Here is a 93,002-nt window from a genome sequence, read left to right as displayed (position 1 = left end):
CGGCGGCCTCGGCCGCCTCGGCCGCCTCGGCCGCCTCGGCCGCCTCGATCAGCGCGATCAGCGCGCCTTCGCTCACCGTGTCGCCGACCTTCACCTTCAGCTCGCGCACCACGCCGGCGAACGGCGCGGGCACTTCCATCGTCGCCTTGTCCGATTCGAGCGTGACCAGGCCCTGGTCCTGCCGGACGCGGTCGCCGACCTGCACCAGCAGCTCGATCACCGGCACATCCTCGTAGCCGCCGATGTCGGGGACGCGCGCTTCCTTCAGTTCGGCCATGGGGGGATCCGTCGCGGGGAAAGAGGGCTATTGTGGCCGTGCGCGGCGGGAGCGCCAAGAAAAAGCCTCCCGGGAGCGGGAGGCTGGGGCAAGCGCCGTGACCGGCGCGAAACGGGGGCGGGCGGCTTGGTGGCCGTCTGTGCGCGCATCCTGCCGCGCACGCGGCCGGGCGCCCCGTGCCGGAAGCGGGCATGACCTTCGTCCCGGGCGCGCCGGCGCCGCAACGCCGCCGCTTCCCGCCGCATCCCTTCCGGTGAGGCCCCACCCGCGAAGGCATGCCCATGTACTCGCTACGACACGTGTTCTGGCGCGGCGCGATGGCGCTGAGCCTGCTCGCCCTCGGCATCGGCAGCGTCGGCGTGGCGCGGCCCATCCCCGACCCCGCCGATGCGGCGCCGGCGGACTGCCGCGTGCAGGCGCAGGCGCCGGATGCCGCTCAGTCGCCGATGATGCGGAAGCCGAAGATCAGGTTCGCGTCGGCGACGTAACGTGCGCTGCCCGTGAGGTTCATGCGCACGGTGGTCCGGCGCTTGAAGAACTCGGTGGCCTGCGCGTCGGTCAGGCCGAAGGTGTCCACCAGCGTGCGCCGGTTGAGGAACCCGGCGATGCACACCGCCGAGTCGCGGGTGCGTTCGGTGAACGCCACGCCCGGTGCGAGCGGCACCTCGAACATCTCCGAGGAGGTCATGCCGGTGCGCAGGCGGCCGCCGAACGGCAGGCCGGTGGTGGGGTCTATCAGCGCCGGGTCGTCGAGCACGGAATTCTCGACGGTCAGCGTCGGCGACAGGGTCAGGCGCGCGACCACCGGCGCGGCAGTCGGATTGTCGTAGCGCACCGTCAGGAACGGCGAGAGCCAGTAGCACAGCAGCGAATGGGTCGCCTTCGGCGGCAGGGTGATGGACGCCACGTCCTGGTGGTTGAAGCTGGTGAGCGCCGGTGCCGGCAGCAGTTCGGTGCAGGCGGCCCCGGGTGCCGGGGGCGTGGCCGAGCAGTCATCGGTCAGGCGCACGTTCATCTGGGTGACGCCCAGCCAGCGCAGGTTGCGGCCGAACGAATCCACGTCGCCGACGTCCTCCACGGTCACCCCGGCCGCCGCCGGCGCCACCGGCTTGTGCCGCGACAGCGCCCGCTGCGATGGCGCGGGCAGCAGATCCGACCCGGCCACTTCACCATCCGGCAGACCGTGACCCCGCTGGGCATAGGCAAACGCGGCCGCGAGCGCCAGCGCCAGCCCGCCGGCGCCGAACATCATTCCGTGCTTCATGTTCGTTTCTCCCCTGGACATGCGCGAAACGCGCACCCGGCGATAACGATGGAACGCCGGCGGAACGGACACGACGCGGCACGCCCCCGCCTCAGGGGTGTTCGGCCTCCAGGTGCGTGCGCTCGCGCTGCAGCAGGTACAGGCCGCTGGCGACGATGATCGCGGCGCCGAGCCAGGTGATCGGGTCGGGCAGCACGCCCCACAGCGCCAGATCCAGGCCCACGCCCCACAGCAGCGCGGTGTACTCGAGCGGTGCGACCAGGGAGGCCTCGCCGACGCGGAACGCCTCGGTGATCGCATACTGGCCGAGCGCGCCGGCCAGGCCGACGCCGGCGATCAGCCAGGCGTGCTCGGCGCGCAGCGGCACCCACGCCGGCCACGCCAGCGCCAGCGAGCCGAGCGCGAGCAGGGCCAGCAGCCACACCACCATCGCCGCGTTCGAATCGGTGCGCGCGAGCACGCGCACGGTGATCGCCGAGACCGCGTAGCCGAACGCGGCCAGCAGGACCGCCAGCCCGGCCAGGCTCGCCAGCCCCTCGCCGGTCGGGCGCAGCACCACCAGCACGCCGAGCAGGCCGATCGCGATCGCGGTCCAGCGCCGCGGCCCGACCTTCTCCCCCAGCACCGGCACCGACAGCGCGGTGATCAGCAGCGGCGCAACGAAGAACAGGGTGTAGGTGGTGGACAGCGGCAGCCGGCGCACGCCGTACACGAACGCGGCCATCATCATCACCCCGAGCGCGCCGCGCAGCAGGTGCAGCGGCCAGCGCACGCGCAGCAACGAACGGTGCGCGCCGCGCGCCACCACCCACAGCAGCACGAACGGCAGCGAGGCCGCGCCGCGCAGGGCGCTGACCTGGAACGGCGGATAGTGCGCGGACAGCAGCTTGAGCCCGGCGTCCATCAGCGAGAACAGGCCGACGGCGGCGAGCATCATGAACACGGCGCGCGCGCGATGCGTCGCGCCGTTGGCGGCGAGGGCGCGGGGCATGCGCCCAGCCTAGCAAGCGGGCATGGGGGGGCCGCCAGTGCCGTCGTCCCCGCGCTCCAAGCCCCACAGCCGCGCCAGGTCGTCCGCGTCCAGCGCGCGCCAGCGTCCCTCGGGCAGGTCGCCGAGCGCCAGTCCGCCGATGCGGCTGCGGTGCAGCGTCGTCACGCGGTTGCCGGTGGCGGCGAACATGCGCCGCACCTGGTGGTAGCGGCCCTCGGTGAGCGTGAGCCGGACGCGGCGCGCGTCCAGCACTTCCAGATGCGCGGGCGCGAGCGGCGTGGCCTCGCCCTCGAGCCGCAGCGTGCCGGCGGCGAACAGTGCGGCCTCGTCGCCGCGCAGGTCCTGCGCGAGCGTGGCCTCGTACACCTTGGGCAGGTGCGACTTCGGCGCGATGATCCGGTGCAGCAGCGCGCCGTCGTCGGTCATCAGCAGCAGGCCGCTGGTGTCGCGGTCGAGCCGGCCGACGCTGGAGAGCACCGGCCGGCGCAGGCGGAAGCGCGGCGGCAGCAGGTCGTACACCAGGCGGCCGACGTCGTGGGTCGAGCAGGTCACGCCGACCGGCTTGTGCAGCATCAAAGTGAAGCCCGGCGGCGGATCGAGCGGTTCGCCGTCGAGGCGGATTTTGGCGTGCGGCACGGTGGCGTCGGCGTCCAGCGGCACGCCGCGCGGGTCGGTGATGCGGCCGTCGCGGAACATGCGCTGCACGTCCTTGCGGCTGCCGTAGCCGAGGTTGGCGATCAGCCGGAGCAGCTTCATCGCGCCACCGCCGTGCAGACCTTGTAGCCGCCTGCCTGCGCCAGCGTGCGCACGTCGGCAAAGCCCTCGGCGAGGGTGCGCTCGTAGGGCAGCTGGCGGTTGGCGACCAGGAACAGGCGCCCGCCCGGGCGCAGCGCGGCGGCGGCGGCGCGCAGGAAGGCGCGGCCGAGCTCGGGGCGCGCGTCGGGGCCCTCGCCGTGGAACGGCGGGTTGCAGACCACGAAGTCGTAGCCGCCAGGCACGCCGCCGGCGACGTCGTGCCAGTGGAAGCCGAGCGTCACGCGCGTGGCGAACGGCACCAGGTTCTCGCGTGCGCAGGCGAGCGCGCGGGCGTCGGCCTCGTACAGGTCGAACGCGGTCACGCGCGGGTACCGCGCCAGCACCTGGGTGGCGAGGTAGCCCCAGCCGGCACCGAGGTCGGCGCCGCGCCCGGCGAGTTCGGCCGGCAGGTGCGCGACGAGCAGGGCCGAGGCCGCATCCACCCGATCCCAGGCGAACACGCCCGGGCGGCTGACGAATCCGCCGCCGTGGGCGCGCGGATCGGCGATCCGGCGCGGGGCGTCGAGCGCGGCCCACTCGGCCGCGAGCCGCGGGTCGGGCGGCGCGGCCAGCGGCGCGGTCCAGAACACGCGGCAGTGGTGCTTGGAGAGCGTGCCCAGCGGCCCGGCGAGGCGGGCGAGGTCGGCCTCCGCGCTCTTCGCGCCGGCGGCATTCGGCGCCGCGGCGAGCACGCGCCCGCCCGGCGCGAGCGCGGCCAGCGCCTGCGCGAACAGCGCACGCGCCTGCTCGCGCTGGCGCGGCGGCAGCACCAGCACCAGCGGCCAGCGGCGCGTGGCCTCGTCCCCGGCCGCGGCATGGCCCGCGCGCTGCAGCGCGTCGGCCAGCGGCTTGACCGGCTGGCGCCAGACCAGCCCCGGCCACGGCCGCGCCTGCAATGCGGTCCCGGCACGCGCGCCCAGGAACAGCGCCCCCTCCGCCGGCCAATCCAGCAGGCCGTCGTGGAAGGGGCGCAGCAGCGCGTGCAGCGCGGGATCGTCGGTGGCGGTCACGGCCTGCAGCGGGCGGAAGGGGGCGCGGATTCTAGCCCGCCCGCCTGGCCCGCCCCCGCTAGCCGGCCGCGCGCCACCGCCCGCGCAGCAGCTCGACCATGGACGACAGGCCGACGCAGGCGGCCAGCACCAGCGTCCAGCCCAGCGCGTCGTGCGAGGACAGCGCGGGGAACGCCGCGGCGAACGCGGCCAGCATGCGCCCGCCGTACAGCGCCAGCGCCACCGGGATCGCCAGCAGCAGCACCAGCACCAGGCCCTGCTGCAGCCGCTGCTCCAGGCGCAGGTCGAGCGCGGCGGCGCCCACCTGCCGCGCCAGCCGGCGGGCGAAGTCGGCCGGCAGCTCCGCCGGCAGCGGCGCGCGCAGCGCGCGCACCACGCGGCGGTAGGACGCCGCGCGCGGATCGCCCTGGGCCAGGTGCAGCCGCTCCTCGTGCAGCGCGCGTTCCTGCGCCTGCCACTCGCGTTCGTCGAAATGTTCGTCGTGCGGGTTCATGCGGCGACTCCCATCCGCGCCTCCAGCGCCTGCTTCAGGCGCAGCCGGCTGCGGAACAGATGGCTCTTGATGGTGCCCTCGGCCAGGCCGGTGATCGCGGCGATCTCCGCGATCGGCACTTCGTCGAGGTGGTACAGGGTCAGGATCGTGCGCTGCAGCGGCGGCAGGCGCTCGACCTCGGCGTGCAGCAGCCGGTCGAGCTCGGCCTCGGCATGGTCGCGCTCGAGGTCGGCGCCGTCGCCGACGTGCTCCAGCAACGCCGCGTGCGCCTCCCCGTCGGCCGCCTCGGCGAGCGGGATGCGCTTCTTCTCCAGGTGGCGCTTGGCGACCGAGTAGGCGACCTGCGCGACCCACCCCTTCAGCGGCGCCTCGGCGCGGTACTGGTGCAGGCACTGGTGCACGCGCAGGAAGGCCTCCTGGCACAGCTCGCGGGTGTCCTCGGGGTGGCGGACCATGCGCTGGATCACGTGCCAGACCAGCCCCTGGTAGGCGGCCACCAGGCGCTCGAACGCGCCCGGCGCGTTCGCCAGCACCGCCTCCGCCAGGGCGCGGTCGTCGGACATGGGGACATCCTGCATGCCGACCCGGGATACGGCCAGTGCGGCCGCGGTTGCAGGCCGTCCCGCGCGGACGGACGGCGCATCCCGCTGCAACCGCCGGCGCGTCCGCCGTATCCCCTGCCTCGAACCCGCCACTTCCCTTCCGCGAGGCCGCCATGAACTTCGAAATCCTGATCCCGATCACCCTCTTCATCTGCATCGCCTATGCGATCAAGGCCGTGGTGGACGCCCGTGTGCGCAAGCAGATGCTCGCCTCGCAGGGCGCCGAGGACCTGATCCGGGCGATGCTGCAGGGCGAGGAGCAGCGCCAGCGCCAGGGCTCCCTGCGCTGGGGCATCACCCTGACCGCGCTCGCGGTCGGTTTCGGCCTGGTCGAGGCCGCCGGCTGGACCGACGTCACCCCCGGCGTGATCGCGGTGCTGCTCGGCGCCACCGGCCTGGGCAACCTGGCCTTCTACGCGCTCTCGCGCCGCCTCGGCTGACCCCGCCACGGCCGGCCCCGCGGCAGCACACGGCTGCCGCCGGGCCCGGCCTGCGCCGCCCCACGGCGCGTTCCTTGACCGCGGTCACACCACTCGTCCGCGGTTTTTCCGATCCACGCTCGATCTGTGACGCGCTCGGCAACCCGCCCGGTGCGGGCTGCCGAGACTGCCCCCGGCCAGCCGTCCACGGATGGCGCACGGTGCCCGCCCCCGCGGCCCGTCGCTGGTGCCTTCCCCCGGGCCCCTGTCCACCCCTGTCCAGATCCTGCCGTGCCGACCACTTCCCTGTTCCCCCGTCTGCGCGCGCGCGTGCTGCGCCGCGCCCTGGTTCTCCTTGCCATCCTTGCCCTGCTGGCGCTGACCGCGCATGCCGCCCGCACCGCCAACGCGCCGCCGAGCGTGCGCCTGACCGCGCCCGGCGACGGCGCCAGCATCCCGCAGGGGGTGGCGATCACCCTCACCGCCGAGGCCGGCGATCCCGACGGCAGCATCGCCCGGGTCGAGTTCTATGCCGGCAGCACCCGGCTCGGCAGCGACAGCACCGCGCCGTATGCGTTCGCCTGGAGCAACGCGCCGGCCGGCACGCACGTGCTCAAGGCGGTGGCGCAGGACGACCGCAAGGCGCGCACCACCTCGGCCAGCGTCACCATCACCGTGCAGCCGACGGCCGACACCGTGGCGCCGAGCGTGCCCACCGGCCTGAGCGTGGCCGGCCGCACCAGCGCCAGCATCACCCTCGCCTGGCAGGCCGCCACCGACAACGCCGGCGGCAGCGGCGTGGCCGGTTACGACGTGTTCCGCAACGGCGTGCTGGTCGGCAGCACCGCCGGCACCGGCTACACCGACAGCGGCCTGGCCGCCGACACCGGCTACGGCTACACCGTGCGCGCCCGCGACGCGGCCGGCAACGCCTCCGCGCAGAGCGCCGCACTGATCGCCGCCACCACGCCCGCCGACGGCGCCGCGCCGGCGCGGGTGGTGGGTTACTTCACCCAGTGGGGCATCTACAACTCCGGCTACACGGTGCGCATGCTCGACACCAGCGGCACCGCCGCGCGCCTGACCCACCTGATCTACGCCTTCGGCAACGTGCGCGACAACCGCTGCGAGGTCGGCGTGCTCAAGGCCACCGACCCGGCCACCGGCGAGGGCGGCGACGCCTACGCCGACTACTCGCGCACCTACACCGCGGCCGAGAGCGTGGACGGCGTGGCCGACCTGTGGAACCAGCCGCTGCGCGGGCACTGGAACCAGCTGCGCAAGCTCAAGCAGAAGTACCCGAACCTGAAGGTGCTGATCTCGCTCGGCGGCTGGACCTGGTCGCGCGGCTTCGCCAGCGCGGCGCGGCCGGAGCACCGGGCCGCGTTCGTGGCCTCGTGCATCGACGCCTACATCCGCGGCAACCTGCCCCTGTTCGACAACGCCGGCGGCCCCGGCGCGGCGGCCGGCGTGTTCGACGGCTTCGACATCGACTGGGAGTACCCGGCCGCGTGCGGCCTGACCTGCGGCGGCAGCGAGGACACCGACAACTTCACCGGCCTGCTGGCCGAATTCCGCCGCCAGCTCGACGCGGTGCGGCCGGGCCTGCTGCTGAGCGTGGCGGTGGGCGCGGGCGTGGACAAGATCCGCGTCACCCGTCCCGACCAGTACCACCCGTCGGTGGATTTCATCAACGTGATGACCTACGACTTCCACGGTGCGTGGGAGCCGCGCACCAACTTCCATTCGGCGCTGTTCAACGATCCGGGCGATCCGGCCACGGGCGATGCACGCTACTACAACACGCACGACGCGATCCAGGCCTTCCTCGACCGCGGCGTGCCGGCCTCCAAGCTGCACCTGGGCATCGCCTCCTACGGCCGCGGCTGGACCGGCGTGGGCAGCGCCAACAACGGCCTGTACCAGGGCGGCAGTGCCGCCGCGGGCAGCCTGGGCGAGGGCATCGAGAGCTACCGCCGGCTGCGCACGCTGGCCTGGCCGGTGTACGCCGAGCCGGACTCCAAGGCGCGCTGGATCTACGACGGGCGCACGTTCTGGAGCTTCGACGATCCGGTCACGATCGCCGACAAGATGGCCTACGCGCGCGTGCAGGGCCTGGGCGGGGCGTTCCTGTGGGACTTCAGCGGCGACGACGCGCAAGGCGGGCTGGTGGCGGCGATGCACGCCGGGCTGCGCTGAATCGTGCATTCGCGCCGGTCTTGACCCTGTGCAAACGTGTCCGCTGGCACGCTGGCGGACACGTCACCCAGGAGCGCGAGCCATGCGAGCCCTTTTCGTCGGCGGCCCGGTGGACAACAGCGAACTCGATCTGGAGGGGCCGCCGCCGGCCCACTATCCCCCCGACACCGGCAGCGGCCAGCCGCGCTACACGCTGCACCACATCGGCTGGCGCGAGGACGAGATCGTCTATGCCGTGTACGCGGCGCCGGCGCTGGCCGACGCCGAGGTGCGCCGGATCAGCGAGGAACGCGACTATCCGCGCCGGTTCGAGGCGATGCCGGCCGAATACGTACCTTGAGCGGTGCCCCGACGGGCCGCCTCAGCGGCAGCGGAAGTAGCTCGGGCCGCCGCGGCCGTCGGCATAACGGCGCTCGCTGGCATAGCCGCTGCTGCGGCCGTAGCCGACGCCGAAGTCGCGCTCGGGGTAGGTGCGCATGGCGGGGGCCGCCGGGGCGGGCGTCGGGAGACGCAGCGCCGGGCGGGGGTCGCGGGTGCGGGGGGCGGTCATAGCGGGAACCTCGTGATTTGGTGTGCTGGTATAGTAACACACCAAGATTCCCGCGCATGGGCCGGAAGTCACTCCTTGGCTGTGTCCGGGCCCGCCCCGTTCAGACCAGGGCATCGGCGTCGCTGAACCGTGCCGCCTCGCCGGACAGCACCGCCTCGGCCGGCTGTGCCTGCCCGACCAGGTAGCCCTGGGCGAAGCGCACCCCCAGCGCACGCAGCTGGGCGAGCTGCTCGCGCGTCTCCACACCCTCCATGATCACCTCGGCGCGCAGGCCGTGCGCCATCGCCACGATCGCGCGCACGATCGCCATCGCGCGCTCGGAGTCGAACATGTGCCGGGCGAAGGCCTGGTCCACCTTGACGTACTCGAACTCGAGCTTGTGCAGGTGGGTCAGGTTGGAATAGCCGGTGCCGAAGTCGTCGAGCGCGAACGGGATGCCATGCGCGCGGCAATGCGCCATCACCGCCGCGACCTGGGCGTAGTCGAGCATGCGGCTCTCGGTCACCTCGAGCTTGAGCACGCCCGGCGGCAGCCCGGCGCGGTCCACGCGCTGCACGATGTGGCGCGCCATCCCGGGCTCGACCAGCTGGCGCGCGGAGAGGTTGACCGCGATGCTCGGCAGGGCGTCCTCGCCCGCCGCGCGCAGGCCGCGCAGCACCTCCAGCACGCGGTCGAGCACGTACTCGCCCACCGGCACGATCAGCGAGGTTTCCTCGGCCAGCTTGATGAACTCCGCCGGCGAGACCACGCCGCGCTCGGGCAGCTGCCAGCGCACCAGCGCTTCGTACTTGCTCACGCGCGCGGTGCGCAGGTCGTAGATCGGCTGGTAGCGCACTTCCAGCGTGCCGTGGTGCAGGGCCTCGCGCAGCAGCGCCTCGAGCCGGATCTTGTCCAGGCCGACGCGCTCGCCCGGATGCTCGGCGGGCAGGTCCTCGGCCGGGGGCGGCGCGTCCTCGGGCAGGTGCGCGAGCAGGTGGCGGGCACGCCGGCGCAGGCTGCCCACCAGGGTGCGCACGATCGGGTCGCTGTTCTCCAGCCGCTCGTGGAACTGGTCGCGGTCGATCGCCAGCAGCACCGTGTCGCCGCGCGCGGTGGCGGTGACGCTGCGCGGGGCGCCCTCGAGCATGCCGAGTTCGCCGATCAGCTCGCCCGGGCCGAACACCCCATGGTGGACGGTGCGCCGGCCCTGCTGCGAGGTCAGCTCGATCGCCCCGCGTTCGATCAGCCAGGCGCAATCGGCCGGATCACCCTGGCGGTAGAGGATTTCACCGTCGAACAGCTCGCGTGTGACTGCCATGTGCGCTCCCCCCTGTCGGACGCGGCACGGAATCCAGGTGTCGAAGTCAACGTGAATCGGGCGCTGCGGCGGCCAGTGGACCGGTTTCCTGCCGCGGCCACTGCACGAAACTCGCGCCGAGCGGCACCGCGTCCGGGCCGTAACGGCGTTCGGCGAACACGATGCGGTCGGCTCCCGCCAGCACCACGCTGCTGCAGCGCGTGCCGTAGTGCGGATCGCGCACGAAGGGCGGCGAGAGGTGCCGCTCCAGGGCCAGGCCGACCCCGGTGTCCGGCAGCTCGGCGTCGGGCGCCGGCACGGTGTCGGCGAGCGCGGCGAACAGCGGCGCGACCAGGTCCGCACCCGGCTCGCGCTGCGCCAATGGCGAGGCCAGCCAGGTCTCCAGCGCATGCGTGGCGCGGCCGCTCTTTGGCCAGCGCGCGTCGAAGGCGCCGTTGGACACCGCGTGCACGCCGGGCGCGAGCGGCTGCCAGGCGTAGCGCGGATGGTTGGTCGCGTAGGCCAGCGTGTGCCCGTCCCACAGCAGCAGGTTGAAGCGGCCGTACTCGGGCGCGGTCGGCGACAGGCGCAGCAGCCAGTCCTCGACATCGGCCGTCGCGTGCGCGAACTCGCGCACCAACTGTCCGCGCGAGCGCGGCGCGAGCGCGGCGACCGGCCCCACGCGCACGTTGGTCACCGCCGCCAGGCGGCCGCGCGCGGACACCAGCAGCCAGCTGCCGCCGGCCTGCAGGTCGCGCCCGCCGTACACGTCCGGACGCTGCGGGTCCGGCCCGGCCGGCGCGCTCGGGCGCGCGTGCAGCTCGTCGCGGTTGGCGATCAGGGCCAGCGGGTAGCGCGGATGCGCTTGCCAGGCGACGGCGATCAGGCACATGCGGCGATGGTAGCCCGCTTGCGCCCGCAATCGGCCACACTGGCGCCCATGACCGTGTACGTGGACGACCCCGTGACCCTCTGGCGCGGCCGGCGCTGGGCGCACCTGATGGCCGACACGCTCGAGGAACTGCATGCGATGGCGGCGCGCCTGGGCCTGCCGCGGCGCGCGTTCCAGAACAAGACCAGCGGCGCGCACTACGACATCACCGCCGAGCTGCGCGAACAGGCGCTGGCGCTCGGCGCGGTGGCGATCTCGCGCCACCGCGACCGCGCGCTGGTCAAGGCAGTGATCGCCCGCGCCCGCGCCCAGGGCCGCGGCGAGGCGCCGTGACCGCCCGCGCGGCCCCGGGCCGCTACAATCCCCGGCCCGTTCCTTCCGCGCCGCCGCACGACGATGTCCGACACCCCGCCCGACCGCCTGTCCAACGATCCGCGCAGCCCCTACTACGACGAGGCCCTGCTCGCCCGCGGCATCGGCATCCGCTTCAACGGCGTGGAGCGGCACAACGTCGAGGAATACTGCATCAGCGAGGGCTGGGTGCGGCTGCCGGTGGGCAAGAGCAAGGACCGCCGCGGCCAGCCGATGACGATCAAGGTCAAGGGCACGGTCGAGGCCTGGTTCCTGACCTGAGCCGCGCCCCGCGCAGCACATCCCGACAGGCATCGCCATGAAGGCCGGCGGCTTCTCCTTCCACCACCCCGTGGCCTTCTGGCTCGGCAGCGCGCTGATCGTCGCCGGCGTGCTGGCGCACATGCCGATGTTCCTGATGGGCCGGCACACCCACTGGCAGATGGTGGGCATGCCGATGACCGCCGAGATGTGGCTCGGCATGGGCCTGATCCCGCTCGGCCTGGCGCTGGCGTGCTACGGCCTGATGCCGCGCATCGCGCAGATGCGCGCCGCACTGCGCGGCGACGCCGGCCAGCTGCACTTCCACGTCGCCGACGGCGTGCCGCTCAACCGCGAGCACTGGAAGCTGGTGGTCGTGCTGGTGATCGCGCTGGCGGTGGACGTGATGAAGCCGGCCACGCTCGGCTTCGTCATGCCGGGCATGAGCGCCGAATACGAAATCTCCAAGCCGACCGCGAGCCTGCTGGCGCTGTTCGCGCTCACCGGCACCACGGTGGGCTCGGTGGTGTGGGGCCGGATCGGCGACCTGTTCGGCCGCCGCGCCGCGATCCTGCTCGGCGCGCTGATGTTCATCGGCACCGCGATCTGCGGCGCGATGCCCGAGTTCGAGTGGAACCTGGCGATGTGCTTCCTGATGGGTGCCTCGGCCGGCGGGCTGCTGCCGATCGCGTTCACGCTGATGGCGGAGACGGTGCCGGCCGCGCACCGCGGCTGGCTGCTGGTGGCGCTGGGCGGCATCGGCACCTCGGCCGGCTACCTGCTCGCGGCCGGCGCCGCGGCGACGCTGGAACCGCTGTTCAGCTGGCGCGTGCTGTGGCTGCTCGGGCTGCCGACCGGCGCGCTGATCATCTTCCTGGACCGCTACATCCCCGAATCGCCGCGCTTTCTGTCGAACATGGGCCTGGCGCACGAGGCGCGCGCGGTGCTGCGCCGCTTCACCGGCGACGCCGCCGGGATCGAACGCGAGGACGCCGCGCACCCGGCGCCGCCGGCGCTGGACGAGCAGCATCCGGTGCGCGGCGCGCGCGCGCTGCTGCACGGCCGGCACGCGCCGATCAGCTGGGGCCTGCTGACCTGCGGCGTGGCCTGGGGCCTGGCCAACTTCGGCTTCCTGCTGTGGCTGCCGGTGAACCTGACCGAGCTCGGCGTGGATCCGAAGGCGGCGAGCGCGCTGCTGGCGAAGTCGGCGCTGTGGGCGCTGCCCGGCATCGCCGTGGTGATCTGGCTGTACCACCGCTGGAGCAGCTTCCGCTCGCTGGTGCTGTTCATCGTCCTGAGCACGCTGTCGCTGCTGCTGTTCGCGGCGATGGGCGCGCTCGGCCTGCGTTCGGAAGCGCTGACCACCGCCGCCACCGCGCTGCTGCTCACCAGCATCAGCGGCGTGATCGCGATGCTGATCCCGTACGCGGCCGAGATCTATCCGGTGCACCTGCGCGGCACCGGCTCGGGCGTGATCGCGGCCAGTTCCAAGGCCGGCGGCATCCTCGGCGCGGGCCTGGGCGTGCTCGGCTTCTTCTCCCACTTCACCCTGTCGGCGCTGCTGATCGCGCTGCCGATGGCGGTGTCGGCAGTCATGCTCTGGCGCAGCGGGATCGAGACCCGCGGCCACCGCCTCGAGGAGATCCAGGCGGCGCTGTCGCGATGACGGGCGGCGCGCGTTGTTTGCCACGGATCAAGGTGGATGAACACCGATAAAAGCGAGCGCCTGCTCCAGAATCGAAGCCGGGTGGCGCAAGGAAGCTTTCGAGGGGACGACCGTTGATTCCGGCGTAAAGCCGGTGCCGCAACGTCATTCCGGCGCATCCGCGTCGTGACCGGTTGCGGCGCTTTCTCCCTGATTTTTTTCATCCGTGTTCATCCGCCTTGATCCGTGGCCAAAACCCCACGCTGACCACACGCCACCGCACGCGCACGCAGCAGCGCCTGCTCGCGGGCGTTGCGGGTGAGGGCGGCGGCGCGTTCGAACTCGGCGCGGGCCTCGGCATGCCGGCCCAGGCGCAGCGCCTCCTCGCACAGCGCGGGCCGGATCAGGTCCTCGCCCGCGGTCGCGGTGTAGCCCTCGTTGAACACCAGGTAGATCACGCCGAGCACCGCCGCCAGCCGCTGCGGCAGTTCCTCGCGGCGCGGCACCTCGAACGGCACCCGCTTCTCGGCCAGGGTGCGCTTGGCGCGCACGATGCGCTGGGCCACGGTCGGCTCCGGCACCAGGAACGCGCGCGCGATCTCGTCGGTGGCCAACCCGCCGAGCAGGCGCAGGGTGAGCGCCACCTGCGCCTCCTGCGAGAGCACGGGATGGCAGGCCACGAACATCAGCCGCAGCAGGTCGTCGCCGATGTCGTCCTGCAGGCGGTCCTCGTCGTCCGGCGCGGGCATGGCCGCATCCCCCGCTTCGAGCGCGAGGCCCGCGTGCTTGTCCTGCTGCAGGCGCAGGTGGCGCAGGCGGTCGATCGCGCGGTGTTTGGCGGTCGCCATCAGCCAGGCGCCGGGCTTGTCCGGCACGTCGTCGCGCGGCCAGCGCTCGAGCGCGGCGACCAGCGCGTCCTGGGCCAGTTCCTCGGCCAGGTCGAGGTCGCGCAGCATGCGCGTGAGCGCGGCGACGATGCGCGGGGCTTCCATGCGCCACACGGCATCGATCGTGCGATGGATGTGGTCGGGCGCGGGGGTGGACATCGCGCCCGATCACACCACCGCGCGACGGCGACCGCAAGCCGCGGCGCGGCTCACATCGGCTTCAGCAGGACCGCGCAGCGAGTTCGGCGCGCATGCGTTCCTCCCGCACGCGCAGTTCCTCGTCCAGCGCCTCGCCGAAGTCCTCGGGCTCGAACACCGGGCGCAGTTCGACCTCGGCGCCGCCGTCGAAAGGCGCGCGCTTGAGCCATTCCACCGCCTCCTCGAGCGAGCGCACCTGCCACAGCCAGTAGCCGGCCACCAGCTCCCTGGTCTCGGCGAACGGGCCGTCCATCACGGTGCGCCGGCCGCCCTCGAACCGCACCCGCACGCCCTTCCGGCTCGGGTGCAGGCCATCGCCGGCGAGCAGGATCCCGGCCTTGAACAGTTCCTCGTTGTAGCGGCCCATCGCGTCGAGGATCTCGCGCGCGGGCATCTTCCCGGCCTCGGTCTCCGGGCTTGCCTTGACCAGCACCATCACTCGCATCGTGCATCTCCTTGGGGTGGGACACGGGCCCGGAAGCCGGGCTCCCGGGAGGGACGACGGATGCGCGGGGGCGGAATCGACATCGCCGCGGAAAAATGTCCGCCTCCCCGCCCCGTGGCGGATGCGACATGATCCCGCCTCCCCCATCGCGCAGGGTTCGCCATGCAGTTCCTGCTCCTTGTCTACATTGACGATGCCCTGATGGACGCCCTGCCCCGGGCGAGTTCGAGCACATGATGCGCGGCTGCCTGCACCATGCCGACGCGCTCAAGGCCGAGGGCCGGCTGCTGGAGGCACGCCAGCTCGAGGCCCCGGCCACGGCGCGGACGGTGCGGGTCCGCAACGGCCGCACCACGGTCACCGACGGTCCGTTCGCCGAGACCAAGGAGGTGCTGGCCGGCTTCAACCTGATCGAGGCCGACAGCCTGGAGGAAGCCGTGCGCATGGCCCAGGAGTGGCCGTGGATCCGCACCGGCAGCATCGAGGTGCGGCCGGTTCGGGACATGGACGCGGTGCGGCGGCGGGTTGGGGCCTGATGCCGGGGTGAGTCGTCACCGCATGGTGCGTGCGCGTGGGCGTGGGCGTTGCCTCAGTTTGCTTCGGGCACGGGCGCCATCCGCTGCCGTCGTCCCGGCGCAAGCCGGGATCCATTTGGCGCTTGCCGTTGCGCATTCCTCTTCGCAGGCCACGAGGTCCCGGCGCACGGCGACGGCGTGGGTTGCGAATGAGGCCGCGGCCTGCGCGCCGCCACCTGCTCAGCTCTCGATCCCCAGCCCCACGAACAAGGCGCGGATGTCCTCCTCCTGCGCGGTGTCGAACTCCACGCCGACGTCGTCCATGCCCACCCGCGCCACCCGGCCGCACAGCCCGACCAGGCCGCCGCCCAGTTCCTCGAAGTACAGCCGCAACACCGCCCCGCGCTGCGGCACCCAGTGCTCCGGCAGGCTGACCCGCGCGCCGCCGCGTGAGATGTCGAGCAGGTACGCCTCGTGGCGGTCGCCGTTGGGGCGCACCATCACCGTCCGCACCACGTCCTGGCGCGGATGCTGGCGGCGTTCGACCGGGATCTTCATGGCCCCAAGCCTAGTGCGACCGCGCCTTCGCGGCCGGATATCCCTTCCAACGGCAAGGGGTGCCGACCAACGGTCGGGACCAGGGGCGGCCCACCCGCCCGGCCGGGGCCGGCGGATCCCAAGGGCCCCGGCCGCCCGGCCACGGATTCAGCCAGCCCTCCTCGTCGACACCCCGCCGACCCCGCCTTAACGGCTCTTTTACTTTCCTCCCCCGGCGGTTAGGATCGGCGGACCTTGCCGGTTTTGGCCTTTGCGTTCACGCCGCCACCGGAGAGGTTCCCATGGGACCAAGACATGACTTGGAGAGAGAGATGACTTTCAGAACCACCAAGCTGCGTGAGGCGATCTCCTTCGCACTCGCCGCCAGCGCCATGACGGTGGCCGGCACGGGCGTCGCGTTCGCCCAGCAGGCCGACCAGCAGCAGGAGGGTGAGCAGGAGGAAGCGGTCACCCTCGACCGCATCGAGGTGACCGGCTCGCGCATCCGTCAGGTCGACGTCGAAACCGCACAGCCGGTCTTGATGATCACCCGCGCCGACATCGAGAAGCAGGGCTTCCAGTCGGTGGGCGACATCCTGCAGAACATTTCCGCCACCGGCACGCCGCCGATCAGCCGCCAGGCGCCGCTGTCGGCCGGTGAGGCCTCGGGCGGCACCTACATCAGCCTGCGCAACCTCGGCGCCGCGCGCACCCTGATCCTGGTCAACGGCAAGCGCCTGGGCATCACCACCAGCGGCCTGGCCGACATCTCCACCCTCCCGGCCTCGGCCGTGGAGCGCATCGAGGTGCTGAAGGACGGCGCCTCCTCGATCTACGGCTCCGACGCCATCGCCGGCGTGATCAACATCATCACCCGCTCCAACTACGACGGCGCCCAGGCCAGCGCCTACTTCGGCCAGTACGGCGAGGGCGACGGCGACATCACCAAGGGCGAGTTCGTGATGGGCTTCACCGGCGACCGCGGCTCGATCACCGCCGCCGCCGAGTGGGCCGAGGAAGACGAGGTGTGGGCGAAGGATCGGCCGTACAGCGCCTTCCCGCGGTCGCACCTGCACCCGACCGACAACTGGACTGCCGTCGGGCAGTTCGGTGGCTTCCAGCCGCGCTGGAACCAGCGCGCCCTGTTCCCGCAGGCGGCGTTCCCGGCACCGACCGCCACCAACCCCAACCCGGCCGGTTCCCGTCTGGTGCTGCGGCCGGGCGGCAACCCGCGCAACCCGGCCGACTACATCCGTCAGGACCTGGCCACCGGTTCCTGCGCGTCGAACTCGATCGCCAACCCCGGCCCCGGCACCTGCACCCCAGGTTCGACCCTGCACAAGTCGAACCCCAACGAGCAGATGACCCTGCGCGCCCCGCTGGAGCGCCAGTCGCTGTACGTGGACGGCACGTACGACCTCACCGACAACGTCCGCTTCCGCACCAACCTGCTGTACAGCCACCGGATCAGCCGCCGCGACATCGCCGGCTATCCGATGCAGGCGGCCCCCTTCAGCACGCCGATGTCGGCCAACAGCTATTTCAACCCGACCGGCGCGGATATTGATACGTGGTGGCGCCGGACCTGGGAGCAGCCGCGCATCAGCGACAGCGACCTGACCACGTACCGCTTCACCGGTGCGTTCGAGGGCAGCTTCGAGATGTTCGGCCGCACCTTCGACTGGGATGCCTCCTACCTGCACAATGCCAACCGGCTGGTGCAGTCGGCGTTCGGCAACCTCAACCTGGCCAACGTGCGCGCCGCCGTGGGCCCCTCGTTCCTCAACGCCCAGGGCCAGGTCCAGTGCGGTACGCCGTCGGCGCCGATCCCGCTGTCCACCTGCGTGCCGTGGAACCCGTTCCTGCCGTTCGGCGTCACCGGCCCCGGCGCGCTGACCGGCAATGATGCCCTGCACCGGTTCCTGTTCCAGGAAGAGCACTCCACCGGCGAGACCACCACCACGGTGATGTCCGCCAACCTGACCGGTGGCCTGTTCGACCTGCCCGCGGGCGAGCTCTCGTTCGCGATCGGCTACGAGCATCGCAAGGAGAAGGGCGAGTTCGTGCCCGACGCGCTTGCGGTGACCGGCGGCTCCACCAACCTCTCGGCCGGCCCGACCCGTGGCGGCTACAAGGTGGACGAGGTCTATGCCGAGCTCCAGATCCCGATCCTGGCGGACGTGGCCTTCGCCAAGGAACTGACCCTCAACGTCGCCAGCCGCTTCTCGGATTACGACACCTTCGGCGAGACCACCAACAACAAGTTCGCGCTGAAGTGGAAGCCGTTCGACTCGCTGCTGCTGCGCGCCACCTACGCCGACGGCTTCCGCGCGCCGACCATCGCCGACCTGTTCGGCGGCGGCTCGCAGACGTTCTCGTTCTATTCCGACCCGTGTGACACCGTGCTCGGCCAGGCGGCCACCAACCCCACCGTGCGCAACAACTGCATCAACGGTGTCGGTGGCAACGGCGCCCTCGGCGCGCTGGGCAACACCTACCGCCAGCTCGGCCAGGGCTTCACCCCGGTCGGCACCCAGCCGTCGCAGACCCCGATCGCCTTCACCAGCGGTTCCAACCCGCTGCTGCAGCCGGAGATCTCGAAGTCGCAGACCATCGGCGCGGTCTGGAGCCCGGAGTTCCTCGAGGGCTTCAGCATGTCGGTGGACTGGTGGAAGATCCGCATCGCCGAGACCATCGTCGCCGACAGCCCGTCCGCGATCCTGAACGACTGCTACGTCCAGGCCATCGCCAGCCGCTGCTCGCCAGCGCTGTTCACGCGTGACCCCGTGCTGGGCATCCCGACGGTCACCTTCGGCGGCCGCAACGCCGGCTTCCGCAAGGTGGAAGGCTTCGACGTGGACTTCTCGTACCGTCTGAGCACCGAGAACTGGGGCGACTTCCGCTTCTCGTCCAACAGCACCTACACGGCGAAGGACTACTTCGTCTCCACCAACGACCCGCGCTACGCGCTGTCGTCGGTCGGCACCTCCGGCAACTCGCACCGGATCCGCTCGACCTTCAACGCGACCTGGGAGATGGGTTCGTTCGGCGTCACCTGGATCGCCCGCTACTACTCGCGGATGAAGGAGAGCTGCACCTACTTCACCCCGACCGGTGCCGGCGCCCCGCACGTGACCGTGCCGCACCTGGAGTGCGAGGAGATCCGGTTCGCTCCCAACGGCGCGTTCCTGCCTGACGGCCGCACCCCGGCCAGCAGCCTGTCGCGTCGCAACCTGGTGGGTTCGCACACGTTCAACGACATCCAGCTCCGCTGGAACGCGCCGTGGAACGCCACCATCGCGCTGGGTGCCAACAACGTGTTCGACAAGCAGCCGGCGGTCATGTACTCGCAGCCGAACTCGAACTTCTCCTTCAACGGCGAATACGACATCGGTCGCTTCGTGTACATGCGCTACACGCAGAAGTTCTGATCGCATCGTTCCCGATACGACCCTTTATACGGCCCCGCAAGGGGCCGTATTTTTTGTGGCATGCCTGCAACGGTGCGACTGGCGCAGTCAGGACGCGCGGTCAGGCGTGATAACTGTCCACCGCCTCGAACAGTGCGGTGATCGCGCGCCGCTCCTGCTCGCTCAGCTCCGGGCGCCAGATGTCGAAGATGAGCACGATCCGGTCGCTGCTGCCGTGGTTCCAGGCCTCGTGCTCGACGGTGTCGTCGAAGACCAGCAGCTCCCCTTCCTTCCACTGCCTGGTTTCGCCGCCGACACGGAACCCGCAGCCCGGAGGGACGATCAACGGCAGGTGGCAGATCAGGCGGGTGTTGAGCACGCCCGTGTGCGGCGGGATATGCGCTCCGGGGCTCAGGCGCGAGAACATGATCACCGGCGCCCGCACCGTGATCCGCGGCTGGTCGAGCGCGGAGACGATCCGGAAGGTTTCCGGGCAGCGCGCCACGTGATCGGCGATCGGCTGCCCGTTCTCCCACAGGTAGAGCGTGCTCCAGTCGGGGTTGTCCACGAGGCTGTGCACGTCGCGGCGCGGACGGTTGGGGTCACTGACCATGTACGGGGTGAAACGATCCTCCCCGCTGGCCAGCAAGCCCTCGAGCTCGGCGCGAATGCGCGGCACCGCGGCCTCGAGTTCGGCAACCCAGGGGAACTCGTCGCGTTCGTAGTAACGCCGCTGCGGCAATCCCGGGTAGTAGTAGCCGCCGGGCCGCTGCAGTTGCAGCCGTGCCTGGCGCCGGCCGGTCAGGATCTCGAGCGATTCCTGGAACCGCGGCGGGCGCGCGTCCGGGGGAAACCCGCGCCGGGTCAGGTCCGCCTCCAGATGGCGCTCGAAGACCTGTGCCGATTCCTGCAAGGCCTGCTGGGCACGGACGATGTAGGGCTCGAGCGCGATCGGCAGGCGGTCCTGCTTCGCAGCGGCCCGCAGCGCGGCGTTGTAGAAGGCAACGGCCGTGCGATCGTCGCCGGCCTGCTTGCGGCAATCGCCCTTCAGCACCAGGGCACGGACATCGAACGGCTCTCGTTCGAGCACCCTGTCGATCGTTGCCTCATCCATCGGGGAGGATCTTCCTGTGGGTCGGCCGCAGGGATGACGGCGGGGAATCGACCAATTGTAGGGATCCCGCCGCCCGGACGGCGCGCGCCGCAGGGCGGCCGCAGCGACGCGCCCCCTGCCCCGCAGGCGGCGATCCGGTTTACAGTGCTCCCCAGTCCGTCCCCCGGCACACCGCCATGCCCACGCCCGCGATCCCCGAGATCATCCGTACCGTGTTCGGCGACCCCGCGGACCCCATGACTGCGGTCGAGCTGCGCGCGCGCACGCTGTTCCCGACCACGCCGCTGATCGTCTGGGAGGCCGACGCCGACCCCCTCGCCTTCACCTACGTCGGCGGCGATGCCGAATACCTGCTGGGCTACCCCGTCTCCGCCTGGTACATGACGCCCTCGTTCTGGGCCGACACCGTGGTCTGCCCGGAGGATCGCGAGGACGTGATCGAGTACTGCGCCCTCACCACCCGCCGCGGCCAGGACCACCGCTTCGAATACCGCGCCCGCCGCCGCGACGGCGGCATCGTGTGGCTGACCGACTACGTGACCGTGCTGCACGACGCGCAGGGCCGCCCGGTCAAGCTGCGCGGCCTGATGTTCGACGTCACCGCCGCCAAGCGCCTGGAAGGGCGTTACGAGGACGCGCCCACGGTGCGCATCCCGGCGCTGGCCGAGCTGCGCTGAGCCGCGCGTCCGGCGATTCACGCCGGCCTGCGCATCCCTGCGTACCCTTGCGCATCACAGAGAGCGGTGGGCGGGATGCGAACCCCGCCAGGCTTGACACGCCGCTCTTGCGCCGGCGATGTGGACGCAGCACGTCAGCCGGCCCCGGTTTCCTCCGCCGCACGGGGACGCGATGTTCCGCAACGCGCCGTTTCTGCCAGGCATCCTGCTGGGCACCCTGCTCGCCGCCTACGCGGTGTACCTGACGATGCTGTTCCTGCAGCAGCGCGCGGCGATGTTCCCCGGCGCGCACATGGCCTGGGACGGCGTCGGCCGCACGCTGCCGCCGCAGGCCGAGGCGGTGGCGATCCCGGCCTCGTTCGGCCGCGTGCAGGGCGTGCTGCTGCGCGCGCAGGGCACGCCGGCGCGCGCCCCGGCCGCACTGTACTTCCACGGCAACGCCGAGTTCGTGGACCAGAACCTGGACCTGCTCGCGCCACTGGCCGCGCTCGGCCTGCACGTGCTGCTGGTCGAATACCCGGGCTACGCCGGCACCGACGGCCGTCCCTCGCGCGCCAGCCTCGACGAGGCCGCGTTGCGCGCCCACGACTGGCTGACCGCGCGCGCCGACGTGGATCCCGCACGCATCGTCGCGATCGGCCGCTCGGTCGGCGCCGGGCCGGCGGTGGCGCTGGGCACGCGCCGCCCGCTGCGCGCGCTGGTGCTGCTGGCGCCGTTCGCGTCGCTGGACGAGTTCGCGCACCGGATGGGGGCACCGGCGTTCCTGATCCGCGACCGCTACGACAACCGCGCCGCGCTGCGCGCGTTCGACGGCCCGGTGCTGCTGTTCCACGGCCGGCACGACGACATCATCCCGTTCCACCACAGCCAGCGCCTGGCCCGGTCCGCGCGCGGGGCGACCCTGGTCCCGCTCGCCTGCGGCCACAACGACTGCCCGCTCTTCGACGCCGCGTTCATGGCCCGGCTGCGGTGCTTCCTCGCCGACGCCGGAGTGCTGGCCGACGTCGCCTCGCCCCGACCGCTCGTCCCGTGATGCATCTGCCGCCCGCCACCGCCGCCCTGCTCGCCGACGCCCTGCTGGTGCTGCACGTGGGCGTGGTCGCGTTCGTCGTGTTCGGCACCCTGCTGATCGTGCTCGGTGCCTGGCGCCGCTGGCGCTGGGTGCGCGGGTTCAGATGGCGCCTGACCCACCTGCTGCTGATGGCCTACATCGCCCTCCAGGCCTGGCTCGGCGCACTGTGCCCGCTGACGGTGTGGGAACAGGACCTGCGCCGCCACGCCGGCCAAGCCGTCTACGACGAATCCTTCATCGAATACTGGCTCGCGCGCCTGATCTTCTTCGAAGCCCCGTGGTGGGTCTTCGTCGCCGCCTACACCGCGTTCGCGCTGCTGGTGCTGGGGTTGTGGGGCGCGGTGCGGCCGGTGCGGGCAAAAGGGTCAGGTTCATTTACCGCAATTCCTTGAGACAACCGTAATACAGGTTGTAGCCGTCCACGTAGGCCAGCGTGCGCATCCTTGCCCCTTTCCCTGCTCCGAAAATGGCAACACCGGCTTGCGTCGGCGTGGCCGCCCCAAGGCCGGAGGCGAACCGAATCGCGCGGCCAAGGGGTGAGTAGTGATGGCATCGCCCTGCTGCCCGGAAGGCGTATCAACCCCGGAGCGCCGTCCTGCGACCTGAGCGGTGACCGCCCCAAGCGGGAGAGGGAGTGAGGCGCGATGCGGTCACACGGTCAGCGGATTCGGCTTCTCGGGATCCAGCTTGTACAGCTTGATCGCCCGCGCCACGTCCTTGGCCGTCATCTTGCCCTCCGCCGCCAGCGCCGCGATGGCGGCGTGGGCGATGTGGTAGCGGTCCACCTCGAAGAAGCGGCGGAGGTTGGCGCGGGTGTCGCTGCGGCCGAAGCCGTCGGTGCCGAGGACGGTGTAGGACATGGGCACGAAGGCGCGGATCTGGTCGGCGAAGGTGCGCACGTAGTCGGTGGCGGCGATCGCGGGGCCGGCGCGGCCTTCGAGCAGCTGGGTGACGTAGGGCTTGCGCGGGGCGGCCTCGGGATGCAGGCGGTTCCAGCGCTCGGCGTCGAAGCCGTCGCGGCGCAGCTCGGTGAAGCTGGGGCAGGACCAGATGTCGGCGGTGACGCCGAAGTCCTTGTCCAGCAGTTCCGCGGCGGCGATGGCCTCGCGCAGGATGGTGCCGGAGCCGAGCAGCTGCACGCGCAGCTCGCCCTTCTTCGGCTTGCCGGCGTCCCTGAGCAGGTACATGCCCTTGATGATCCCGTCCTGCGCGCCCTCCGGCATGTCGGGGTGCGCGTAGTTCTCGTTCATCAGGGTGATGTAGAAGTACTCGTCGCGCTGTTCGGCGAGCATGCGCTGCATGCCGTGCTGCAGGATCACCGCCACCTCGTAGGCGAAGGTGGGGTCGTAGGCGCGGCAGTTGGGGATGGCGCCGGCGAGCAGGTGCGAGTGGCCGTCCTCGTGCTGCAGGCCCTCGCCGTTGAGGGTGGTGCGGCCGGCGGTGGCGCCGAGCAGGAAGCCGCGCGCGCGCATGTCGGCGGCCTGCCAGGCGGAGTCGCCGATGCGCTGGAAGCCGAACATCGAGTAGTAGATGTAGAACGGCAGCATCGGCAGGTCGTTGGTGCTGTAGCTGGTGGCCGCCGCCATCCACGAGGCGAACGCGCCGGCCTCGGTGATGCCTTCCTCCAGCACCTGGCCGGCCGCGTCCTCGCGGTAGTACATCAGCTGGTCGCGGTCCACCGGCTTGTACTTCTGCCCCTGCGGCGAATAGATGCCGAGCTGGCGGAACAGGCCCTCCATGCCGAAGGTGCGGGCCTCGTCGGCCACGATCGGCACGCAGCGCGGGCCGACCTGCTTGTCGCGCAGGACGATGTTGAGCGCCTGCACGAACGCCATGGTGGTGCTGATCTCGCGCTCGCCGCTGCTCTTGAGCAGGCGCTCGAAGGCGTCGAGCTTCGGCACTTCCAGCGTCTGGCTGGCCTTGCGCCGGCGCTGCGGCAGGAAGCCGCCGAGGGCGCGGCGGCGCTCGAGCATGTATTCCACCTCGGGCGACTTCTCGCCGGGGTGGTAGAACGGCACCTGGCCGTCCTTGAGCTGCTCGTCGCTGACCGGGATCTGGAAGCGGTCGCGGAAGGCGCGGATCGCCTCGTCGTCGAGCTTCTTGGTCTGGTGGGTGGGGTTGAGCGCCTCGCCGGCCGCGCCCATGCCGTAGCCCTTGACGGTCTTGGCCAGGATCACGGTGGGCATGCCGGTGGTGTGCACCGCGGCGTGGTAGGCGGCGTACACCTTGTGCGGGTCGTGGCCGCCGCGGTTCAGGCGCCAGATGTCCTCGTCGCTGAGGTTGGCCACCAGTGCGCGCGTCTCCGGGTACTTGCCGAAGAAGTGCTCGCGCGTGTACGCGCCGCCGAAGGCCTTGCAGTTCTGGTACTCGCCGTCCACCGTCTCCATCATCAGCTGGCGCAGGCGGCCGGTGCCGTCGCGGGCGAGCAGCGGATCCCAGTAGCTGCCCCAGATCACCTTGATCACGTTCCAGCCGGCGCCGCGGAACACGCCCTCGAGTTCCTGGATGATCTTGCCGTTGCCGCGCACCGGGCCGTCCAGGCGCTGCAGGTTGCAGTTGACCACGAACACGAGGTTGTCCAGGCCCTCGCGGCCGGCGACGCTGATCGCGCCCAGCGACTCGGGCTCGTCGGTCTCGCCGTCGCCGAGGAAGCACCAGACCTTGCGGTCGGTCTTCGGCATCAGGCCGCGCGCTTCCAGGTACTTCCAGTTGCGCGCCTGGTAGATCGCGGCGATCGGGCCCAGGCCCATGCTCACGGTCGGCGTCTGCCAGTAGTCGGGCATCAGCCACGGGTGCGGATAGGAGCTGATGCCGCGGCCGTCCACCTCCATGCGGAAGTGGTCGAGCTGGTCCTCGCTGATGCGGCCTTCGAGGAACGAGCGGGCGTAGATGCCGGGCGAGGAATGACCCTGGATGTAGAGCAGGTCACCGGGGTGGCCGTCGTGCGGGGCGCGCCAGAAGTGGTTGAAGCCCACGTCGTAGAGCGTGGCCGCGGAGGCGAAGCTGGCGATGTGGCCGCCGAGTTCGCCGGGCTTGCGGTTGGCGCGCACCACCATCGCCATCGCGTTCCAGCGGATGATCGAGCGGATCCGCCATTCCATCGCCGCATCGCCCGGGCTCTTGGCCTCCAGGTGCGGCGGGATGGTGTTGACGTACTCGGTGGTGGGTGCGAACGGCAGGTGCGCGCCGGCGCGGCGGGTCACCTCCACCATGCGCTCGAGCAGGTGGTGGGCGCGCTCGGCGCCCGCGTGGTCGATGACCGCCTTGATGGATTCGATCCACTCCCGGGTCTCGACCGGATCGGGATCGTTGTGCAGCAGCTCGTTCAGCCAGTTCATGGGGGGAGGGGCTCCGCGCCGCACGGCGCGCTTGCGTTGGCGTGATTTAGAGTCCGGATTCTAGCAGCGGGGGCGGTGCGGCCCGGACGCGGGTGGTGACCGCAGTCGCGGTCCGCCCGGCACGGGCGGCGGCGACAATGGCTGGCATGGGCAGGATCGGAAGATCGCGGGACACCGCGCGCGCGGTGCTGGCGCTGGCGCTGCTGGGGGCGGGCACCGGCGCGGCGGCGCAGGAGGCGGTCACCCTGGACGAGGTGCGGGTGCTCGGCGCGCGCCGGGCGCTGGCGGACTTTCCCGGCGCGGTGAGCGTGGTGGACGGCCGGGCGCTGCGCGCCGGCCAGCGCCAGGTGAGCCTGGCCGAGGCGCTGGTGCGGGTGCCGGGGATCGGCATCCTCGACCGCGGCAACTTCGCCCAGGACCTGCAGCTGCAGAGCCGCGGCTTCGGCGCACGCGCGAGTTTCGGCATCCGCGGGCTGCGCCTGGTGGTGGACGGCATTCCCGCCAGCGCGCTCGACGGCCAGGGCCAGGCGGCGAACTTCCCACTCGGCATGCTCGACCGGATCGAGGTGCTGCGCGGGCCGCTGGCGCTGCAGTACGGCAACGCCGCGGGCGGGGCGATCGTGGCCGAGACCGCGCTCGACGGGCCCGAGGGCGTGCGCGGCGAGGCCTGGTGGGACAGCCACGCCAGCCGCCGGGTCGCACTCGGCGCGCGCGGGGCGAGCGCGGACGGCCGCTGGCGCGGCCACGCCTACGGCAGCCATTTCGTCACCGACGGCGCACGCCCGCACAGCGCGGCCGAACGCAGCCAGTTCGACGCGGTGCTGCAGTGGTCGCCGCAGGCGGGGCGCCGGCTGCGGCTGGTGGCCGGAGCGCTGCAGCAACCCGACACCGACGATCCGCTCGGCCTGGACCGCGCGCAGTGGCAGCGCACGCCGCACGGCACCGATCCGGCCGCGCTCGCGTTCGACACCCGCAAGCGCATCGCCCACGCGCAGCTCGGCCTGCGCTGGGAGGACGACTACGCGCCGGGGCGCGCCTGGTGGTTCGGCGGTTACGGCGTGCAGCGCGCGGTGGAGCAGTTCCTCGCGGTGCCGGTGAACGCGCAGCTCGCGCCGACCCACGCCGGCGGGGTGATCGCATTCACGCGGCGGACGTTCGGGTTCGAGCTCGGCCACCGCTGGCAGGGCGCGCGCGGGGCGTTCGCGCTGGGCCTGGAAGGCGGACGCCTGTCCGAGGACCGCCAGGGCTACGAGAACTTCACCGGCAGCGGCGCCGCGCGCCGCCTGGGCGTGCGCGGCCGGCTGCGCCGCGACGAGGACAACACGATCCGCAGCCACGATCTGTGGGCGAGCGGCGAGCGCCGGTTCGGCGACGGCTGGAGCGCGCTGGCGGCGGTGCGGCATGCGCGCCTGCGCTTCCGTTCCGACGACCGCTACCTCGCGCCCGGCAACGGCGACGACAGCGGCGCGGTGCGCTACCGCGAAACCGCGGCCGCGCTCGGCGTGGCGCGCGCGTTCCCCTCCGGCGAGGTGTTCGCCAGCATCGGCCGCGGCTTCGAGACGCCCACCGCCACCGAACTCGCCTACCGGCCCGAGGGCGGCGCCGGCTTCCACCGCGAACTGCGCCCGGCGCGCTTCGTCTCGGCCGAGCTCGGCGCGCGCTGGCGCCATGCCGATGGCGGCGGCAGCGCGGCGCTGTACGCGATCGAGGGCACGGACGAGATCGTGCCGGCGGACAACCGCGGCGGGCGCGCCAGCTTCGCCAACGCCGGCCGCACCCGGCGCGAAGGGGTGGAACTGGCGCTGGACGGACGGCTCGGCGCGCGCTGGTCGTATGCGCTCGCCGCGCACTGGCTGCGCGCGCGTTTCGCCACGCCGTTCGCCTACCGCGTGTCGGCCGGCGGCGTGGAGCAGGTGCGCACCGTCGCCGCCGGCAACCGCATGCCCGGCATCGCCCGCGCCGGCGGCTACGCGGAACTGGAATGGAGCCGCGCCGACGGGCGCGTGTCGGCGGCGCTGGAGGCGCGCCTGAGCGGCCGCATCGCCGCCGACGACCGCAACACCGGATTCGCGCCGGGCTACGCCGCGTTCGCGCTGCGCCTGCAGTGGCGCGGCCGCGGTGGCTGGCACGGCTTCGCCCGCGTGGACAACCTGGCCGACCGCGTGTACGCCGGCTCGGTGATCGTCAACGAGGGCAACGCGCGCTGGTACGAGCCCGCCGCCGGGCGCACCTTCACCCTCGGCCTGGGCTGGGACGGCGGGCGCTGAGGCGGCGCGGCCTCAGCCGCGCCGCGCCGCGCGGATCTGCGCGTCCACCGCCGCGATCGCGGTCATGTTGACCACCCGGCGCGGGGTGCTGGCCGGGGTCAGGATGTGCGCCGGCTGGTCCAGGCCCATCAGGATCGGGCCGATCGCCACGCCGTCGGTCATCACCCGCACCATGTTGTAGACGATGTTGGCCGCGTCCAGGTTCGGCATCACGAACAGGTTGGCGCGCCCCTTGAGCGTGGTGTTGGGGAAGATGCGGTGGCGCAGCTCCTCGTCCCAGGCGGTGTCGGCCATCATCTCGCCGTCCATCTCCAGGCGCGGCGCGCGCGCGGCCAGGATCTCGCGCGCGCGGCGCATCTTGGCCGCGCTGGGGTTGTCGTGGCTGCCGAAGTTGGAATGCGACAGCAACGCGACCTTGGGCTCGACGCCGAACAGCTTCAGGCGGTAGCTGGCCTGCAGGGTGGCCTCGGCGATCTGCTCGGCGCTGGGGTCCACCTGCACGTGGGTGTCGAGGAAGAACCACACGCCCTGCTCGTTGATCACCCCGGTCATGGCCGCGGTGCCGGTCACGCCGCGGTCGAAGTCGAACACCGAGCGCAGGTAGCCGAGCTTCTTGTGGAAGCGGCCGACCAGGCCGCAGATCATGGCGTCAGCCTCGCCGCGCTCGACCATCAGCGCCGCGATCAGGGTCGGGCGCGAGCGCATCAGGTTCTTGGCCGCGGCCGGGGTCACGCCGCGGCGTTCGGTCAGGCGGTGGTACTGCTGCCAGTAGGCGTCGAAGCGCGGGTCGGAGTTGATGTTGGTCAGCTCGAAGTCCACGCCCGCGCGCATGCGCAGGCCCAGGCGCCGGATCCGCGCCTCGATCACCTCCGGGCGGCCGATCAGGATCGGGTACGCGAGCTGCTCGTCAATGACCGTCTGCACCGCGCGCAGCACGGTCTCCTCCTCGCCTTCGGCGTAGACCACGCGCTTGAGGTCGGCGCGGGCGCGGTCGTACACCGGCTTCATCAGCAGGCCGGTGCGGTAGATGAACTGGGCCAGCTTCTCCTCGTACGCGCGCAGGTCGGCGATCGGGCGGGTGGCGATGCCGGAATCCATCGCCGCCCTGGCCACCGCCGGCGCGAGCACGGTCAGCAGGCGCGGGTCGAACGGGCGCGGGATCAGGTAGTCGGGGCCGAACTTGGGCACCTCGCCGCCGTAGGCGCCGCCGAGGTCGCTGGCCTCCATCCGCGCCAGCCGGGCGATGGCGTGCACGCAGGCCAGCTTCATCGCCTCGTTGATGCCGGTGGCGCCGACGTCGAGCGCGCCGCGGAAGATGTACGGGAAACACAGCGCGTTGTTGACCTGGTTCGGGTAGTCCGAACGGCCGGTGGCGACGATGCAGTCGGGACGCACGCGCTTGGCCTCCTCCGGCAGGATCTCCGGGGTCGGGTTGGCGAGCGCGAGGATGATCGGGCGCTCGGCCATGGTCGCCACCATCTCCGGCTTGAGCACGCCGCCGGCGGACAGGCCGAGGAAGATGTCGGCGCCCTCGACGATCTCGGCCAGGCTGCGCTTGTCGGTGTCGCGCGCGTAGCGCTGCTTGTCGGCGTCGAGGTTGGTGCGGCCGGTGTGCAGCACGCCGTCGCGGTCCACCGCGAGGATGTTCTCCGGCTTCATGCCCAGCGCCACCAGCATGTCCAGGCAGGCGATGCCGGCTGCGCCGGCGCCGGAGGTGGCGAGCTTCACCTCCCCGATCTTCTTGCCGACGATCTCCAGCGCGTTGAGCACCGCGGCGCCGACGATGATCGCGGTGCCGTGCTGGTCGTCGTGGAACACCGGGATCTTCATCCGCTCGCGCAGCTTGCGCTCGACGATGAAGCACTCCGGCGCCTTGATGTCCTCGAGGTTGATGCCGCCGAAGGTGGGCTCGAGCGCGGCGATGATGTCAACGAGCCTGTCGGGATCCTTCTCCGCGATCTCGATGTCGAACACGTCAATGCCGGCGAACTTGCGGAACAGCACGCCCTTGCCTTCCATCACCGGCTTGCCGGCGAGCGGGCCGATGTCGCCCAGGCCGAGCACCGCGGTGCCGTTGCTGATCACGGCGACGAGGTTGCCGCGCGCGGTCATCTCGCTGGCGGCGTTGGGGTCGGCGACGATCACCTCGCAGGCGTAGGCCACGCCGGGCGAGTACGCCAGCGACAAGTCGCGCTGGGTCACCATCGGCTTGGTCGGAACGACCTTGATCTTGCCCTGCGGTTCGGCGCGGTGGTAGTCGAGCGCGGCCTGCTTGAGGTCGTCTGGACGCGGAGTGTCGGACATCGTTCGTGCCAGCGGGACGGGGCAACCGATTCTAGCGGCATTCGCGGGCGCGCCCGCCGGCCGTGCTCATTCGGCCAGGCCCAGGCCCAGCACCAGGTCGTCGGCGTCCACGCGGTCGAGCCGGATCCTGTTGGCGAACAGCGAGAACGCGAGCATTCCGGCCAGGCCGTTGGCGCGCTGCATCCACGGCGGCAGGTAGTGCGGCGGCGCGATCGCGCCGGCCTCGAACAGCGGCGCCAGCGCGAACACGTCCTCCAGCGCGAGCTTGCCGGCGAACAGCTGCCGCGCCTGCAGCAGGCGGTGGTGGCGCAGGCACCAGCGGAAGAAGGTATGCACGGCGAGCAGGCCGTGCAGGTACACCGTGTCCTTGGTGAAGGCCGCCCCGCCGGTGACCGGCACGCCGCGGAAGATGCGCTGCGCCGAGGCGAAGCTGTCGGCCGGCGTCTGCCCGGCCTCCAGGAAGAAGCGGAACACCTCGACGAAATCGGCGCCGTGGATCGCCTTGTCTATCGCGACGATGCGCAGGCTGATGCGCTTCATGCGCTCGATGTCCATCGAGCCGGAGATCAGCTCGGCGAAGGTGGCCAGCCCCTCCTGGGTGGCGGTGGTGCGCGGCGAGCCGCGCGCGAGCGACTTCAGGTGCGGCTGCTCGCGGCCGTTGAGGCCGGTGAGGGTGTGGACGAAGGCCTCGTGCACCAGCAGCTGGTTGCGGTCGTAGTCGGAAAAGCCGGTGCTGGTGCGCAGGCGGATCCGGGTCGGGCTGGCGGCGGCCTTGGCGAGCAGGGTCGGGTCGAGTTCCACCGTCACCTTGTGGTCGGTGAAGAACGCGTCCACCGCCGCCTGCAGCTCGTCGCGCACGGCCTCGGCGAGCAGGATCCGGTCGGGCTCGACCTCGCGCAGCTCCTGGTCCAGCTCGTCGGCGAGATGGACGAAATGCAGCGCAGCCTCGAGGTTGGTGGGGCCGTCGCCGGGCAGCAGCTCGGCCGGGCGGCCGAACAGGCGGGTGGAATAGGCGGTGACGCGATGGCTGCCGAGCACGTCGAGCAGGCGGGTGGCGATGCGCCAGCTCTCGGCGGTCTGGGCCAGGTAGCGGCCGAGCGGATGGGCGGGGTCGGCGGCGGCGGCGACCGCGGCCAGCTCGGCGCGCACCTCGCGGAAGTCGTGGCGCGGGTACTCCACCTGCGGCAGGTGGATGCGGCCGATGCGCCAGGCGGCCAGGAACCGCTCCTGGGTCTGCGCCGGCCAGCTCACCGCCTCGAGCAGGCGGATGCCCTTCACCGCGGCGACCAGGCGCGCATCGAGCGCGGCATGGTGGGCGATGGCGGCATCGAGCCCGGCGTCAGTACCGCCCATGTTTCCCCTCCAGGCGCTTGTTCGGCGCCTTGCCGGGCACTTTCGCCCCGGCCTTCTTCGTCGTCTGCCGCACCGCAAGCTGGCCGGCGGCACCGGCCACCTCCTCGCGCAGCTTGCGGTAGTTGGCGTAACGGCCGGGATCGAGGCTGCCGGCCTGGAGCGCGGCGCGCACCGCGCAGCCCGGCTCCTGCGCGTGCGCGCAGTCGCGGAAGCGGCATTGCGCGGCCAGCGCCTCGATGTCCTCGAAGGCCTCGGCCAGGTCCTCCTCGCCGGTGGGCTTGAGTTCGCGCATGCCGGGGGTGTCGATCAGGCAGGCGCCGGAAGGCAGCGGGATCAGGGCGCGGTAGGTGGTGGTGTGGCGGCCGCGCGCGTCGCGTTCGCGGACCGCGCCGGTCTTCATCTTCTCCACCCCGAGCAGGGTGTTGGTGAGGGTGGACTTGCCGGCGCCGGAGGAGCCGACCAGGACGATGCTGCGCCCCGGCCGCAGCCAGGGGTCGAGCGCGGCGACGCTGGCACGGTCCTTGGCGTTGACCGCGAGCACCGCGACCCCCTGCGCGACGAGGTCGTCGAGCGCGGCGCGTGCGGCGGCGAGGTCGGGGCACAGGTCGGCCTTGGTCAGCACCACCACCGGCTCGACCCCGCCGCCGCGCACCAGCAGCAGGTAGCGCTCGATCCGGCGCGGGTTGAAGTCGGCGTCCAGGCCGCAGACCACGAACGCGGTGTCGATGTTGGCGGCGATCAGCTGCTGCCGGTAGTGCTCGCCGGCGGCGCCGCGCTTGATCGTGGTGCGGCGGGGCAGCAGGGCGAGGATGCGCGGCCGCGCCGGCGGCCCCTCCACCAGCACCCAGTCGCCGACCACGGCGCGGTCCTCGGGCGCGATCCGGTCCTTGCGGTAGCCGACCCGGCGCTGCCATTCCGGCGGCGACTCGGCCGCCGCGCCCTGGCCCGGCCCCTCCGCCACCACGTAACCGGACCGGTGCTGCTCGATCACCCGTGCCGGCCGCGCCGCCGGGTGCGCGGCCAGCAGGGCACGCCAGGCCGGATCGTCGGGGGCGTCCGGGAACGGCCAGCCGATCGCGCGCAGGGGCGACGTGGCGGCGGCGGTCATGCGGGGCGGACGGTGCTCATGCCCGGATTCTAGGCTCCCTCCCCCGCCGATTTCCGCTAGGCTGGCGGACTCGATCCTCCGTGCCGTGTTCCGATGTCCCTGCCCAGCCTGAAAACCCGCGCCCGCCTGTCCGAAGTCCGCTACGAGATCCGCGGCGAGCTGGCCCGGCGCGCACGCGAGCTGGAGGCGCAGGGCCGGCACCTGATCAAGCTCAACATCGGCAACCCCGGCGCGTTCGGCTTCCGCGCCCCGGAGCACCTGCAGCGCGCGATCGCCGACCACATCGCCCAGGCCGACCCCTACACCCACCAGCAGGGCCTGCCCGCCGCGCGCGAGGCGATCGCCGCGTTCCACAAGGCCCGCGGCACGCCCAACGCCAGCCCCGAGCGCGTGTTCGTCGGCAACGGCGTGAGCGAGCTGATCGACCTCAGCCTGCGCGCGCTGCTCAACCCCGGCGACGAGGTGCTGCTGCCCTCGCCCGACTATCCGCTGTGGAGCGCGGCCACGATCCTCAACGACGGCCGCCCGGTCTACTACCGCTGCCTGCCGGAACACGGCTTCCTGCCCGATCCGGACGAGATCGCCTCGCTGGTGTCCCCGCGCACCCGCGCGATCGTGCTGATCAATCCCAACAACCCCACCGGCGCGGTGTATCCGCGCGCGCTGCTCGAGCGCATCGTCGCGATCGCGGCCCGGCACGGCCTGCTGCTGATGGCCGACGAGATCTACGACGGCATCCTCTACGACGGGGCGCGGTTCGAGCCGCTGGCGCCGCTGGCCGGCGAGCTGCCGTGCCTGAGCTTCGGCGGCCTGTCCAAGGTGCACCGCGCCTGCGGCTGGCGCGTGGGCTGGGCGGTGCTCTCGGGCGATCCGCTCGCCAGCGGCGACTTCCACCACGCGATGGACCTGCTCGGCGCGCTGCGCCTGTGCGCGAACGTGCCGGGCCAGTTCGCGATCGAGCAGGCGCTGCACGGCGCCGACACCATCTCCGCGCTGACCGCGCCGGGCGGGCGCCTGTACGAGACCCGGCGCGCGCTGGTCGAGTGCTGCGCGGCCAGCGAGCACCTGTCGCTGGTGACGCCGGCCGGCGCGCTGTACGGCTTCCCGGGCGTGGTCGGCGAGGCCGCGCACGGCTTCGACGACCACGCCTTCGCGCTGGAGATGCTGGAGACCGAGGACGTGCTGATCGTGCCGGGCTCGAGCTTCAACGTGCCCTACCGCCACCACTTCCGCGTGACCCTGCTGCCGGAGGCGGAGGTGCTGCGCGAGGTGTTCGCGCGCGTCGAGCGCGTGCTCGAACGCCGCGCGCAGGCGCACCGCGCGCGCGCGGTGGCCTGAGCGATGGCGCGGACCCAGGCGCCGCTGCGCTGGCTCGCGCTCGGCGACAGCTACACCATTGGCGAAGGCGTGCCGCCCGCGGGCCGCTGGACCCATCAGCTCGCGGCGAAGCTGCGCGCCGACGGCCTGGCGATCGAGGATCCGCACACCATCGCCACCACCGGCTGGACCACCGACGAGCTCGCCGCCGCGCTCGACGCCGCCGAGCCGCTCGGCCTGTGGGATTTCGTCAGCCTGCTGATCGGGGTCAACAACCAGTACCGCGGCCGCGCGGTGGAGCAGTACGGACGCGAGTTCGCGGCCCTGCTCGAGCGCGCGATCGGCTATGCCGGCGGGCAGTCCGGCCGCGTGCTGGTGCTGTCCATCCCCGACTGGGGCGTGACCCCGTTCGCCGCCGGGCGCGACCGGCGGGCGATCGCCGCCGCGATCGACGCCTACAACGGCACCGCGCACGCGCTCTGCGAGCGGCGCGGGGTCGCGTTCGTGGACATCACCCCGGTGTCGCGCGCGTTCGGTGCCGAGCGCACCATGCTCGCCGACGACGGCCTGCACCCCTCGGCCGCGATGTATGCGGCCTGGGCGCGGCACGCGCTGCCGGTGGCGCACCGGCTGCTGGGATGACGCCGCATCCGCATCCGCTGCCGCGCGGCGAGGCCACGGCCATCGCCCGCGCCTTCCTGCCCGCGCGCTGGTGGCACAACCGCTGGCACTACCACTACGCCCGGCTCAAGCTCGGCAGCGATCCGCTCTATCCCGGCGTGCTCGAGGCCCTGCGCGACACGCACGCGCCGCTGCTCGACCTGGGCTGCGGCCTGGGCCTGCTCGCGCATGCGCTGCGCCGCGCCGGCCTGGCGCTGCCCTACCGCGGGGTGGACAACGACGCGCGCAAGATCGCCCGGGCACGGGAGGCGGCACGGGCCGCCGCGCTGCCGCAGGTCGCATTCGAGGTGCAGGACCTGGCCGCCGGGCTGCCCGCGCACCGCGGCAGCGTGGCATTGCTGGACGTGCTGCAGTTCGTGCCGCCTGCGGCGCAGCCGGCGATCCTCGACGGCGCGATCGCCATGCTCACCCCGGGCGCGAAGCTGGTGATCCGCACCGGCCTGGACGACGGCAGCCGCCGTGCGCGGATCACCCGCGGCATGGACGCGTTCTCGCGCCTGCTCGGCTGGATGAACGCCGGCCCGCAGCGCTACCCCGACCCCGACGCGCTGCAGGCGCGGTTCGCCGCCGCCGGCCTGCACGCCGAGTTCGCGCCGCTGCACGGCCGTACCCCGTTCAACAACTGGCGGATCGTGGCGACGCGGCCGTGACCGCGAGCAGCGCGAGCGTCTCCGGCAGCACGCAGCGGTAGCCGCGCGCGTCGAGCCGCTGCAGCAGCAGGGCCAGGGTCTCGACGCTGCGGCCATGGCGTGCGCCTTCGTGCAGCAGCACGATCGCGCCGGGGCGCAGGCCGCGTTCGATCCGCGCCACCGTCGCGCGCGGATCGGCGCGCACCGCGTCGTAGCCGCGCGCGCTCCAGGCCACGCGCGTGAGGCCGGCGTCCTTCAGCGCGGCAGCGACGAACGGGTTGGCCATGCCGACCACGGCGCGGAACCAGCACGGCGCGACGCCGGCGATCGCGCGCAGCGTGTCCTGGGTCGCGTGCACCTCGCGTGCGATGCGCCATGGCGGCAGGGCCCAGAACCAGGCCTGCGGATGGGTGGCGCTGTGGTTGCCCAGGCCATGGCCGCGGCGCACGATCTCGCGCACCAGGTCGGGCCGCGCCGCGGCGCGCGCGCCGACCACGAAGAAGGTGGCCTGCGCGCCGTGCGCGTCGAGCAGGTCGAGCATCGCCGCGGTGTCGTCGGACGGGCCGTCGTCGATCGTCAGCCACACCACCGGCGCTGCGGTGGGCAGGCGCGCCAGCACCGGGCTGAACAGGGCCGAGTCGGCCTTCATCGTTCCCCACCAGAACGGCGCGTGCGAGGCCAGCAGCGCCGGCAGGCCCAGTGCCCAGCCGTAGCGCCACCACAGCGCGGCCACCAGCAGTTGCGAGATCAGCAGGCACCCCGCCCAGGCATGCGGGCGGCGCGGCGGGCGGTGCAGGGACGGGGCGGGCATCGGCGGATGATGCCATCCGCGGCCGGGACGGGGCGCGGCGTAAAATCCCGGTTTCCTCCCCCGCCGGATGCCGCCATGTCCCTCGATCCCGCCCTGCGCGACCGCATCCGGTCGCTGCTCGCCAGCCATCACGTGGTGCTGTTCATGAAAGGCAGCCCGCAGGCGCCGCAGTGCGGGTTCTCCGCGCGCGCGGCCGGCACGCTCGACGCGCTCGGGATCGAGTACGCGCACGTGGACGTGCTCGCCGATCCGGAGATCCGCGAGGGGATCAAGCGCTACGGCGACTGGCCGACGATCCCGCAGCTGTACATCGGCGGCGAGCTGGTCGGCGGCAGCGACATCATCGTGCAGATGGCGCAGAGCGGCGAGCTGCACGCGGCGCTCGGCCTGCCGGCGCCGGACCGCACGCCGCCGCGGATCGCGATCACGCCCGCCGCGGCGCGCATGCTGCGCGAGGCGATCGCAAGCGCCGGCGGCGAGGTGGTGGTGCGGGTCGAGATAGACGCGCAGTTCCGCACCCGCCTGCAGCTCACGCCGCCCGACCCGGGCGCGATCACCGCCGAGGCCGAGGGCATCCGCGTGCAGTTCGACCTGGCCGGCGCGCGCCGTGCCGAGGGCCTGCGCCTGGATTTCGTGGACGATGCGCGCGGCCGCGGCCTGGTGGTGGACAACCCGAACGCGCCGCCGCCGGTGCGCGCGCTCGATCCGGCCGAGGCCGAGGCGCGGATCCGCGCCGGCACGCTCACGCTGGTGGACGTGCGTCCGCGCGAGGAGCGCGCGCTGGCGTCGGTGCCGCTGGCGTTCCTGAGCTTCGACGAGGGGCTGGCGCCGATCGAGGCGCTGGGCAAGGACACCCCGCTCGCGTTCCTGTGCCATCACGGCGGGCGCAGCCAGCAGGCCGCCGAGCACTTCCGCCAGCTCGGCTTCCGCGAGGTCTACAACGTGACCGGCGGGATTGATGCCTGGGCGGAGCACGATCCGTCCATTCCGACGTACTGAGCCCTCGTCTCCGTCGGCTGACGCGTGCCGCGCGTCCTGCGGGAGGCGCATGCGTGTTTCGTCGCTTCGGGATGGGGCGTCGGTATGCCCGTTGTGTAGTGCGGGCGTGCGCGAGGGTTCGTGCCGATCGCTTCGGGCGGGAGGCCGGTCTGCCTGGGGTGGGGTTCGCCGCGTGGGCTCCGCGTCCGGCTCCGGCACGAGGCCGCAGACCCGGGACGACCATCCCGCCCGCCGCTTTCGCTCACTCGTCGAACCGCAGATGCCGCACCGATTTGCCGTGGCGGCGGATCAGGCGCAGCGCCTCGATCCCGACCTGGATGTGGCGTTCGACGTATTCCGCGCTCACCCGCGCGTCGGAGGCCTCGGTCTTCACTCCCTCCGGGATCATCGGCTGGTCGGAGACCAGCAGCAGCGCACCGCAGGGAATGCGGTTGGCGAAGCCGGCGGCGAAGATGGTCGCGGTCTCCATGTCGATCGCCATGCAGCGCATCGCCCGCAACCGCGCCTTGAACGCCTCGTCGTGCTCCCACACCCGCCGGTTGGTGGTGTAGACCGTGCCGGTCCAGTAGTCCAGCCCCGCGTCGCGGATCGAGGTCGAGACCGCGCGCTGCAGCGCGAACGCGGGCAGCGCCGGCACCTGCGGCGGCAGGTAGTCGTCGGAAGTGCCCTCGCCGCGGATCGCCGCGATCGGCAGGATCAGGTCGCCGAGCTGGTTCTTCCGCTTCAGCCCGCCGCACTTGCCCAGGAACAGCACCGCGCGCGGCTCCACCGCCGAGAGCAGGTCCATCACCGTGGCCGCGTTCGGGCTGCCCATGCCGAAGTTGATCAGGGTGATGCCGTCCGCGGTCGCGCTCGGCATCGGCCGGTCCAGGCCCACCACCTCGGCGCCGGTGAGGCGGCTGAAGTGGCCCAGATAGCCGTTGAAGTTGGTCAGCAGCACGTGCTGGCCGAAGCGTTCCAGCGGCACGCCGGTGTAGCGCGGCAGCCAGTTGGCGACGATCTCGGGTTTGTCCTTCATCGGGGCCTCGCTGAATGCGTGCCGCGGAATTCTGTCACGCCCGCGCATGACCAACGTCAGGGTTGGCAGCGCCGCGGGCCCGGGCTAGGTTGCGGGACGCCCCAGGGGAGACCGCCATGCCCAAACCGCTTGCCGCCCCGCTCCTGGCCGGAGCGATCGCGACGGCCCTGCTCGCCGGCTGCGCCGCCGGGCAGACCAAGGACACCCCGCCCGCCGACCGGGCCGTGGGCGTGTCCTTCACCGACGACCCGTATCCCAGCACCTACCGCCCGATCCCGTCGCCGCCGGTGCTGATCGCGGGCGCGACCGTGCTCACCGGCACCGGCGCGCGCCTGGACGGCACCGACGTGCTGATGCAGGACGGCCGCATCGTCGCGGTCGGCCGCGGCCTGGCCGCGCCCGCCGGCGCGGTGCGCGTGGACGGCACCGGCAAGTGGGTCACGCCGGGCCTGATTGACGTGCACTCGCACCTGGGCGTGTACCCGAGCCCCGGCGTCAACGCCCACAGCGACGGCAACGAGGCCACCGCGCCGGTCACGCCCAACGTCTGGGCCGAGCACTCGGTGTGGCCGCAGGATCCGGGCTTCGCCACCGCGCTCGCCGGCGGCATCACCTCGCTGCAGATCCTGCCCGGCAGCGCCAACCTGATCGGCGGGCGCGGGGTCACGCTCAAGAACGTGCCCGCCACCACCTACCAGGCGATGAAGTTCCCCGGCGCGCCGTGGGGCCTGAAGATGGCCTGCGGCGAGAACCCCAAGCGCGTGTACGGGCAGAAGAGCGGCCCGGCCACCCGCATGGGCAACGTCGCCGGCTACCGCGCCGCGTTCATCGAGGCCGCCGAGTACATGCGCAAGCGCAAGGGCGACGGCAACGGGAACGGCAACAACAACGGCAGCAAGCGCGACCTCAAGCTCGACACCCTCGCCGGCGCGATGAGCGGGCAGATCATGGTCCACATCCACTGCTATCGCGCCGACGAGATGGCGACGATGCTGGACCTGGCGCGCGAGTTCGGCTTCAAGGTCGCCGCCTTCCACCACGGCGTGGAGGCGTACAAGCTCGCCGACCGGCTCGCCGCCGAAGGCGTGTGCGGCGCGCTGTGGGCCGACTGGTGGGGCTTCAAGATGGAAGCCTTCGACGGCATCCAGGAGAACATCGCGCTGGTGGACCGGCCGCAGGGCGGCTGCGCGATCGTGCATTCGGATTCGTCCGAGGGCATCCAGCGCCTCAACCAGGAGGCGGCCAAGGTGATGGCGCAGGCGCGCCGCGCCGGCATGGAGATCCCGCCCGAGCGCGCGATCCGCTGGATCACCGCCAACCCGGCGCGCTCGATGGGCATCCTCGACCGCACCGGCACGCTCGAGCCCGGCAAGATGGCCGACGTGGTGGTCTGGAACGGCAACCCCTTCAGCGTCTATGCCAAGGCCGAGCAGGTGTACGTGGACGGCGCGCGCGTGTACGACCGCCACGACCCGGCGCGCCAGCCGCGTTCGGACTTCATGCTCGGCCACGACAACGGCCAGGGAGGTGTGCGATGAGCCGTCGTCTCGTCACCGCGCTCGCGGCCGCCGGCGCGCTCGCGCTGGCCGGCGCCGCCGCGGCGCAGGATGTCCTGATCCGCAACGCCACCGTGCACACCGCGGGCACGCGCGGCACGCTGCGCGAGGCCGACGTGCTGGTACGCGGCGGCCGCATCGCCGCGATCGGCGCGAACCTCTCCGCCGGCGCCGAGGTGCCGGTGGTGGACGCGCAGGGCCGGCCGCTGACGCCGACCCTGTTCGGCGGCATCACCGCGATCGGCCTGGAGGAAGTCTCCGGCGAGCGCAGCACCGTGGACGCCACCCAGACGCTCGGCGGCAACGCCACGCAGATGACGGTGCGGCCGGAGTTCGACGTCACCCTCGCCTACAACCCCGAGTCGGTGCTGGTGCCGGTGGCGCGCGTGGAGGGCATCGGCTTCACCCTGCTCGGCGCCGGCAGCGGCCCGGGCGGCTCGATCGTCGGCGGCCAGGGCGGCGTGGTGCGGCTGGACGGCAGCCTCGATCCGGTCGGTCCGCGCGCGCTGTTCGTCAAGCTCGGCAGCGACGCCTCGGGGCTCACCGGGCAGTCGCGCGCGGCGCAGTGGATGATCCTCGACCAGCTGGTGGACGAGGCGCGCGGACGCATTCCCGCCGATTCGCCGCATGCGCTGCTGACGCCGGCCGGACGCGCCGCGCTGGCGCGCTACCTCGGCGGCGGCGGGCGGGTGGTGGTGGAGGTGCACCGTGCCTCCGACATCCTGCAACTGCTGCGCTGGAGCCGCCGCCACGGCGTGCGCGTGGCGGTCGCCGGCGGCAGCGAGGCGTGGAAGGTGGCGCCGTCGCTGGCCGCGGCCAGGGTGCCGGTGTTCGTGGATCCGCTGGCCAACCTGCCGGCCGACTTCGACCGCATCGGCGCCAGCCTGGAGACCGCGGCGCGGCTGCGCGCGGCGGGCGTGGCGGTGGCCTTCGCCCAGGGCAACGACCCCTCGCACAACGCGCGCAAGATGCGCCAGCTCGCCGGCAACGCGGTGGCCAACGGCCTGCCGTGGGAGGACGGCCTGGCCGGGCTGACCCGGGTGCCGGCGGAGACGCTGGGCGTGGCCGGCGAGCTCGGCACCATCGAGGTCGGCAAGCGCGCCGACCTGGTGCTGTGGAGCGGCGATCCGCTCGAGGTCAGCAGCATCGCCGAGCAGGTCTGGTTCGACGGCCGCGCGATCCCGATGCGCTCGCGCCAGACCGAGCTGCGCGACCGCTACCTGCGTGCGGACGGCGCGTTGCCGCGGGCGTATCCGGCCGCGGCGCAGTAAGCGCACCCGCCCCCGCCCCTGCGCAGGGGCGGGGGCGAGGCCTGCGGCGTATCCTCGGCGCACCGCAGGGAGTGCCCATGCCGCCGATCCTGTCCGCGCTGCTGCTCAGCGCCGCCTACGCGATCCAGCCCCCCGGACAGTTCCACGCCGGCGAAGCGGTGGCGCGCGACGGCGAGCGCTGGCTGGCCTTGCGCGTGCAGGGCACCGCGGCGGCGCTGGTCGCCACGCGCCTGCAGGTGCGTCCGGTGCACGATGCGTTGCTGGACGCGCCGGGGCAGACCACCGGCATGGACGTCGCCTCGCCGCTGGGCGAGGGCGTGGTCGCGTTCCTGCGCGGGCCGGCGCTGCGCGCCGGCGAGGTCGAGGCCGCGCAGCCGGCATCCGGCGAGACCTCGCTGATCCAGGCCGGCCAACACCTGGAGCTCCTGTTCCGCGGCGCGCGCCATCGCCTCGCCGCCGAATGCACGCCGGCCCCGCCGTCGCCGGAGGCCGGGCAGGCGCGCTTCGACTGCCAGCTCGTGCTGCACGCGCCGGATGGCCGCACGCAGACGCTGGCGCGCCTGGGCGGCTACCGCGAGGCCGGCGGCACGGCCGTCCTGCTCGGCGACGACGCGGCGCCCACGCTGCTGTTCGCCGGCGACCTCGACCGCGACGGCCGGCTCGACCTGCTCCTCGATCTGACCGATCACTACAACGTCTCGCGCCCGACCCTGCTGCTGTCCTCGCCGGCGGCGGCGAACGAGCAGGTGCGCGAGGTGGCGCACCACGCATCGGTCGGCTGCTGACGTCCCGCCCTGCGCGCACACGCCGGACACGGCATCCGCTCTGGCATCATTGCGGAGACTCCCGCCAGAAAGGACCACCCCATGCGGATCGGCATCGTGGTTGACTCCGCCTGCGACCTGCCCGCGCGCTTCTTCCGCGAGCACGACGTCACCATCCTGCCGATCACGGTCCGGATCGGCGATGCGGTGCTGGCCGACGTGCGCGACGAGAAGGCCACGCTCGACTTCCTGCACGCGCACGTGGCCGAGCGCGGCGCCGACGCCGAGACCACGCCGTTCACGGTGCAGCAGATCCAGGACCTGTTCCTGCAGAAGCTGGTGATGGACTACGACTACGTGTTCTGCCTGACCATCACCCGCACGCGCAGTCCGATCTTCGACAACGCGCAGCAGGCCAGCTTCGCGATCCTCAACGAGTACCGCCCGATCCGCGCCGCGGCCGGGCACGACACGCCGTTCGCGCTGCGGGTGATCGACACCCAGAACCTGTTCGCGGCGCAGGGCGTGACCGCGGTGGAGGCGGTGCGCCTGCGCGATGCCGGGGAGGGCGCGCCGAAGATCCGCGCCCGGCTGGAGCACCTGGCGCTGCACACCCACGGCTACATGGTGCCGCCGGACCTGTACTACCTGCGCGCCCGTGCGCGCAAGAAAGGCGACCGCAGCGTCGGCCTGCTCAGCGCCGCGCTCGGCAGCGCGCTCGACATCAAGCCGGTGCTGCACTGCAACCGCGGCGAGACCGGGGCGGTGGCCAAGATCAAGGGCTTCGAGCCGGCGGTGCGCAAGCTGTTCGAGTTCACCATCGGCCGCATCCGCGCCGGGCTGATGACGCCGACGGTGTGCCTGAGCTACGGCGGCGATCTGGCCGAGATGCGTGCGCTGCCCGGTTACGAGTCGCTGCGCGCGGCCTGCGCGGAGCACAACATCGAGCTGTACGAGAGCGTGATGAGCCTGACCGGGATGGTGAACGTGGGCAAGGGCGCGCTGGTGGTCGGCTTCGCGGCCGAGCCGCACGCATTCGAGTGAGCGCGGGGCGGGGACGAGGACCGGGCATGGCCACCCGCTATTACCTGCGTCTGCGCGATCCGGCCCGCGCCCGCGCCGGCGGCCAGTTCCCGTTCACCGCGCACGGGGCCGAGGAGTTCGCCGCGCAGTTGCAGCAGGCGCTGCGCAGCGATGCGCTGTTCGAGCGTTGGCGGCAGGCGCAGGAGGATCCGGACGCGGTGGACCGGTCCCTGGCCGCCACCGACCCGGACGCGACTGTGAGCGGCAGCCAGCACGATCTGCACATCGACCTCGTCGCCACCACCCGTCTGCCCGGCCGCGTGTTCCAGCACCGCATGCGCCTGCTCGCCGGCAGCGCCTGGGAACTGGTGGACGTCACTGCGGCCTGAGCAGCGAGCGCTCACTGCGCCGCCGTCCCGTGCACGGCGTCGGTCTCGGTGAGCCGGCGCGCCGCTGCCAGCAGCGCCACCCGGCCGTGCACGCCCTCGCGCTCGAAGATGTGGTGCAGGTGGGTCTTCACCGTCTCCGGGCTGATCCCGAGCTGGCGCGCGATCTGCTTGTTGCTCAACCCGCGCGCGGCCCAGCGCACGATCTCGCGCTGACGACCGGTCAGCAGCGACCAGTCCCCCGGCGGCTCGGCCGGCAGCGCCACGACGGGGATCCGCAACGCCGCGCGCAGCAGTTCCGGATGGGTGACGAACAGGCCCGCCTCCGCCGCACGGATCGCATGCAGCACCCGCTCGGGCTCGGCCTGCTTGTTCAGGCAGGCATGGGCGCCGCCGTCGATGCAACGCTGCAGGCAGGCCAGGGTGGGGTGGCGGAAGAAATACAAGCGCCGCGGCGCGGGCAGGCGCGGGCGGCGGCGTTCACGTTCGACCTCCGGATCGTCGCCGTCGAGCAGCAACAGCGCCGCCGGGTGCGACGCCGCGCGGCGCGGCTGCGCGGGCTGGTAGGCGCCCAGCCATTCGAGTTCGGCGCGCAAGGCCAGCATGCGCTGCATCCGCGCGCGCCAGACCGGGTCGCGGCCGATCACCAGGACGGGCATCGCGGTCATCGCAGACCTCCCCCGCGTGCTCCCGCTGGCGCCCCTGTCCGCCCGGGATACTTCCGGAACGGCAGCCGCCGCCACGACCGGCCAGATCTTCCCTCCCCCGCCCGCGCGATTCCCCGCCTCCCCCCTCCGGTCGATGCTCGCAGCGACGCGGTGGGGCGGAAAGGGGCGTCCGCGCCGCGCATCCCCCTCTCGAGAGGAGCACGATCATGGCCACACGCAAACAAGGCAGCCGACGGGCACCGTGGGCCACCTGTCTGATGGCCGCGGCGGTCACTGCGCTGGCCGCCTCCACGGCCCTGCTCACCGCGCCGCCCGCCCTGGCGGTGCACGACGCGCCAACCCCGTTCGAACTCGACGGCAACGCCACCGACACCTCGGCGCTGGACGACTGGGATTCCGTCTTCGGCCTCAGCACACCCTATCCGACACCGCGCGGCATCCCGAGCGCGGGGGCGGGCGAGACCTTCGTCGCGGACGGCCCCAACCTTGCCGGCGGCAAGGAAACCTCGGCCTGGGAAGGCAGCAACAAGGACATCGACCTGATCAGCACCTGGGAGCACAAGCCTGCGAAAGTCGTGCCCGACAAGGACAACATCACCAACGCCTACGCCAAGGCCTACTCAGTGGATCACGACGGCGACGGCAGCGACGACCCGGGCGACACGCCCAACCATCTGGTGATCTACTTCGGCGCCGACCGCTTCGCCAACAACGGCGACGCCGCGCTCGGCTTCTGGTTCTTCCGCAACGACGTGGGCCTGGGCCCGAACGGCACGTTCACCGGCGAGCATGCGGTGGGCGACATCCTGGTCCAGGTGGACTTCGTCTCCGGCGGCAGGAGCAGCGAGGTGCAGATCTTCCAGTGGGTCGGCAGCGGCGGCAGCCACGGCGCGCTCGACGAACTGGAATTCGCCGCCTCCAACGGCTTCGTGGTGTGCACCCCGGACGATGCGGCCTGCGCGGTCACCAACAACGCGGCCGCCAACTCGCCTTGGGCCTACACGCCCAAGTCCGGCAGCGCCAACGTGTTCCCGGCCGAGAGCTTCTTCGAGGCCGGCATCGACATCACCGCCCTGGTCGGCGAGGTCTGCTTCTCGAGCTTCATGGCCGAGACCCGCAGCTCGCACTCGGAGACCGCGGAGCTCAAGGACTTCGCCCTCGGCGACTTCGACCTGTGCTCGGTGAACGTCGAGAAGGTGTGCGTGAACGAAGGCGCCGGCGGCTTCCCGCAGGTGGATCCGCTGAACGAGACGTTCTCGACCAAGCACACGGTGACGATCCAGAACACCGGCTTCGGTGCGATCTACGACGTGGAGCTGCGTGACGACTCCGTCGCCGGCGGCAACCCGCCGAAGGTGTGCGCGATCTCGGCGATCAGCGGCGGCGTGGGCACGCCGACGATCCCGTCGGGCGGCATCCTGTTCCCGGACAACAGCACGTTCATCGAGGTCGCCAACCGGCTCGACCCCGGCGCCGGCAACGCGATGACGGTGACGCTGATCTGCTCCACCGGCGACAACCCGTTCCGCAACGGCGTCAGCGTGCGCTCCAAGCCGACACCGACCAGCACCGCAAGCGTGACCGACAGCGACCTGGAGACCCAGGCCGAAGCCGACGTCTGCGCGCTGACCCTGTCGGCCGGACTGCGGATGCAGAAGTGGTGCCAGGGCGATCCGGGCGCATCGGGCGACGAGAATCCCGCCTACGCGGCACGCGCCCAGGCCGGCCAGCCGAACCGCTCGGTGTTCCTGAATCCGAGCACCGGCTACAAGCCCGAGGTGTGCGTGGACATCCGGCTGTCCAACACCACGGCCGACCAGCGCATGGAGATCCTGGGCTTTGGCGACACCGACCTCGGCTCGCTGCTCACCCAGATCCCGCTCGACGGCAAGGGCCGGCGGACACTGGCGCCGATGGGCACGACCGGCGATTCGATCATCGTCTCCGGGTGCTACAGTCCGACCGCACCGGACGGCAACCAGACCGATCCGGGCCTGGCGACCTACTCCGACACGGCCAGCGCCAACGGCCGCGGTGTGATCGTCCCGACCACGGCCGAGGCCTCGGACACCGCGACCTGCAAGCTGTGCCCGACCTGTCCGGAGTGCGAGTGACGAGGGTTGAGGGAATGGACGCCGGGATGTGACGAGGGGCGCCGCCCGCACGCGGCGCCCCTCCGCCACCGCTGCATGCTCTCCCCTCCATGCAGCGAGGAGGGCGGCGGGTCACTCCGCCGCCCTCTGCCTTGTGCGGCGCCGGATCAGCGCACGCTGAACCCGGTGGAGGCGACGACGGTGGCACCGTCCTTGCTCGCCTCGCCCTGCACGCTCCAGGTGCCGATCAGCGACTTGGCCTTGCCCAGCTTGAACGAGGCGCGCGCGTAGCCGTCGCTGCCGGTGGTGGCGTTGTAGGTGCTGGTCGTCCCGCTCGGGGAGGCGACCGTGAAGCGCACCGCCGCACCGGCCACCGGCACGCCGTCGCGCTTGACCAGCATGCTCATGGCCACGGTCTCGCCGCGCACGTAGCTGGTCTTGCTGGTGCCGATGCTGCCGGTCAGCGGCAGCGGATCCGCCGGCGGCGGCGAGGACGAGGCGCCGAGGGTGACGTCCACGGTCGCGCCGGTCGCGTCCACGGCCACGACCTCGAAGCTCACCCCCGCCGCGCTGTCCACGTAGCGCCGGCCCGGCGCCAGCGCGCCGTCCTCGGCATCGCTGTAGCTCGAGCCCGGCACGCTGTCCGGGGTCATGTCGAGCAGATAGCTGGAGAAGCCGTCGCCCTCCACCCCGCTGTGCACCAGCACGCCGGCGGTGAGGTTGCCGATGCCGCCCAGCACCGTGTCGAAGCCGACCGGCTGGCGGTACTCGAGGTAGTAGTAGCGGGTCCGGCCGGTGGTGGGATCGGCGCCGCGCGCGATGCGCAGCGCCTTCACGCCGGTGCCGGCGGCCGCCAGCGGCTCGATCCGGTAGCGCCCGCTCGCGGTCACCGTGGTCAGGCCCGGCTGGCCGCTGCCGCCGATCCAGCCCAGCAACTGCTTCTGGAACGCGTTGAAATGCGGGATCGCGCCGTAACCCATGGTGTCGGCGGGGTCGCCGTAGCTCTTCACCGCGCAGTCGCTGCCGAGCACGACCGCGCCGCAGTCCAGGCTCTGCGAGTGCAGCAGGCCGAAGTTGTGGCCGAGCTCGTGCGCGATCACGTAGGCGCTGTAGTTGTTGCCCTTGATCCAGGTGCGGGTGGGCACGCTGCCGGCGCCGGAGTTGTAGCCGGAGGCGCTGCAGCCGTTCTGCGGGAACAGATAGACGATGCGCTGGTAGTTGCCGAGCGCGACGCCGGCCGCGGTCGCGGCGCGGTCGGCCTCGAGCGCGATCAGGTCGCGGTCGCAGCCGGCCTTGGACACCGGAATCGTGTACCAGCCGTAGGTGTTGCCGCTGAGCAGGGTGCGGCCGTAGGAGGCTTCCCAGTAGAAATCGCTCACCGTGCCGAACACCAGCGCATGGGCGGCGGACGGGCTGATCGGCTGGGAGGCGTCGTCCTGGAAGTTGACCAGGATCACCGCCGTCTTCTGCTCGCCGGTGGTGCGCGGCAGGGACTGGGCGAGGACGGCGAAGGAACAGAGCAACAGCAGGAAGGACAGCAGCAGGCGCGTGGCGCCGCGGAAGGTGCGGGTCATGGCGGTACCGGGCAGTGGAACAGGGGAGCCGGCGTCCTGCCGGGGCCGGTCGCGTGTTCCTGGGGCCGGCGGGAGCGGTCGATCCCTCGCAGCCTCCGTGCTCCGCGCCGCCGACGCGCGGGGGCGGGCCGGCGGCAGGGGCATCGTCCCGTGCTGCGCCGCCGCAATCCGCGCAACGTTTCACGGTTCGGGACGTGCCTCGCCGCATGAACCGTGCGATCCGTCACAGTTCGCCCGGACCTCCGACGAGCGGCACAATCCCGATCCCCTCCCCACCCAGGCCTCTGCCGATGCCGACCCCTGTCCTGTTGTCCTGGAGCGGCGGCAAGGACGCCGCCTGGGCCCTGCACGTGCTGCGCGGCCAGCCCGAGGTGGAGGTGGTCGGCCTGGTCACCACGGTCACCGACGGCTACGAGCGGATCGCGATGCAGGGCATCCGCACCGCGATCCTGGACGCCCAGGCGCAGGCCGCCGGGCTGCCGGTGATCCAGGCGCGGCTGCCGCAGCGGGCCAGCAACGAGGTCTACGAGGCCGCCTTCGCCGCGGCCCTGGCGCAGGCGCGGGAACGCTGGCCGGGGCTGGCCACGATCGCCTTCGGCGACCTGTTCCTGGCCGACATCCGCGCCTACCGCGAGGCGCTGTGCGCGCGCCTGGGCTGGACCCCGCGCTTCCCCCTGTTCGGCGCCGACACCGCGCGGCTCGCGCGGGAGATGCTCGCCGGCGGCCTGCGCGCGATCCTGACCTGCGTGGACACGCAGCAGCTCGATGCCGCCTTCGGCGGCCGCGACTTCGACGCCGCCCTGCTCGCCGACCTGCCGCCCGGCTGCGACCCCTGCGGCGAACGCGGCGAGTTCCACACCTGCGTCCACGCCGGGCCGATGTTCGCCGCGCCGCTCCCGCTGGTGCGCGGCGAACAGGTGCTGCGCGAAGGCCGTTTCCTCTACACCGACCTGCTGCCGGCGTGAGGCCGGTCAGGGCGTGCACTCCTCCGCGGAGCTCACGCAGCGGTTGCCGTACACGCACCACACCCGCCCCGGCGCGCACTCGCCGGTGTGCGCGGCGCTGGTCCGGCACAGGCCGCTGACCGGCTCGCAGGTGTAGCCGCCGGCGGCGCAGTCGTTGACCGCGCCGGCGCTGTTGCGGCTCACGGTCGGCGACTCGCAGTAGGCATGCACCTGGCTGCCGCCCTTGCGGGTCCATTCGGCCAGCTGCGCCTGCAGGCTGTCCACCTGGCGGCGCAGTTCCTGGTTCTTCGCCCGCTCCTGCTCGAACTGCGCCTTCCAGTCGATCTGCAGCCCCTGGGTCTGCACCGGCGCCACCCGCGGCTGCAGCGATTGCACCTGCTGCGCCGCCAGCGGCGCGGCGAGCAGCAGGCCGAACACACACCCCACCCACGGACGCAGGACGGACATGACGGGCTCCCGGAAGCGCATGCGAGCCCGCACGCTAGCAGATCGCCGCCGCCGGCTCATGCTGCGCCGCGGGGCGGCTCAGTAGGCGAACTCGGCGAACACCCGGTCAATGTCCCCGCCCCACGGCCCGTGGAACAGTTCCAGCTTGCGCTCGGCCGGGGTCTGGCCCGCCTCCGCGAACTCGATCAGCGGCGTGAGGAAGATGGACTCGTCCGCGCCGTGGCGGTTGCGGCGCGCGCGCCGGTGCAGGCCCGCAGCGGAGATCCTCAGCGCCTCCAGGGCCAGGTCGCGCAGGGTGCCGTTGCGGAACGGCAGCTTCAGCGCGTGCTTCGGCACCCCGTCGCGCAGCGCGTGGCGCTCCTCGCGGGTGAAGTCCTTGACCAGGTCCCAGGCCGCGTCCAGCGCTGCGTCGTCGTACAGCAGTCCGACCCAGAACGCCGGCAGCGCGCACAGCCGGTTCCACGGGCCGCCGTCGGCGCCGCGCATCTCGAGATAGCGCTTCAGGCGCACCTCGGGGAACGCCGTGGTCATGTGGTCGGACCAGTCGCGCAGGGTCGGCAACTGGCGCGGCAGCGCCTCGAGCTCGCCGCGCAGGAAGCGGCGGAACGACTGCCCGGCGACGTCGAGGTACTCGCCGCCGCGGTACACGAAGTACATCGGCACGTCGAGCAGCCAGTCCACATAGCGCTCGAAGCCGAAGCCGGGCTCGAACACGAAGTCGAGCATGCCGGTGCGGTCCGGATCGGTGTCGGTCCAGATGTGCGAGCGGTAGCTGAGGTAGCCGTTCGGCCGCCCCTCGGTGAACGGCGAATCGGCGAACAGCGCGGTCGCCACCGGCTGCAGCGCGAGCGAGACGCGGAACTTCTTCACCATGTCCGCCTCGTCGGCGAAGTCGAGGTTGACCTGCACGGTGCAGGTCCGCGTCATCATGTCCAGGCCGAGCGTGCCGCGCGTGGGCATGTACGCGCGCATGATCCGGTAGCGGCCCTTGGGCATCCACGGCATGTCCTCGCGCCGCCACTTGGGCTGGAAGCCCATGCCGAGGAAGCCCAGGCCCAGCTCCCGCGCGACCGTCTCGACCTCGTCGAGGTGGCTGCTGGTCTCGCAGCAGGTCTGGTGGATGTGCTCGAGCGGCGCGCCGGACAGCTCCAGCTGGCCGGCGGGCTCGAGCGTCACCGAGGCGCCGCCGCGGGTCAGCGCGATCACCCGGCCATGCTCCTCCACCGGCGCCCAGCCGAAGCGGGTCAGGCCCTTGAGCAGGGCCTCGATCCCGCGTTCGCCGTCGAACGGCGGCGGGCGCAGGTCGTCGAGGCGGAAGCCGAACTTCTCGTGCTCGGTACCGATGCGCCAGTCCGCGCGCGGCTTGCCGCCCGCGGCGAGGTACTCGACGAGCTGGCGCCGGTCGGTGATCGGCTGTTCGGCGACGCTGCTCGGGCTCGACATGGACGCGCTCGCTGCGGAAGGATGGGCGATGTGGGGCCGCCGCCCCGGCACCGCAAGCCATGGAGCATAGCCCGGCCGCATGACCCGCATCGTTGCCCTGCTGCTGTGTCTGTGTTCCAGCGCTGCGCTTGCCGCGCGGCTGGAACGCGGCAACGGGCCGGAGCCATCCACCCTGGACGCGCACAAGTGCCAGGAGGTGGCCTGCGGCAACGTCCTGCGCGACCTGTACGAAGGCCTGGTGACCGAGGACGCGCAAGGGCGCCTGATCCCCGGCATGGCCGAACGCTGGCGCGTCTCGGCCGACGGCCGCACCTGGACCTTCGTCCTGCGTCCCGGGCTGCGCTGGAGCAACGGCGCGCCGCTCGACGCGCCGCAGGTGGTGGCCAGCTTCCGCCGTGCGTTCGCCCCCGCGACCGCGGCGCCGTTCGCGGAACTGTTCGACGCCCTGCGCAACGCGCGCGCGGTGCAGGCCGGCGCGCTGCCGCCGTCCGCGCTCGGCGTGTCGGCGCCGGATGCGCGCACGGTGGTGTTCGAACTCACCCGCGGCGCGCCGCTGCCGGCGCTGCTGACCCTGCCGATCGCGTTCCCGGTGTACCTGCCGGCGGTGGAGCGCCATGGCGCGCAGCACACGCGGCCGGGGCGGCTGGTGTCGAACGGCGCCTACCGGCTGGTGGCGTGGACGCCGCAGGCCCATCTCGAGGTCGCGCGCAATCCGCATTTCCACGCCGCGCGCAGCGTGGCGATCGAACGCGTGCGTTTCCACGTCACCGAGGACGCCGCCGCCGAGCTGCAACGCTACGCGGCCGGCGACCTGCACCTGACCGAGACCGTGCCGCCGCAGCCGCTGCCGGCGCTGCGCACGCGCTTCGGCCCGCAGCTGCGGATCGCGCCCTACCTCGGCGCGTTCTGGCTCGGCCTCAACCTCACCCGGCCGCCGCTGCGCGACGATCCCGCGCTGCGCGAGGCACTGTCGCTGGCCATTGACCGCGAACTGCTGGTGCGCCACGTCACCGGCTTCGGCGAACGGCCCGCCTACGGCGTGGTGCCGCCCGGCATCCCGGGCCACACGCCGGCCGCGCTGCCATGGGCACGCTGGACCCAGGCGCAGCGCGAGGCGCGCGCCCGCGCCCTGTACCGCGCCGCCGGCTACTCGCGCGCGCGCCCGCTCACGCTCGAGCTGCGCTACAACACCTCCACCCCGCACCGGCGCCTGGCGCTCGCGGTCGCGGCGATGTGGCGGCAGGTGCTCGGCGTGCGCGTGCGGCTGCGCAACGAGGAGTGGAAGGTGTTCGTGCAGAACCGGCGCCAGCGCGCGATCACCCAGGTCTTCCGCGGCGGCTGGATCGCCGACGTGCCCGACGCGCGCAACTTCCTGGCCGCGTTCGGCAGCGACGGCCCGCTCAACTGGACCGGCTACGACGACCCCGGCTTCCGCATGCGCCTGGCCAGGGCCGACGCCGCCCGCAGCGAGGCCGCGCGCAACGCCTGGCTGCACGCCGCCGAGCTGCGCCTGCTGCACGCGCATGCGGTGATCCCGCTGTACTTCTACAGCTCCAAGCATCTGGTCGCACCGGTGGTGCACGGCTTCGCGCCCAACCCGCTCGACCGCCACGCCAGCCGCTGGCTGCGGCTGGAGGAGGCGCGATGAAGCGCCTGGCCGCGCGCCTGCTCGAGGCGCTGCTCACGCTGTGGCTGCTGGCCACGCTGTGCTTCGTGCTGCTGCGCGCCGCGCCCGGCGGCCCGTTCGACAGCGAGAAGGCCGCCCCGCCCGAAGTGCAGGCCGCGCTCGCCGCGCAGTACCGGCTCGACCGGCCGCTGCCGGCACAGTACGCGGCCTGGCTCGCGGACGTGGCGCGCGGCGACCTCGGCCCCTCGTTCCAGTACCCCGACTACACCGTCAACCAGCTCGTGGCGCAGGCACTGCCGGTGTCGGCGCTCACCGGCGGCCTGGCGCTGCTGCTCGCGCTCGCGCTGGGCGTGCCGCTCGGGCTCTGGGCCGCGCTGCGCGCCGGCCGCACCGCCGACCGCGTGCTGATGTTCCTCGCCGGCCTGGGCCTGGCGATTCCCAAGTTCGTCGCCGCGCCGCTGCTGGTGCTGCTGTTCGCGGTGAGCCTGCGCTGGCTGCCGGCCGGCGGCTGGGGCGAGTGGCGCAACCTGGTGCTGCCGGTGGTCGCCCTCGCCCTGCCCAACCTGGCCTGGTGCGCGCGCCTGACCCGCGCCGCGCTGCTGGAGACGCTGTCGGCGGACTGGCTGCGCGCCGCCCGTGCGCGCGGCCTGTCGGAGACGCGCCTGCTGTGCGCGCACGCGCTCAGGCCCGCGCTGCTGCCGGTGGTGGCGTGGCTGTCGCCGGCGCTGATCAACGTGGTCACCGGCTCGGCCGTGGTCGAGCAGGTGTTCGGCATTCCCGGCATGGGCCGCTGGTTCGTGCAGGGCGCGCTCAACCGCGACTACACCCTCGTGCTCGGCGTGGTGCTCGTCGTCGGCGCGCTGATCGTGGCGATCAACGCCGCGGTGGACGCCACGCGCGCGTGGCTGGATCCGCGCTTGCGGGACGCCTGAGCCGCGCGCCTGCCCCGCCTTGGCGGCAGGCATCGCCAGGCGTGCGGCATTGCGCGATGCGCGCTACAAGCCGAGCCAGCCCTCGACCACCGCCCGCGCCTCGTCCACGCCCTGCCTGGTTTCGCCGGAGAACAGCTGCACGCCCACCGTGTCGCCGAACGCCGCCGCCAGCTCGCGCCGCACCGCCTGCAGGGTCTGCGCCTGCTGGCCGCGGCCGAGCTTGTCGGCCTTGGTCAGCAGCGCGTGCGCCGGCAGCCCGCGCTGCACCGCGTAGCCGAGCATCTGCCGGTCGTAGTCCCGCAGCGGGTGGCGGATGTCCATCACCACCACCAGCCCGCGCAGCGCCTCGCGGCTGCGGAAATAGCCGTCAATGAACGCCTGCCAGTGCGCCTGCAGCTCGCGCGGCACCTGCGCGTAGCCGTAACCCGGCAGGTCCACCAGGTAGCGCTGCGGTTCGACCTCGAAGAACACCAGCTGCTGGGTCCGCCCCGGCGTGCGCGACACCCGCGCCAGCGCGTTCTGCCGGCACAAGGCGTTGAGCGCGCTGGACTTGCCGGCGTTGGAACGCCCGGCGAAGGCGACCTCGAAGCCGCCGTCGGGCGGCAGCTGGCGGGGGGTGTGTGCGGCCAGCAGGTAGCGGGCGCGGGCGAGCGGGGTGGAAGCGGCCATCCTTCTAGCTTCGCACGGCCGCGCCCCGGGCCCGACGCGGTTTGACCGTGCTGCGGCAGGCCCGGATAATTCCGCGTCTTCGCGGCCGCGTCCGGCTGCGCTTCCCCGTGTTTCCCGGAGTCCCTGCATGCGCCTTGCCCGCGTCTTCGGTCTCGCCGGTGCCGCCGCTGCCGCGGCCACCGCCGTCGCCCTGGCCCAGACCACGGTCACGCCCCTGCCGGAGCAGCCCCCGGTGCAGGCGGCGCCGCTCGTCGAAGCCAAGGCCACCTGGGGCGACGCCAAGGCCGGCGCCACCAAGGCCGGCGCCTGCGCCGCCTGCCACGGCGTGGACGGCAACCCCACCGATCCGCAGTACCCGCGCCTGGCCGGCCAGTCCGAGCGCTACATCGCCAGCCAGCTGGCCGCGTTCAAGAGCGGCGAGCGCAACACCGGCATGGCCGCGGTGATGAAGCCCTTCGCCGACATGCTCAGCGCGCAGGACATGCGCGACATCGGCGCCTACTACGCCACCCAAAAGCCGGGCGCCGGCGTCGCCGACGACACCGTGGTCGCCGACGGCCCGTACAAGGGCATGAAGTTCTACGAGATCGGCCAGCAGCTCTACCGCCGCGGCGACGCGAGCCGCGGCGTGCCGGCGTGCATGGCCTGCCACGGCCCGGCCGGCGCCGGCAACCCCGGCCCCGCCTACCCCGCGCTCGCCGGCCAGCAGGCCGCCTACGTCGAGCGCCGCCTGCAGGAGTACCGCGCCGGCACCACCAGCCTGGGCGACCGCCGCCTGTTCGACATCATGGCCCAGGTGGCCAAGCCGCTGACCGACCAGGAGATCGCGGCCCTGGCCAGCTACGTGCAGGGCCTGCACCGCCGTCCCGCCGCGGACGTCGCGGCCCGCTGAACCGGAACTTCCGGCCTCGGCCCGTGGTCGAAGCCGTCGCTCTCCTCGAACTGTCCGCCGGCCGCTATCCTCGGCCGGCGTTTTTTTGTCCGGACGAAGCCCGCATGTGCCTCCCTTCCCGCTTCCTCCGCTCCCTGCTGCTCGGCCTGTGCCTGTGGCTGCCGCTGCCGGCGGCGCTGGCCGCGCCGGTCGCCGGCACCGACTACGTCGAGATCGAGGGCGGCGCGCCGTTCCAGCCGCAGCCGGGCACGCTCGAGGTCGCCGAGGTGTTCGCCTACTGGTGCGGGCACTGCGCGGCCATGCAGCCCAAGCTCGAGGCCTGGAAGCGCACCCTGCCCAGGGACGTGCGCGTGACCTACGTGCCGCTGCCGGGCGGCCGCGACGACATGCTCGCGCGCGGCTTCTTCGTCGCCGAGCGTCTGGGCGCGCTGCCGCGGGTGCACGCCGCCACCTACCGCGCGATCCACGAACAGCAATCGCTGCCGCGCAATCCCACCGCCGACGAGATGGCCGCGTTCTACGCCGGCTTCGGCCTCGATGCCGCGAAGGTGCGCGCGGCCCTGCTCGACCCCGCGCTCGCCGACCAACTCGCCCGCGCCCGCCGCTTCGCGATCGAGTCCGGGGTCGAGGGCACCCCGACCCTGGTCGTCGCCGGCCGCTACCGCGTGCTCGGCCGCACCCTCGACGACAGCCTGCGCATCGCCGGCGAACTGGTCGCGATGCTGCGCACGCGCCGATGATCGTCTCCCGCCTTGCCCGAAAGGATCTGCCGATGAAACTGCATCTGCTCCTGCCCGCGCTGCTGCTGCTCGCCACCGCCTGCAACCGCAACGAACCCGCCCCGGCCGCGCCGGCCGGCGATGCCGCCGCCACCGCGTCCCAGGCCCCGGCCGCCGCGCCGGCCGCCCCCGCCGTGGATCCCGCCGCGCGCGAGGCGATCACCCGGATCCTGGCCGCGGCCGAGACCGCACCGCCGCCGGTGGCCGGCACCGACTACGTGGAGATCCCCGGCGGCCAGCCGTTCGAGCCGCTGAACGGCAAGATCGAGATCGTCGAGGCCTTCGGCTACACCTGCCCGCACTGCGCGAACTTCCAGCCGCTGGTCAACGCGTGGAAGGAGCAGCTGCCGCCCGACGTGCGCTTCACCTACGTCGCCGCGCCGTTCGGCGGCTACTGGGTTCCCTACGCCAAGGCCTACTACACCGCCGAGGCGCTGGGCCTGCTCGACCGCACCCATGACGCGGTGTTCCAGGCGATCCACCTCGAGCGCACCCTGCCGGTGCAGCCGCTGCCGAGTGACGCGCAGATCGCGGCGTTCTACGCCCGCTACGGCGCCGATCCGAAGCAGTTCGCCGAGACGATGTCGAGCTTCGCCATCAATGCCAAGCTCAACCGCGCGCGGCAGTTCCTGCAGCGCACGGGCGTGGAGGGCACGCCGACGCTGATCATCAACGGCAAGTACCGCGTGACGGCCCGCACGCTCGAGGACTCCGTCCGCATCGCCACGCAGCTGGTCGCGCTTGAGCGCGCGGCCGCGGGCGCGAGCCCGGCGGCGCCCGTCGCGGAACCGCCCGCGCCCGAGGCCGCCCCGCCCGCGTCCGGCCAGTGACCCGCATCGCCGGCGCCGCCGCTCCGCACGGCGGCGCCTCCCCGCGATGACGGCACCGCGCCATACTGCGGCGATGGCCACCCGCCGGCTCAAGCTGCTCAGCGCCAACATCCAGGCCGGCTCCAGCACGCGCGGCTACCACGACTACGTCGCGCGCAGCTGGTCGCACGTACTGCCGGCCGGCAACAAACGCGACAACCTCGATGCGATCGCGCGCCTGGCCGGGCAGCACGACATCGTCGGGCTGCAGGAGAGCGACCCGGGCAGCCTGCGTTCGGGCTTCACCAACCAGACCCACTACCTGGCCCAGCGCGGCGGCTTCCCGTGGTGGAGCCACCAGCCCAACCGCCGGGTCGGCGGCGTGGCCTCCAGCGCCAACGGCCTGCTCAGCAAGCTCGAGCCGGTCGAGGTCCACGATTACCCGCTGCCCGGCCGGGTGCGTGGCCGCGGCGTGCTGCTGGCGCGCTTCGGGGAAGGCCGCGGGGGGCTTGCCGTCGCCGTCGCCCATCTGTCCCTCGGCGCGGTCTCGCGCCGCGCCCAGATCGGATTCCTGGCCGAGCTGCTGCAGGACCACCCGCGCGCGGTGCTGATGGGCGATTTCAACTGCGACCCCTACTGCACCGACATGCAGGCACTCTACCGCCGCACCCGGCTGCAGCCGCCGCCGCGGCTGGTGCCCACCTTCCCCAGCTGGCGTCCGCAGCGGGCGATCGACCACATCCTGGTCAGCGAGGAGCTGCCCGCGCCGCCGCCGGCCGCCTTCCCCGCCGCGCACTCGGACCACCTCGCGCTCGCGGTCGAACTGGAGGTGCCGGAAGCCGCGCTGCAGGTCGGCGAGGCGGCCTGATCCGCGCGCAAACGAAACGGCCGGTGGCGGACCACCGGCCGTTCGTGCGCAACGCGACTGCGGCTTTCCTGCTCAGAACCTCAGGTCGGCGCGCAGGTACCAGAAACGGCCGCCGGGGATGTCGTAGGTGGACGCGTCGTAGCCGTTGAGCGAGCAGCTCAGGCAGATCGGCGGATCCTTGTCGAAGGCGTTGTTCACGCCCGCGGTCACCTTCAACCCGCGCAGCCACTCGAAGTTGTAGCCGAGCTGCAGGTCGTGGTAGGTGGTCTCCGGCAGCACGTTGCGGTTGAGGGCCGGGTTGCTGCACACCGGGAAGTTGATCGCGCGGCCGCAGGCCTCGCGCAGCTCGCTGATGTGCCGCACCGTCCAGGAACCGAACCAGTTCTCCCGGGACCAGTCCACCACGAAGGTGGAGGTCCACTCCGGGATCGCGCTGTTGTTCACCTCCACGCCCGGACGCTGCGGCTGGCGCTGGCCGCCGGCGCCGTAGGCCTCGTAGCGGGTCACGAACGTATTGCGCCAATCCACCCGCAGCTTGCCCAGGCGGGATTCGGGCAGGGTCCAGAACAGGTCCACGTCCCAGCCGTCGGTCTTGATCACGCCGAGGTTGGTGAGGCGGTTGTTGAAGCCGTTGATGGCGCCGGTGGAGGCGCGGGTGATGCCGTCGCAGTACAGCGGCGACATGGTGCGCACGCACAGGTTGAGCTGGGTCTGCGCGTCCACCGCCTGGATCGCGCCCGTGATCGTGTGGCGGTAGAAGGTCACCTCCACGTCCACGCGCTCGGCCACGGCCGAATCCTCGAGGAAGCCCGGGCTCCACACCAGGCCGGCGGTGAAGCTGTCCGCGGTCTCCGGCTGCAGGTTGCGGTTGCCGCCGGTGGTCACCGAGATCTGCGGATTGGCCTGCTGGAAGCCCGCCGGCACGCCCAGCGCGCGGCAGTTCGACAGCAGCGACGGGTCGGCCAGCGGCTCGGAGCAAGGATCGGCCAGCACCGCGTCGAAGCGGCTGTCGGAACCGAACAGCTCGCCGATGGACGGCGCGCGGAAGCCCTCGGCGAAGGTGGTGCGCAACAGCAGCTCGTCGGCCACCTGCCAGCGCAGGCCGAGCTTGCCGGTGAACTCGCCGCCGAAGGTGGAGTAGTCCGAGTAGCGGCCGGCGATGCTCAGGTCGAGCTTCTTGCCCCAGGCGGAATCGGCCATCAGCGGCACGTTGAACTCGGTGTACAGCTCGCTGACGTCGTATTCGCCGGACGTGGGCTTGGAGGGCACGCCGTTGTAGAAGCCGGCGACGGTGAGCGGATCGGGCTGGTACCAGCCCTCATAACGGCGGTGCTCCACGCCCGCCGCGAACGACAGCGGCCCCGCCGGCAGCGAGAACAGGTCGCCGGAGAGGTTGGCCGTGAACTGGGTGAGCTTGTTCGCGCTGCGGTCGCGCACCACCGGCTGGATCCACGCCAGCATCGCCTGGGTGATGGTGCCGGGGCCGCCGAAGATGTTCAGCGGCGTGCAGCCCGGCGTGGCCGCACACACCGCCGGGTCGCCCAGGGCGATGCCGATGTTGCGGATGTTGTAGCTGCCGTAGTTGGTCTGCTCGGCGCTGTTGTCGCTGTGGGCCAGGTTCACGTCCCAGAACCAGGTGCTGCCGCCGACGTCGAAGATGCCCTCGAAACCGGTGCCGACGTACCAGGTGTCCACCTCCTGCATGAACACGCGCGGGCCGCCCTCGATCGGGCGGCGCCCGATCAGGAACAGGTTGCGCTGCGCCGGCGGCGTGGTCAGGCGCGCGTCGAGGTCTATGCCGAACGGATTGAACGGGTTGTTGCGGGATATGAAGATGTTGTCGGCGAGCGGATTGCCGGTGCCGCCGGACGGGCCGAGGAAGATCGGCTCCGGTGCGGCCTGGTTCACCGACTCGCGCCGGTTGTACAGCGCCTTGACGTACCAGCTGCTGTTCTCGCTCAGGTCGAAGCGGAACTGGCCGAACAGGCCGGCGCGCTCGGACGGCGTGACCAGCAGGTTGAAGGGCGAGAAGTTGAAGCGGTCGGCGTCGGTGAAACAGTGGTAGTCGTCGGTGCGGGTGCAGCCGGTCTGGGTGGCGTCGAAGCGCGGGTTGCTGGCGCCGGTGTTGGGCGTGATGTTGTAGGTGGCGCCGGTGCCGGGATGGCGGAATACGAAGCGCCCGGTGGGCGTGGCGGAGCTGCCGAAGGTGACGCCGGTGCCCGGCACCGGGAAGCGCGACTGCTCGCGGTCGGCGGAGCTGACCCGCTCCTGCTCGGTGTAGCTGGCACCGAGGAACAGGTTGCTGCGCTCGCCGTTCCAGCCCCAGGCCAGGTCCGCCTTGGTGGTCTCGCCGTCGCCGGCCTCGTACTCGCCGTACTGCACACTGACCGAAGCACCGTCGAAGTCGCGGCGGGTGATGATGTTGACCACGCCGGCGATGGCGTCGGAGCCATACAGCGCCGAGGCGCCGTCCTCCAGCACCTCGATCCGGTCCACGATCGCCAGCGGGATGGTGTTGAGGTCGGTGGCCGCGCCCACGCCCGAGGCCGAGGACTCGTTGACCCAGCGCATCCCGTCCACCAGCACCAGCACGCGCTTGGCGCCGAGGTGGCGCAGGTCCACCTGCGCCGAGCCCGCGCCCACGCCGCTGCCGTCCGGCGGGAAGCCGAAGTTGCCCGAGGAATTGAAGCGGGTGTTGAGCGCCGAACCGGAGGCGGTGAGCGCCTGCACGATGTCGCCCAGCGAATTCAGGCCGGTGCGTTCGATGTCCTCGCGGGTGACGGTCTGCACCGGCACCTGGCCCTCGATCTCGGCTTTCTTGATGCGGGTGCCGGTGACCTGGACGCGGTCGAGGGTCACGGCCTCCTGGGCCTGCGGGGCGTCCTGGGCGACGGCCGCCATCGGCAAGGCGAGCAAGAACGACAACTGCACGGCTGTGGTCAGCCGGTTACGGCGCAGCTTCATGAGTCCTCTCCATAGATGCGGGATGCACCGGCGGCATCCCCCTGCCCCTGCCGACGGCGTCCGGGCACTTGTAAACAATTTGTGAATGGGCGGCAAGGGTCGCGGCAGCCACCGGTCGGCGGGCTGTGGGCGGCGTCCGTTTTTTGCTGCATCGCGACAAACAAGGCCCGTCGGTCGGGGCGTTCATCCGCGCACGGCTATGCTCGCGCGCATGTCACGATGGCTCCCCCTGCTGTTCCTTGCCGGCGTGGTTTGCGCCGGCCCCGGCCGTGCGCAGCCGGCCGCCGATCCGCTGCTGCCGCAGGTGCAGGCGGCGATCGAGGCCGCCGCGCGCGGCGAGTTCGACGCCCGCCGGCACGGGCATCTGGCCGCACATCCCCTCTATCGCTGGATCGAATTCGCCGCGCTGCGCCGCGATGCCGACCTGCTGCCGCGACAACGCGCCGAGGCGTTCCTCGCCCGCCACCGCGGCGAGGCGGTGGGCGAGGCATTCCGCGAGGTCTGGCTGGCGGCGCTGGCGCGGCGCAAGGACTGGCCGGCGTTCCGCGCCGCGTGGTCGCCGACGATCACCGATCCGGCACTGCGCTGCGCCGAACTCGACGCGCGCCAGGCCACCGCCGGCACCGACCCGCAGTGGGTACGCGACGCGCAGGCGTTGTGGCGCGGCAGCGGCCGCTCGCTGCCGCCGACCTGCGATGCGCCGTTCGCGCTGCTGGCCGCACAGGGCGGGCTGCCACCTGCGCTGCGCTGGGAGCGGATCGAGCTGGCGGCGATCGAGGGCGAACCGGCGGTGATGCGCGCCGCCGCGCGCGGCCTGCCCGCCGACGAGGCCCGGCTCGCCGGGGACTACGCCGCGTTTCTGGAGGCGGTGCACGAGCGCGCGCTGGCCTGGCCGAAGTCGGCGCGCAGCCGGCTGGTCGCCTCGCACGGGCTGGCGCGGCTGGCGAAATCGGCACCGGCGGTGGCCGAGGCGTTGCTGCCGAAATACGCCGAGGCGCTCGGCTTCGACGAAGCCGAGCGTGGCCGGGTGCTGTACCAGATCGCGCTGTGGACGGTGGCCTCGTACGAGCCGGACGCCGCGCGCCGGCTCGCCGCGGTGCCGGAGACGGCCTACGACGAGCGCCTGCACGAGTGGCGGGTGCGCGAGGCACTGGCGCGCGCGGACTGGCACGCGGCGCTGGCGGCGGTCCGGAAGATGCCGCCGGCGCAGCGCGCGGACTCGCGCTGGACCTACTTCGAGGCGCGCCTGCTCGAACTCACCGGCGAGCGCGACGCCGCGCGCGCGGCCTATGCGCGTGCGGCGCGCAAGCCGGAGTTCCACGGTTTCCTCGCCGCCGACCGGCTCGAGCAGCCGTACGCGCTGTGCCCGTGGCGGCCGGCCGATCCGCCGGCACTGAAGGCGCAGGTGGCGGCCGATGCGGGGCTGCGGCGGGCGCTGGCGCTGCACCGGATCGAGCGCCGCGGCTGGGCCCTGCGCGAATGGGACGCGGCGCTGGCGCGGTTCGACGACGCGCGGCGGCGGCTGGCGGTGGAGGTGGCGCAGGAGCACGGGTGGTTCGACCGGGCAGTGTTCGCGCTCGGCAAGGATCCGGCCGGGGTGCCGAAGCCGGACGAGCTGCGGCTGTATCACCTGCGTTTTCCGCTGCACCATGCCGAGGTGATCCGGCGCGAGGCGGCGCGGCACGGGCTCGATCCGGCGTGGGTGGCGGCGGAGATCCGCGCCGAGAGCGTGTTCGACCCGACCGCACGCTCGCACGCCAACGCGATGGGATTGATGCAGGTGCTGCCGGAGACGGGAATGGCGGTGGCGCGCCGGCTGGGGCTGGCGTGGCGCGGGGCGGCGAGCCTGTACGAGCCGGAGACCAACATCGTGCTCGGCACGGCCTATCTGCGGCAGTTGCTCGACGAATACGGGGCGCCGTACCTGGCGATCGCGGGCTACAACGCGGGGCCGGCGCCGCTGCGGCGCTGGCGAACGCAGCGGCCCGGCATGGATCCGGATTTCTGGATCGAGACCGTCAGCTACAAGGAAACCCGCGACTACGTCGCGCGCGTGCTCGCCTTCAGCGTGATCTACGACTGGCGCCTCAACGGCGACGCGCTGCGCCTGAGCGACCGCCTGCGCGGCCGCACCGACGGCCCGCGCAAGCGCTTCGTGTGCCCGCTGGCCGACACCAACGCCGACGCCGCGCAGCCTGCGGGGTGATGGCGACGCCTGCGGGACGAAGATGCCGGTAGACCCATCGTACGGCGTGACGGCGCGTGTGCGCGTGTCGGTCGCTTCGGGCGGGGCGTTGCTGTCGCTTCGGGCGGGGGCGCCGGTATGCCCGGGCCGACCATGCTTCCCGCAATCAATCCTGGTTCCTGCCAACCCAACCGCCCCCCGATACACTCGCGCGGATGAAGACCTACCTCGTCGGCGGCGCCGTGCGCGACCGGCTGCTCGGATTGCCGCCGGGCGACCGCGACTTCGTCGTCGTCGGCGCCACCCCCGAGGCCATGCTCGCGCGCGGCTTCCGGCCCGTCGGCCGCGACTTCCCCGTGTTCCTGCACCCCGACACCGGCGAGGAGTACGCCCTCGCCCGCACCGAACGCAAGACCGGGCGCGGACACCGCGGCTTCGTCGTCCACGCCGACCCCTCGGTCACCCTCGAACAGGACCTCGAACGCCGCGACTTCACCATCAACGCCATCGCCGAAGACGAAACCGGCGCACTGCTCGATCCCTTCGGCGGCCTGCCCGACCTCCAGGCGCGCGTCCTGCGCCACGTCGGCCCGGCCTTCGTCGAGGATCCCCTGCGCGTCCTGCGCGCCGCACGCTTCCTCGCACGCCTGGCCCCGCTCGGCTTCACCCTCGCCCCGCAGACGCTCGCCCTGATGCGCGAGATGGTCGCCGCCGGCGAACTGACCGACCTCACCCCCGAACGCGTGTGGCAGGAACTGGCGCGCGCCCTGGCCGCACCGCGGCCCTCGGCGTTCCTGCATACCCTGCGCGCCTGCGGCGCGCTCGCCGTGGTGCTGCCGGAGGTGGACGCCCTGTACGGCGTGCCGCAGCGCGCCGAATTCCACCCCGAGGTGGACACCGGCGTGCACATCGAACTGGTCTGCGACATGGCCGCGCGGCTCGCCCCCGGCGACGACATCGTCGGCTTCGCCGCGCTGACCCACGACCTCGGCAAGGCGCTGACCCCGGCCGACGTGCTGCCGCGCCACGTCGGCCACGAACGCGCCGGCCTTGCGCCGCTGCGCGCCCTGTGCGAACGGCTGAAGGTGCCGAACGAACATCGCGCGCTGGCCGAACTGGCCTGCCGCGAGCACCTGGTGATGCACCGCTTCGACGAACTGCGCGCCACGACCGTGTACGCGCTGCTGCAGCGCTGCGACGGCCTGCGCCGGCCGGAGCGCGTGCGCCGCTTCGCCCTGGTGTGCGAGGCCGACAAGCGCGGCCGCGCCGGCCATGCCGAGGACGACTATCCGCAGGGCCGCGCCCTGCTCGCCGCGCTCGCCGCTGCGCAGTCGGTGCGCGCCGGGCAGGTCGCCGATGACGGCCTGCAGGGCCCCGCGCTCGGTGCCGCGCTCGAGCGCGCGCGCATCGCCGCGATCGCCGCGGCCACCGGCAAGCGCCCCTGACCGCGGGGCGTGCCGTCGTCGTCGCCCCCCGGAAACGCGACGGGCGGCCGCAGCCGCCCGTCGCCCCGTTGCCGGCAGTGATCCCTCAGAACTCGACGCCGACCCGCACGTACCACTCGCCGCCGTTGAAGCCGAACGGCGAGGACAGCGGGTACTGCGCGCCGAGGAAGTTCAGCACCGCGTTGGTTTCCTTGTCGGGGTAGTTGTCGAAGATGTTGTTGCCGCCGACGGTCACGTGCACGCGGTCGTCGAACAGGTCGAAGCCCACCGCCAGGTCGAACAGCCACTCCGACCCGAACGTCGCCTTCTCGCCGAAGGTGAAGTCCTCCCAGCCGCCGTAGCGGTTCGCGCGCGCGGTCAGGTTGAAGTTCCAGGGCGAACGCCAGTCGAAGGTCAGCACGGTGCGGTGGTTCGGCAACTGGTTCTCCAGGTCGGCCACGCGCTCGGCGTCAATGATCGGCGTCGTCGTGCCGGGCACCAGGTCAACGTGGTCCACCTCCTGCCTGTTCCAGCTGTGGCGCACGTCGAAGGTGCCGGTGCCCCACTCGCCGAAGTCGGCGCGGTAGATCGCCACCAGGTCCAGGCCCTGGACGGTGGTGTCGAAGCCGTTGCTGAAGTACGACACCTGCCGAGGCAGCGCCGCGAGCGGGATGCCGGCGTCGAGCAGCGCCCGCTCCTCGGGCGAGCCGGGCGCGATGCTGAAGTTGCGCAGCGCGATCCGGTCGTCGATGTCGATGTTGTAGTAGTCGGCGGTGAAGCTGAAACTGCTGCTGGGCGTGTACACCAGGCCAACGGAGTAGGCGAACGATTCCTCCGCCCGCAGCGGCTGTGCGCCCAGCGCGATCGCGACGGGGCTGTTGACCGGGAAGGTGCCGAGCGGAATCAGCCTGCCGCTGGCGTCGGCCGTGGTGGTGATGTCCAGGGTGTTGATCTGGCCCGGCGTCGGCGCACGGAAGCCGGTGTTGACCGTGGCGCGCAGCGCCACCGCGTCACTCGCCTCGAAACGTGCCGACAGCTTGCCGTCGAGGGTGCTGCCGAACGCGGAGGAGTCCTCGAACCGCCCGGCCAGGCCCATCGTCAACCGCCCGGTCACGTCGGCTTCGAGGTCGAGATAGACGGCCCGGCTGTACTGGCTGAACTCGCCGGCCGCCTGCGGCTCATCGCCCTGGAAGCCATCCGAACCGAAGCCGAACAGCATGAAGGTCGGTCCGCGCTCGTACGACGCCGGATCGCCGGCGGCGATCTTGTAGGTCTCCTCGCGCCACTCCGCGCCGAAGGCCACGTTCACCGGCGAGGCGAACAGGTCGGTCTGCCACGGGTACACGAAGTCCAGGTTGAGGCCGCGCTCGAGCTGGGTCAGGTGCCCGGGCGTGAACGTGGTCGGGCTGAGCCGGCCCAGGCTCGGGTTGATCGAGTCCACCAGGGTATAGACGATCTCGTTCTCGCCCTGGCGCAGACTCACGTCCCAGCGCAGCCCGGCGCCGGTCTCGCCCTTGGCGCCGAACACACCCTCGTAATCCTCGATCTCGGCGCCAAAGGTCGGCGTGTAGCCGCCCGGGAACCGGACGTGGATCGGGTTGAGGGCGATGTAGCCGGACGGGCTGGTGGCGTCGCGGGTCAGATAGTCGTCCGGGTTCAGGCCGCGCGCGCGGATGGCGTCCACGATGGACTGCGCCACCGGATCGGCCCGCCCGTCGCCGTTGCCGTCCACGAACAGCGTGCCACGCGGGGTGACGCCGGCCACGCCGACCGGCGTGCGGTAGAAGAAGCTCGAGTCGTACTCCGTGTCCGCATGGCTGAGGAAGCCGTACAGGCTCATCCTTTCGCCGAGCGGCGACTCGGCGTTGATGAAGGAGCGGATGCCCTCGGCATTGGGATCACCCCAGCGCTGGCCGAGGCCGTTGAACGGCACCTGCCCCGGGCGGGCCGCGGCGACCACCGCGGCGTCCGCGCGCGGCACCCCGCGCGAGGTGAAGTCGCTCTCGAAGTACTCGGCCGTCATGTTGAAGAAGCCGCCCTGGCCGAGCGGCAGGCCGAAGTTGATCGAGGAACGGAACTTGTCGCCGTCGCCTTCGTAGGTCGAGCCGTACTGGGTGTCGATGCGCACACCCTCGGGGCTGTCGTTGAGCAGGATGTTGATCACGCCGGCGATGGCGTCCGAACCGTACTGCGCCGAGGAACCGTCGCGCAGCACTTCCACGCGCTGGATCGCGGCGGCCGGGATCAGGCCGAAGTCCACCGCCTGCGCGCCCTGGTTGACGGTGCCGAACGGCTCGGTCTGCAGGTTCACCAGTGCCGAACGATGGCGGCGCTTGCCGTTGATCAGCACCAGGGTCTGGTCCGGCGGCAGGTTGCGCAGGTTGGCGGGCGCACGAACGCGGTGCCGTCGGCGATCGGGAAACGCTGGGTGTTGAACGACGGCGCGATGTTGGCGAGCTGGTCGGTGAACTCGGCCGAGGCCTGCCGCTCGAGCAGGTTCGGGCGGAACACGTCGATCGGCGACAGCGACTCGATCGGCGAGCGACCCGGCGTACGGGTGCCGGTGACGGTCACGGTGTCGAGGGTGGTGGCCTCGTCCTGCCCGGCGTCGGACGGCGTGGCGGTTTCCTGCGCGGCCAGCGCGGGCGCGGCCAGGGCCAGGGCGATGGCGACGGTCAGACGGTGCGGAATGGTGCGGCGCATGGATGGCTCCCCTTGGGTGACAGTTCCCCGTGGCCATTCATCTAGCCGCTTAACGAAGCGTTCACAAGCTGCGCCGCAGCGCCGGCCGACGACCGGTCAGCGCCGCTCCCAGCGCAGCAGCAGGTCACACCAGGGGGTGGCCCGGGTCAGCAGGCCCAGGCCCACCCCGAGGGTGTTGGCCAGCGCGTCGCGCAGGTCGAACTGACGGGTCTCGGTCAGCAAGCCCTGCGCGACCTCCAGGGCCAGGCCCAGCGCCACCAGCCCCAGGCCGGCGCGCCACAGCGCCGCGCCGGTGGCGAACAGCTGCACCGCCCCGGCGCCGAGCAGGCCGTAGCAGAGCGCGTGCACGGCCTTGTCCGATCCCGGCGGCGCGGGCACCGGCGGCGGCGGGACCAGCGAGACCACGATCCCGGCGAACACCGCCGCCCACCACAGGCCCAGCCACAGCCGCGGCCGCCGCAGCGGCTTGAGCGCGCCTTCGCCCCACATCACAGGCGCCAGCTCAGGTCGCCGACCACGAACGCGTGGTCGAAGCCGACCCCGCGCGCGAAGCCCATCGCCTGGAAGCGCTCGCCCATCTCCGAGGGCAGGGTCAGCAGCTTGGCCTGCTGGCGCAGCTTCAGCCGCGCGGTCTCGTCGGCCGCGCGCGCCTCGGCCTCGGCCAGGTTGCGTTCCAGGCCATTGCCGATCAGGAAGCTCGCCTGCGAGCAGTAGCCGGCGAAGTCGAAGCCGGCGTGGGTGCCGGCCTCGGCCAGGGCGGTGAAATCCACCGAGGCGGTGACGTCCTGCAGGCCGGGGAAAGCCAGTACGTCCTCGACCAGGTGGTGGCGGCGGAACGCGCGCAGCGTGCCCTCGCGCCGCTGCGGCCGGTAGTACTCGCGGCGCGGATAGCCGTAGTCCACGAACAGCAGCGCGCCGTCCTGCATCGGCCCGGTCACCGCCTGCAGCCAGTACGGCAGCTGCGGCAGCAGCTCGGAGCGGTAGCCTTCGGCGAAGGGCTGTTCGAGCTGGCGCTCCACGTGCCGCACCGCGGCGCTGAGCAGCGCGTCGGCCGGCTGCTCGCTGCGCACGAAGCGGCCCTGCGGATCGAGCGCGACGTGCTCCTCGTACACCTGCCCGCCATGGATCGAAAAGCGCGGGGTCGGCAGCGCGTCCAGCACCTCGTTGGCGAACAGCACACCGCTCCATGCGTGCTGCGGCGGCCCGTCGAGCCATTCGACCAGGTCGAACAGCAGCGGGCCCAGCCGTTCGCGCAGGCGCGCCTGCTGGCGCTGGCGCAGGTCGGCGCTCGGTTCGAGGATCGCGTAGCGCGCCGGCAGCGCATCCAGCGCCATCAGCTTCTTCAGCACCACCTCGGCGAAGGCGCCGCTGCCGCCGCCGAGTTCGAGGAACCCGGCATCGGGGCCGAGCTGGCGCAGCACCGGCGCGAGCGCATCGGCCACGCAGGCGGCGAACAGCGGGCCGAGTTCGGGCGCGGTGACGAAATCGCCGGCGGCACCGAACTTGGTCGCGCCGGCGCTGTAGTAGCCCAGCCCCGGCGCGTACAGCGCCAGCTCCATGAAACGCGAGAACGGGATCGCGCCGCCGGCGGCGCGGATCTGCTCGACGATCAGCGCGCGCAGCCGCTCGCTGTGGGCGAGCGCTTCGGGATCGGGCGGGGGCGGGGTCTGCGTCATGGGGTCAGGGTACATTTTCGCGTGCGAAAACGTACCCTGACCCCTGTTCCGTCCCGGAGCCCCGCGATGTCCTCCCGCCCCGTCGCCCTGGTCACCGGCGCCGCGCGCCGCATCGGCGCGGCGATCGCGCGCCGCCTGCACGCCGATGGCTACGATCTCGCCGTGCAGTACCGCGGCAGCACGGCGGCGATGCAGGCGCTGGTCGCCGAGCTGGAAGGCGCACGCGCGGGCAGCGTGCTCGCGCTGCAGGCCGAGCTGGCCGAGTGCGACCGGCTGCCGGAACTGGTCGCGCAGGCCGTCGGCCGGTTCGGCCGGCTCGACGCGCTGGTCAACAACGCCTCGAGCTTCGTGCCGACGCCGTTCGGGCAGGTCACGCCGGCGCAGTGGGAGCTGCTGTTCGCGGCCAACGCGCGCGCGCCGTTGTTCCTCGCCCAGGCGGCGGCGCCGCACCTGCGCGCCACGCGCGGGGCGATCGTCAACCTCGCCGACATCTACGCCGAGCGTCCGCTGCGCGACCACGTCGTGTACGGGATGAGCAAGGCGGCGCTGGTGCACATGACCCGGGCGCTGGCGCTGGAGCTGGCGCCCGAGGTGCGGGTCAACGCGGTCGCGCCGGGCGCGATCCTGTGGCCGGAAGGGGGCAAGGACGAGGCGGCGAAGGCGGCGATGCTCGCGCGCACGCCGCTGGGCCGCATCGGCACGCCCGAGGAGATCGCCGAGGCGGTGCGCTGGCTGCTGCGCGACGCCGGCTACGTCACCGGCCACATCCTGCGCGTGGACGGCGGGCGGATGCTGGAAGCCTGAGTCCGCGCGAGCCCGCCCGCACTCCTCCAGTGTGCCTGTCGTGCGGTGCATGTTTCGTCGCTTCCGGCGGGGGCGCCGGTATGCCCATCGTGCGCTGCGGCAGTGCATGTGTGTCTTTGCCGCTTCGGGTGGGGCGCCGGTATGCCTGGGGTGGGGTTCGCCGCGTGGGCTCCGCGTCCGGCTCCGACACGCGGCCGCAGGCCATCCTTGGCCTGCTCGAACCCCACCCCAGGCATACCGACGCCTCGGGGGTGTGCGTGTCAAAGCTTCGACGCCGTCGCCCCGGCGCAAGCCGGGATCCATTTGGCTGTGGCTGTGGCTGTTGCTTTCGGCTCAAGCGCCGAGAGGCCACCCAAGGGTCCGGTGTGCGGGGGGTGTCGCGTCAAGCCGGCCATGGATGGCCGGCGCGCGAGTCAGGACAGGATGTCCTGACCGAGCGGAGAGCGACACCTCCCGCGCACCGGACCCGGGCCGACCAATGCTTCCCGCAACTAGAACAGGAGCCGACCAAGCCTCTCGCAACCAGACCAGCTCCGGGCCAACCATGCAACCCGCCGCTTCGGCATCCCCGAAACCGAAGCCGGTCAGCTCCAGCGCAGGCGACGACTCACCACGCCACCGTCTCGAACGCCCGCCCGTGCTCCGGATGCGCCGCCCACAGTTCGGCGAGCGTGCGCTTGCGCACCGGGTCCACGAACTCCGGCGCGATGTCGGCCAGCGGCTTGAGCACGAACGCATGCCGCAGCTCCGGCCGCGGCAGCTGCAGGTGCCCCGGCCCGTCCAGCACCAGATCGTCGAAATACACGATGTCCACATCCAGCGTCCGGCTGCTGTTGCGCACGCTGCCGCGCTGCCGCCCGTGCTCACGCTCGAGCTCGTGCAGCCACTCCGTCAACGCGAACGGATCCAGATCGCTGTCCACGATCGCCGCCGCGTTGAGGAAATCCGGCCCCGCGAAGCCCACCGCCGGCATCCGGTACAGCGGCGACAGCACCACCGCCCCGAACCGCGCCCGCAACGCCGCCACCGCCGACCGCAGATGCCGCTCCGGCTCGATGTTGCTGCCCAGGCTCAGGTACGCCTTCGCGGTCGCGCTCATCCGCCCTCCGCGCGCCCGCGCTCGATGATCACGCCCACCGCGCGCGCCCCGCGCACCGCACCGGGCTTGCTCAGCTTCAGCCGCACCTGATGCACCCCGAACTCGTCCAGGATCAACTCCGCGCAACGCTCGGCCAGCGTCTCCACCAGGCCGAAATCGGTCTGCGACACATACCCGATCAGGCGCTTGCTCACCGCCTTGTAGTCGAGCGTGTCCTCGATCCGGTCGCTGGCCGCGGGCCGGCGATTGTCGAACGCCATCTCGATGTCGAACACCAGCGGCTGGCGCACCCGCCGCTCCCAGTCGTAGATGCCGATCAGCGCCTCGATCTCGAGGCCCTCGATGAAAACCCTGTCCATCCTGTCTCCCTATCCGGACACCGCCGGCAACGCCGCCATGTCCCAGCGCGAGGTCACCCGGATCGCGGTGTCGTCATGCTGCCCGGCCTGCAACCGCAGCGCGCCGGCGAAGGCGATCATCGCGCCGTTGTCGGTGCACAGCGCCGGACGCGGGAACCGCACCCGTCCACCGCGCGCCTGCGCCATCGCCTGCAGCCGCGCGCGCAGGCGCTTGTTGGCGCCCACGCCGCCGGCGATCACCAGCGTGTCGCAGCCGGCGGCCTCCAGCGCGCGCTCGCACTTGATCGCCAGCGTGTCCACCACCGCGTCCTCGAACCCGCGCGCCAGGTCGGCGCGGGTGGCCTGGCCCTGGTCGCTCTTCTGCCAGGCCAGCAGCACCTGGGTCTTCAGGCCGCTGAAGCTGAAATCCAGCCCCGGCCGGTCGGTCATCGGCCGGGCGAAGCGGAACGTGCCGGGGCGTCCCTGCTCGGCCAGTGCCGCCAGGTGCGGCCCGCCCGGATACGGCAGGCCGAGCAGCTTGGCGGTCTTGTCGAAGGCCTCGCCGGCGGCGTCGTCCAGGGTCTCGCCGAGCAGGCGGTAACGGCCGATCCCGTCCACCGCGACCAGCTGGGTGTGCCCGCCGGACACCAGCAGGGCCACGAACGGCGGCGCCAGCTCCGGGTCCTCGAGCATCGGCGCGAGCAGGTGGCCTTCCATGTGGTGCACGCCGATCGCCGGCACCTCCAGCGCCCAGGCCAGCGCCCGCGCCACCCCGGCCCCGACCAGCAGCGCCCCGACCAGCCCCGGCCCGGCGGTGTAGGCCACCCCGTCCAGGTCGCGCACCGACAGCCCGGCCTCGGCCAGGGTCTGCCGGACCAGCGGCAGCAGCTTGCGCACGTGGTCGCGGCTGGCCAGCTCCGGCACCACCCCGCCGTACTCGGCGTGCAGGGCCACCTGGCTGTAGACCGCATGCGCGCGCAGCCCGTCCGCCCCGGGCCGGGCGGTGTCGTACACGGCCACGCCGGTTTCGTCGCAGGAGGTTTCGATGCCGAGGACGCGCATGGTGAAGGGCGGGGGTCGGGCCGCGGGCCGTGGGCCGGCCCGAGACTTGCGTGGTCGAGTGAACGCCCCGTATCATACGCGGCTCGCCCGGCCCCGCCGTGCGGCCCACCATCGAGACCCCTGCATGCCCAGCGTCAAAGTCCGCGAAAACGAGCCGTTCGAGTTTGCCCTGCGCCGCTTCAAGCGCACCTGCGAGAAGGCCGGCATCCTGGCCGAGACCCGCAAGCGCGAGTACTACGAGAAGCCCACGCAGGAGCGCAAGCGCAAGGCTGCGGCCGCGGTGAAGCGGCAGGCGCGCCGGGTCGCGCGCGACGCCACCAAGCGTCAGCGCCTGTACTGAGCGCACGGGCCGCAAGGCCCCACGCCCCACGGCTTTCGGAAGCCGGCCGCGCGCGAGCGTCGCCGGCTTCTTGCGTTATGCGGGCCCTGCATCGCAGCCGTCCCGCGCCCCGTCCCCGCCATTTCCGACCGGAACCATCCCATGACCCTGAAGCAGCAGCTCACCGAGGACATGAAGGCGGCGATGAAGGCCGGCGAGAAGGACCGCCTCGGCGTCATCCGCCTGATCAACGCCGCGATCAAGCAAAAGGAGGTGGACGAGCGCATCCAGCTCGACGACGCCGCGGTGCTCGGCGTGCTGGAGAAGATGGTCAAGCAGCGCAAGGACTCGATCGCGCAGTACGAGGCCGCCGGGCGCGAGGACCTGGCCGCGGCCGAGCGTTTCGAACTGGGCGTGATCCAGGGCTACCTGCCGGCGCAGCTCGGCGAGGCCGAGCTGCAGGCCGCGGTCGAGGCCGCGATCGCGCAGACCGGCGCCGCCGCTCCGGCCGACATGGGCAAGGTGATGGGCGTGCTCAAGGCCCAGCTCGCCGGCCGTGCCGACATGGGCCAGGTCTCGGCCCTGGTCAAGCGCCGCCTGGCCGGCTGACGGCGATGGGCGAGGCAGCGGCCGCACGGCACATCGTCCTGCGCCCGGCGCGGCGCGAGGACGTGCCGCAGATCCTGGCCTTCATCCGCGCCCTGGCCGAGTACGAGCGGCTCGCGCACGAGGTCGTCGCCGACGAGGCGGGCCTGGCCGCGCAGCTGTTCGGCCCGCGCCCGGCGGCCGAGGTGGTGCTCGCCGAGGTGGACGGCCGGCCCGCCGGCTTCGCCCTGTTCTTCCACAACTTCTCCACCTTCCTCGGCCGGCCCGGGCTGTACCTCGAGGACCTGTTCGTGCTGCCCGAGCACCGCGGCCTCGGCCTCGGCCAGCGGCTGATGGCGTACCTGGCGCGGCTGGCGGTCGAGCGCGGCTGCGGCCGCTTCGAGTGGTCGGTGCTGGACTGGAACGCGCCGGCGATCGCCTTCTACCGCCGCCTGGGCGCGGTGGGCATGGAGGAATGGACGGTGCAGCGGCTCAGCGGCGAAGCCCTGCAGCGCCTGGCCGCGCAGGCCGACCCCGCCGACACGGACGGGCGGTCGCGGTAGGGTAGCGGCAGCCTCCCCGGACCCCGCATGGCCCGCATCCCCGACGCCTTCATCGACGAGCTGCTCGCGCGCACCGACATCGTCGAGGTGATCGGCGCGCGCGTGCCGCTCAAGCGCCAGGGCCGGGAATACGCCGCGCGCTGTCCGTTCCACGACGAGCGCTCGCCCTCGTTCACGGTCTCGCCGACCAAGCAGTTCTACCACTGCTTCGGCTGCGGCGCGCACGGCACCGCGATCTCGTTCCTGATGCACTACGACCGGCTCGAGTTCCTCGACGCGGTCGAGGAGCTCGCGCGCCGCGCCGGCATGGAGGTGCCGCGCGAGACCCGCGCCCGCCACGAGGACGGCGAGATCCGCGAGCTGTACGCCGCGCTCGAGGCCGCCGCGCGCTTCTTCCGCAGGCAGCTCGCGCTCAGCGACAAGGCCCGCGCCTACGTCGAGCGGCGCGGCATCGCGCCCGAAATCGCCGAACGCTACGCGATCGGCTACGCGCCCGACGGGTTTTCCGCGCTCAAGGACGCGCTCGGCACCGATCCGCGCCGCCTCGCCCTGCTCGACCGCGCCGGGCTGCTGTCGAAGAACGAACGCGGCCACGTCTACGACAAGTTCCGCGACCGGCTGATGTTCCCGATCCACGATCGCCGCGGGCGCGTGATCGCCTTCGGCGGGCGCGTGCTCGATCCGGAGGACTCGCCGAAGTACCTCAACTCGCCGGAGACCGCGCTGTTCCACAAGGGCCGCGAGCTGTACGGGCTGTGGCAGGCGCGACAGGCGCAGGCTGCGCTGGAGCGGGTGGTGGTGGTCGAGGGCTACATGGACGTGGTCGCACTGGCCCAGTACGGGGTGAGCTGGGCGGTGGCCACGCTCGGCACCGCGACCACGCCCGAGCACGCCGAGCTGCTGTTCCGCAACGCGCCGGACGTGGTGTTCTGCTTCGACGGCGATGCGGCCGGCCGCCGCGCGGCGTGGCGCGCGCTGGAGTCGGTGCTGCCGCGGATGCGCGAGGGGCGCCAGGCGTTCTTCCTGTTCCTGCCCGAGGGCGAGGATCCGGACACGCTGGTGCGGCAGGAAGGCGCCGACGGTTTCCTGGAGCGGCTGCGCCAGGCCACGCCGCTGTCGGAGTTCTTCTTCGCCCACGTCTCGCACGACGTGAACCTGGCCAGCCTGGACGGCAAGGCGCGCCTGGCCGAACGCTGCAGGCCGTACCTGGCGCAGATCCCCGACGGCGCCTTCGCCGACCTGATGCGCCAGCGCGTGACCGAGCTCACCGGCGTCGGCGCGCGCAGCAGCCCGCCGCAGACCCACGTGCCGGCGCGGCGCGCGCAGGCCGCACACGCGGGCGCCACGCCCGCGCCCAGGCGCAGCCTGGTGCGGCACGCGATCGCGCTGCTGCTGCAGCGGCCGGCGCTGGCGCTGGCGCTGGAACCGCCGTACCGCTTCTCCGCCTTGCGCCAGCCCGGCGTGCCGCTGCTGGCCGAGATCGTCTCGCTGGTGCGCGAACGGCCCGGGATCAGCACCGGCGCGCTGCTCGAACACTTCGCCGGGCGCGAGGAGCAGGCCGCGCTGCACAAGCTCGCGGCGCAGTCGCTGCCGGGCGAGGAGGAGGCCTGGCGCGCCGAGTTCCTCGACGCGATGGCGCAGCTGGAGAAGCAGACCCTGCTGCAGCGGATCGAGGAGCTGCAGGAACAGGTGCGCGCCGGCGGCTTCGCCGCGCTGTCGGCGGCGGAGAAGGCCGAGCTGCTGGAACTGCAGGCCGCGGCGGCGCGGCGCGGCTGAGCGGCTGTGTTCGCCGCCCTACACGACGGCTGCAAGCAGGGTTTTGCGCGCGCGTGAGGCTTGGGCTGCCTGGGTCCGCACCCCAGGCATACCGGCGCCCCCGCCCGAAGCGACGAAGGCACACATGCGCTGCCGCAACGCACGATGGGCACACCAGCGCGTCCCGGCCCACGCCCCCTCGTGCATGAACCGGGGCTGCATGACCTTCGGCTACTGGCCCCTCCCGGTCTGCAGGCTAAGCTCGGTCGTCCACCCGGGGAGCGTTCCCATGCCCACAGCCCGCACCTGCCTGCTCGCCTTCGCCCTCCTCGCCCTCGCCCCGGCCGCGTTCGCCCAGGGCGCGGACGCACCCGCCGTCGTGCGCCAAGAGCAGGGCAACCGGATCACCGAGGACATCCCGCCGATCCCGCCCGAGCTGCTGGAACGGCTCGAGCGCTACCTGAACACCCGTGGCGCGGCCCTGGCCGGCTGGACCGCGGACGGCTGCCTGCTCGTCTCCACCCGCTTCGCCGAAACCGCGCAGGCGCACCGCGTGTGCCAGCCGCTGGGCATGCGCGAACAGCTCACCTTCTACCCCGAACCGCTGGGCAGCCTGCTGCCGGCGCCGGCGGCTTCCGGCCGCGACGGCTTCGTGTTCGGCAAGGATCAGGGCGGCGACGAGTTCTCGCAGCTGTACTGGTTCGACCTCGACACCCGCCAGGTGGACCGGCTCACCGACGGCCAGCGCACCCAGAACCGCAACCCGCTGTTCTCGCGCGACGGCCGCCTGCTCGCCTACAGCAGCACCGCCCGCAACGGCACCGACACCGACGTGTGGGTGCGCGACCTCGCCAGCGGCCAGGCGCGCGCGGTGGTCACCGCCGGCGGCAGCTGGAGCGCGCAGGACTTCTCGCCGGACGGCAAGCGCCTGCTGGTGATGAAGTACGTCTCCGCCGCCGAGTCGTATCCGGGCGTGGTGGACCTCGACAGCGGCGAGCTGCGCCTGTTCCCGGTCGAAGGCGGCAAGGCCGCGTTCGGCGACTTCCGCTTCGCTCCCGACGGCCGCGCCGTGTACTACGTCTCCGACGAACCGGTGGACGGCAAGCCGCAGGAGTTCCGCACCCTGCGCCGCCACGACCCGGCCACCGGCACGCTCGAGGTGCTCAGCGCGCACATCCCGTGGGACGTGGAGGGCTTCGTCATCGCCGACGACGGCCGCCACCTGGCCTACGTCACCAACGAGGACGGCATCGGCAAGCTGCACGTGCTGGCCCTGCCCGGGCACCGCGAACTGACACTGCCGGCGCTGCCGCTGGGCGTGATCGGCGGCCTGGCGTTCTCGCCCGACGGCGCGCGCCTGGCGCTCGCCCTCAACACCGCCACCTCGCCCAGCGACGTGTACGTGCTCGACCTGGCCCGCGCCCAGCTCACGCAATGGACCCGCAGCGAGACCGGCGGCCTGGACCCGGCGCGGTTCGTCAGCCCGAGCCTGGTCCGCTACCCCACCTTCGACCGCGTCGGCGGCAAGCGCCGCACCATCCCCGCGTTCTACTACCGCCCCGCGCACCTGCCGAAGGGCCGCAGGCTGCCGGTGGTGATCAGCATCCACGGCGGCCCCGAGAGCCAGGCCCTGCCGGCCTTCAATCCCACCATCCAGTTCCTGGTCAACGAACTCGGCGTGGCGGTGCTGGTGCCGAACGTGCGCGGCTCCAGCGGCTACGGCAAGACCTACCTCGCGCTCGACAACGCCGACAAGCGCGAGGACTCGGTGCGCGACATCGGCGCCCTGCTGGACTGGATCGGCAGGCGGCCCGAGCTCGACGCCTCGCGCGTGGGCGTGTACGGCGGCAGCTACGGCGGCTACATGGTGCTGGCTTCGCTCGTGCACTACGGCGAGCGCATCCGCGCCGGCGTGGACGTAGTCGGCATCTCCCACTTCGGCACCTTCCTGCAGAACACCGAAAGCTACCGCCGCGACCTGCGCCGCGCCGAGTACGGCGACGAACGCGACCCGGCGATGCGCGCCCTGTTCGAGCAGATCTCGCCGCTCAACAACGCCTCGAAGATCCGCTCGCGCCTGTTCGTGGCCCAGGGCCGCAACGACCCGCGCGTGCCCTGGACCGAGGCCGAGCAGATCGTCAAGGCGGTGCGCGCCGCCGGCCAGCCGGTGTGGTACCTGCTGTTCGCCGACGAGGGCCACGGCTTCCGCAAGAAGAGCAACAACGACTACTTCACCGCGGCGATGATGCTGTTCTGGCAGCAGCACCTGCTTGGCGCCGGTGAATGAGTCCACGCCCGTGTGACGAGACGGCCCGCCTGCTGCGGGCCGTCCGTGCCGCGCCGGGGTTCACCCCGCCGGCGCGAACTCCACCGCCGGCGCCGGCTGCAGCCACGGCATCAGCCAGTGGTCGAGCAGCAGGAACGCGAACAGCGCCATCAGGTACACCACCGAGTAGTGGAACACGCGCATGGCGAAGAATTCGTCCGGCGGATCGAGCAGGCGCCAAGCGTACCATAGGAACACCGCGCCCAGCACCAGCGCGCCGCCGAGGTAGAAATTGCCGCTCATGCCCACCGCGCGCGGCAGCATGGTCACCGCGACCAGCAGCACGGTGTACAGCAGGATCTGCCAGCGCGTGTAGGTCACGCCGTGGGTGACCGGCAGCATCGGCACCATCGCCCTGGCGTAGTCCTCGCGGCGGAAGATCGCCAGCGCCCAGAAGTGCGGCGGGGTCCAGACGAAGATGATCAGCACCAGCAGCAGCGCGTGCGCCCAGCCCCACGGGTCCTGCATGCCGGTGATCGCCGACCAGCCGAGCAGCGGCGGCGCCGCGCCGGCGATGCCGCCGATCACGATGTTCTGCGGCGTGGCGCGCTTGAGGAAGCCGGTGTAGACGATCGCATAGCCGATCAGCGAGGCGAAGGTGAGCGCGGCGGTGAGCGGATTGACCAGCGCGACCAGGATCGCCATCGAGGCCGCGCCGAGCAGCACCGCGAACGCCAGCACCTGCGAGGGGTTCAGCGCCCCGCTCGGCAGCGGCCGGTGCGCGGTGCGGCTCATCACCCGGTCAATGCGCTGGTCAATGAGGTGGTTGATGGCCGCGGCCGAGGACGCCGCCAGCCAGATCCCGAGCAGGCCGAACACGGTCTGCCGCAGCGGCGGCAGCCCCGGCACCGACAGGAACATGCCCACCAGCGCGGTGAACACGATCAGCGCGACCACGCGCGGCTTGGTCAGCGCCCAGTACTGCGCGGCGACGGATCCGGCCATCCTCAGGCGTCCGGCGCGCGCACCCGCGCGAGCAGCGAGACCAGCACGAACAGCAGCAGCGCCGCGCCGGCGTTGTGCAGCACCGCCACCCACAGCGGCAGGCCGAGCCTGACGTTGGCGATGCCCAGGCCCAGCTGCGTGAGCAGCAGCAGGCCGAGCAGCGTGCCCCAGCCGCGCATGCCGGGCGTGCGCAGCAACCTCACCGCCAGCCACAGCAGGTACGCGGCCACCACCACCGCCATCATCCGGTGCGCGAGCTGGATCGCGATCCGCGAGGCGCCGTCGAGGATCCCGCCCTCGTAGTCCACGCCGATCCCGCGCCAGAGCACGAAGCCCTCGCCGAAGTCGGCGGGCGGCCACCATTGGCCCACGCACTTCGGAAAATCGGTGCCGCAGGCGAGCGCAGCGTAGTTGGCGCTGACCCAGCCGCCGAGCGCGATCTGCAGCGCGAGCACCGCCAGGCCGAGCCACAGCCAGCGGCGCAGCGCGCCCGCCTCGGCCAGGCGGATCGGCAGCCCGGTGGCGCGCCACGCGGTCCAGGTCAGCAGGGCGAAGGTGAGCAGGCCGCCGAGCAGGTGCGCCATCACCACGATCGGCTTGAGCAGCCAGGTCACGGTCCACATGCCGAGCAGGGCCTGGCCGACGATCACCGCCAGCAGCAGGGTGGAGATCCGGGCCAGGTCGGCGTTCGACCAGCGCGCAGCCTGCACCAGCAGCAGGCCGCTGCCGGCGGCGGCGAGCAGCGAGGCCACGCCGGGATGTCCGGCCATGTACGCGCCGATCGCGGCGGCGATCGCGCCGCTCGCCAGCAGCACCGAGGCGATGCCGAAGCGGCGCCGGCGCACCGCCAGCAGCGCGAGCGCGAACACCAGCGTGCCGAGGGTGGCGGCGAGGTGCCGGTGCACCTGTTCGCGCCAGGCCTTGTGCGGCTCGACCGGGCGGATCGCGGTGGCGGCGTGGTCGGCGGCCTCGTGCGCGGCCTGCGGCCAGGTGGCGCGGCCGTAGCAGGTCGGCCAGTCGGGACAGCTCAGGCCGGCGTTGGACAGGCGCACGAACGCGCCGAACACGATCACGCCCAGGGCGAGCGCGACCGCGAGCCAGGCGATGCGGTGGAAGTGTTTGTGGACAGCGGGCTTGTGGGCGGCGGGCGTGGCGGGCGTGTTCATCACTTGAGCTTGAGCAGTCGGGCCAGGTCCGCGCGCAGGTCGCCCGGGTCGAAGCCGGGAGCGTAGCGCAGAACCACGAACCCGTTCGGGTCGATCAGGTACACCACCGCGCCGCGGGGGTCGTCCGCGCGCGGCAGCCCGGCGCGCAGCGCCGGCGTCGGCACCAGCACCCGCAGCGAGCGCGGGCGCGGACCCTGCGCCGGCAGCGCGCCGATCCACAGCAGGTGCACGCGGTCGGCGTCCTTGCCGGCGAGCCGCCACACGGTGTCGAGCTGCCCGAGCAACCGCGCGCAGTCCGCCGCGCGTGCCCCGTCGCAGCCCGGCGCCCAAGCGGCGATGCGCCAGGTGCGCGCGACCGGGCTCCAGCCATAGTCGCCGCCGTCGGCCAGGCGCGGCGTCACTTCGCGCAGGTCGCCATAGGGCTGCAGCAGCTCGCCCTTGTTGACCGAGCCCTGCGGGCGCCAGCCGGTGAAACGCAGCACGCCGGCGAGGATCAGCGCGCCGAAGAACAGCGCGGCCAGCGCGATCAGCATGCCGCGGTTGCGGCGGCGCAGGTCGGGAGGGACGGGAACGTTCATGGCTTGCGTCCGCGGAAGGTGAGCACGAGGGCGACGATCAGGGTGGCGGCGGCGAGCGCGAACCACTGCAGCGCATAGCCGAGATGGCGTTCCGGCGGCAGCGTGTTCGGCAGCACGTCCAGGTCACGCGCGTAGCCGAGCGGGAGATCCGGGTCGGGCCGCAGCACGCGCGGCGCCAGCGCGCGCTGGCCGAGCGGTGCGGCCAGTTGCAACGGATCGAGCGCGACCGCGAGCAGCGCATCGCCGGACCGGCGCGTGGCTTCGGCGCGCACCAGCCCCGCCGACGGCGGCGGCAGCACCAGCCCTTCCAGCCGCCACGGTCCCTGCGGCGTCGGCACCGCCGGCAGCGTGCGGTCGCCGGGCAGCGGCAGCCAGCCCAGTTCGACCAGCAGCGGCGTCGTCCCGTCCGTCGGCACGAACACCCGGTACGCGCGCACGCCGACCCGGCCGCCGCGTTGCTGGTTGTCCAGCAGCACCGCCGGCCCCGGCGCGAAGCGCCCGACCCCGGCCGCCCAATCGTAGCCGCGCACGCGCGCCGGATCGGCGGCGACCGCCAGCGGTTGCGCGCGGCGCGCCTCGAGCACACGCTGCACGGCCTCGAGCATCGCCTGCTTCTCCTGCCGGCGTCCGGCCTGCCACAGGCCGAGCGTGCAGAACAGCGCGATCGCGCCCAGCGCCAACGCCCAGCCGGCCAGCAGCGTGCCGCGCCGGCTCACGCGGTCTTCCCCGCCGGCTGCGATAATGCCGGCATCGCGCAGGCGCGCGGCGACGAGGAACCCGCCATGAACGACTCGCTCAAGACCCTGGTGATCGTCGGCTTCCTCATCCTGATCCTGTGGAATCTCGGCGCCGGCCTGTACTACATGCTCACCGACCGTGGCGAAACCAAGCGCACCGTCAACGCGCTCACCCGCCGCATCGCCCTGTCGGTGGCGCTGATCCTGCTGCTGATCCTGGCCATGTACATGGGCTGGGTCACCCCGCACGGCATCGGCCGCAACCCCGCTTGAGTCCGGCGAAGTCCGGACACGCAACGGGCCGGCATTGCCGGCCCGTTTCCTTCTGGGCGGGATCCGTCCGGATGTGGACGCGGCTCAAAGCACGTACACGAACATGAACAGGCCCAGCCACACCACGTCCACGAAGTGCCAGTACCAGGCCACCGCCTCGAACGCGAAGTGGTCGTTCCTGCTGAAGTGGCCCTTGGCGCAGCGCAGCCAGATGATCGCCAGCATGATCGTGCCGAGCGTCACGTGCGCGCCGTGGAACCCGGTGAGCATGAAGAAGGTCGAGCCGTAGATGCCCGAGCCGAGGGTCAGGTTGAGCTCGCGGTAGGCCTCGATGTACTCCTCGGCCTGGAAGAACAGGAACAGCGCGCCCAGAGCCACGGTCAGGCCCAGGAACACCAGCAGCCTGGTGCGCTGGCCGGCCTTGAGCGCATGGTGCGCGATGGTCACGGTCACGCCCGAGGACAGCAGGATCAGGGTGTTGAGCAGCGGGATGCCCCAGGCCGGGATGGTCTGGAAGCTGCCGCCGATCTCCGCCGGCCCATTGGTCGGCCAGCCGCCGCTGAAGCCCTGCCACAGCAGCGTGTGCGTGGCCATGCCGTCGCCCTCGCCGCTCAGCCACGGCAGCGCGAACTGGCGCGCGTAGAACAGCGCGCCGAAGAACGCGGCGAAGAACATCACCTCGGAGAAGATGAACCACATCATCCCCATGCGGAAGGAGATGTCCACCTGGCGGTTGTAGAACCCGGCCAGCGACTCGCGGATCACGTCGCCGAACCAGCGGAACAGCACCGCGGCCAGGCCGGCCAGGCCGACGAAGAACGCGACCTTGCCGCCGCCAAAGCCGCTGAGCCAGCTGGCCAGGCCGACCATGGTCACGAACAGCGCGATCGAGGCCAGCACCGGCCACTTGCTGCCGTGCGGCACGTAATAGACGTTGGCGTCGTGGTGGGCTTGGGCCATGGCGGTCTTCCGTCGTTCGAATCCGGGGTTACGGTGCGGCGTGCGGCGCCCCCGCCGCGGCCCGCTCGGCGGGCGCGGCGAGCTGCGCGGTCTGCGCCTCGTTCTTGAAGAAGGTGTAGCTCAGGGTCACGGTGTGCACGTCGGCCGGCAGGTCGCGGTCGACGATGAAGCGCACCGGCATCTCCCGGCCCTCGCCGGGCCGCAGGGTCTGCGCGGTGAAGCAGAAGCACTCGGTCTTGCTGAAGTACGCCGAGGCCCGTGCCGGCGCCACCGAGGGCACCGCATTGCCGACGATGGCGCGGTCGCTGACGTTGCGCGCGTAGTACACGGCCTCGTACGGCTCGCCCACGCGCACCTGCATGCTCGCCTGGCGCGGCTCGAACTCCCACGGCAGCTTCGAGTTCACGGCACCGTCGAACAGCACCGTGACCGTGCGCGAGGCCGGCGCGGCCGCGCGCGCCTCGTCCTCGGCCGGGCCGCGCTCCAGGCGGATGCCGAACACCTTCTCGCAGGCGATGCGGTACAGCGGCACCAGCGCGAAGCTGAAGCCGAACGCCAGCACGGCCACGCCGACCAGCTTGCCGATGCCCAGGCCGGCCCGGTTCATGCCCCGCTCACTCCGCGCCAGAGGAACAGCGCGTAGATCGCCAGCGCCGCCAGCGCCACGAGCCAGGCCGTGCGGCGCACCGCCTTGCGGCGGGCGGCGGCCTGGGCCTCGGTCAGCGGGGGCAGGGATTCGCGCATGGTGCAGATGCGTCCGCGCTCAGTCGTAGTCCAGGTGGGCGAAGTCGCCGTGGGCGAGATCGCCGTCCTTGATCACCGGCGGGGTGGTGAAGGTGTGGTGCGGGGCCGGCGAGGGCACCGTCCACTCCAGGCCGCGCGCGCCCTCCCAGGCCCGTGCCCCGGCCTTCTCGCCGTACTTGAGCGAGTGCCACAGCACATAGGCCATCATGAACGGGGTGACGAACATGCCGAACGCGCCGATCGAACTGATCCAGTTCCAGTCCGCGAACACCACGTTGTAGTCCGGGATCCGGCGCGGCATGCCGGCCAGGCCGAGGAAGTGCTGCGGGAAGAACAGCAGGTTGACGAACACCACGCTCCACCAGAAGTGGAACTTGGCCAGCTTCTCGCTGTACATGCGCCCGGTCCACTTCGGCCACCAGTAGTACACCGCGGCGATGATCGAGAACAGCGCGCCGGTCACCAGCACGTAGTGGAAGTGGGCGACCACGAAGTAGGTGTCGTGGTACTGGAAGTCGGCCGGCACGATCGCCAGCATCAGGCCGGAGAAGCCGCCGATGGTGAACAGGATCACGAACGCGATCGCCCACAGCATCGGCGTCTCGAAGGTCAGCGCGCCGCGCCACATGGTGGTGACCCAGTTGAACACCTTCACCCCGGTCGGCACCGCGATCAGCATGGTGGCGAACATGAAGTAGATCTCGCCACCGAGCGGCATGCCGACGGTGAACATGTGGTGCGCCCACACGATGAACGACAGGAAGGCGATCGCGGCGATCGCGTACACCATGGCCTGGTAGCCGAACAGCGGCTTGCGGGCGAAGGTCGGGATGATCTCCGAGACCACGCCGAACGCCGGCAGGATCATGATGTAGACCTCGGGGTGGCCGAAGAACCAGAAGATGTGCTGGAACATCACCGGGTCGCCGCCGCCGGCCGCGCTGAAGAAGGTGGTGCCGAAGAACTTGTCGGTCAGCAGCATGGTCACCGCGCCGGCCAGCACCGGCATCACCGCGATCAGCAGGAACGCGGTGATCAGCCACGCCCAGCAGAAGATCGGCATCTTCAGCAGGTCCACACCCGGGGCGCGCATGTTGAGGATGGTGGCGATGACGTTGATCGCGCCCATGATCGAGCTGATGCCCATCATGTGGATGGCGAAGATCGCGAACGCGACGTTGGCGCCGCCCTGCAGCGACAGCGGCGGGTACAGGGTCCAGCCCGCGGCCGGGGCGCCGCCCGGGAGGAAGAAGGTCAGCAGCAGCAGCGCGAACGCGAACGGCAGGATCCAGAACGACCAGTTGTTCATGCGCGGCAGCGCCATGTCCGGCGCGCCGATCTGCAGCGGGACCATCCAGTTGGCCAGGCCGACGAAGGCCGGCATCACGCCGCCGAAGATCATGACCAGCGCATGCATCGTGGTCATGGAATTGAAGAACATCGGGTCCACGTACTGCAGGCCCGGCGTGGCCAGCTCGGCGCGGATCACGACCGAGAAGGCCGCGCCGACGATGAACATCAGGAAGCTGAACACCAGGTACAGCGTGCCGATGTCCTTGTGGTTGGTCGAGAAGAACCAGCGCTCGACGAAACCCGGCTTGTGGTCGTGGGCGTCGTGGTGGTCGGCGGCGGAATGCGTGGCCATGGCCTACCTCGGTATGAGACGGTGCGTGACGAGTGCGGTCCGCGTCAGCGGGCCGCGGGCTCGGCGGGTTCGGACGTGGGCGCGGCGTCCGCGGCCGGGGCGGCCGGCGCGGTTCCGGCGTCGCCCTGGGCCGCGGCAGGCGCGGCGTCGGCGGCGAGCGCGGCCGGGGCGGGCGCACTCTCGGCCGGGGCCTGCTCGGCCTTCTTCGCCGCCAGCCACTGCGCGAACTCGGCCTTCGGCACCGCCTTGACCACGATCGGCATGAAGCCGTGGTCCTTGCCGCACAGCTCGGCGCACTGGCCACGGTAGAGGCCCGGGGTGCGGATCTCGGTCCATGCCTCGTTGATGAAGCCCGGGATCGCGTCCTGCTTCCAGCCCAGCGCCGGCACCCACCAGGCGTGGATCACGTCGTCGGCGGTGATCACGAAGCGGATCTTGGTGTCCACCGGCAGCACCAGCTCGTTGTCCACCTCGAGCAGGTAGTGCGGATGGCTCGCGGCGTCCGGCACCTTGCCGCTCTGGCGCAGCGCGTCGCTCTCGCGCGCCAGGCGGCTGGTGAACTCCACGCCCTCGCCGAGGTACTCGTACTTCCACATCCACTGGTAGCCGGTGACCTTCACCGTCATCTCGGCGTTGCGGGTGTCGTACATGGCGATCAGTTTGGCGGTGGCCGGCCAGGCCATCGCCACCAGCAGGATCACCGGCACCAGGGTCCAGACGATCTCGAGCCGGGTGCTGTGGGTGAAGCGGGTGTCGGGCACGGCGCCCTTCGACTTGCGGAAGCGGAACATCGCCACCGCCATCGCGCCGAACACGATCACGCCGATCACGACGCAGACCCACAGCGCGATCATGTGCGCGTCGTAGGCCATCTGCGCGCTCTGGGTGACGCCGCGGCCCATGTTGAGCTGCCAGCGCTCGGGATCGGCGGCCTGCGCCATCGCGGCCGTCGCCGGCGCCATCGCCAGGGCGAGGGCCATGCCCCCGTGCCTTGCGCCCCACTTGTCGAACCAGGCTTTCATCACTCCGAGCCCCGATTGCGTGAAATCCAACGGTTAGTGGCAGGCCGCCAGCAGCGCGCGCAGGGAATGCCGCAGCTGCCGGCGCTCGTCCGGTCCGAGGAAGGCGCCGACCTCGCAGCGGCGGCCGCTGCTGGCCAGGCACACGGGATCGGCCTCGTCGCCGCCTTCCAGCCGCACCCAGTAGGGGTGGGCGCGGAAGACGGGCCGGGCCTGGCCCGCTCGCCAGACCTCCACCGCGTCCTGCGTGAACACGACGGTCTCGGCACGCTGGCCCTGGCGCCAGAGCCAGCGCAAGGCCACCGCCACCAGCGCGCTGTCGAACAGCGCGAACGCCGGGGCGAACGCATTGCCGCCCCACCATCCGAGCAGGGCCACCAGCCACATCGCCCCCGCGAGGGCGGCGAACAGGCCGACGAACTGGCGGGCCGTCAGCGCCCGCGGCGGCCGCAGCGTGAACCGCGCGCCGGATCCGGACGCTGGCGAGACCACTTCGATCATGCCGAAACCCGCGTCCCACAGGGCGCGGAAACCGCGAAATGGTAGCCGCCGCCCGCCCCCGGGAGCAAGCCGACGCTGCCCGCCTCCGGGCCGGCCGCTACACTATGCGGCTCGCCACGGCGCATTCCCCACGGGCCCGATGACTGCCGACCCCTCCGTTCCGCCGGCGGCCGCCGGCGCCACCGGCCTCGCGCCGATCCTCTCCCCCGAGCTGCCGCCCGCGCCCGATCCGCTGCGCGCGGCGATCACCGCCGCCTGGGTCCGCGACGAGACCGCGCACGTGCGCGAGCTGCTCGCGGCCGCGCGCCTGCCCGAGGCCGAGCGCCGCGCGGTCCAGGCCACCGCCGCCGACCTGGTGCGGCGGGTGCGCGCGCGGGCCCGGGACCAGGGCGCGATCGAGGCCTTCATGCGCCAGTACGACCTCGGCAGCGAGGAAGGCGTGCTGCTGATGTGCGTGGCCGAGGCGCTGCTGCGCATCCCCGACGAGGACACCGCCGACCGGCTGATCCGCGACAAGCTCGGCGAGGCCGACTGGAAGCGGCACGTCGGCCAGTCCGACTCGCTGCTGGTCAACGCCTCGACCTGGGGCCTGATGCTCACCGGACACCTGGTGGAGCTGGCCGAGGACACCCGCCGCGACGTGTACGGCGCGTTCCGGCGCCTGCTCGGCCGGGTCGGCGAGCCGGTGGTGCGGCTCGCGGTGCGCCAGGCGATGCGGATCATGGGCCACCAGTTCGTGATGGGGCGGACCATCGAGGAAGCCCTGGCGCGCTCGCGCAAGGGCGACAACGCCCGCTTCCGCTACTCCTTCGACATGCTCGGCGAGGGCGCGCTGACCGCGAAGGACGCGCAGCGCTACCTCGAGGCCTACCGCGCCGCGATCCACGCCATCGGCCGCAGCGTCGGCGCGCGCCCCGCCGACGTGTTCGCCGCGCCCTCGATCTCGGTCAAGCTGTCCGCGCTGCATCCGCGCTACGAGCACGCCAAGCGCGCGCGGGTGCTGGCCGAGCTCACCCCGCGCGTGCTGGAGCTGGCGCAACTGGCGAAGTCCTACGGCATCGGCTTCACCGTGGATGCCGAGGAGGCCGACCGGCTCGAGCTGTCGCTGGAGGTGGTCGCCGGCGCCTACGCCGACCCGTCGCTGGAAGGCTGGGAGGGCTACGGCCTGGCCGTGCAGGCCTACCAGAAGCGCGCGCCGTACGTGCTCGACTTCCTGACCGCCCTGGCCCGCCGCAGCGGCCGCCGGATCCCGGTGCGGCTGGTGAAGGGCGCGTACTGGGACAGCGAGATCAAGCGCGCCCAGGTCGAGGGCCAGGCCGGCTACCCGGTGTTCACGCGCAAGCCGAACACCGACGTGTCCTACCTCGCCTGCGCGCGACGCATGCTCGCCGCGCCCGACGCGCTGTACCCGATGTTCGCCACCCACAACGCGCACACGATCGCGGCGATCCACCACCTCGCGCGCGGGCAGGCGTACGAATTCCAGAAGCTGCACGGCATGGGCGACGACCTGTATGCCGAGGTGATCCCGTCCGACCGCCTGGACGTGCCCTGCCGCGTGTACGCGCCGGTGGGCTCGCACGAGGACCTGCTGCCGTACCTGGTGCGGCGCCTGCTCGAGAACGGCGCCAACTCCAGCTTCGTCAACCGCATCACCGACGAGGACATCGCGGTGGAAGACCTGGTGCGCGACCCGGTCGAGACCGTGTCCGCGTTCGATTCCATCCCGCACCCGCGCATCCCGCTGCCGGCGGACCTCTACCGCAGCTTCGGCCTCGACAGGACCAATTCCATGGGCGTGAACCTCGCCAACGACGACCAGCTCCGTTCCCTCGCCGCGCAGGTCAACGCCGCGGCCGCCGGCCCGTGGCGCGCCGCGCCGCTGGTGCCGGGCGCGGCCGCGTCCGGCGCGGAGATCGCGGTCACCAACCCCGCCGACCGCCGCGAGACCGTGGGCCACTGGCGGCCCGCCGACGGCGACACCGTCGAGCGCGCGCTGCACAACGCGGCCGCCGCGTTCGACGCCTGGAACGCCACCCCCGCGGCCTCGCGCGCGGCGATCCTGGAGCACGCCGCCGGGCTGCTCGAGGCGCGCATGCCGCAGTTCATCGCGCTGTGCACCAAGGAGGCCGGCAAGACCATCGCCGACGGCGTGGCCGAGGTGCGCGAGGCGGTGGACTTCCTGCGCTACTACGCCGGCCAGGCGCGGGCGCTGTTCAAGCCCGAGCCGCTGCCCGGCCCCACCGGCGAGTCGAACGAGCTGCAGCTCTCCGGGCGCGGCGTGTTCGTGTGCATCTCGCCCTGGAACTTTCCGCTCGCGATCTTCACCGGCCAGGTCGCGGCCGCGCTCGCCGCCGGCAACAGCGTGATCGCCAAGCCGGCCGAGCAGACCAACCTCACCGGCTACTACGCGGTGAAGCTGCTGCACGAGGCCGGCGTGCCGGAGGCGGTGCTGCAGTTCCTGCCCGGCGACGGCGCCACCGTCGGCGCCGCGCTCACCCGCGATCCGCGCGTGGCGGGCGTGGCCTTCACCGGCTCGACCGAGACCGCGCGCGCGATCAACCGCGCGCTGGCCGCGCGCGAGGCCGCGATCGGGGTGCTGATCGCCGAGACCGGCGGCCAGAACGCGCTGATCGCCGACTCCTCGGCGCTGCCGGAGCAGCTGGTCAAGGACGCGCTGGCCTCGGCCTTCACCTCCGCCGGCCAACGCTGCTCGGCCGCGCGCGTGCTGTTCGTGCAGGAGGACATCGCCGACAAGGTGATCGCGATGCTGGCCGGGGCGATGGCCGAGCTGAAGGTCGGCGACCCGGGCCTGCTGTCCACCGACGTCGGCCCGGTGATTGACGCCGACGCGCTGGCGCTGCTCGAGGCGCATGCCGCGCGCATGGCCCGGGAGGCCAGGCTGATCGCCCGCGCCCCGCTCGACGAGAGCACCCGCCACGGCACCTTCTTCGCCCCCGCCGCGTGGGAGCTGGACTCGCTCGACCGCCTCACCCGCGAGAACTTCGGCCCGGCGCTGCACGTGATCCGCTGGAAGGGCGACCAGCTCGACGCGGTGGTGGATGCGATCAACGCCACCGGCTACGGCCTGACCCTCGGCATCCACTCGCGCATTGACTCGACCATCGCCCGGATCGTGGCGCGGGCCAAGGTCGGCAACGTCTACGTCAACCGCAACCAGATCGGCGCGGTGGTCGGGGTGCAGCCGTTCGGCGGCCAGGGCCTGTCCGGCACCGGCCCCAAGGCCGGCGGCCCGCACTACCTGCCGCGCTTTGCCACCGAGAAGACGGTGACCATCAACACCACCGCCGCCGGCGGCAACGCCTCGCTGCTGACCCTGGGCGACTGAGCGCCGCCGCGGCGAACGGTGCATGCCACCCAACGAAAAGCCCCGCGCAAGGCGGGGCTTTCGTGTTTCCGGGGATCGCTCCGGTCAGAACCGGTACTGCGCGGACACGCCGAACAGGTTCACCTCCGAGTCGTACCGGCCCACGAGATGGGCGCCGCTGCTGTTCTCGGGATCGTTGATGGTCGGATGGTCGGCATCAATCCGGACGTAACCGGCATTGAGCTCGAGCGCGTCGGTCGCGTTCCAGGTCAGGCCGAGCGAGAGCCACTTGCGGTTCGCGTCGGGCAGGCGCGGAGTGCGGTGCTCGTCGTTGGTCGGGGTCTCGTCGTAGGCCAGGCCGAAGCGGAAGGTGAAGGCGTCGCTGAACGCCCACTCGCCGCCGAGCGAGTAGAAGAAGGTGTCCTCCCACTCGAAGGCCTCGACCGAATCCGGCTGCACCGGGTTGTCGAACTCGATCACCACCGACTGCAGCGAATGCCAGTCGGTGCGGACGACATCCCCCATCAGCGTGAAGCGGTCGGTGAAGGCGTAGGCGACGCTGAGCGTGTCAATGCTCGGGGTGGTGAGCTTGGCGCGGCCCTGGGTGTCGGTGAACACGTTGCGCGCGGGCGGGAACGGATTGGCGTTGAACACCGAACGCACCGCCGCCGGCACCTCGAAGTCGGCGGCGCCCTCGAGCTCGTGGTCGATCTCGGAACGGTGCGAATAGCCGATGGTCAGGCGGTCGGTCGGGCGCCAGTGCACGCCGGCCAGCCAGCCCATGCCGGTGTCGTCGCCCTTGATCCCGGCGAAGCCGTCATTGCGCTGCGGGCCGTACACGGTCGGGAACGCGACGCACAGCGCGGCGCTGCTCGGGTTGGCGCAGATCGCGGTGCCGAAGTCCACTGCCTTGGTCAGCTCGGCCTCGGCGCGCTCATAGACCAGGCCCAGGCCGACCGAGAAGCGATCGGTGACGTCGAGCGCGAGCGAGAGGGTGAGGTCCACCGTCTTCACTTCGGACTTGAGCGCGTGGTAGCGGCCGACCCAGCCCGGGTCGTACTCGGTCTTCAGCCCGAACGGCGCGCTGACCATGGCGCCGAAGGTCAGACCGGTATCGCCGAGCGGGAAGATCGCCGACATCGCCGGGATCGGGGTCACATCGCCCGCGTTGCCGCCGTTGCCGCCGGTGAGCGGATTGCCGAAGGCGTCGGTGCCGCCGCCGCTGAAGGTGGCGTCCACATCCACCACGGTGACGTCGGCCTGGACCGTGTTCTGCTCGAACTGGCCCATCGCGGCGGGATTGTTCGCCACCACCGAAGCGTCGCCGCCGACCGCGGCCGAGCCCGCGAAGGCGCGGCCCATCGCCTTGACGCTGTTCTCCTTCAGCTGGAAGCCCGCTGCCTGCGCCTGGCCCAGGGCCAGGACACCGGCGATGCCGAGGGCCAGCGCGCTCACGCGCGCGAAATTCTGGTTCTGCATGGGAATGTCGTTCTCCGAATGATCCTTGGACGCTGGGACGGGCCGCACCCGAGCCTGGCCCGACGTACGACACCGTACGCACTATACGGACCTTAACCGGACGCTAACAACCGCCGCTGGTCACGGAAGCCGCTAGGCTGGGCGCATGTTCGTCGCCCTGCCTCCCCGCGCCCGGCCGAGCCTGCGCTGGGCCACGCCGCTGCTGCTCGCGCTGCTGTGGGGCGCGTTCGTGTGGGCCAGCACCCGCACCGACGCGCACCAGCGCGCGCTGCTGCTCACCTGGGGCGCGCTCTCCGGCGGCCCCGACACCTGGCAGGCCTGGATCGCCGAGGGCCGCGTGCTGCGCCTGCTCAGCGCCCTGTTCCTGCACGCCGGCTGGGCGCACCTACTCGGCAACCTGGTGTTCCTGCTGCTCTTCGGCCTGTCGGCGGAGAAGGCGATGGGCGCATGGCGGTTCCTGGCCCTGTTCCTGCTCGGCGGGATGGCCGCCAACCTGGCCGCGGCGCTGGCCATCGGCGCGCCGGACCGGCTGATCATCGGCGCCAGCGGCGCGGTCTCGGCGGTAATCGGCGCCTATCTCGCACTGTTCCCGCGCGCACGGCTCGGGCTGGTGCTGCCGCTGGGGCTGTTCCTGGAGTTCGTGCGCGCGCCGGCCTCGCTGCTGATCGGGGTGTGGGCGCTGCTGCAGCTGGTGTTCGTGTACATCGGGCCGAACTTCGGCGCGGTCGCCTGGGCCGCGCACCTGGCCGGATTCGTGTTCGGGGTGGTGTTCGCGCTGCTGGCGCGTCCGGCGATCGCGCGCCGGCTGCGGCGCCAGCGCGGGTTGTGACCGGCCGCGCTTGAGAAGCCGCCGCGCCGGCCCCACCATCGCCGCTGCAGGCTCCCCGGCCGTCCTTCCCGCCGCTCCCTTCCGTCGCACATGGCCAAGACGCTGTACAAGGTCACCTTCCTCAATGCCGGCCGGATCTACGAGCTGTACGCCGGGCGGGTGGGCTCGAGCGCACTGTGGGGTTTCACCGAGGTCGCCGACCTGGTGTTCGACGTGCACGCGGGCGTGGTGATCGATCCGACCGAGGAACGCCTGCGGGACGAGTTCGCCGGCACCCGCAGCCTGCACCTGCCGATGCAGAGCATCGTGCGGATCGAGGAAGTGGAGAAGAAGGGCCAGTCGGCGATCCGCGACGCGGCCACCGGCGAGAAAGTGGTCACCCCGTTCCCGATGCCGGCCAAGCCGCGCTGACCCGCGCGCCGCCGATGCCCACCGTCGTCATCGAGGTCAAGGTCCGGCCGAACGCGCCGGTGAGCGCGCTCGTGCCCGCCGCACACGGCCCCTGGCGGGCGACGCTGAAGGCCCCGCCGGTGGACGGCCGCGCGAACGCGGAGCTGATCGCGCTGGTCGCACGCCACTTCGGCTGCGCCAGATCCGCGGTGACGATCCGCGGCGGCGCCGCCGGGCGGCACAAGCGGGTGCGGGTGGAGACGCCGTAGCGGCTCAGCCGCGGCGCGGGGCGTCCGCGGCCGCGGCCAGCTTCTTCAGTTCGGCCAGCGCCTCGGCGATCGGCGCCTCGCCCTCGAGCACCTCGCCCGGGACGTGCGCAGCCGCCCCTTCGCCGTCGCCGCGCAGGTGGCGCGGCAGCATCGCCTCGGTGACGTCGGGCCGGCCGCCGTTGCGCGCCTTCGGATCGGCGCGCAGGACCACGTCGGGCTCGATCCCGCGCGCCTGGATCGAGATGCCGTTGGGCGTGTAGTAACGCGCGGTGGTGAGCTTGACCGAGTCGCCGTTGTCGAGCGGCAGCAGGGTCTGCACCGAGCCCTTGCCGAAGGTGCGGCTGCCGACGATGCGCGCGCGGCCGTTGTCGCGCAGCGCGCCGGCCAGCACTTCCGCGGCGCTCGCCGAGCCGGCGTCCACCAGCACCACCACCGGCGCGCCGCGCAGCTTGTCGCCGGGGGTGGCGCGGAATTCGGCGTCGCTGACCGCGACCCGGCCGCGGGTGCTCACGATCCCGCCGCGCTCGAGCAGCTCGTCGGCCACCTGCACCGCGGTGGTCAGCAGCCCGCCGGGATTGCTGCGCAGGTCGATCACCAGGCCGCGCAGGCGGCCGCGCTCCTGCAGGCTGTCGAGCGCGCGCGCGAAGTCGGCGCCGGTGTCGGCCTGGAAGGTGCTGATCCGGACGTAGCCGTAGCCGGGTTCGAGCAGGCGGCTGCGCACGCTGGTGATGCGGATCGTCTCGCGCACCAGGGCGACGTCGAACGGCGCCTCGCGCCCTTCGCGCCGGATGGTGAGCACCACCTTGCTTCCGGACGGGCCGCGCAGCGGTTCGGAACCGAGATCGTTGTCGGGGCCGATCGGCTTGCCGTCGATGGCCACGATCACATCGCCCGGCTTGAGCCCCGCGCGCGCGGCAGGGGTGTCGTCGATCGGCGCGACGATCTTCAGCGTGCGGTCGGGCAACTGCACCAGCTCCACGCCGATGCCGTCGTAGGCGCCGCGGGTGGCCTCGTCGAAGTCCTCGGCGTCGGCGCGCTCGAGATAGGCGCTGTGCGGGTCGAGGTCGAGCAGCAGACCCTCGATCGCCGACTGCATCAGGGCGCGGTCCTCGACCGGATCCACGTAGGCCTGGCGGATCGCGTTGAACACGCTCACGAAACGCTGGATCTCGGCCAGCGGCACCTTCGCCGGGGCGTTCTCGACCGCGTCGGGATCGTCGGCCGGCGCGACCCCGGCGGCCCGCTCCTGCGCCAGCGCGGGCGCGCCGGCGAGCGCCAGGCCCAGGCAGAACAGCAACGGCAGACGGATACGGGACATCACATGGAACTCCGGACGGGCGCGGCCGCGACGAGACGGGGGATTGCTGCGATTATGCGTGCCCGCGCGCACCGGGTGCGCACCGCGCCGCCGCGTCTTCAGCGCCGCTGCAGCCAGCCGCCGGGATCCACCGGGCGGCCGTTGCGGCGCAATTCGAAGTACAGCGCCGGCCGGCCCTGGGCGCCGGAGTTGCCGACCGTGGCCACCGCCTCGCCGCGCCGCACCGTGTCGCCCACGTCGCGCAGCAGGGCGTCGTTGTGGGCGTACAGGCTCATGGTGCCGCCGCCGTGGTCCAGGATCAGGATCAGGCCGTAGCCGTTCATCCAGTCGGCGAACACCACCCGGCCGTCGGCCACGGCCTTGACCGGCGTGCCGGCATCGGCCGCGATCAGCACGCCCTGGCTGGGGCGGCCGTCGGGCAGGCGGCCGCCGTAGCCGGCGAGCAGGCTGCCGGCGACCGGCCAGCCCAGGCCGCCGACCTGGACCGGGGCCGCGCGCGCCACCGCCGCGCGTGCGCCGCTGCCGCCCTGTCGTGGCGCGGCCGGCC

General features: G+C 72.3%; 85 protein-coding genes and 4 pseudogenes. 43 read left to right on the top strand and 46 right to left on the bottom strand.

All coding sequences use genetic code 11. The annotated features are described in order from the left end of the window. A partial coding sequence (locus FPV26_RS08215; RefSeq protein ID WP_147653398.1) for a biotin/lipoyl-containing protein occupies positions 1 to 277 on the bottom strand: 277 nt, incomplete at its 3' end. 281 nt (positions 278 to 558) lie between these two features. Here FPV26_RS08215 and FPV26_RS08210 point away from each other — a divergent pair. After that, positions 559 to 765, top strand: a complete 207-nt coding sequence (locus FPV26_RS08210; RefSeq protein WP_147653397.1) for a hypothetical protein — start codon at positions 559 to 561, stop codon at positions 763 to 765. On the opposite strand, the gene FPV26_RS08205 is transcribed toward FPV26_RS08210, so the two are convergent. The 6 genes from FPV26_RS08205 to FPV26_RS08180 form a co-directional block, all read right to left on the bottom strand. Then, positions 714 to 1,541: a hypothetical protein gene (locus FPV26_RS08205; protein ID WP_147653396.1), complete on the bottom strand. Its 828-nt coding sequence runs from the start codon at positions 1,539 to 1,541 to the stop codon at positions 714 to 716. The two genes, FPV26_RS08210 and FPV26_RS08205, sit on opposite strands and share 52 nt — an antisense overlap. Before the next feature lie 91 nt (positions 1,542 to 1,632). Beyond that, a complete protein-coding gene (locus FPV26_RS08200; RefSeq protein WP_246109243.1) occupies positions 1,633 to 2,532 on the bottom strand; it encodes a DMT family transporter in 900 nt (299 codons plus the stop codon). A gap of 9 nt (positions 2,533 to 2,541) precedes the next feature. After that, positions 2,542 to 3,288 (bottom strand): pseudouridine synthase, encoded by a 747-nt coding sequence (locus tag FPV26_RS08195; protein ID WP_147653395.1) that lies wholly within the window; start codon positions 3,286 to 3,288, stop codon positions 2,542 to 2,544. Next, positions 3,285 to 4,337 (bottom strand): class I SAM-dependent methyltransferase, encoded by a 1,053-nt coding sequence (locus tag FPV26_RS08190; protein ID WP_147653394.1) that lies wholly within the window; start codon positions 4,335 to 4,337, stop codon positions 3,285 to 3,287. Before FPV26_RS08190 ends, FPV26_RS08195 begins: the two co-directional genes overlap by 4 nt. Before the next feature lie 58 nt (positions 4,338 to 4,395). Continuing rightward, the gene (locus tag FPV26_RS08185) at positions 4,396 to 4,830 is read right to left on the bottom strand and encodes a hypothetical protein (RefSeq protein ID WP_147653393.1); all 435 of its coding nucleotides are present in this window, start codon (positions 4,828 to 4,830) and stop codon (positions 4,396 to 4,398) included. After that, positions 4,827 to 5,393, bottom strand: a complete 567-nt coding sequence (locus tag FPV26_RS08180; protein ID WP_342781839.1) for an RNA polymerase sigma factor — start codon at positions 5,391 to 5,393, stop codon at positions 4,827 to 4,829. Before FPV26_RS08180 ends, FPV26_RS08185 begins: the two co-directional genes overlap by 4 nt. A gap of 152 nt (positions 5,394 to 5,545) precedes the next feature. Here FPV26_RS08180 and FPV26_RS08175 point away from each other — a divergent pair, with 152 nt between their 5' ends. The 3 genes from FPV26_RS08175 to FPV26_RS08165 all read left to right on the top strand — a co-directional run bounded on the left by FPV26_RS08175 (position 5,546) and on the right by FPV26_RS08165 (position 8,390). Next, positions 5,546 to 5,872 carry a DUF6249 domain-containing protein gene (locus tag FPV26_RS08175; RefSeq protein ID WP_147653391.1) on the top strand — a complete coding sequence of 109 codons (327 nt, stop codon included), beginning with the start codon at positions 5,546 to 5,548 and terminating at the stop codon, positions 5,870 to 5,872. A gap of 324 nt (positions 5,873 to 6,196) precedes the next feature. Beyond that, on the top strand, positions 6,197 to 8,050 hold the full coding sequence (locus FPV26_RS08170) for a glycosyl hydrolase family 18 protein (RefSeq protein ID WP_342781840.1): 1,854 nt from the start codon (positions 6,197 to 6,199) through the stop codon (positions 8,048 to 8,050). A gap of 82 nt (positions 8,051 to 8,132) precedes the next feature. Further along, positions 8,133 to 8,390, top strand: coding sequence for a hypothetical protein (locus tag FPV26_RS08165; protein WP_147653389.1), 258 nt, complete (start codon positions 8,133 to 8,135; stop codon positions 8,388 to 8,390). Positions 8,391 to 8,411: 21 nt separating this feature from the next. On the opposite strand, the gene FPV26_RS08160 is transcribed toward FPV26_RS08165, so the two are convergent. The 3 genes from FPV26_RS08160 to FPV26_RS08150 all read right to left on the bottom strand — a co-directional run bounded on the left by FPV26_RS08160 (position 8,412) and on the right by FPV26_RS08150 (position 10,768). Then, positions 8,412 to 8,600, bottom strand: coding sequence for a hypothetical protein (locus FPV26_RS08160; protein ID WP_147653388.1), 189 nt, complete (start codon positions 8,598 to 8,600; stop codon positions 8,412 to 8,414). A 100-nt stretch (positions 8,601 to 8,700) separates the two neighbouring features. Further along, entirely contained in the window at positions 8,701 to 9,897 is a 1,197-nt protein-coding gene (locus FPV26_RS08155; protein ID WP_147653387.1) for an EAL domain-containing protein, read from the bottom strand. A gap of 46 nt (positions 9,898 to 9,943) precedes the next feature. Beyond that, the gene (locus FPV26_RS08150) at positions 9,944 to 10,768 is read right to left on the bottom strand and encodes an NRDE family protein (protein ID WP_147653386.1); all 825 of its coding nucleotides are present in this window, start codon (positions 10,766 to 10,768) and stop codon (positions 9,944 to 9,946) included. Between the two features lie 48 nt (positions 10,769 to 10,816). Between FPV26_RS08150 and FPV26_RS08145 the strand changes: the two genes are divergently transcribed. The 3 genes from FPV26_RS08145 (at position 10,817) to FPV26_RS08135 (ending at position 13,046) form a co-directional block, all read left to right on the top strand. Further along, positions 10,817 to 11,101: a DUF4031 domain-containing protein gene (locus FPV26_RS08145; RefSeq protein WP_147653385.1), complete on the top strand. Its 285-nt coding sequence runs from the start codon at positions 10,817 to 10,819 to the stop codon at positions 11,099 to 11,101. A gap of 63 nt (positions 11,102 to 11,164) precedes the next feature. Further along, entirely contained in the window at positions 11,165 to 11,401 is a 237-nt protein-coding gene (locus tag FPV26_RS08140) for a DUF3297 family protein (RefSeq protein WP_147653384.1), read from the top strand. A 37-nt stretch (positions 11,402 to 11,438) separates the two neighbouring features. Beyond that, complete coding sequence (locus FPV26_RS08135) at positions 11,439 to 13,046, top strand: MFS transporter (RefSeq protein WP_147653383.1); 1,608 nt, start codon at positions 11,439 to 11,441, stop codon at positions 13,044 to 13,046. 326 nt (positions 13,047 to 13,372) lie between these two features. Here FPV26_RS08135 and FPV26_RS08130 read toward each other — a convergent pair. Both FPV26_RS08130 and FPV26_RS08125 read right to left on the bottom strand, forming a co-directional pair. Then, positions 13,373 to 14,071: pseudogene (locus tag FPV26_RS08130) on the bottom strand (RNA polymerase sigma factor); the annotation flags it as partial. A gap of 61 nt (positions 14,072 to 14,132) precedes the next feature. After that, the gene (locus FPV26_RS08125; protein ID WP_147653381.1) at positions 14,133 to 14,555 is read right to left on the bottom strand and encodes a YciI family protein; all 423 of its coding nucleotides are present in this window, start codon (positions 14,553 to 14,555) and stop codon (positions 14,133 to 14,135) included. A gap of 162 nt (positions 14,556 to 14,717) precedes the next feature. Here FPV26_RS08125 and FPV26_RS08120 point away from each other — a divergent pair. Further along, positions 14,718 to 15,091, top strand: a pseudogene (locus FPV26_RS08120) (YciI family protein). Positions 15,092 to 15,310: 219 nt separating this feature from the next. On the opposite strand, the gene FPV26_RS08115 reads toward FPV26_RS08120, so the two are convergent. Then, positions 15,311 to 15,628 carry a PilZ domain-containing protein gene (locus tag FPV26_RS08115; RefSeq protein WP_147653380.1) on the bottom strand — a complete coding sequence of 106 codons (318 nt, stop codon included), beginning with the start codon at positions 15,626 to 15,628 and terminating at the stop codon, positions 15,311 to 15,313. Between the two features lie 311 nt (positions 15,629 to 15,939). On the opposite strand from FPV26_RS08115, the gene FPV26_RS08110 reads away from it, so the two are divergent. Further along, positions 15,940 to 19,038 (top strand): TonB-dependent receptor domain-containing protein, encoded by a 3,099-nt coding sequence (locus FPV26_RS08110; RefSeq protein WP_147653379.1) that lies wholly within the window; start codon positions 15,940 to 15,942, stop codon positions 19,036 to 19,038. A 100-nt stretch (positions 19,039 to 19,138) separates the two neighbouring features. On the opposite strand, the gene FPV26_RS08105 is transcribed toward FPV26_RS08110, so the two are convergent. Next, on the bottom strand, positions 19,139 to 20,131 hold the full coding sequence (locus tag FPV26_RS08105; RefSeq protein WP_147653378.1) for an aspartyl/asparaginyl beta-hydroxylase domain-containing protein: 993 nt from the start codon (positions 20,129 to 20,131) through the stop codon (positions 19,139 to 19,141). Between the two features lie 176 nt (positions 20,132 to 20,307). On the opposite strand from FPV26_RS08105, the gene FPV26_RS08100 reads away from it, so the two are divergent. The 3 genes from FPV26_RS08100 to FPV26_RS08090 all read left to right on the top strand — a co-directional run bounded on the left by FPV26_RS08100 (position 20,308) and on the right by FPV26_RS08090 (position 22,272). Then, positions 20,308 to 20,808 (top strand): PAS domain-containing protein, encoded by a 501-nt coding sequence (locus FPV26_RS08100; protein WP_147653377.1) that lies wholly within the window; start codon positions 20,308 to 20,310, stop codon positions 20,806 to 20,808. A 172-nt stretch (positions 20,809 to 20,980) separates the two neighbouring features. Continuing rightward, positions 20,981 to 21,841, top strand: a complete 861-nt coding sequence (locus FPV26_RS08095) for an alpha/beta hydrolase (protein WP_147653376.1) — start codon at positions 20,981 to 20,983, stop codon at positions 21,839 to 21,841. Continuing rightward, entirely contained in the window at positions 21,841 to 22,272 is a 432-nt protein-coding gene (locus FPV26_RS08090) for a DUF2784 domain-containing protein (protein ID WP_147653375.1), read from the top strand. The genes FPV26_RS08095 and FPV26_RS08090 overlap by 1 nt, the downstream gene beginning before the upstream one ends. Positions 22,273 to 22,530: 258 nt before the next feature. On the opposite strand, the gene aceE is transcribed toward FPV26_RS08090, so the two are convergent. Further along, the gene (gene aceE / locus FPV26_RS08085; protein WP_147653374.1) at positions 22,531 to 25,218 is read right to left on the bottom strand and encodes a pyruvate dehydrogenase (acetyl-transferring), homodimeric type; all 2,688 of its coding nucleotides are present in this window, start codon (positions 25,216 to 25,218) and stop codon (positions 22,531 to 22,533) included. 146 nt (positions 25,219 to 25,364) lie between these two features. On the opposite strand from aceE, the gene FPV26_RS08080 reads away from it, so the two are divergent. Beyond that, positions 25,365 to 27,485, top strand: a complete 2,121-nt coding sequence (locus tag FPV26_RS08080) for a TonB-dependent receptor family protein (RefSeq protein WP_147653373.1) — start codon at positions 25,365 to 25,367, stop codon at positions 27,483 to 27,485. A 12-nt stretch (positions 27,486 to 27,497) separates the two neighbouring features. On the opposite strand, the gene FPV26_RS08075 is transcribed toward FPV26_RS08080, so the two are convergent. The 3 genes from FPV26_RS08075 to rsgA all read right to left on the bottom strand — a co-directional run bounded on the left by FPV26_RS08075 (position 27,498) and on the right by rsgA (position 32,250). Next, a complete protein-coding gene (locus tag FPV26_RS08075) occupies positions 27,498 to 29,789 on the bottom strand; it encodes an NADP-dependent malic enzyme (RefSeq protein ID WP_147653372.1) in 2,292 nt (763 codons plus the stop codon). A 66-nt stretch (positions 29,790 to 29,855) separates the two neighbouring features. After that, a complete protein-coding gene (locus FPV26_RS08070; RefSeq protein WP_147653371.1) occupies positions 29,856 to 31,142 on the bottom strand; it encodes a peptidase MATCAP family protein in 1,287 nt (428 codons plus the stop codon). Beyond that, positions 31,129 to 32,250 carry a ribosome small subunit-dependent GTPase A gene (gene rsgA / locus FPV26_RS08065; protein ID WP_147653370.1) on the bottom strand — a complete coding sequence of 374 codons (1,122 nt, stop codon included), beginning with the start codon at positions 32,248 to 32,250 and terminating at the stop codon, positions 31,129 to 31,131. The genes FPV26_RS08070 and rsgA overlap by 14 nt, the downstream gene beginning before the upstream one ends. A gap of 93 nt (positions 32,251 to 32,343) precedes the next feature. On the opposite strand from rsgA, the gene FPV26_RS08060 reads away from it, so the two are divergent. Genes FPV26_RS08060 through FPV26_RS08050 form a run of 3 tightly spaced genes read left to right on the top strand, consistent with a single transcriptional unit; the run spans position 32,344 to position 34,898 of the window. Then, on the top strand, positions 32,344 to 33,588 hold the full coding sequence (locus tag FPV26_RS08060; protein ID WP_147653369.1) for an aminotransferase class I/II-fold pyridoxal phosphate-dependent enzyme: 1,245 nt from the start codon (positions 32,344 to 32,346) through the stop codon (positions 33,586 to 33,588). A 3-nt stretch (positions 33,589 to 33,591) separates the two neighbouring features. Then, complete coding sequence (locus FPV26_RS08055) at positions 33,592 to 34,209, top strand: SGNH/GDSL hydrolase family protein (protein ID WP_147653368.1); 618 nt, start codon at positions 33,592 to 33,594, stop codon at positions 34,207 to 34,209. 17 nt (positions 34,210 to 34,226) lie between these two features. After that, complete coding sequence (locus tag FPV26_RS08050) at positions 34,227 to 34,898, top strand: methyltransferase domain-containing protein (protein ID WP_181952596.1); 672 nt, start codon at positions 34,227 to 34,229, stop codon at positions 34,896 to 34,898. On the opposite strand, the gene FPV26_RS08045 is transcribed toward FPV26_RS08050, so the two are convergent. Then, a complete protein-coding gene (locus FPV26_RS08045; RefSeq protein ID WP_147653366.1) occupies positions 34,864 to 35,688 on the bottom strand; it encodes a polysaccharide deacetylase family protein in 825 nt (274 codons plus the stop codon). The two genes, FPV26_RS08050 and FPV26_RS08045, sit on opposite strands and share 35 nt — an antisense overlap. Before the next feature lie 75 nt (positions 35,689 to 35,763). Between FPV26_RS08045 and grxD the strand changes: the two genes are divergently transcribed. Then, the gene (grxD, locus tag FPV26_RS08040; RefSeq protein ID WP_147653365.1) at positions 35,764 to 36,687 is read left to right on the top strand and encodes a Grx4 family monothiol glutaredoxin; all 924 of its coding nucleotides are present in this window, start codon (positions 35,764 to 35,766) and stop codon (positions 36,685 to 36,687) included. A 241-nt stretch (positions 36,688 to 36,928) separates the two neighbouring features. Here grxD and FPV26_RS08035 read toward each other — a convergent pair whose 3' ends face one another. Beyond that, positions 36,929 to 37,705 (bottom strand): AMP nucleosidase, encoded by a 777-nt coding sequence (locus FPV26_RS08035; RefSeq protein ID WP_147653364.1) that lies wholly within the window; start codon positions 37,703 to 37,705, stop codon positions 36,929 to 36,931. Positions 37,706 to 37,821: 116 nt separating this feature from the next. Here FPV26_RS08035 and FPV26_RS08030 point away from each other — a divergent pair, with 116 nt between their 5' ends. The 5 genes from FPV26_RS08030 (at position 37,822) to FPV26_RS08010 (ending at position 42,708) form a co-directional block, all read left to right on the top strand. Further along, the gene (locus FPV26_RS08030) at positions 37,822 to 39,243 is read left to right on the top strand and encodes an amidohydrolase (RefSeq protein WP_147653363.1); all 1,422 of its coding nucleotides are present in this window, start codon (positions 37,822 to 37,824) and stop codon (positions 39,241 to 39,243) included. Continuing rightward, a complete protein-coding gene (locus FPV26_RS08025) occupies positions 39,240 to 40,532 on the top strand; it encodes an amidohydrolase family protein (RefSeq protein ID WP_147653362.1) in 1,293 nt (430 codons plus the stop codon). Before FPV26_RS08030 ends, FPV26_RS08025 begins: the two co-directional genes overlap by 4 nt. 77 nt (positions 40,533 to 40,609) lie before the next feature. After that, positions 40,610 to 41,317 carry a hypothetical protein gene (locus FPV26_RS08020; protein WP_147653361.1) on the top strand — a complete coding sequence of 236 codons (708 nt, stop codon included), beginning with the start codon at positions 40,610 to 40,612 and terminating at the stop codon, positions 41,315 to 41,317. 81 nt (positions 41,318 to 41,398) lie between these two features. After that, the gene (locus FPV26_RS08015; protein WP_147653360.1) at positions 41,399 to 42,340 is read left to right on the top strand and encodes a DegV family protein; all 942 of its coding nucleotides are present in this window, start codon (positions 41,399 to 41,401) and stop codon (positions 42,338 to 42,340) included. Between the two features lie 26 nt (positions 42,341 to 42,366). Further along, positions 42,367 to 42,708: a hypothetical protein gene (locus tag FPV26_RS08010; protein WP_147653359.1), complete on the top strand. Its 342-nt coding sequence runs from the start codon at positions 42,367 to 42,369 to the stop codon at positions 42,706 to 42,708. Positions 42,709 to 42,719: 11 nt separating this feature from the next. Here the strand turns inward: FPV26_RS08010 and FPV26_RS08005 are convergent, their stop codons facing one another. Continuing rightward, positions 42,720 to 43,373, bottom strand: coding sequence for a response regulator transcription factor (locus FPV26_RS08005; RefSeq protein WP_147653358.1), 654 nt, complete (start codon positions 43,371 to 43,373; stop codon positions 42,720 to 42,722). Between the two features lie 206 nt (positions 43,374 to 43,579). Here FPV26_RS08005 and FPV26_RS08000 point away from each other — a divergent pair, with 206 nt between their 5' ends. Beyond that, positions 43,580 to 45,487, top strand: coding sequence for a hypothetical protein (locus FPV26_RS08000; RefSeq protein ID WP_147653357.1), 1,908 nt, complete (start codon positions 43,580 to 43,582; stop codon positions 45,485 to 45,487). A 146-nt stretch (positions 45,488 to 45,633) separates the two neighbouring features. On the opposite strand, the gene FPV26_RS07995 is transcribed toward FPV26_RS08000, so the two are convergent. Continuing rightward, complete coding sequence (locus tag FPV26_RS07995) at positions 45,634 to 47,040, bottom strand: reprolysin-like metallopeptidase (RefSeq protein WP_181952595.1); 1,407 nt, start codon at positions 47,038 to 47,040, stop codon at positions 45,634 to 45,636. A 290-nt stretch (positions 47,041 to 47,330) separates the two neighbouring features. Here FPV26_RS07995 and FPV26_RS07990 point away from each other — a divergent pair, with 290 nt between their 5' ends. After that, complete coding sequence (locus FPV26_RS07990) at positions 47,331 to 48,005, top strand: Dph6-related ATP pyrophosphatase (protein ID WP_147653355.1); 675 nt, start codon at positions 47,331 to 47,333, stop codon at positions 48,003 to 48,005. A 6-nt stretch (positions 48,006 to 48,011) separates the two neighbouring features. On the opposite strand, the gene FPV26_RS07985 is transcribed toward FPV26_RS07990, so the two are convergent. Next, on the bottom strand, positions 48,012 to 48,452 hold the full coding sequence (locus tag FPV26_RS07985) for a hypothetical protein (protein ID WP_147653354.1): 441 nt from the start codon (positions 48,450 to 48,452) through the stop codon (positions 48,012 to 48,014). 78 nt (positions 48,453 to 48,530) lie between these two features. Then, entirely contained in the window at positions 48,531 to 49,895 is a 1,365-nt protein-coding gene (locus FPV26_RS07980; RefSeq protein ID WP_147653353.1) for a glutamate--cysteine ligase, read from the bottom strand. Positions 49,896 to 49,974: 79 nt separating this feature from the next. Between FPV26_RS07980 and FPV26_RS07975 the strand changes: the two genes are divergently transcribed. Together FPV26_RS07975 and FPV26_RS07970 are read left to right on the top strand one after the other, a co-directional pair. Then, positions 49,975 to 51,543 carry a peptide ABC transporter substrate-binding protein gene (locus tag FPV26_RS07975; protein ID WP_147653352.1) on the top strand — a complete coding sequence of 523 codons (1,569 nt, stop codon included), beginning with the start codon at positions 49,975 to 49,977 and terminating at the stop codon, positions 51,541 to 51,543. Beyond that, positions 51,540 to 52,454, top strand: coding sequence for an ABC transporter permease subunit (locus tag FPV26_RS07970; RefSeq protein WP_147653351.1), 915 nt, complete (start codon positions 51,540 to 51,542; stop codon positions 52,452 to 52,454). Before FPV26_RS07975 ends, FPV26_RS07970 begins: the two co-directional genes overlap by 4 nt. Before the next feature lie 63 nt (positions 52,455 to 52,517). On the opposite strand, the gene yihA is transcribed toward FPV26_RS07970, so the two are convergent. Next, positions 52,518 to 53,123: a ribosome biogenesis GTP-binding protein YihA/YsxC gene (gene yihA / locus FPV26_RS07965; RefSeq protein ID WP_147653350.1), complete on the bottom strand. Its 606-nt coding sequence runs from the start codon at positions 53,121 to 53,123 to the stop codon at positions 52,518 to 52,520. Between the two features lie 127 nt (positions 53,124 to 53,250). On the opposite strand from yihA, the gene FPV26_RS07960 reads away from it, so the two are divergent. The 4 genes from FPV26_RS07960 (at position 53,251) to FPV26_RS07945 (ending at position 56,471) form a co-directional block, all read left to right on the top strand. Beyond that, positions 53,251 to 54,015, top strand: a complete 765-nt coding sequence (locus FPV26_RS07960) for a c-type cytochrome (protein ID WP_147653349.1) — start codon at positions 53,251 to 53,253, stop codon at positions 54,013 to 54,015. A 104-nt stretch (positions 54,016 to 54,119) separates the two neighbouring features. Continuing rightward, positions 54,120 to 54,755 carry a thiol:disulfide interchange protein DsbA/DsbL gene (locus tag FPV26_RS07955; RefSeq protein WP_147653348.1) on the top strand — a complete coding sequence of 212 codons (636 nt, stop codon included), beginning with the start codon at positions 54,120 to 54,122 and terminating at the stop codon, positions 54,753 to 54,755. Between the two features lie 26 nt (positions 54,756 to 54,781). Further along, the gene (locus tag FPV26_RS07950; RefSeq protein ID WP_147653400.1) at positions 54,782 to 55,624 is read left to right on the top strand and encodes a thiol:disulfide interchange protein DsbA/DsbL; all 843 of its coding nucleotides are present in this window, start codon (positions 54,782 to 54,784) and stop codon (positions 55,622 to 55,624) included. A gap of 46 nt (positions 55,625 to 55,670) precedes the next feature. Next, entirely contained in the window at positions 55,671 to 56,471 is an 801-nt protein-coding gene (locus FPV26_RS07945; protein WP_147653347.1) for an endonuclease/exonuclease/phosphatase family protein, read from the top strand. A 72-nt stretch (positions 56,472 to 56,543) separates the two neighbouring features. Here FPV26_RS07945 and FPV26_RS07940 read toward each other — a convergent pair whose 3' ends face one another. Beyond that, positions 56,544 to 59,435: a TonB-dependent receptor gene (locus tag FPV26_RS07940; protein ID WP_147653346.1), complete on the bottom strand. Its 2,892-nt coding sequence runs from the start codon at positions 59,433 to 59,435 to the stop codon at positions 56,544 to 56,546. Between the two features lie 211 nt (positions 59,436 to 59,646). On the opposite strand from FPV26_RS07940, the gene FPV26_RS07935 reads away from it, so the two are divergent. Then, a complete protein-coding gene (locus FPV26_RS07935; RefSeq protein ID WP_147653345.1) occupies positions 59,647 to 61,641 on the top strand; it encodes a lytic transglycosylase domain-containing protein in 1,995 nt (664 codons plus the stop codon). Positions 61,642 to 61,835: 194 nt separating this feature from the next. Continuing rightward, entirely contained in the window at positions 61,836 to 63,065 is a 1,230-nt protein-coding gene (locus FPV26_RS07930; RefSeq protein WP_147653344.1) for a multifunctional CCA addition/repair protein, read from the top strand. Between the two features lie 85 nt (positions 63,066 to 63,150). Here the strand turns inward: FPV26_RS07930 and FPV26_RS07925 are convergent, their stop codons facing one another. From FPV26_RS07925 to FPV26_RS07915, 4 genes are all read right to left on the bottom strand, one after another. Then, positions 63,151 to 65,394, bottom strand: coding sequence for a TonB-dependent receptor plug domain-containing protein (locus FPV26_RS07925; protein WP_220429079.1), 2,244 nt, complete (start codon positions 65,392 to 65,394; stop codon positions 63,151 to 63,153). Further along, complete coding sequence (locus FPV26_RS12755; protein ID WP_220429078.1) at positions 65,388 to 65,747, bottom strand: hypothetical protein; 360 nt, start codon at positions 65,745 to 65,747, stop codon at positions 65,388 to 65,390. Before FPV26_RS12755 ends, FPV26_RS07925 begins: the two co-directional genes overlap by 7 nt. A gap of 96 nt (positions 65,748 to 65,843) precedes the next feature. Continuing rightward, positions 65,844 to 66,236: a VanZ family protein gene (locus FPV26_RS07920; protein ID WP_147653343.1), complete on the bottom strand. Its 393-nt coding sequence runs from the start codon at positions 66,234 to 66,236 to the stop codon at positions 65,844 to 65,846. After that, the gene (locus FPV26_RS07915) at positions 66,236 to 67,423 is read right to left on the bottom strand and encodes a class I SAM-dependent methyltransferase (protein WP_147653342.1); all 1,188 of its coding nucleotides are present in this window, start codon (positions 67,421 to 67,423) and stop codon (positions 66,236 to 66,238) included. Before FPV26_RS07915 ends, FPV26_RS07920 begins: the two co-directional genes overlap by 1 nt. Positions 67,424 to 67,489: 66 nt before the next feature. Between FPV26_RS07915 and FPV26_RS07910 the strand changes: the two genes are divergently transcribed. Next, the gene (locus FPV26_RS07910) at positions 67,490 to 68,227 is read left to right on the top strand and encodes a pteridine reductase (RefSeq protein WP_147653341.1); all 738 of its coding nucleotides are present in this window, start codon (positions 67,490 to 67,492) and stop codon (positions 68,225 to 68,227) included. A 607-nt stretch (positions 68,228 to 68,834) separates the two neighbouring features. Here FPV26_RS07910 and folK read toward each other — a convergent pair. Genes folK through tsaD form a run of 3 tightly spaced genes read right to left on the bottom strand, consistent with a single transcriptional unit; the run spans position 68,835 to position 70,726 of the window. Beyond that, entirely contained in the window at positions 68,835 to 69,326 is a 492-nt protein-coding gene (gene folK / locus FPV26_RS07905; protein ID WP_147653340.1) for a 2-amino-4-hydroxy-6-hydroxymethyldihydropteridine diphosphokinase, read from the bottom strand. Continuing rightward, on the bottom strand, positions 69,323 to 69,685 hold the full coding sequence (folB, locus tag FPV26_RS07900) for a dihydroneopterin aldolase (RefSeq protein WP_147653339.1): 363 nt from the start codon (positions 69,683 to 69,685) through the stop codon (positions 69,323 to 69,325). The genes folK and folB overlap by 4 nt, the downstream gene beginning before the upstream one ends. Before the next feature lie 9 nt (positions 69,686 to 69,694). Beyond that, positions 69,695 to 70,726: a tRNA (adenosine(37)-N6)-threonylcarbamoyltransferase complex transferase subunit TsaD gene (gene tsaD / locus FPV26_RS07895; protein ID WP_147653338.1), complete on the bottom strand. Its 1,032-nt coding sequence runs from the start codon at positions 70,724 to 70,726 to the stop codon at positions 69,695 to 69,697. Between the two features lie 124 nt (positions 70,727 to 70,850). On the opposite strand from tsaD, the gene rpsU reads away from it, so the two are divergent. The 5 genes from rpsU to FPV26_RS07870 all read left to right on the top strand — a co-directional run bounded on the left by rpsU (position 70,851) and on the right by FPV26_RS07870 (position 76,235). Then, the gene (gene rpsU / locus FPV26_RS07890; protein ID WP_147653337.1) at positions 70,851 to 71,066 is read left to right on the top strand and encodes a 30S ribosomal protein S21; all 216 of its coding nucleotides are present in this window, start codon (positions 70,851 to 70,853) and stop codon (positions 71,064 to 71,066) included. Between the two features lie 141 nt (positions 71,067 to 71,207). Continuing rightward, positions 71,208 to 71,654 carry a GatB/YqeY domain-containing protein gene (locus tag FPV26_RS07885; RefSeq protein ID WP_147653336.1) on the top strand — a complete coding sequence of 149 codons (447 nt, stop codon included), beginning with the start codon at positions 71,208 to 71,210 and terminating at the stop codon, positions 71,652 to 71,654. A gap of 5 nt (positions 71,655 to 71,659) precedes the next feature. After that, complete coding sequence (locus tag FPV26_RS07880) at positions 71,660 to 72,193, top strand: GNAT family N-acetyltransferase (protein WP_147653335.1); 534 nt, start codon at positions 71,660 to 71,662, stop codon at positions 72,191 to 72,193. A 27-nt stretch (positions 72,194 to 72,220) separates the two neighbouring features. Beyond that, positions 72,221 to 73,969 (top strand): DNA primase, encoded by a 1,749-nt coding sequence (dnaG, locus tag FPV26_RS07875; RefSeq protein WP_147653334.1) that lies wholly within the window; start codon positions 72,221 to 72,223, stop codon positions 73,967 to 73,969. A gap of 268 nt (positions 73,970 to 74,237) precedes the next feature. Then, a complete protein-coding gene (locus FPV26_RS07870; RefSeq protein WP_147653333.1) occupies positions 74,238 to 76,235 on the top strand; it encodes a S9 family peptidase in 1,998 nt (665 codons plus the stop codon). A gap of 60 nt (positions 76,236 to 76,295) precedes the next feature. Here the strand turns inward: FPV26_RS07870 and cyoE are convergent, their stop codons facing one another. From cyoE to FPV26_RS07850, 4 genes are read right to left on the bottom strand one after another with little or no spacing between them, the layout of a single operon-like run. Then, positions 76,296 to 77,219, bottom strand: a complete 924-nt coding sequence (gene cyoE / locus FPV26_RS07865) for a heme o synthase (protein ID WP_147653332.1) — start codon at positions 77,217 to 77,219, stop codon at positions 76,296 to 76,298. A gap of 2 nt (positions 77,220 to 77,221) precedes the next feature. Further along, positions 77,222 to 78,385: a COX15/CtaA family protein gene (locus FPV26_RS07860; protein ID WP_147653331.1), complete on the bottom strand. Its 1,164-nt coding sequence runs from the start codon at positions 78,383 to 78,385 to the stop codon at positions 77,222 to 77,224. Continuing rightward, positions 78,385 to 78,963: a thioredoxin domain-containing protein gene (locus FPV26_RS07855; RefSeq protein ID WP_147653330.1), complete on the bottom strand. Its 579-nt coding sequence runs from the start codon at positions 78,961 to 78,963 to the stop codon at positions 78,385 to 78,387. Before FPV26_RS07855 ends, FPV26_RS07860 begins: the two co-directional genes overlap by 1 nt. Beyond that, positions 78,960 to 79,679 carry an SURF1 family protein gene (locus FPV26_RS07850; RefSeq protein WP_147653329.1) on the bottom strand — a complete coding sequence of 240 codons (720 nt, stop codon included), beginning with the start codon at positions 79,677 to 79,679 and terminating at the stop codon, positions 78,960 to 78,962. The genes FPV26_RS07855 and FPV26_RS07850 overlap by 4 nt, the downstream gene beginning before the upstream one ends. A 66-nt stretch (positions 79,680 to 79,745) precedes the next feature. Here FPV26_RS07850 and FPV26_RS07845 point away from each other — a divergent pair, with 66 nt between their 5' ends. Continuing rightward, positions 79,746 to 79,973, top strand: a complete 228-nt coding sequence (locus FPV26_RS07845; protein ID WP_147653328.1) for a twin transmembrane helix small protein — start codon at positions 79,746 to 79,748, stop codon at positions 79,971 to 79,973. An 84-nt stretch (positions 79,974 to 80,057) separates the two neighbouring features. Here FPV26_RS07845 and FPV26_RS07840 read toward each other — a convergent pair whose 3' ends face one another. The 6 genes from FPV26_RS07840 to FPV26_RS07820 are packed head-to-tail and all read right to left on the bottom strand — an operon-like array spanning position 80,058 to position 84,842. Next, positions 80,058 to 80,933, bottom strand: coding sequence for a cytochrome c oxidase subunit 3 (locus FPV26_RS07840; protein ID WP_147653327.1), 876 nt, complete (start codon positions 80,931 to 80,933; stop codon positions 80,058 to 80,060). Positions 80,934 to 80,961: 28 nt separating this feature from the next. Next, positions 80,962 to 81,540 (bottom strand): cytochrome c oxidase assembly protein, encoded by a 579-nt coding sequence (locus tag FPV26_RS07835; RefSeq protein ID WP_147653326.1) that lies wholly within the window; start codon positions 81,538 to 81,540, stop codon positions 80,962 to 80,964. Next, complete coding sequence (locus FPV26_RS12640; RefSeq protein WP_181952594.1) at positions 81,537 to 81,677, bottom strand: hypothetical protein; 141 nt, start codon at positions 81,675 to 81,677, stop codon at positions 81,537 to 81,539. Before FPV26_RS12640 ends, FPV26_RS07835 begins: the two co-directional genes overlap by 4 nt. Positions 81,678 to 81,696: 19 nt before the next feature. Continuing rightward, positions 81,697 to 83,322, bottom strand: coding sequence for a cytochrome c oxidase subunit I (ctaD, locus tag FPV26_RS07830; protein WP_147653325.1), 1,626 nt, complete (start codon positions 83,320 to 83,322; stop codon positions 81,697 to 81,699). 44 nt (positions 83,323 to 83,366) lie between these two features. Then, the gene (gene coxB / locus FPV26_RS07825) at positions 83,367 to 84,344 is read right to left on the bottom strand and encodes a cytochrome c oxidase subunit II (protein WP_147653324.1); all 978 of its coding nucleotides are present in this window, start codon (positions 84,342 to 84,344) and stop codon (positions 83,367 to 83,369) included. 33 nt (positions 84,345 to 84,377) lie between these two features. Next, on the bottom strand, positions 84,378 to 84,842 hold the full coding sequence (locus FPV26_RS07820; protein WP_147653323.1) for a DUF2244 domain-containing protein: 465 nt from the start codon (positions 84,840 to 84,842) through the stop codon (positions 84,378 to 84,380). A gap of 139 nt (positions 84,843 to 84,981) precedes the next feature. Between FPV26_RS07820 and putA the strand changes: the two genes are divergently transcribed. Then, positions 84,982 to 88,191 (top strand): bifunctional proline dehydrogenase/L-glutamate gamma-semialdehyde dehydrogenase PutA, encoded by a 3,210-nt coding sequence (putA, locus tag FPV26_RS07815; RefSeq protein WP_147653322.1) that lies wholly within the window; start codon positions 84,982 to 84,984, stop codon positions 88,189 to 88,191. Positions 88,192 to 88,275: 84 nt separating this feature from the next. On the opposite strand, the gene FPV26_RS07810 is transcribed toward putA, so the two are convergent. Next, a complete protein-coding gene (locus FPV26_RS07810; RefSeq protein ID WP_147653321.1) occupies positions 88,276 to 89,649 on the bottom strand; it encodes an OmpP1/FadL family transporter in 1,374 nt (457 codons plus the stop codon). A 145-nt stretch (positions 89,650 to 89,794) separates the two neighbouring features. On the opposite strand from FPV26_RS07810, the gene FPV26_RS07805 reads away from it, so the two are divergent. The 3 genes and pseudogenes from FPV26_RS07805 to FPV26_RS07795 form a co-directional block, all read left to right on the top strand. Next, positions 89,795 to 90,478 (top strand): rhomboid family intramembrane serine protease, encoded by a 684-nt coding sequence (locus FPV26_RS07805; protein WP_147653320.1) that lies wholly within the window; start codon positions 89,795 to 89,797, stop codon positions 90,476 to 90,478. Positions 90,479 to 90,568: 90 nt separating this feature from the next. Beyond that, the gene (locus FPV26_RS07800) at positions 90,569 to 90,889 is read left to right on the top strand and encodes a DUF1820 family protein (RefSeq protein WP_147653319.1); all 321 of its coding nucleotides are present in this window, start codon (positions 90,569 to 90,571) and stop codon (positions 90,887 to 90,889) included. A gap of 14 nt (positions 90,890 to 90,903) precedes the next feature. Further along, a pseudogene (locus FPV26_RS07795) lies at positions 90,904 to 91,068 on the top strand (DUF167 domain-containing protein); the annotation flags it as partial. Here FPV26_RS07795 and FPV26_RS07790 read toward each other — a convergent pair. Both FPV26_RS07790 and FPV26_RS07785 read right to left on the bottom strand, forming a co-directional pair. Continuing rightward, positions 90,989 to 92,455: pseudogene (locus FPV26_RS07790) on the bottom strand (S41 family peptidase); the annotation flags it as partial. The pseudogenes FPV26_RS07795 and FPV26_RS07790 sit on opposite strands and share 80 nt — an antisense overlap. A gap of 98 nt (positions 92,456 to 92,553) precedes the next feature. Beyond that, a partial coding sequence (locus tag FPV26_RS07785) for a murein hydrolase activator EnvC family protein (RefSeq protein ID WP_147653317.1) occupies positions 92,554 to 93,002 on the bottom strand: 449 nt, incomplete at its 5' end.

It is taken from the genome of Vulcaniibacterium gelatinicum (genome assembly GCF_008033445.1).
Lineage (GTDB): Bacteria > Pseudomonadota > Gammaproteobacteria > Xanthomonadales > Xanthomonadaceae > Vulcaniibacterium_B > Vulcaniibacterium_B gelatinicum.
The sequence above is the reverse complement of the archived record's forward strand: the minus strand, read 5'-3'. Positions and strand labels throughout refer to the sequence as shown.

Excerpts from the sequence above, each read along its gene's own strand:
- FPV26_RS07995 (WP_181952595.1), bottom strand. The coding sequence starts at position 47,040 with ATGACCCGCACCTTCCGCGGCGCCACGCGCCTGCTGCTGTCCTTCCTG.
- FPV26_RS08090 (WP_147653375.1), top strand. The coding sequence starts at position 21,841 with ATGCATCTGCCGCCCGCCACCGCCGCCCTGCTCGCCGACGCCCTGCTG.
- FPV26_RS08200 (WP_246109243.1), bottom strand. The coding sequence starts at position 2,532 with ATGCCCCGCGCCCTCGCCGCCAACGGCGCGACGCATCGCGCGCGCGCC.
- FPV26_RS07840 (WP_147653327.1), bottom strand. The coding sequence starts at position 80,933 with ATGGCCCAAGCCCACCACGACGCCAACGTCTATTACGTGCCGCACGGC.
- FPV26_RS12755 (WP_220429078.1), bottom strand. The coding sequence starts at position 65,747 with ATGCGCCGCACCATTCCGCACCGTCTGACCGTCGCCATCGCCCTGGCC.
- FPV26_RS07990 (WP_147653355.1), top strand. The coding sequence starts at position 47,331 with ATGCCGACCCCTGTCCTGTTGTCCTGGAGCGGCGGCAAGGACGCCGCC.
- aceE (WP_147653374.1), bottom strand. The coding sequence starts at position 25,218 with ATGAACTGGCTGAACGAGCTGCTGCACAACGATCCCGATCCGGTCGAG.
- FPV26_RS07805 (WP_147653320.1), top strand. The coding sequence starts at position 89,795 with ATGTTCGTCGCCCTGCCTCCCCGCGCCCGGCCGAGCCTGCGCTGGGCC.
- FPV26_RS08125 (WP_147653381.1), bottom strand. The coding sequence starts at position 14,555 with ATGCGAGTGATGGTGCTGGTCAAGGCAAGCCCGGAGACCGAGGCCGGG.
- FPV26_RS07820 (WP_147653323.1), bottom strand. The coding sequence starts at position 84,842 with ATGATCGAAGTGGTCTCGCCAGCGTCCGGATCCGGCGCGCGGTTCACG.
- FPV26_RS08070 (WP_147653371.1), bottom strand. The coding sequence starts at position 31,142 with ATGGGCGGTACTGACGCCGGGCTCGATGCCGCCATCGCCCACCATGCC.
- FPV26_RS07835 (WP_147653326.1), bottom strand. The coding sequence starts at position 81,540 with ATGAACCGGGCCGGCCTGGGCATCGGCAAGCTGGTCGGCGTGGCCGTG.
- FPV26_RS07810 (WP_147653321.1), bottom strand. The coding sequence starts at position 89,649 with ATGCAGAACCAGAATTTCGCGCGCGTGAGCGCGCTGGCCCTCGGCATC.
- FPV26_RS07885 (WP_147653336.1), top strand. The coding sequence starts at position 71,208 with ATGACCCTGAAGCAGCAGCTCACCGAGGACATGAAGGCGGCGATGAAG.
- ctaD (WP_147653325.1), bottom strand. The coding sequence starts at position 83,322 with ATGGCCACGCATTCCGCCGCCGACCACCACGACGCCCACGACCACAAG.
- FPV26_RS08035 (WP_147653364.1), bottom strand. The coding sequence starts at position 37,705 with ATGAAGGACAAACCCGAGATCGTCGCCAACTGGCTGCCGCGCTACACC.
- FPV26_RS08210 (WP_147653397.1), top strand. The coding sequence starts at position 559 with ATGTACTCGCTACGACACGTGTTCTGGCGCGGCGCGATGGCGCTGAGC.
- FPV26_RS07930 (WP_147653344.1), top strand. The coding sequence starts at position 61,836 with ATGAAGACCTACCTCGTCGGCGGCGCCGTGCGCGACCGGCTGCTCGGA.
- FPV26_RS07845 (WP_147653328.1), top strand. The coding sequence starts at position 79,746 with ATGAACGACTCGCTCAAGACCCTGGTGATCGTCGGCTTCCTCATCCTG.
- FPV26_RS07915 (WP_147653342.1), bottom strand. The coding sequence starts at position 67,423 with ATGACGCAGACCCCGCCCCCGCCCGATCCCGAAGCGCTCGCCCACAGC.
- FPV26_RS08055 (WP_147653368.1), top strand. The coding sequence starts at position 33,592 with ATGGCGCGGACCCAGGCGCCGCTGCGCTGGCTCGCGCTCGGCGACAGC.
- FPV26_RS08015 (WP_147653360.1), top strand. The coding sequence starts at position 41,399 with ATGCGGATCGGCATCGTGGTTGACTCCGCCTGCGACCTGCCCGCGCGC.
- FPV26_RS07880 (WP_147653335.1), top strand. The coding sequence starts at position 71,660 with ATGGGCGAGGCAGCGGCCGCACGGCACATCGTCCTGCGCCCGGCGCGG.
- FPV26_RS07800 (WP_147653319.1), top strand. The coding sequence starts at position 90,569 with ATGGCCAAGACGCTGTACAAGGTCACCTTCCTCAATGCCGGCCGGATC.
- coxB (WP_147653324.1), bottom strand. The coding sequence starts at position 84,344 with ATGAAAGCCTGGTTCGACAAGTGGGGCGCAAGGCACGGGGGCATGGCC.
- FPV26_RS08205 (WP_147653396.1), bottom strand. The coding sequence starts at position 1,541 with ATGAAGCACGGAATGATGTTCGGCGCCGGCGGGCTGGCGCTGGCGCTC.
- folB (WP_147653339.1), bottom strand. The coding sequence starts at position 69,685 with ATGGACAGGGTTTTCATCGAGGGCCTCGAGATCGAGGCGCTGATCGGC.
- FPV26_RS08160 (WP_147653388.1), bottom strand. The coding sequence starts at position 8,600 with ATGACCGCCCCCCGCACCCGCGACCCCCGCCCGGCGCTGCGTCTCCCG.
- folK (WP_147653340.1), bottom strand. The coding sequence starts at position 69,326 with ATGAGCGCGACCGCGAAGGCGTACCTGAGCCTGGGCAGCAACATCGAG.
- FPV26_RS08175 (WP_147653391.1), top strand. The coding sequence starts at position 5,546 with ATGAACTTCGAAATCCTGATCCCGATCACCCTCTTCATCTGCATCGCC.
- rpsU (WP_147653337.1), top strand. The coding sequence starts at position 70,851 with ATGCCCAGCGTCAAAGTCCGCGAAAACGAGCCGTTCGAGTTTGCCCTG.
- FPV26_RS08005 (WP_147653358.1), bottom strand. The coding sequence starts at position 43,373 with ATGACCGCGATGCCCGTCCTGGTGATCGGCCGCGACCCGGTCTGGCGC.
- FPV26_RS08030 (WP_147653363.1), top strand. The coding sequence starts at position 37,822 with ATGCCCAAACCGCTTGCCGCCCCGCTCCTGGCCGGAGCGATCGCGACG.
- FPV26_RS07855 (WP_147653330.1), bottom strand. The coding sequence starts at position 78,963 with ATGAACGTTCCCGTCCCTCCCGACCTGCGCCGCCGCAACCGCGGCATG.
- FPV26_RS07975 (WP_147653352.1), top strand. The coding sequence starts at position 49,975 with ATGACCCGCATCGTTGCCCTGCTGCTGTGTCTGTGTTCCAGCGCTGCG.
- FPV26_RS08165 (WP_147653389.1), top strand. The coding sequence starts at position 8,133 with ATGCGAGCCCTTTTCGTCGGCGGCCCGGTGGACAACAGCGAACTCGAT.
- FPV26_RS08110 (WP_147653379.1), top strand. The coding sequence starts at position 15,940 with ATGACTTTCAGAACCACCAAGCTGCGTGAGGCGATCTCCTTCGCACTC.
- FPV26_RS08095 (WP_147653376.1), top strand. The coding sequence starts at position 20,981 with ATGTTCCGCAACGCGCCGTTTCTGCCAGGCATCCTGCTGGGCACCCTG.
- FPV26_RS07870 (WP_147653333.1), top strand. The coding sequence starts at position 74,238 with ATGCCCACAGCCCGCACCTGCCTGCTCGCCTTCGCCCTCCTCGCCCTC.
- FPV26_RS07955 (WP_147653348.1), top strand. The coding sequence starts at position 54,120 with ATGTGCCTCCCTTCCCGCTTCCTCCGCTCCCTGCTGCTCGGCCTGTGC.
- dnaG (WP_147653334.1), top strand. The coding sequence starts at position 72,221 with ATGGCCCGCATCCCCGACGCCTTCATCGACGAGCTGCTCGCGCGCACC.
- FPV26_RS07960 (WP_147653349.1), top strand. The coding sequence starts at position 53,251 with ATGCGCCTTGCCCGCGTCTTCGGTCTCGCCGGTGCCGCCGCTGCCGCG.
- rsgA (WP_147653370.1), bottom strand. The coding sequence starts at position 32,250 with ATGACCGCCGCCGCCACGTCGCCCCTGCGCGCGATCGGCTGGCCGTTC.
- FPV26_RS08010 (WP_147653359.1), top strand. The coding sequence starts at position 42,367 with ATGGCCACCCGCTATTACCTGCGTCTGCGCGATCCGGCCCGCGCCCGC.
- FPV26_RS08180 (WP_342781839.1), bottom strand. The coding sequence starts at position 5,393 with ATGTCCGACGACCGCGCCCTGGCGGAGGCGGTGCTGGCGAACGCGCCG.
- FPV26_RS07980 (WP_147653353.1), bottom strand. The coding sequence starts at position 49,895 with ATGTCGAGCCCGAGCAGCGTCGCCGAACAGCCGATCACCGACCGGCGC.
- FPV26_RS08155 (WP_147653387.1), bottom strand. The coding sequence starts at position 9,897 with ATGGCAGTCACACGCGAGCTGTTCGACGGTGAAATCCTCTACCGCCAG.
- FPV26_RS08135 (WP_147653383.1), top strand. The coding sequence starts at position 11,439 with ATGAAGGCCGGCGGCTTCTCCTTCCACCACCCCGTGGCCTTCTGGCTC.
- FPV26_RS08195 (WP_147653395.1), bottom strand. The coding sequence starts at position 3,288 with ATGAAGCTGCTCCGGCTGATCGCCAACCTCGGCTACGGCAGCCGCAAG.
- FPV26_RS08150 (WP_147653386.1), bottom strand. The coding sequence starts at position 10,768 with ATGTGCCTGATCGCCGTCGCCTGGCAAGCGCATCCGCGCTACCCGCTG.
- FPV26_RS07935 (WP_147653345.1), top strand. The coding sequence starts at position 59,647 with ATGTCACGATGGCTCCCCCTGCTGTTCCTTGCCGGCGTGGTTTGCGCC.
- FPV26_RS07860 (WP_147653331.1), bottom strand. The coding sequence starts at position 78,385 with ATGAACACGCCCGCCACGCCCGCCGCCCACAAGCCCGCTGTCCACAAA.
- grxD (WP_147653365.1), top strand. The coding sequence starts at position 35,764 with ATGTCCCTCGATCCCGCCCTGCGCGACCGCATCCGGTCGCTGCTCGCC.
- FPV26_RS08145 (WP_147653385.1), top strand. The coding sequence starts at position 10,817 with ATGACCGTGTACGTGGACGACCCCGTGACCCTCTGGCGCGGCCGGCGC.
- FPV26_RS07940 (WP_147653346.1), bottom strand. The coding sequence starts at position 59,435 with ATGAAGCTGCGCCGTAACCGGCTGACCACAGCCGTGCAGTTGTCGTTC.
- FPV26_RS07945 (WP_147653347.1), top strand. The coding sequence starts at position 55,671 with ATGACGGCACCGCGCCATACTGCGGCGATGGCCACCCGCCGGCTCAAG.
- FPV26_RS08115 (WP_147653380.1), bottom strand. The coding sequence starts at position 15,628 with ATGAAGATCCCGGTCGAACGCCGCCAGCATCCGCGCCAGGACGTGGTG.
- FPV26_RS07910 (WP_147653341.1), top strand. The coding sequence starts at position 67,490 with ATGTCCTCCCGCCCCGTCGCCCTGGTCACCGGCGCCGCGCGCCGCATC.
- FPV26_RS08105 (WP_147653378.1), bottom strand. The coding sequence starts at position 20,131 with ATGGATGAGGCAACGATCGACAGGGTGCTCGAACGAGAGCCGTTCGAT.
- FPV26_RS08000 (WP_147653357.1), top strand. The coding sequence starts at position 43,580 with ATGGCCACACGCAAACAAGGCAGCCGACGGGCACCGTGGGCCACCTGT.
- FPV26_RS07970 (WP_147653351.1), top strand. The coding sequence starts at position 51,540 with ATGAAGCGCCTGGCCGCGCGCCTGCTCGAGGCGCTGCTCACGCTGTGG.
- cyoE (WP_147653332.1), bottom strand. The coding sequence starts at position 77,219 with ATGGCCGGATCCGTCGCCGCGCAGTACTGGGCGCTGACCAAGCCGCGC.
- FPV26_RS08075 (WP_147653372.1), bottom strand. The coding sequence starts at position 29,789 with ATGTCCGACACTCCGCGTCCAGACGACCTCAAGCAGGCCGCGCTCGAC.
- FPV26_RS08185 (WP_147653393.1), bottom strand. The coding sequence starts at position 4,830 with ATGAACCCGCACGACGAACATTTCGACGAACGCGAGTGGCAGGCGCAG.
- FPV26_RS08100 (WP_147653377.1), top strand. The coding sequence starts at position 20,308 with ATGCCCACGCCCGCGATCCCCGAGATCATCCGTACCGTGTTCGGCGAC.
- FPV26_RS07920 (WP_147653343.1), bottom strand. The coding sequence starts at position 66,236 with ATGTGGGGCGAAGGCGCGCTCAAGCCGCTGCGGCGGCCGCGGCTGTGG.
- FPV26_RS08080 (WP_147653373.1), top strand. The coding sequence starts at position 25,365 with ATGGGCAGGATCGGAAGATCGCGGGACACCGCGCGCGCGGTGCTGGCG.
- FPV26_RS12640 (WP_181952594.1), bottom strand. The coding sequence starts at position 81,677 with ATGCGCGAATCCCTGCCCCCGCTGACCGAGGCCCAGGCCGCCGCCCGC.
- putA (WP_147653322.1), top strand. The coding sequence starts at position 84,982 with ATGACTGCCGACCCCTCCGTTCCGCCGGCGGCCGCCGGCGCCACCGGC.
- tsaD (WP_147653338.1), bottom strand. The coding sequence starts at position 70,726 with ATGCGCGTCCTCGGCATCGAAACCTCCTGCGACGAAACCGGCGTGGCC.
- FPV26_RS08045 (WP_147653366.1), bottom strand. The coding sequence starts at position 35,688 with ATGCCCGCCCCGTCCCTGCACCGCCCGCCGCGCCGCCCGCATGCCTGG.
- FPV26_RS08140 (WP_147653384.1), top strand. The coding sequence starts at position 11,165 with ATGTCCGACACCCCGCCCGACCGCCTGTCCAACGATCCGCGCAGCCCC.
- yihA (WP_147653350.1), bottom strand. The coding sequence starts at position 53,123 with ATGGCCGCTTCCACCCCGCTCGCCCGCGCCCGCTACCTGCTGGCCGCA.
- FPV26_RS08060 (WP_147653369.1), top strand. The coding sequence starts at position 32,344 with ATGTCCCTGCCCAGCCTGAAAACCCGCGCCCGCCTGTCCGAAGTCCGC.
- FPV26_RS08020 (WP_147653361.1), top strand. The coding sequence starts at position 40,610 with ATGCCGCCGATCCTGTCCGCGCTGCTGCTCAGCGCCGCCTACGCGATC.
- FPV26_RS07985 (WP_147653354.1), bottom strand. The coding sequence starts at position 48,452 with ATGTCCGTCCTGCGTCCGTGGGTGGGGTGTGTGTTCGGCCTGCTGCTC.
- FPV26_RS08025 (WP_147653362.1), top strand. The coding sequence starts at position 39,240 with ATGAGCCGTCGTCTCGTCACCGCGCTCGCGGCCGCCGGCGCGCTCGCG.